The following is a 104,004-nucleotide window of genomic DNA, read 5'->3' as shown; positions in this document are numbered from 1 at the left end:
AGGTGGGATTCCCGAGCGGCCAAAGGGAGCAGACTGTAAATCTGCCGTCACAGACTTCGAAGGTTCGAATCCTTCTCCCACCACCATCTTCTATATCGCACAACATCCCATTAAAATACCTTAGCTTCCTGTTCTGCGGGGAGAGGGATGAGAACCTTCGATCAAGGTTCGGGTCGGGCTTGCGAGACAACGCGCCCTGTAAATTTTTCACTCACATTTTCTGTTCCCCTTCCCTTTCCTGCTTGCGGCGCATCTCCACCTGTTCCGCCATGACTTTTCCGGCAAAAATCGCTACCATCGTCGCCCATCACTTGCTGAACAATGGTCGAACTCATGAAATTTGTTTCATTTAACATCAACGGCTTGCGTGCCCGCCCGCATCAGCTTCAGGCGCTCGTCGAACAGCATCAACCCGATGTTATCGGTCTTCAGGAAACCAAAGTCCATGATGACATGTTCCCGCTGGAAGAGGTGTCAAAGCTCGGCTATCACGTCTTCTATCACGGACAGAAAGGCCACTACGGCGTCGCGTTGCTGACCAAAGCTCAGCCGGTTTCTGTCAGCCGTGGCTTCCCGGGTGACGACGAGGAAGCCCAGCGCCGCCTGATCATCGCTGAACTTCCCAGCCCGGTTGGCGATATCACGGTGATCAATGGCTACTTCCCGCAGGGGGAAAGCCGTGACCACCCCACTAAGTTTCCCGCCAAAGAGAAGTTCTACCGCGATCTGCAGCGTCTGCTGACCGATGATCTGCCTGCGGATAAGCCGGTGCTGATTATGGGCGACATGAATATCAGCAGCACCGACCTGGATATCGGTATCGGTGAGGAGAGCCGTAAGCGCTGGCTGCGCACCGGCAAATGCTCTTTCCTGCCGGAAGAGCGCGAGTGGATGGAACGTCTGCTGGGCTGGGGTCTGGTGGATACCTGGCGTGAGCAGAACCCGGAGGTCGCAGATCGCTTCTCCTGGTTCGACTACCGTTCGAAAGGGTTCGATGACAACCGCGGACTGCGCATCGATCTGCTGCTGGCCAGCAAAAATCTGGCCACGTACTGCGTGGAAAGCGGCATTGACTATGATATCCGGAGCATGGAGAAACCCTCTGACCATGCCCCTGTCTGGTCAACCTTCCGCTTTTAAGTGACCGTCGCGTGGCCGGATGCCACGCGACAGTTATTTCACAATCTTCCAGATCAGGTTGTTAGTACCCAGAGAGTGCTCATCACGTGCGCACTGCAGCAATACCCCCTCCGATTTCACCACTGCGCCTTCCGTGTAGTTGCGATTTTCGAAGATGCAGCAGCGCAGACAGCCCGGCTGACGCCGCTCCGCCTGCGTCCAGGCCTCCGGTGGCATATCCACCACCACATCCGTATTCACACCATTGTTACTCTGCGGCATCGACTGATAACGACCATTGGCCTGCGCTAGCCCGCTCGCGAGCGACAGGGTCACGACCACAAAGAGTGAAAAACGCCTCATTCCGTCTCCTTTACTTTACGCCTGGTTTTGCGCACCGGACGTTTCTGTCCGATGGACGGTAATCCCCGAAATGCATGCGCAGACGGCTGCTGTCGCGCCTGCTGAATCAATCCGGTTAAGGTCTGAACCAGCGGTTGCATAAAATCATCATAGCGGCACGCCTTTTCGCTGATGCGCGTCAGTGTGGATTCCCACTGCGCGGTCATATCGGGGCGAGCAGCCAGATCGGGCAGAGAGTGAATCAGCGCGCGTCCCGCCTCGGTCGAGTGGATGTAGCGCCCCTTTTTCACCAGGAAGCCACGACGAAACAGGAGCTCAATAATCCCGGCGCGTGTCGCTTCCGTTCCTAAACCATCGGTCGCACGCAGGACTTTCTTTAATTCTTTATCCTGAACAAAGCGCGCGATGCCGGTCATGGCAGAAAGAATAGTGGCATCGGTAAACGGCCGCGGCGGCTGGGTCTGCTTTGCCATCACTTCGCCCCGCTCGCAGAGCAGCGCATCTCCTTTCGCCACCACCGGGAGCGGCATACCATCATTCTCCTCATCCCGCTCTTTGTTACCCAGCAGCGCGCGCCAGCCCGCCTCCGCCAGAAAACGCGCTTTCGCCACGAATTTACCGCCTGCAATATCGAGATTGATGACACATTTGCGGAAAACCGCATCCGGGCAGAACTGCATCAGATACTGTCGCGCCACCAGCTCATAGATATGCTGTTCGTTTTCAGTAAGTTTTATCGCCCCGGAGCGGGCAGTCGGGATAATGGCGTGATGCGCATCGACTTTTTTATCATCCCAGCAGCGATTCCGGCGATCGGCATCGAAATCGGCCGGCGGCGTCAGAGTGGACTGGTGCGACTGGATGGCCTTTAACACCGCATGACGACCGGCAAAATGTTCTTCTGGCAGATAGCGGCTGTCCGAACGCGGATAGGTAATCAGTTTGTGGGTTTCATACAGGCGCTGACAGGTATCCAGCACCGTCTGCGCGCTCAGTCCGTAACGCTTTGCCGCCTCAATCTGCAGGCTGGACAGGGAGAATGGCAGTGGCGCCACCTCGTTTTCCCGCTTATCGCTGTAAGCGGAGACGATTGCAGGCTGGCCGGTGATGCGCGCCACCACATGATCGGCCAGCGCACGTTTCAGCAGCCGCCCCTCTTCATCCTGCCAGGGTTCACAGGCTTCGCTGGGGATCCAGCTGGCGACAAAGCGGGCGCCCTCCGGCGTCACGATATGTGCTTTGACTTCGAAATACTCTTTTGGCACGAAGTTCTCGATCTCTTCATCGCGCCGCACGACCAGCCCCAGCACGGGCGTCTGAACCCGGCCCACTGACAGTACGCCATCGTAGCCCGCATTGCGGCCCAGCAGCGTCCAGGCGCGGGTCATATTGATGCCATAAAGCCAGTCTGCACGCGCACGCGCCAGTGCAGAGACACAGAGTGGAATGAACTCGCGGTTTTCACGCAGCCGGTTAACGGCCCGGTCTACCGCCTGCGGGTTGAGATCGTTAATCAGACAGCGCTGCACTTTGCTGCGCTTGTCAGCCGGCAGATTCAGGTAGTCGAGCACCTCATCCACCAGCAGCTGCCCTTCGCGATCCGGGTCGCCGGCATGCACCACTTCACTCGCCTGCGCCAGCAATCCTTCCACCACTTTCAGCTGTTTTGCCACCGAGGGACGCGGCTGCAACCGCCATTTTTCCGGGATGATTGGCAGATCGGCCAGCGACCAGCGGGCATAGCGACTGTCATAACTGTCAGGTTGCGCCTGCTCCAGAAGGTGCCCCACACACCAGGTGACAATCTGATCGTTACCGCAGGCAATAAAGCCCTCACCGCGTCGGTGCGGTTTCGGCAGCACATCTGCGATAGCACGCCCAAGGCTCGGTTTTTCCGCAATAAACAAACGCATTGAATCAGGTAATCCTTAACATCAGGGGGGAACGCGGTGATAACCGGTTGTCCGCTGTCGGTTGAACGCCTGGCGTTATGTTAGCCTGGCTGAGACGCGGGTGTCAGCATGGCGCACGGCATTAGCGACCGTTCGCACAGGAACCGTGCAAACGGCAGGGACAGTAGTCGCCCTGCCGCAAGCTGGCAGGTCAGAAGTAACGCACGAACGGCGCAGTATCCGGCGGCAGGACCGTGGTGCTTGATTTCAGTTGCGGCGTGCCGAGATAGAGGAAGCCGACAATGGCGTCCTGTTCACGACAGCCGAATCCCTGACGTACGCGCTCATCGTCAGTCCAGATACCACTGCGCCAGATGCCGTTAAAGCCCTGGGCCACGGCGGCCATCTGCATAGCCATGACGGCGCAGCTGGCGGAAGCAATCTGTTCCCAGCGGGGCACTTTGTGGTGCGCTTCGCAATGGGCCACAACCGTGATGATCATCGGCGCGCGAAACGGCGACTGGCTCGCCTTGTTAATCCCCTTCTCATCCAGCTGCTGATCCCTTGCGGCCTGCTCCAGCAGCTGGCTCATCCGGTCGCGCCCGTCACCCTCGACAATAATAAAGCGCCAGGGCTGCAGCGTACCGTGGTCCGGAGCGCGCATGCCCGCCCGCAGAATATTTTCCAGTGCGTCGCCGGCCGGGGCCGGTTCCGTCAGGCGTGAAGCCGAACGTCGGTTGACCAGTAACTCCAGTGCGTCCATGTTTCTCTCCCGATCTCTGTAATGTTGCCATTATCCTGGCACAGGCAGATTTTTTGTAACAGTACGCAGTGATTTCCTGCTGACTTTTAACACGCTGCTCTTTAGGATGAGCTCGTCGGGGAAGTCCGGGCCGCGCGGCGGCCACTTCCTGCTACATATTTATGGAGAGTCGGATGCGCACATTGTGGCGAATAATTGCAGGTCTGTTCCGCTGGAGCTGGCGGGTACTGAATTTTATCAGGGAATTTATTCTGAATATTTTCCTGATTTTTTTGATTGTGATAGGTGTCGGAATCTGGCTTCAGGTCAGCGGCTCCGGCGGCAGTTCAGCGCCGATTCAGCAGGGCGCGCTGAAGGTCGATCTCAGCGGTGTGCTGGTCGATAAACCCTCGGTCAGCAACCGCCTGAGTAAAATCGGTCGTCAACTGCTGGGCGCCAGCAGTGACCGCCTGCAGGAAAATTCGCTGTTTGATGTGGTTGACGCGATCCGTCAGGCTAAAGATGACAGCAATATCAAAGGCATCGTCCTCGACCTGCGTGAGTTTGCTGGTGGCGATCAGCCTTCACTGCAATATGTCGGTAAGGCGCTGCGTGAATTCCGCGACAGCGGCAAGCCAATTTATGCCCTGGGCGACAGCTACAGCCAGGCACAATACTATCTGGCCAGCTACGCCAACCGCATCTATCTGTCGCCGCAGGGCACGGTCGATCTGCACGGTTTCGCCACCAACGGCCTCTACTATAAAACGCTGCTGGAGAAGCTGAAAGTTACCTCGCACGTCTTCCGCGTCGGCACCTATAAGTCAGCGGTTGAGCCGTTCCTGCGTGACGATATGTCCCCGGCTGCACGGGATGCTGACAGCCGCTGGATCGGTCAGCTCTGGCAGAACTACCTGAATACCGTCGCGGCTAACCGTCAGATTACGCCGGAACAGCTCTTCCCGGGCGCGGCGGCAATCATTGCCGGACTGAACGCGGTCAGGGGTGATACGGCGCAGTATGCGCTGGATAACAAGCTGGTCGATGTGCTGGGATCGCGTGCGACGGCCGATCAGGCGCTGATCAAGACCTTTGGTCTGGATAAGCAGAGCAACGACTATCGCAGCGTCAGCATCTATGACTATCCGGTGAAACAGGCTACCACGCAGCAGGATGGCAATATCGCGGTGATCATGGCCAGCGGTGCCATCATGGATGGCGAAGAGACGCCGGGCAACGTCGGTGGCGACACCACGGCGGCGCAGATCCGTGATGCGCGACTCGATCCGAAGATCAAAGCGATCATCCTGCGGGTCAACAGCCCGGGTGGCAGCGTGAGCGCGTCGGAAGCCATTCGTGAAGAGCTGGCGGCGGCGCAGGCAGCAGGCAAGCCTATCGTGGTATCAATGGGCGGAATGGCGGCCTCCGGCGGCTACTGGATCTCAACGCCTGCCAGCTATATCGTGGCAAACCCCAGCACGCTGACCGGATCGATTGGTATTTTTGGCGTCATCAATACGCTGGAGAACAGTCTGGACAGCATTGGTGTTCACACCGATGGCGTGGCAACCTCGCCGCTGGCGGATGTCTCCACGACCAAAGCACTGCCGCCGGAAGTCCAGCAGCTGATGCAGCTGACCATTGAAAATGGCTATCGCAACTTTGTCGGCCTGGTGGCGAAATCGCGGCACAAAACGCCTGAGCAGATTGATGCAATTGCCCAGGGCCATGTCTGGACCGGCAGCGATGCAAAAGCCAATGGCCTTGTCGATGCGCTGGGTGACTTCGATGATGCCGTGAAGAAAGCAGGCGAGCTGGCGAAGGTCAACAAGCCACAGCTGAGCTGGTATCAGGATGATCCGGGCTTCCTGGATATGATGCTGGGTCAGATGAGTGCCTCTGTCCAGGCCATTCTGCCTGATACGCTGAAAGCCTGGCTGCCTGCACCGATGCTGGATGTGATGAGCGCAATGAAAGCGCAACCGGCGCTTTCTGACCGTCTGAACGATCCACAGAATCGTTACGCTTTCTGCCTGAACTGCGGCGAAGTGCGATAAACCTCGCAGCCCGGCCGCTGGTCGGGCTGCTTTTCCCCGTTATTCCCCTTATACTGCGCCTTTTATGGCGAGTCTGAGTTCTCTAATGCAAAAGAAAAACATCTACGTAGCCTACACGGGCGGAACCATCGGTATGCAGCGTTCGGCGCAGGGCTATATTCCGGTTTCCGGACACCTGCAGGAGCAGCTGGCAAACATGCCAGAGTTCCATCGCCCTGAGATGCCTGATTTCACCATTCATGAATATCAGCCGCTGATCGACTCCTCCGACATGACGCCACAGGACTGGCAGTCTATCGCCGAAGATATCCGGCAGAATTACGATCGCTATGATGGTTTTGTGATTCTGCACGGCACTGACACCATGGCGTTTACCGCCTCGGCGCTCTCCTTCATGCTGGAGAATCTGGCCAAGCCTGTGATCGTGACCGGCTCACAGATCCCCCTGGCGGAGCTGCGCTCGGATGGTCAGCAGAATCTGCTGAACGCTCTCTATGTTGCTGCTAATTATCCGATCTGCGAAGTATCGCTGTTCTTTAATAACACGCTCTATCGCGGTAACCGTACCACTAAGGCGCATGCCGACGGCTTCAACGCTTTCGCCTCGCCTAACCTCTCCGCATTGCTGGAAGCGGGCATTCATATTCGCCGTCTCAATACACCGCCCGCCCCTGCCCACCAGGGGGAACTGCAGGTTCATACTATTACGCCACAACCCATCGGCGTGGTCACAATCTATCCGGGGATCTCCGCAGACGTCGTGCGTAACTTCCTGCGTCAGCCGGTCAAGGCGCTGATTCTGCGCTCTTATGGCGTAGGCAATGCGCCCCAGAACAAAGAGTTTCTGGCGGAACTTCAGCAGGCCAGTGAGCGTGGCATCGTGGTGGTAAACCTGACCCAGTGTATTTCTGGCAAAGTGAACATGGGCGGTTATGCCACTGGCAATGCGCTGGAACATGCGGGGGTCATCAGCGGATTTGATCTGACGGTAGAAGCCGCGCTGACCAAGCTACACTACTTACTGAGTCAGGATCTCTCTCCCGACCAGATTCGCGCGAAGATGCAGCAAAATCTGCGCGGCGAACTGACTCAAGATTGAAATGGAGCAACATCTCATGAAGCGGGCTCTTATCATTATTGATATCCAGAACGATTTCTGCCCGGGCGGCCCGATGGCTGTTCACGAGGGCGATCACACCGTTGAGGTGGCTAATCGTTATGCGCGGTTGTTTCATGAACGGGGTGAGTGCGTTGTGGCCCTGCAGGACTGGCACCCGGCAGATCACGGCAGCTTCGCCTCCGTTTCCGGCGAGCCGGTCTATACACTCGGCGAGTTAAACGGTCTGGCTCAGATCTGGTGGCCCGACCATGGCGTTCAGGGGTCGGCTGGCGCAGACTTCCATCCGGGCCTGGATCGCTCGCTGTTTGATGCAACCTTCCATAAAGGTCAGGATCAGGATGTCGACAGCTACAGCGCCTTTTTTGACAATGGCCACCGCCGCAAAACCGAACTGGACAGCTGGCTGCGCGAACGCGGCATTACCCATCTGGTGATGCTGGGCCTGGCGACCGATTACTGTGTAAAATATAGCGTGCTGGATGCGCTGGAACTGGGATATCACGTCGAGGTGGTCAAAGAGGGCTGCCGGGGGGTTAACCTGAATCCTGAAGACAGCGAGATTGCTTTTGCACAGATGACCGCGCAGGGCGCAATTCTGATCTGATAACGACAAAAAAGCTGGCGGGTAGCCAGCTTTTTTGCCATCAGTGCAGATGGATCCGGGTCACGTCGGAATCAATACCGAACTCTTCCTTCAGCTCTTTTTTCGACTTCGTAACCATCTCGCCGCCTTTGGCAATGGTCATGTGCTGTGGCGTATCATTGTGTCTGGCCTGCCACATCATCACCAGTTGCAGGCAGTTGTCACGCTGCTCCTGCGTCAGCGCCACGCCATCCGGCCACTTGCCAGTCTCAACTGCCGTGGCCAGCCGCTGGTAGACTTCCGGCGTCATCGACGCAAGCATCGCTTCGAGTTGTTTCTTCATCGTCTTACCCTTTAGTCTGTACGCCCTGCTCATCGGTAAAATTCAGCGAGGCAGAGTTGACACAGTAACGTTCACCGGTCGGCTGCGGACCATCCGGGAAAACATGGCCCAGATGCGCATCACAACTGCCGCAGCGGATTTCAACGCGCTGCATGCCGTGGGAATTATCGTCGATATAGCGAATCGCATCGTCACTGACTGGCTCATAAAAACTCGGCCAGCCACAGCCCGAATCATATTTGGTTTCAGAGAGAAACAGAGGCGCCTCGCAGATCAGGCAGTGATAGATCCCTTCCTGCTTGTTGTGCAGCAGTGCGCCGCTGTAAGGCGGTTCCGTTCCGCGTTGCTGAGTCACGTAACGCTGCATTTCGGTCAGCTGCGCAATTTTTGCTTCGGGTGCGGTGTCTTTAGCCATTTTAAGATTCCGGGAAGTGCCATTCTGAAAAATTCGACTACTATTCTAACAAATGATCAACATAACCCGGGTCTTTTTTTGTGCTCACCCTTTCCCTCCGTCGTCCGCTGAGCGGATTTGTGACTTCGATCACCTTTTACCCGGAACATCCCTATATAGTCGGCGATTGGTTCGACAAAGCGCGATATCATTGGCGGCGCGCAAGCGGTTGCGCGTTGAATAATTCCTCTCAGGCGAATTGATTTGTCGCAACAATTGACACGATTCCGCTTGACGCCTGGTAAGGTTTTTGTAATTTTACAGGCAACCTTTTATTCACTAACAAATAGCTGGTGGAATATATGACTATCAAAGTAGGTATCAACGGTTTTGGCCGTATCGGTCGCATCGTTTTCCGTGCTGCTCAGAAACGTTCTGACATCGAAATCGTTGCTATCAACGACCTGCTGGACGCGGATTACATGGCGTACATGCTGAAGTATGACTCTACTCACGGTCGTTTCGACGGCACCGTAGAAGTTCAGGATGGCGCACTGGTTGTGAACGGTAAAAAAATCCGTGTTACTGCTGAGAGAGATCCAGCCAACCTGAAGTGGGATGAAGTGGGCGTTGATGTTGTTGCTGAAGCAACCGGTATCTTCCTGACCGACGAAACTGCGCGTAAACACATCACTGCAGGGGCTAAGAAAGTCGTTCTGACCGGCCCATCTAAAGATGACACGCCAATGTTTGTTCGTGGTGCAAACTTCGACAAATACGAAGGCCAGGACATCGTTTCTAACGCATCCTGCACCACCAACTGCCTGGCGCCACTGGCAAAAGTTATCAACGACAAATTCGGCATCGTTGAAGGTCTGATGACCACTGTTCACGCGACGACTGCGACCCAGAAAACCGTTGACGGCCCGTCTCATAAAGACTGGCGCGGCGGCCGCGGCGCATCGCAGAACATCATCCCTTCATCAACCGGCGCAGCGAAAGCCGTTGGTAAAGTTCTGCCAGAGCTGAACGGCAAACTGACCGGTATGGCATTCCGCGTACCAACCCCTAACGTTTCCGTTGTTGACCTGACCGTGCGTCTGGAAAAAGCGGCCTCTTACAAAGAAATTTGTGCGGCAATTAAAGCGGCTGCAGAAGGCGAGATGAAAGACGTGCTGGGCTATGTTGAAGATGACGTGGTATCTACCGACTTCAACGGCGAAGTACTGACCTCAGTATTCGATGCTAAAGCGGGTATCGCACTGAACGACAACTTTGTGAAACTGGTTTCCTGGTACGACAACGAAACTGGCTACTCAAACAAAGTTCTCGACCTGATTGCACTGGTTTCTGCTAAATAAGGCAGCCAGTCATCATTGAGAATAAGGGCGACTTCGGTCGCCCTTTTTTTGATCCGAACAGGAAGGAATCGAACATGCAAGACAAACTGTTTTCTCTGCCGGTGGTCACGCAGATCTCCCCTTACCTTTCACAGCGTCAGGCTGGCGACCTGCCGACGATTGTGGTGAGCCATCCTAAGGTCCGTGCAGCCATCACGTTGCAGGGGGCGCATCTCATCGCCTGGCAGCCCAGCGGTGAAAAACCTGTGCTCTGGCTGAGTGATAAGAGCCTGTTCGCGCCCGGAAAGGCGATTCGCGGCGGCGTTCCAATCTGCTGGCCCTGGTTTGGCCCGGCGGGTGAACCGGCACACGGATTTGCCCGTACCCAGCCGTGGAAACTGACCGCTCACGATGAGAACGAAGAAGGCGTGATGCTGACGCTGGTGCTGGAGAGCAACCCCCAGACGCTGAAGCTCTGGCCGCACGAGTTTACCCTGATTGCCCGCTTCCGCCTGGGTCAGCACTGCGAAATCGAACTGGAAGCCTACGGTGACTTTGAGGCGACAGCGGCGCTGCACAGCTATTTTACCGTCAGCGATATTCAGGGGGTTGAAGTCTCTGGTCTGGGCAACAGTTTCATCGATAAGGTTAACAATGGGCAGACAGGCAGCAGCGACGGCAAACAGCGTTATCCGGGAAGAATAGACCGCATCTTTACCGATCCGCAGGATTGCGCCGTTATCAATGATACGTCAGGCCAGCGACAGATTGAGGTTTACCACCATTATCACAGTGACGTTGTCACCTGGAATCCTGGGGTAGAACTCTCCTGCAGCATGGCGGATATGGCAAACGAAGGGTATAAAACCATGGTTTGTGTTGAAACCGCGCGTATCAGCAAACCCTTACGCAGCGCAGGTGAAAAGCCGGCACGGCTGGCTACTACCTTCCGCCTCAGGAAGAAAGCCGCAGCCAGTGACATCGCGGACAGCTAAACAATATCCAGCGGCACCCTGTGCTGAGGCGCTGGCCACGCGCGATCGATGCACGACAGTTCTTCATCGGTCAGAAATACCTCCAGCGCCGCCGCATTTTCCTGAACGTGAGCGACTGAGCTGGCTTTGGGAATGGCGATTACCCCCTGCTGACGAACGACCCAGGCCAGCAGGAGTTGCGGCACGCTGATGCGCTTTTGCTGTGCAATCTGCGTCAGGAGCGGGTCGGTAAACAGCGATTCACGTAACCGGCCTGCCTGGGCCAGCGGGCAATAGGCCATAACCGGTATCCCGCGCTGCTGACAGGCAGGCAGCAGCTCAGACTCAATACCGCGTGACCCGAGATGATAAAGCACCTGATTGGTCGCACAGTGATTTCCGCCAGGTTCATCCCACAGTTCCGCCAGATCGTCAGTGTCGAAGTTAGAGACGCCCCAGTGCCGGATTTTGCCCTGCTGCTGCAGGCGCTCCATGGCGCGCAGGGTCTCCTCCAGCGGAATATTGCCACGCCAGTGCAGCAGATAGAGGTCGAGGTAATCCGTCTGCAGGCGGCGCAGGCTGCGCTCACAGGCGTCAACGGCATCCACTTCACCCGCGTTCCACGGATAGACCTTAGAGACCAGCAGCGCCTGTTCACGACGTCCGTGCAGCGCCTCGCCGACCACCTCTTCGGCTCCGCCCTCCGCATACATTTCAGCGGTATCAATAAGCCGCAGTCCGCACTCCAGGCCAGCCTGCAGCGCCGCAATTTCAGTGGGCCGCTGCGAGGCGATTTCGCCCATATACCAGGTGCCCTGCCCGATGACCGGCAGCGTGTCGAATCCGGCAAAATTTATCGTGTTGCGCATTTCTGCTCTCCCGCCCCATAACGAGGCGCCATAAAAGAACAGAGGGCCATAAAAGCCCTCTTGTGGTGCGTTATCAGAAGCTGTAGCTCACGCCCGTCCAGAGAGTCGTTTGTCCGCTCTTCTCAATCATCGGACTGTCTTTGATTTCGCTGTCGAAGCGGGTATAGCGGCCGGTGACCCCGATGTTCCACTGTGTGGCAATCTGATAGCTGGCGGTCAGCTCAACATAAGGCGACCAGCTGTCATCCGGGTTATAGCGGCTGATACCGGTGCGGGCGCTTTCGTGTCCTGATACGCCATAGTAATAGCGGTTCTGATTGGCGCTGTTCCACATCGCACCGATACCTGGCGTCAGGCTGAAGTCACCCATCTGGAAACGATAGAGGTAAGTCAGATCCCAGATCATGCCGTTGCTGTTGTTCAGGACATCACCCAGCAGTGCGGTGCGGACGATTCCCCAGTCAGCGGTGTGACGATAGGTCAGGCCACCCATCAGCGTCATGCGGCGCTTATCCAGCCCTTTCATGTCGCCCAGATCGTTATCACTGGGTTTATATTCCTGAGGCGAACCCAGAAGCGTCAGCGACAGCTGGTCCTGGGGATCTTTCCAGAGGTAATAACCGCCCTGCAGGCTGCGAAACCAGAAGTTTTCGCCCTCATAGTTGATTACCGGAACCGGCAGATAACGGTCCTGACCACCACGGTAAGGCGACTCAGCGTAGATGACCGATGCGCCTACGGAAAGCGGAGCGGCATTGGCCTGCGGCAACAGTAAATAAGCGGGCAGAAGGGCAACAAGCGTCTTAAATTTGAATTGGTTCACAATTTATTCATTCCATAAATATAACAATCAAACAGGAAGTCTAACGGTTTTTTACGGCTGGATTAACTTATATCGAAATCCTTTAAGCCGTTCATCAAGTAAAGTGGCATTAATGGTTAAAAACACGTTAAGTTAATGCATCAGCAATATGAACTCATCTCACAACAAACTAAATTAGTTCTGAACACTCACCTTTTTACCCCAACCCATGGAGGAAATTTCCTAGAAGCCATCTACAGTTAGAAGTAACAGCAGAGATTTTGACCGAGCAGAGTAACCACAAAAGTTGTGTATACCGATAAAAAAGATCAGGTTGGCATAAGGGTTGCTGTACTCAACAAAGAATATCTTCCGGGAGCTGCTTTAAGTCTCTAATTACGCTCCTTACCTGTGCTAAAAACGAAAGGACGGGCATCGCTATGAATATATTCGATCACTATCGTCAGCGTTATGAAGCGGCCAAGGACGAAGAGTTCACACTGCAGGAATTTCTTGCCATCTGTAAGCAGGATCGCAGTGCATACGCCAACGCAGCAGAACGACTGTTAATGGCTATCGGAGAGCCGGTTATGGTCGACACTGCGCAGGAGCCACGCCTTTCCAGAATATTCTCCAACCGTGTGATGGGACGCTATCCGGCGTTCGAAGAATTTTACGGCATGGAGGAGGCCATCGAACAGATTGTCTCCTACCTCAAACATGCCGCCCAGGGACTGGAAGAGAAGAAACAGATTCTTTATCTGCTCGGCCCGGTGGGTGGCGGTAAATCCTCGCTGGCGGAACGGCTGAAGTCACTGATGCAGCGGGTGCCAATCTATGTGCTGAGCGCCGACGGCGAGCGCAGCCCGGTAAATGACCATCCACTCTGTTTGTTCAACCCTCAGGAAGATGCGCATATTCTTGAAAAAGAGTATGGCGTACCGCGTCGTTACCTGGGCACCATCATGTCGCCGTGGGCGGCCAAGCGCCTGCACGATTTTGGTGGCGACATTTCACGCTTCAAAGTCGTGAAGGTCTGGCCGTCGATTCTGGAGCAGCTGGCAATAGCCAAAACTGAACCGGGCGATGAGAACAACCAGGATATTTCTGCGCTGGTCGGTAAAGTGGACATACGTAAACTGGAAAACCACGCCCAGAACGACCCTGACGCCTACGGTTACTCCGGCGCGCTCTGCCGCGCGAACCAGGGCATCATGGAATTTGTCGAGATGTTTAAAGCCCCGATCAAGGTGCTTCACCCGTTACTGACGGCGACCCAGGAGGGGAACTACAACGGGACAGAGGGGATCTCCGCGCTGCCTTTCAACGGCATTATTCTGGCGCACTCCAACGAATCAGAGTGGGTCACGTTCCGCAACAACAAAAATAATGAGGCATTCCTTGACCGCGTCTATATCGTCAAGGTGCCTTACTGCCTGCGGGTTTCTGAAGAGATCAAAATTTACGACAAGCTGCTTGCCCACAGTGAGCTGGCGACCTCGCCCTGCGCGCCCGGCACGCTGGAAACGCTGGCACGTTTCTCCATCCTCTCCCGTCTGAAAGATCCGGAAAACTCCAGCATTTACTCCAAGATGCGGGTCTATGACGGCGAAAGCCTGAAAGACACGGATCCGAAAGCGAAGTCCTGGCAGGAGTACCATGATTACGCCGGTGTGGATGAGGGAATGAACGGACTTTCCACGCGTTTCGCCTTTAAGATCCTGTCACGCGTGTTTAACTTCGACCACGCCGAGGTGGCGGCTAACCCGGTGCACCTGTTCTACGTGCTGGAACAACAGATCGAGCGCGAGCAGTTCCCGCAGGAGCAGGCAGAGAAATACCTTGAGCACCTCAAAGGCTACCTGATTCCGAAATATGCTGAGTTTATCGGCAAAGAGATTCAGACCGCCTATCTGGAATCTTACTCTGAATATGGTCAGAACATTTTTGACCGTTACGTGACCTACGCCGACTTCTGGATTCAGGATCAGGAATACCGCGATCCCGATACCGGCCAGCTGTTCGACCGTGAATCACTCAACGCCGAGCTGGAGAAAATCGAGAAACCTGCCGGCATCAGCAATCCGAAAGATTTCCGTAACGAGATCGTCAACTTTGTGCTGCGCGCCCGGGCACACAATAACGGTCGCAATCCAAACTGGACCAGTTACGAAAAACTGCGCACCGTAATTGAGAAGAAAATGTTCTCTAATACGGAAGAGTTGCTGCCGGTTATCTCGTTTAACACCAAGACCTCGACGGATGAGCAGAAAAAACATGATGATTTTGTCGATCGCATGATGGAAAAAGGCTATACCCGCAAGCAGGTTCGCCTGCTCTGTGAATGGTATCTGCGTGTGCGTAAATCGTCCTGATCAGAGTCTGTAAGCTTGCCGGTAAGTGATACCGGTGTGAAAGGTCGGGTTCGCCCGGCCTGCTTACAATGTAGTTTGGGGGAACACCATGGCCTATTTCATCGATCGCCGGCTGAACGGCAAAAACAAGAGCGCGGTTAACCGCCAGCGCTTCTTGCGCCGTTACAAGTCACAAATCAAGCAGTCGATCTCCGAGGCCATTAATAAACGCTCGGTGACCGACGTAAGCAGCGGTGAATCTGTCTCGATTCCAATTGACGACATTAATGAGCCGATTTTTCATCAGGGGCGCGGCGGCAATCGCCATCGGGTCCATCCGGGCAATGATCACTTCGTTCAGAATGACCGTATCGAACGTCCACAGGGAGGCGGCGGGGGCGGCGGCAGTGGTCAGGGCAACGCCAGTCAGGATGGCGAAGGCCAGGATGAGTTTGTCTTTCAGATTTCCAAAGATGAGTATCTGGACCTGCTGTTCGAAGATCTGGCGCTGCCTAACCTGCGCAGGAACCAGCATCGTCAGATGAATGAGTACAAAACTCATCGCGCCGGTTTTACCTCTAACGGTGTGCCAGCCAACATCAGCGTCGTGCGTTCGCTGCAGAACTCACTGGCGCGACGCACGGCAATGACAGCGGGTAAACGCCGGATGCTGCACGAGCTGGAAGAGACCCTGCTGGAGGTGGAGAACAGCGAACCGGCTCAGTTGCTGGAAGAGGAACGACTGCGCAAGGAGATTGCTGAGCTACGGGCGCGCATTGAACGGGTGCCCTTTATTGACACTTTTGACCTGCGCTACAAAAATTTTGAGAAACGTCCTGAGCCCTCCAGTCAGGCTGTCATGTTCTGTCTGATGGACGTCTCCGGCTCTATGGATCAGGCCACCAAGGATATGGCGAAACGCTTTTATATCCTGCTCTACCTGTTCCTGAGCCGCACTTATAAAAATGTGGATGTGGTCTATATTCGCCATCACACTCAGGCGAAAGAGGTGGATGAACAGGAGTTCTTCTATTCGCAGGAGACTGGCGGCACCATCGTCTCCAGTGCGTTAAAGCTGATGGATGAAGTGGTCAAAGAGCGTTATGACCCGGCGCAGTGGAACATTTATGCCGCTCAGGCCTCGGATGGCGATAACTGGGCCGACGACTCCCCTCTCTGTCATGAAATCCTGGCAAAGCAGATTCTGCCGGTGGTGCGTTACTACAGTTATATTGAGATCACACGCCGGGCGCATCAGACGCTATGGCGTGAGTACGAACATCTGCAGGCGATGTTTGATAACTTTGCTATTGAACATATTCGTGAGCCGGAGGACATCTATCCGGTATTTCGATCGCTGTTTCATAAGCAGGCAACGGAGGCCTGATGCAACAGGCGGGGTAAAATTTCTGACTGGGCACATGGCATGGTCGCCCTGCGCAAGACGTCCATCATGGCAGCGCAGCGCAGGTTATCTGGCGTCCGTACTGCCTGGCAGCAGTTCGGCCGTCCAGCACTTTTAAGCACGCTATACGCAGAGCCGGTTAATCACCGGCTTTTTTTATCCCCTGAATAACCTGTTAAAACAGTCTATTTTCCCCCGCTTGCCTGCCAACCCCCTCATTCTTCACATTAATCTGATACCTCTGCGGGTTAAACAATTCGTATAATAGCCATTTTCACAATGACAACTCTTTGATAAAACATTATCTTTCAGAGATAGCATGGATATTTGTCAGCAGTCGCGCTGTCGCGCTGCCATATCTCAGGAGACCGGGTTTGAACCACACTATCGTCTACAGTCTGTTTATCATCGGTTCCGTGCTGGTAGCATCGAGTATTTTGCTGAGCTCTTTCTCATCCAGGCTGGGCATCCCGATTCTGGTGATCTTCCTCGCCCTGGGCATGCTTACTGGGGTGGATGGCATCGGCGGTATCGCCTTCGATAACTATCCAGCGGCCTATCTGATCTCGAACCTGGCACTGGCCATCATCCTGCTGGATGGCGGGATGCGCACCAAGGCCACTTCTTTTAAGGTGGCGCTGGGCCCTGCGCTCTCGCTGGCAACTGTTGGCGTGATGATTACCGCCGGTCTGACTGGTGTAGTGGCTGCATGGCTCTTCAACCTCGACATGATGCAGGGCTTTCTGATTGGCGCGATTATCGGATCTACAGACGCCGCGGCCGTCTTTTCACTGCTGGGTGATAAAGGGCTGAACGAGCGTGTCAGCTCCACCCTGGAGATCGAGTCGGGCAGCAATGATCCGATGGCGGTCTTTCTGACCATCACCCTGATAGAGATGATTGAACAGGGCCGCAGCGGCCTCGACTGGATGTTCCTGGTCCATCTGGTGCAACAGTTCGGTCTGGGTATCGTGCTGGGTCTGGGCGGCGGCTGGGCACTGCAGCAGCTGATTAACCGCATCAGCCTGGCCGGAGGTCTCTATCCGCTGCTGGCGCTGAGCGGCGGCATCCTGGTGTTTGCTTTAACGACGGTACTTGAGGGCAGCGGCATCCTCGCCGTCTACCTGTGCGGATTTTTGCTGGGCAACAGTCCGATTCGCAACCGTCACGGCATCCTGCAGACCTTTGACGGAATGGCGTGGCTCAGTCAGATCGGCATGTTCATCGTGCTGGGGCTGCTGGTGACGCCGTCCGACCTCTGGCATATCGCCCTGCCCGCGATGATCCTGTCGCTCTGGCTGATTCTGGTGGCGCGTCCGCTGTCGGTCTTTATCGGCCTGCTGCCGTTCCGCAGCTTCACCACCCGCGAACGGTTCTTTATCAGCTGGGTCGGCTTGCGCGGTGCGGTGCCGATCATCCTGGCGGTCTTCCCGATGATGGCCGGGCTGGAGAATGCCTCGCTCTATTTTAATATCGCCTTCTTCGTGGTGCTGGTCTCCCTGATGCTGCAGGGCACTTCGCTGGGCTTTGCCGCCAGAAAAGCGAAGGTGGTGGTGCCGCCGACCGCCTCGCCTATCAGCCGTATCGGCCTGGATATCCATCCGGAGAATCCGTGGGAGCAGTTTGTCTATCAGCTCAGCGCAGACAAGTGGTGTGTGGGCGCGGCCCTGCGCGACCTGCAGATGCCGCGTGAAACCCGCATCGCCGCCCTGTTCCGTGACAATGTGCTGATGCACCCCAATGGCGGCACACGGCTCAGGGAGAACGACGTGATCTGTGTCATCGGCCGTGAGCGCGACCTGCCTGCGCTGGGCAAGATGTTTAGTCAGACGCCGCCGGTTTCACTCGACCAGCGTTTCTTCGGGGACTTTATTCTGGATGCGGAGGCACGTCTGCGTGACGTTGCGCAGATTTATGGCCTGGAACTGGATGAGAGCACTAACGATCAGCAGTCGCTGGGGCAGCTGGTGCTGGCAATGCTGGGTGGCTCGCCGGTTGTCGGCGACCAGGTGGAATGGAATCAGCTGACCTGGACCGTGGCGGAGAAAGAGGATAACCGTATAGTTAAGATCGGTGTCCGTCCGGCGGAAGAGAAGGAATAATCCTAAACATTCAGCCACGTTATTTTCTGTTGATACGCTAAGCTTAATGCTCTGTGTCAGTAAAAACGGGAGAAATGAATGGGACACGTCGTTAAAATTGGTCGCTATGAGATTGTTGATGCCGATCTTGACGGTGAGAACACCGACACCGTCAGTATCCCCTGTCATACCAATCCCGGCTTAATTACCCAACTCGACGGCTGGGATCGCGATACCAGCGTACCCGCCTGGATTGACGGGGAACCTGTGGATCTGCAAATCGGTCATTATGATAAACAGCAGGACCGCTGGATTTTAAAAAAACCTGCCTGAGCTTTTTCATTACCGCCAGCCTGAAAGGCCTGGCGGTAATTCCTAAAAAGTGTCTTAAACAGTTTAGTTATAACTAAGCACTCTCTTATTTTATCTAAAAAAAACAATATATTAGTCATTTAAAACTTTAATCACTTTTACCGTTTTCAGATTTTTTCCGTATTAACTCTGTCAAATATCTCCTGCATACTCATTCTCATTGCTGCAACATTCCGTGAGTACTATCACGTTTTAATCGTTATCTTTATGCAGCTGTATTGGCTTGACTGACTGCACCAGACTGAAAATGAATTTTTAAATTTTCAGCAGCCCACTCCTGAGCGCGTACCTGATTTTAATCAGGCTATCTTTTACTTAAGAAAGAGAGCAGGTTTTATGGCAAGTACATTGATAATGAATAGCCCGAGCCGCTCATGGAGCGGCACGCGCAAAAATATCATCGTGAAATTCGCCCTGAGTTTTTCCGATTTGATTGCACTCAATCTGGCTTTATTTTTATCTGCCGCCACGATTCAGGGTATCTGGGGCGAGCTGGATACTTTTATCCCCCCCCATCAGATTGAATATCGCTTTATCGCGCAGTTTATTATGTCGGTGCTCTGTACCGGCTGGTTCTGGGTTCGTCTGCGCCATTATACCTATCGGAAACCTTTCTGGTTTGAGCTGAAAGAGATCGTTAAAACCTTATTCGTTTTTTCATTGCTCGACCTCGCGCTGATCGCCTTCTCGAAGTGGGATTTCTCGCGCATGGTGTGGGTCTTCAGCTGGACTTACGCCCTGCTGCTGCTGCCGCTGATGCGGGCGATGGTCAAACGTGCCATCAACAAGGCAGGCCAGTGGCAGAAAGAAACCATCATCATCGGTTCAGGCCGCAATGCGACTGAAGCCTACGCGGCACTGCAGAGTGAAGAGATTCTGGGCTATAACGTGCAGGCGTTTATCTCGGTGGATGATGTGTCGACTGAACAGAGCGTCAACGGCGTGCCGGTGATCACCTGGAAAGATATCAACTGGCAGACCATCGACCGTGACAACGTACAGTTTATCGTTGCCATGGAGTATGAGCAGCAGCCAATGCGCGACCGCTGGCTGAAATTCCTGTCGAAGATGAACTGCCGGTCGGTTTCTGTAATCCCGACGCTGCGCGGCGTGCCGCTTTACGGCACTGACATGTCATTCATTTTCAGCCATGAAGTGATGATCCTGCGCGTCAGCAATAATCTGGCAAAACACTCTTCCCGCTTCATGAAGCGCGCCTTTGATATCGTGGTGGCATCGGTGCTGCTGCTGTTCCTGGGCCCTGTCTTCGCCCTGCTCTGCTTTATGGTGAAGCGGGATGGCGGCAATGCGATTTATGGTCACGAGCGGGTCGGTCAGAACGGCAAAAAGTTTAAGTGCCTGAAGTTCCGCTCGATGGTGACCAACTCTAAAGAGGTGCTGGAGAAGTTACTGGCGACCAGCGAAGAGGCGCGGCGAGAGTGGGACAAAGACTTCAAACTGAAGAACGATCCGCGTATTACCGCTATCGGTGGATTCCTGCGCAAAACCAGCCTCGATGAGTTACCGCAGCTGTGGAACGTGATTCGCGGTGAGATGAGCCTGGTCGGCCCGCGTCCGGTAATTGAAGCCGAACTGGAGCGCTATGCCGGTGATGTCGACTACTACCTGATGGCCAAACCGGGCATGACCGGACTCTGGCAGGTCAGCGGACGAAACGACATCGATTACGATACCCGCGTCTATTTTGACTCCTGGTATGTGAAAAACTGGGCGCTCTGGACCGACATCGCCATTCTTTTCAAAACCGCCGGTGTGGTGCTGCGCCGCGACGGTGCTTATTAAGTCTGTTCCTGCGATGTCTGTTCCGGCAGGCATCGCACTTTCCGCCCCCCTTTCCTCTATCTTTTTTGCCGCTGAATCATTACCCTTTGCGATCGTTTTTTAACGGAACGTTTACCCTCTGGTTGTTATGCAAAAATTTACTCTGCTGTTATTAAGCCTGGTGCTGCTGGCACCTTTAGGCATCGATCTCTATTTGCCCACGCTGCCGCAAATCGCGGTCGGGCTGAATACGCCGGTTTCGCTGGTTCAGACCACGATTCCCCTGTTCCTGTTGGTGATGGGCCTGGGACAACTGGTGACAGGTCCTCTGGTAGACAACTACGGCCGCAAGCCAATCGCACTGCTGGGCCTGGCGCTCTATATCACTGGCAGTGTCATCGCGGCAACCGCCACCTCCTTTCCACTGTTTGTTATTGCGCGTCTGGTACAGGGTTGCGGTGTCTGCTGCAGCGCGGTCGTCGCTTTCAGCGGTGTGCGGGACCGGCTCAGCGGTGATGATGCCGCCCGCGCCTATGGCTTCCTCAATGGCGCGCTGAACATTGTTCCGGCTCTGGCACCGCTGCTGGGCGGGCTGCTGGCCAGCGCCTTCGACTGGCGCGCGCCTTTCTGGTTCCTCTGTGGCTACGGCGTGCTGATTACACTGCTGGTGCTGATCTGGCTGCCTGAAACCCGCCCGGCGGACACCCTGCGCGTCAAAGGCCTGCCGGTTAAGCAGTATGCTGCGATCCTGCGCCAGCCCCGCTTTCTGGCATTCGCGTTTGCTAATGCCGGGGCGCTGGGTATGGTGCTGACCTATGTGTCGCTGGCTCCCCAGGTGCTGATGAGCGAGGGCGGCCTGACCCCAATCCAGTTCTCTTTTGCTTTTGGCGCGAACGGTTTCTGGATCATGTTTGTCAGCATGTTTGTCAATAAAGCGATTCGTAAAGCGGGTCGCCCTTTCTGTCTGGCGATGGGCTTCCTGACCATGCTGACGGGCGCGCTGCTGCTGGTTGCCGGTATGCAGATCTTCCCGGCAGCAATGCAGACGCATTGGGCGCTCTATATGTTTCCGGTTGCGGTCGCGGTGGCCGGTCTGGCCTTTACCGTTGGCCCCGCCACCAGCTATGCGCTGGAGCCGTATCAGCAACAGGCGGGGGTCGCGTCGGCTCTGCAGGGCTTTATTCAGATGGCGGGCGGTGCGGCAGGCAGCCTGATTATCGTGGCACTGCCGGTCGCGGAAAAGCTCTCACTGAGCCTGATGATGCTGGTGGGTGCAGCGCTGGCGTTTATTGCCTGGCGCTGCAGCAGAAAGATGCGTGGCACGCTGACCGCGCTTAAATGATCGTTACCGGAACGCGGGGGGCGAGCGCACACATCAGCTCGTACCCTACCGTTCCGGCCGCTTTAGCGACCTGATCTATCTTAACCTGCTCGCCCCACAGCTCGACAGCTGAACCGATGCCTGCCTGAGGACAGGGAGTCAAATCCACCGTAATCATATCCATGGAAACCGCGCCCACCACCTGGGTCATCACGCCATCGACGCAGACGGGGGTGCCGGTCGGCGCATGACGCGGATAGCCATCGGCATAGCCACAGGCGACGACGCCAATACGCTGGGCGCTGCTGGCCCGGTAGCGGTAGCCATAACCCACGCCATCGCCCGCCTGAAGCTGTTGCACCGCGATAATTTCGCTGCTCAGCGTCATCACCGGCTGCAGGCCGCTGCCCGCGATATCCTGCCAGTCGCCGCTGGGCGAGGCCCCATAGAGGATGATGCCGGGGCGAACCCAGTCAAAATGCGCTTCCGGGTGCCACAGGGTGCAGGCGGAGTTAGAGAGAGAACGTGGGCCGTTCAGCCCCTCCGCCGCCTGTTTGATGCGCTGCAGCGGCTCAATCAGTCCCTCAGGATTTTCCGCATCGGCAAAGTGCGCCATCAGCGTCATCTCACCTGTGTTATTCAGCGCACGCAGCTTCTGCCAGGCGCCGTTGACCTGCTCCGGGCGGAAGCCCAGCCGGTTCATGCCGCTATTGACCTTGAGGTAGATATCCACTGGCGCAGAGAGCCGGGCCGCGGCCAGCGCCTTGATCTGCCAGTTGCTGTGAACGCTGGTCGTCAGACGGTAGCGGTCGATCAGCTGCAGATCGTCCGGATGAAAAAAGCCCTCCAGCAGCAGAATCGGTTTTTTCCAGCCCTGCTCACGCAGCTGAATCGCCTCTTCCATATTGAGCAGCGCAAAGCCGTCAGTGGCAGACAACGCTTCGCGCACGCGATCTATGCCGTGGCCGTAGGCATTCGCTTTGACCACTGACCAGACGCGTGATGCGGGGGCCGCCTGGCGCACAATCGTCAGGTTATGACGAAGCGCCTGCTGATGAATGGTCGCGACAATCGGACGTGACATCTTCCTCTCCCTGAATACTTAACGAGTGGCGTTAGCGTTACGCAGCGGGGATGACGTCGCCGCGAAACCGGGTAAGTAGCGGAACACCGCCAGGTCATCGGCGGCAATAGCGGGTTTCTTGCCGGAGAGAAGATCGGCCAGCAGCTGACCCGATCCGCACGCCATCGTCCAGCCCAGCGTACCGTGACCGGTATTCAGGTAAAGGTTGGAAATGGGCGTGGCACCTACGATTGGCGTTCCGTCCGGCGTCATCGGGCGCAGGCCGGTCCAGAAACTCGCCTGTGCGACATGACCGCCTTCAGGATAGAGATCACTGACGACCATCTCCAGCGTTTCCCGCCGCGCTTCGGTGAGTCTGGTGTTAAAACCAACAATTTCCGCCATTCCCCCGACGCGGATGCGATCGTCAAACCGGGTTACCGCGACTTTGTAAGTTTCATCCAGGATAGTTGATACCGGTGCTGCGTCCGGGTTTTTAATCGGAATGGTCAGCGAGTAACCTTTTAACGGATAGACCGGAATGTCGATGACATTCCGCAGCAGCGCGGTCGAGTAGGAACCAAACGCCACCACATAGCTGTCCGCTTTGACGATCTCGTCACCACACTTCACACCATAGATGCGGTTGCCGTCGCGCAGCAGGTGATCAACGGTCGTGTTGTAGCGGAAGACGACGCCCGCCTCTTCGGCCATTTTCGCCAGCCGCTGTGTAAAGAGCTGGCAGTCGCCGGTTTCATCATTGGGCAGGCGCAAACCGCCAGTGAGCTTATGCGAGGTCGCCGCCAGCGCCGGTTCAACGCGTGACAGTTCGTGCGCTTCTAACAGCTCATAAGGTACGCCCGCATCGCGCAGCACGGCAATATCTTTGCTGGCACTGTCGAACTGCTGCTGGGTGCGGAAGAGTTGCAGCGTTCCGCCCTGACGGCCCTCATAAGCGATACCGGTTTCACTGCGTAACGCTTTCAGGCAGTCACGGCTGTATTCGGCGATCCGCACCATCCGGCTTTTATTCTGCTGATAATGGTTAATGTCGCAGTTGCGCAACATGCGCCACATCCACTCCAGCTGAAAACTGCTGCCATCCAGCCGGATAGCCAGCGGCGCATGACGCTGAAACATCCACTTCACCGCTTTCAGTGGCACGCCGGGTGCCGCCCAGGGGGCAGCGTAGCCGGGTGAGATCTGACCCGCATTGCCCGCACTGGTCTCCATCGCCGCCGCAGGCTGACGATCGATGACGGTGACCTGATGTCCGGCCTGGGCCAGATACCAGGCGCTGGCCACACCGACTACCCCACTTCCAAGAATTACAACGTGCATAGCACCCGACCTCTAAAAGCATAATTCACTGTTCAACTGATGATAACCAGCGTATTAACACAGCGGGTACCACCCCGGAATTTCGCCATCTATTTCACATCTTTTTTACTTTTCAGGTAACTAAAATCTTGCTGCAGGCTCAATTTCAGCAATTTATGCGTATTAATCCCCGAATGCAGAAATAAATGACAGCAAAGTCAGTGAAAACCGCCTGTTTCAGGAGAATCCTTCAACCCCATACATTCCGCTTATAAACAGGATAAATAACCAGTAAAGTTGTTATTAGCCAGATTGAAATCTGTTAAATATCCCAATGCTTCTATCTGAATGATTTTGTGCCAAAGATTTCATTTGAGTTCGCATTTCGGATAGGCGACAGTGGGCTATCATTGTTGTGTTCGCCTAGTTTTTTTGGGTTCCCTTTTTCAGGACGAAGCCTTAAATAACCAGAACGGGTTGTCTCTCGGGTCAGCCGGTTTGCCAACAAGAGGTGCGCTATGACGACAATCTTTGACGAAGCCATCAGAAACAGCAAACGACTCAATGACGGACCAGACTGGACATTTGAACTGCTTGATGTCTACTTAGCTGAAATCGACCGGGTTGCAAAACTCTACCGGCTGGATACCTACCCGCACCAGATCGAAGTCATTACCTCTGAACAGATGATGGACGCTTATTCCAGCGTAGGCATGCCTATCAACTATTCTCACTGGTCGTTCGGTAAAAAGTTTATCGAAACCGAACAGCGCTACAAGCATGGGCAGCAGGGCCTGGCTTATGAAATCGTTATCAACTCCAATCCCTGCATCGCCTATCTGATGGAAGAGAACACCATGACCATGCAGGCGCTGGTGATGGCGCATGCCTGCTACGGTCATAACTCGTTCTTCAAAAATAACTACCTGTTTCGCAGCTGGACCGACGCCGGATCGATCGTCGACTATCTGCTGTTTGCGAAAAATTACATCAGCGACTGCGAAGAACGTTACGGTGTCGAAGAGGTTGAACGCCTGCTCGACTCCTGCCATGCCTTAATGAATTATGGCGTTGATCGCTACAAACGCCCGCAGAAAATCTCCCTGCAGGAGGAGAAGGCGCGACAGAAGAGCCGTGAAGAGTATCTGCAGAGTCAGGTGAATACGCTCTGGCGCACACTGCCCCGCCGCGAGAAAGAGGCGGTGCCCTTTGAAGCGGCCCGCTACCCCTCTGAGCCGCAGGAAAACCTGCTCTACTTTATGGAGAAGAACGCCCCGCTGCTGGAGCCGTGGCAGCGCGAGATCCTGCGCATCGTGCGCAAGGTGAGCCAGTATTTCTATCCACAGAAACAGACACAGGTGATGAATGAGGGCTGGGCAACGTTCTGGCACTACACCATCCTCAATCATCTCTACGATGAGGGTAAAGTGTCTGAACGCTTTATGATGGAGTTCCTGCACAGCCACACCAACGTCGTCTATCAGCCGCCCTACAACAGTCAGTGGTATAACGGCATTAACCCCTATGCATTAGGTTTTGCCATGATGCAGGACATCAAGCGAATCTGTCAGTCACCGACGGAAGAGGATCGCTACTGGTTCCCGGATATCGCCGGATCCGACTGGCTGGATACGCTGCATTTTGCGATGCGCGAGTTTAAGGATGAGAGCTTTATCAGTCAGTTCCTGTCGCCTAAGGTGATGCGTGACTTCCGTCTGTTTACCGTGCTGGACGATGACCGCAACAACTATCTCGAAATCGCCGCTATCCACGATGAGGCGGGTTACCGGGCGATTCGTCAGCAGCTCTCCGCCCAGTACAATCTGAGTAATCTGGAACCCAATATTCAGGTTTATAACGTCGATCTGCGTGGCGATCGTTCACTGACGCTGCGCTATGTGCCGCAGGGCCGCACGCCGCTGGATAAAAGCCGGCGCGAAGTGCTGAAGCATGTCCACCGTCTGTGGGGATTTGATGTGATACTGGAACAGCAGAATGAGGATGGCAGCGTCGAACTGCTGGATCGCAATCCACCCCGCGGTGTGGCACTCTGAGGAGATAAAAAACCGGACCCAGGGTCCGGTTTTTTTTAACGTTTGTTGCCGAGGTCGTCGGGCAGGTTCTTTTGCATGCTGTGCCAGATTTCACCGCTGCGGCGGCCATAGTTACGCACCACCTCAACAACCTCGTCCTGCCCTGGCGAGGTATCGCAGAGCGCCAGCAGTTTCAGATAAAAATCGCGTGCCACCTGACGCGCTTCGGGATTAGAGAAGTAGTGACGTCCCACGCGCGTATACAGACCTTTCAGTCCATTGAGGATCAGCCCATAAATTGGGTTGCCTGATGCAAAGGCCAGACCCCGGAAGACCCGATAGTCGAGTTCGGTATAGGCCTCCGCCTGATCGGCGACCGCACTGACGGTTTCCAGTACCTCCCGCGCTTTATCCGGATGATGGCGCAGGGCACGGCTGATAAAAATGGAGGAAATGTTACTGCGCACTGACAGCAGGTTGTCAATCAGCACCGGCACGCTGTCGTGGTCGAGACGAGCCAGCGTTTCCAGAATATTCAGCCCGGACGTTTCCCAGAAATCGTTCACCCGCGTCGGCTTTCCGTGCTGGATCGTGAGCCAGCCATCACGGGCCAGACGCTGCAGTACTTCACGCAGTGTGGTACGCGTCACACCAATCAATTCAGAAAGCTCACGCTCAGCAGGAAGGATCGACCCGGGCGGAAAGCGACTGTTCCAGATGCTTTCAATAATATACTCTTCAGCAAATCCCGCTGGACTCTGAGCCTTTATAACCATAGCAATGTGTTCTCGTTGCTTTTCTCATCATGATGGGTACTCATCATACCAGACGCCCTATAGCGGATATAGACTGCATCACCATTAAAACCGGGCGCGGGCGCATATTTCAGACAGGCTGATAGCCTGGCGCTGAATGGCAGACGGGCGATTTTCTGCCAGCCATTTTGCGGTGGCAGAAACTGATGGGGCTGGCTTTATCTCTTCCGGCGCCGGGTCCGGATAGAAGCCGGGCGAATGTCGGTCACAGGTGTTCCCGCAGATGCCCGCCTTCCGGTAGCAGCACGCGCCTGACGCCGCCAGCCGGTCCCCGTCGCTGCCGTTCCGGCTTATCTCCTGTTAACCTGCGCTGGATCAGCATCCGGTTATGTTTACACATGATTTTTCCCTGGCCGTAGCTGGTTTGCCTGCACTTTTGGTTTACACTGCGTGGCATTCACGTTTACAGGGAATGCACTATGTTGAGATATCTGAATCGCTGTTCACGCGGTCGCGGCGCCTGGTTATTACTGGCCCTGACTGCGCTGGCGCTGGAGTTGGCGGCGCTCTTTTTTCAGCACGTTATGGGACTGAAACCCTGCGTGATGTGCATTTATGAACGCAATGCGCTATTCGGCGTACTGGGCGCGGGGCTGGTTGGGGCAATCGCGCCGAAATCGCCGTTACGTCTGGGTGCGCTGGCTCTCTGGATTTACAGTGCCTGGGAAGGTCTGCGTCTTGCTTATGAACACACCATGATTCAGCTGCACCCCAATCCCTTCACCACCTGCGATTTCGCGGCTCGCTTCCCCGACTTCCTGCCGCTCGACAAGTGGCTGCCGTCACTCTTTCTGGCCAGCGGTGACTGCGCAGAACGCAGCTGGACGTTTCTGACGCTGAGTATGCCGCAGTGGATGATTGTGGTTTTTGCCGGTTATCTTCTGGTCGCGGCGCTGGTGCTGATTGCTCAGCCTTTCAAAGCGAAACAACGCGATCTCTTTGGTCGCTGACATAAAAAAGGCTGCCAGCGGCAGCCTTTTTTTGCGGCATTCAGCCGTTGCGGTCCGGCCGGTCAATAATATGATCCTCCCAGTCCCGCACTTCACTCTCCCGCACCGCAATGTAACGCACCGAAATGCGCTGGGCGTGCATGGCGCTTTTCGAACCCGCACGTAGCGGATGCCAGGCCGGTAGCGGTTTGCCCTCACCCAGCAACCGGTATGCGCAGGTGCGCGGCAGCCAGTCAAAGGTGGTCAGATTTTCGCGGGTGAGCTTGATGCAATCCTCTTCTAACTCAAAGCGGCGCTCATAGTTGCGGCACTGGCAGCTCTTAATGTTGAGCTGATTACAGGCGACATTGGTGAAATAGATCTCATCCGTGTCGGCGTCCTGTAGCTTGTTCAGGCAACACTGACCGCAACCATCACACAAGGATTCCCACTCCTCATCGCTCATTTGGGCCAGGCGTTTATGTTGCCAGAAAGGGGTGTCAGTCATGATGCGTGTCCGGGTTGTGCCTGAAACGCACCTTATAAAGCCTCTGCCGCGGTGATGCAAGTTTTTAGAGCACGCGCGTGCTGATGCCGTGGCCTGCCACTGAAACCTCCAGCTGATCGCCTGCGTGCATCGGGCCTACGCCTTCCGGCGTGCCGGTAAGGATTACGTCGCCTGCACGCAGCGTAAAGTAGTGACTCATGTGGGCAATCAGCGGCAGGATTTTATGAATCATATCTGCGGTATTACCCTGCTGACGGACGTCGCCATTGACCAGCAACTTAAGCTCACTATTCTGCGGGTCGCCACTGAACTCGGCGGCCGGAATAAAACCGGAGATCGGACAGGCGTTATCGAAGCCTTTTGATTTCTCCCACGGCTGGCCCGCTTTTTTCAGGCCGGCCTGCAGATCCCGAAGCGTCAGATCCAGCGCCACGCCATAACCCGCAATGGCCTTCGCCACATGCGCCTCACTGGCCTGTTTCAGGGTTGCACCGATCAGCACCGCCAGCTCAATTTCATGGTGAACCTCGCCGAAGCCGTCAGGAATTGAGAGCGGCTGGCGCAGATCGCACAGTGCGGTTTCCGGCTTAATGAAGATAACCGGTTCAGTCGGCGTTGCACTGCCCATCTCTTTAATGTGTTTTGCATAATTACTGCCAACGCAAACCACTTTGCTGACCGGAAAATCGATTAAAGCGCCTTGCCAGTTCCGATGCTGATACATGCTCATCCCCTGTTCAGGTTAGGTGTGATGCCAGCGTTGCTGGCGGCTTGATGTTTGCTTATGGACTGATCGTCATGCCAGTCTCATGGCGTGATAATAAGATCCTTTTACCTATCCGGGGGGTGGAATTTGTCAAAAAGCGTAAACAGCGATGCCCGGACGCTGAAGTTATGAGCAAATCGGGGAGAAAATTCAGGCAGGAAATTTAAGAAGAGCAGAAAAATGATAAGCTGCGCCATCTATTTTGCGCAGCATTAAAGCCATATTATCCTGGCAGCATCGCGCTGGCAGGATTTATATTTACAGAAGAATCTGAGTTAAACTTTTTTATCCGCCTGTAAATGAATTTTTAGCAGACTTTCAATCGGTGGAGGAAGCTGTAAATAATAGCCCTGCTCGCTTAACCCCTGCTTAACTTTATTGATATCGGCATTAGCCAGCCTCTCGCGGCCCTCCAGCTTCAGCACCATCGCAAGCTGTGGCTTGCCAAAACCTTTCAGCAACGCTTCCGGAACGCGCGAGAAATCGTCCTTTTTTTCAACATAGAGATAAGTCTGGTCACGTAACGGGCTTCTGTAGATCACACAAAACATATTTTTTACTCGAATTAACCGGCGTTGAGGCTTGTCTGAATATAGCTGTAACTATACCATGCTTGCAGAACTTCGAATATTCACCGTGAGCGCTTAAACGATGATTTTATCATCGCCCGGCTGACGGTAGTGAAAACAGGACTGAGTCGGGACTGATGTCGCAAACGCCAATCGAATTTAAAGGTAGCAGTTTCACCCTGTCTGTTGTCCATTTGCATCACCATGACCCTGTGGTGATTCGCAAGGCACTTCAGGACAAGATTGACCAGGCGCCAGATTTCCTGAAAAACGCGCCAGTGGTGCTTAACGTTGCCACACTGAGTGCAGATGTTAACTGGAAGCAGCTACAGCAGGCGATTCTCGCCACCGGTTTACGCATTGTTGGCGTAAGCGGCTGCAAAGATGAAGCCCTGAAGCGCGTTATCGTTCGGGCCGGCCTGCCGGTGCTGGCAGAAGGCAAAGAAGCCCGGCCGCGCAGCGAAGCGCCCGCGCCCGTTCCCGAACCTCAGCCTGTGGCGGCCGAAGCGGTGGCCGCCAAGACCCGCATCGTGAATACGCCGGTGCGCTCAGGCCAGCAGATTTATGCGCGTGACGCCGACCTGATTGTCACCAGCAGCGTCAGCGCCGGGGCTGAACTGGTCGCCGACGGCAACATTCATATTTATGGCATGATGCGCGGTCGTGCGCTGGCAGGTGCCAGCGGTGATCGCAACTGCCAGATTTTCTGTACCCATCTGGCTGCCGAACTGGTCTCGATTGCCGGGGAGTACTGGATCATGGATCAGATCCCGCAAGAATTTTTTGGTAAAGCTGCGCGCCTGTGCCTGCAGGATGGCGCGCTGACTATCCAGACACTCAATTAGGCCCCTTTTCTTTTGTTAAGGAAATCAACATTTATGGCACGCATTATTGTAGTTACATCCGGTAAAGGGGGCGTTGGTAAGACCACGTCAAGCGCGGCCATCGCCACCGGTTTAGCGCAGAAAGGCAAAAAGACAGTTGTGATCGATTTTGATATCGGTCTGCGTAATCTGGATTTGATCATGGGCTGTGAGCGCCGTGTGGTCTACGATTTCGTTAACGTCATCCAGGGCGATGCCACGCTGAATCAGGCACTGATTCGCGACAAACGTACCGAGCAGCTCTATATCCTGCCTGCGTCACAGACCCGCGATAAAGATGCGCTGACCCGTGAAGGTGTTGAAAAAGTCCTGAACGACTTAGCTGAGATGGAGTTCGATTTCATCGTCTGTGACTCGCCAGCGGGTATCGAAACCGGTGCCCTGATGGCACTTTACTTTGCCGATGAAGCCATCATTACCACCAACCCGGAAGTCTCCTCTGTCCGCGACTCCGACCGCATTCTCGGCATCATCTCGTCCAAATCCCGTCGCGCTGAAAACAGTCTGGAGCCGGTTAAGGAGCATCTGCTGCTGACCCGCTACAATCCTGGCCGCGTGAGCCGTGGCGATATGCTGAGTATGGAAGATGTGCTGGAGATCCTGCGCATTCCTCTGGTCGGCGTGATCCCTGAAGATCAGTCCGTTTTACGCGCCTCTAACCAGGGCGAGCCGGTGATTCTTGACGGCGAGTCTGACGCTGGCAAAGCCTATGCCGATACCGTTGAACGGTTGCTCGGTGAAGTACGCCCCTTCCGCTTTATTGAAGAAGAGAAGAAGGGTTTCCTGAAACGCCTGTTCGGGGGATAAACCATGGCATTACTTGATTTCTTTTTATCCCGGAAGAAGAACACTGCCAACATAGCCAAGGAAAGGCTGCAGATTATCGTGGCAGAACGGAGAAGGGGCGACAGTGAGCCCCACTATCTTCCGCAACTTAAGCGTGACATTCTGGAAGTGATTTGCAGATATGTGAAGATCGACCCGGAAATGGTGACGGTGCAGCTGGATCAGAAAGGGGATGATATCTCTATTCTGGAGCTTAACGTCACCCTGCCGGAGACGGATGACGTGACGAAATGACGCTGACCGTTTCCTGAATTTCCCCTGCGCTCTGGCAGGGGAAATTTCATCAGTCAACAGTCCGCCAGAATGGCATCAATACCTGGTTTCAACAGTTCGCCCCGCCATCCGGTGAGTAATTCCGGCTGACGTCCCTGTGGCTTCAGGCCCCAGTGCTGGCTGAGCACCTGATTGATTTGTCGACGTGACGCCAGCAATTCCTGACTGAACCCACTCTGCTCACTCACCTGCTGCACCAGCGCTTTCATCGCCTTAAATACCTGCTTATAGTGCGGATGTTCAATCAGATTGCCCAGCGGAGCGGGTAAGTCTCCCTCGTCCAGCGACGCAGCTTCGGCGACCAGCGCCACCAGCGTTTTACCGTGGAAACGGATCTCGTGACCCGACAGCCCCAGATGATCCAGCTCTCCCAGTGAACCAGGCATAAAACGGGCGACTTTCCACAGATGCTCTTCGCGCACCACAAAGTTCACGGCCATATCCTTTTCACGCGCCAGTTTCAGACGCCAGGCTGCCAGCCGCTGTAACGCCGCCAGCTGGCGGGGACGCAACTGCCAGGCATTGGTGATGTCCCGCCAGGCCTCATCCGGTGCCAGCGTATCGAGACGGCGCTGACAGAGATTTTCGCACTCGCTGAGCGCCGCCGCCATATTGCCGGACGCCTCGGTATTGGCCATCAGCTGACGGGCAATCGGCAGCAGATAGTGAACATCCGCTGCGGCATAAGCGCACTGGCGCTCGGTCAGCGGGCGGGCCAGCCAGTCTGTACGGGACTCGCTTTTATCGAGTTCAACCTGGGTGAAGTGCGCCACCATGGCGGCAAAGCCCCATGAGAGCGGCTGGCCTGAGAAGGCCGCCAGAATCTGCGTGTCGATCATCGGCGTTGGCAGGACGCCAAAGCGGTGCAAAAAGACCTCCAGATCTTCCCCGCCGGCATGCAGAAACTTAGTAACGCGGGTATCTGTCAGTAATTCGATGAACGGCGACCAGTCGCGGATATTCAGCGGATCGATCAGCACCAGTTGCTGATCGTCAAACAGCTGGATCAGGCCGAGCTGAGGATAGTACGTACGGGTGCGGACAAATTCGGTATCCAGTGCCACTGCCGCGTGCTGGCGCGCTTTCTGACACACGTCTGCCAGCTGATCATCCTGGTCGATAAGGGAATAGTTCACGTCTTAATTTCACCGCAGCCTGCAACGCGCGGCGCTCCTTGTTAAACACAATAAAAACGCCGGACACGCCGGCGTTCAACCTCAAATCAGTTCCGCTTCAGCTGCCGGGCTTTGCCTCGTCGCGCAGCTCGCGTCGTAATATCTTGCCAACATTGGTTTTAGGCAACTCATCCCGAAACTCGATGATTTTCGGCACCTTGTAGCCGGTCAGCTGACGGCGACAGTGGTCGAGCACCTCCTCTTTCGTCAGCGAGGCCTCTTTTTTGACGATGCAGACTTTCACCGCTTCACCCGAAAGATCGCTGGGCACGCCAATCGCTGCTGCTTCACGCACTTTTGGGTGCTGCATCAGCACATCTTCGATTTCATTCGGGTAGACATTAAAGCCTGACACCAGAATCATATCTTTTTTGCGGTCCACGATGCGAATAAAGCCCTGCTCATCAACGGTAACAATATCACCGCTGTGGAGCCAGCCATTTTTCAGCACCTCCGCCGTGGCTTCCGGATGCTGCCAGTAGCCCAGCATCACCTGTGGACCGCGAATGCAGAGTTCTCCCGGTTCACCCGGTGGCACTTCATTACCGGCATCATCCAGAATCAGAACATCGGTAGAGGGAACCGGCAGACCAATACTGCCGGTGTGGCAGCTGATGTCATAAGGATTCACCGACACCAGCGGCGAACACTCGGTCAGGCCATAGCCCTCCAGCAGGTAGTGGCCGGTCAGTTTTTCCCAGCGTTCAGCCACCACTTTCTGTACCGCCATTCCACCGCCCGCGGAGAGGCGCAGCGTCGAGAAATCGAGCTTGTTAAACTGCTCATCGTTGAGGAGCGCGTTAAACAGCGTGTTCACGCCGGTAATGGCGGTAAAGGGTACTTTACCCAACTCTTTCACAAAACCGGGAATATCGCGCGGATTGGTAATCAACAGGTTCTGCCCACCCAGTTCAAGGAACAGCAGACCATTCACGGTCAGGGCGAAGATGTGATAAAGCGGCAACGCGGTGACCACAAACTCTTTACCATCGCGCAGCATTTTGCCATAGGTCGCCCGGGTCTGCTCAATGTTCGCCTGCATGTTGCGGTGGGTCAGCATCGCCCCTTTCGCAACGCCGGTGGTGCCGCCGGTATACTGCAGGAAAGCGAGATCGTCATTGGACACTGTCGGACGCTGATAAGGCAGCGAGCCCCCCTCCTCCAGCACCTGGCGAAAGGAGATAGCGCCCGGCAGGTGATATTTGGGTACCAGCTTCTTCACATATTTGACGACAAAATTGACCAGCGTGGCTTTGACGGGTGCCAGCTGATCACCCATCCGGGTCAGAATGACATGGCGAACCGGCGTTTCAGCCACCACTTTTTCCAGCGTGTGGGCAAAATTGGAGACGATAACGATGGCGCTGGCGCCGCTATCATTGAGCTGATGCTTCAGCTCGCGCGGTGTATAGAGTGGATTCACATTGACGACAACCATCCCCGCACGCAGCACACCAAACAGGGCCACCGGATACTGGAGCAGGTTCGGCATCATCAGCGCCACCCTGTCACCGGCTTTCAGGCCCAGCTGATGCTGGAGATAGGCGGCAAACGCGCGGCTCTTCTCCTCCAGCTGCCGAAAGGTCATCTTCTGACCCATGTTCAGAAAAGCGGGTTGATCGGCGTAGCGTTTTACGGCCTGCTCAAACAGATCCACCAGAGAAGTATAACGATCTGCACTTATTTCGGCAGGCACATCTGCCGGGTAGCGTTTCAGCCAAACCTTATTCAAGGATCCACCCCGATAATTATGTTGTATTTCCATCGCTGCCTCAGCCAATCCGGTTTATTAACAATATTTTAACTGATTGTACCAGTTTGCCTGTTTCGGCATGTTGAGGTTGCGAAGTCCATCACTAAATTTCGTGCTGATAAAACAGACAAATAAAAAGCCCGGCAGCGAGCACCGCGACCGGGCTGAACAGACTCGATTTCACACTTATTCGGTCAGAATGGTCTGCACCTCTGTCGGACCCGTGTTGATCATGCCCCAGTAGGGATTAGGCCCCCAGTAACCCCCATGATGGCGAGTCGGCCCATACCAGATCCAGGGATCCACAGGCTGAGGCGGCGCCATCACCTGCTGCGTCAGCCGCCAGCGCTGGTAGCCGCGCACGTCGATGACCACGAATTTGTAATCCGCCTCTCCGATCTTGCCCTGCTCGGTCCCCTTCAGCGTGCCCAGCACCGTGACATACTGATTCCGGACATCCACCGGATCAACAAAACCGTGAATGTCGGCATAAATACGACCCACCGATGCCGCACCCAGGCGCGGTCTTGCGCTGTCGTCCAGCGGCTGAGCTGCGATCTCCAGCCGTGTTTTACCATTCAGATTGGTGACATTAACGACCTTGCCGCCAAAGCGCGACTCCTGACCGACAAACAGCGCCGGATCGCTCATCACCCGCAACAGATCCTGCTGCGGCTGCGGCGAACTGCCCTGCAGCGTGTCAGGGATAGAGACACAACCGGTTAACGCCAGCACACAGGTCAGCAGCAGACCTGAAAGCCCTTTACCACAGATTGACGACATAGAGATTCTCCCATCAGGTAAAGATTAGACTGGACGCATAACAATAAGTTGCGTCTCTGCTACCGGCCAGGTAACTTTTTCCAGGCGACCTCATTACGCAGGTAGGTGGGCTCTGCCGTTTCAGGCAGGCATGTCTTACCACGGGCCAGCGCCTGGGCTGCCAGCGGCAGCATATCCTCTGCGGCAGGCAGGGTCACATCGCTGGCGTGGAGCGTCAGAGAGTGGCCCTGCTGGAGCGCCGGATAAGCCTGCCAGCCGGTGCCTGCGGTCATCCATTCGCCGGACAGCGCCTGCATACGGGCCAGCGCCGCGTCGGGCGAAAGCACGCTTTCTGTGGACTCACCCTGCCAGACGCCCTGCTCATCGCGCTGATATTCGGCCCAGTAGACTTCACCCATACGCGCATCAATTGCGGTTAACACCCGTGTGGCACCGTGCAGACGCCATGCGCCTTCCGCCAATGTCGCCAGAGTCGATACCGCGATCATCGGCAGAGCGGCACCCAGGGCCAGCCCCTGCGCAATACCAATGCCAATGCGCACGCCGGTAAAACTGCCGGGACCCCGGCCAAACGCCAGCGCGTCGAGATCGGTCAGTTCCAGCCGCTGCGCCAGCAGCAGCTCCTCGACCAGCGGCAGAATGCGCTGGGTATGATCGCGCGGGGCGATCTCAAATCGGGCATCCATCTGTTGCTGATTCAGCAAAGCGGCTGAACAGGCTTCTGTTGCCGTATCCAGCGCTAGAATTCGGGCTGACATGACTACCTCAGAAGAAAGAAAAACGGCGCGCATCTTAGCACAGAATTACGCATCTGGTTCGGGTTGCTGGCGGATAAAGGCGATGGCGCGGGCGATGTCCCGGGTACGCGGCGTGGGCGGCAGGCTGTTAAGAAACAGTGCGCCATAGGGACGCGACACCAGCCGCTGATCGCAGATAACCAGCACACCGCGATCGTTCGTATCACGAATCAGGCGGCCGACGCCCTGCTTCAGCGTGATCACCGCATCCGGCAACTGTACGTCAGCAAAAGGGTCACCGCCGCGGATACGGCAGTCCTCCATCCTGGCTTTTAACAGCGGATCTTCGGGAGAGGTGAATGGAAGCTTGTCGATAATCACCAGCGACAGCGCATCGCCACGCACATCCACCCCTTCCCAGAAACTGCTGGTCGCGACCAGCAGGGCATTGCCTTTCTCAATAAATTGTTTCAGTAACTGGCCTTTACTGGTTTCACCCTGCACCAGCACCGGCAGCGTCATTGAGGCACGAAATTCTGCCGCCAGTTCCCGCATCATCAGGTGCGAGGTGCAGAGAAAGAAACAGCGGCCTTTGTTGGCATCAATCAGCGGCTTCATCATCGCGGCCAGCTGACGTGCGCCACCCGGCCGGTTGGGTTCCGGCAGATTGCGAGGTACGCAGAGCAGCGCCTGTTTCGCAAAATCGAATGGACTGTTAAGGATCAGGCTCTTCGCCGCATTCACCCCCAGCCGTTCGGCGAAGTGGGCCATATTCTCGTCGACCGCCAGCGTCGCGGAGGTAAAAATCCACGCGGCTTTGCGGTTGTCCATCACTTCACGGAAGCGTTCCGCCACCGAGAGCGGCGTCAGCGCAAGAATAAAGTGACGCGAGGTGCATTCATACCAGTAGCTGTAGCCCGGCTCGTTAACTGCCCGCAGCCGTTTCAGCCGGCCACGGTAGAGCGCGGCCCGCTCAAAGGCGGCATCCAGCAGGGCTGAACGGCCCAGAGAGAGTTTGATGACGTCGTAGCAGAGCTCAAGCGCGTCATCCAGCAGCGTAAACATGCGCAGAATCGCGTTATCGCTCAGCAGTTCGCGCAGGTTGCCACGAAAGCCGGGATCGCCTAATGTCAGCCGGAAATCCTGTGCACACTGCGCCAGACGGTCAGCCGATTTCTGCAGCTGCTGGGCATCGCGCACCTCAGTCCGGTAGGCGGTGATAATGTCTTTCGCCAGATCGAGTAACTGGCGGCTGGAGAGTTGCTGACCAAAATACTGGCTGGCGATATCGGGCAGCTGATGGGCTTCATCGAAGATCATCACATCCGCTTCAGGGATCAGTTCACCAAAGCCCCCCTCTTTCACCACCAAGTCGGCAAGGAACAGATGGTGGTTCACCACGACGACATCAGCGTCCATCGCACGCTTTCGCGCTTTAACCACAAAGCACTCTTTATATCGCGGACAATCGGTGCCGAGGCAGTTGTCATTTGTGCTGGTGACCAGCGGCCAGACCGGGCTGTCTTCAGTCACACCGGCGCAGCTGCTGATGTCGCCATCTTCGGTCTGAGATGACCAGCTTCGCAGCGTCACCATGTCGGTCAGCGCCTGAACCGTAAGATCACCGCCCGCCATCGACTGCTGTTCCATGCGTTCCAGGCAGAGATAGTTAGATCGCCCTTTCAGCAGAGCAGTTTTGCCTTTGAACTTCAGTGCGCGGGTCATGGTGGGCAGATCGCGGCCATAAAGCTGATCCTGCAGCGCTTTAGAACCGGTGGAGACAATCACTTTTTTTCCGGCCCGTAATGCGGGTGCCAGATAGGCATAGGTTTTTCCGGTGCCGGTCCCGGCTTCAACCACCAGTTCACCCTGCTGTTTTACGGCGTCCGACACCGCCTGCGCCATTTGACGTTGTGCTTCTCGCGGCCTGAAACCTGCGATCGCCTGCGCCAGTGCGCCATCCACTGCAAAATCGTCTGCCACATACCCTCACTAAGAACGGCAAAAACACTGTAATTATGTCAGTATTGGAATGACAAAGCAAAATGGATAATTTTCAATGGGTTAAATGACATCAGCTTTTACAGCTGCATCGTCAGTAGTCTGCATTCAGGGTTGTTATAAACGGAAGGCGGCCAGTGACCGCCTTGTGAGAAGTGTAGGTTGTGCCGTCAGACCAGACAGCGTGGTCACAGAATACGAAGAAGCAGCACTCGTCTGCTATTCGACAATCAACCGACCGTTAAGCGGCTGTAAAGGACGATTATTGCTCGTTTTCAATGCCTTTTTAAAAGCATCGAGCTGCGACTGAGAGAGCGTAACGGGCTGTTTCATCACCAGCCAGCGAACACCTTCGCTGCAGGGGGGCGTTGTCAGTGAACCGCTGAAACGATAATAGTGCAGGTCTTGCGGAAAAAGTGCGCGTAAATCGACCTGACGATGAATAGTAATCTGCTGATTTTCTTTTTTCGGCATCGCATTAATCAGAGGAACCAGCGCCAGATTTTCTTTACCGACCTCAAACATCACTGCCACGACTGCCAGCTCACCATCCTCTTTGCTGTGAACAAAATGGGCCTCCAGAGGAAAAGTCTGTCCGTTGATCTGATTTTCGGCGGGGGCATGAAAGTGATACTGCCTCAGCGTGAACTTTTCCTTATCCAGGATAAAATCATCGTCTTCGTCGACGGTTACCTGAATGGTATGGCCATTGTTAATGACTTTCTCAGCCGACGTATGGTAGGTCAAATCCAGCGTCTGCAGATGTCCATCGACAGGATCTTTTATATTAATGGGTGACTGCGACTTTCCTTCATGGCAAAGATGGAAATCACGAGACAGTTCGCTCCAGTGCTCAGGTCCTGCTTTGCCTTCATAACTCCAGTGTTGTTCCGCTGCATTGGCCAGGCTGGCAGACGCAAGCGCAATAAACAAACTGACTATTTTTGCTTTTCTCATTTTATCCCTGATTAATCCGCTGAATTTCATCATGGATAATATTCGGTGAGCATTTACTTCAGCAAGATAACAAAAGGCGATTGGATATCACTTCAGCCAAATAACTATTTCATTATAGTTATTGATGTTAATTAAATTAACATACCCAATAGATTATTAAAATTGACGTAACTATTCAGAACGCGCTCACTGTGTACCAGACGCTACAAAGCGTGTTATGTCTGAAATAAGAACCGCAAAACAGCAGAGAACCGTTTTGCGGTATGCGAGTCATACAGAATGCTTAAACCGATTGGAAACCTCTCTCAGGTTAGTCAGACGTCTTCTTCTGACGGATCGATTTCTTCATCCTCTTCCTCATCTTCCGGATAGATTTCAGCATCATCTGGCATGGGTTCATCGTAATCAGGACGTTCAGACATAATTACCTCCGGTGTTAAAATAGCATTTTTGCTATTTGAGTTAAGTGTAGCTGAGTTCAGCACACTTCAGCTCTCAGCGAGGTAAAGAAAAGATAAGTCACTGATAAACTGCAAGCTATAAATCCGGTAATGTTTGTTGCCTGACGTCTGCCCCTGCGCTTATCGCGCAGGGACATCAGACTAAGCAGTTGCATCTGTTACTCATCACTGAAAATGCAGCAAAAAGCATGCAGTGCGTTCACCCAGGTTGGAATGAATCATAAGCCTGGCCTTTCCGGACCTAACATGCGAGAAAAAAGCCGCAGGCAGATGCCTGTAGCTTCAGAATTTAAACAAACTATTAATCCGCACCCGATACATATTGTTGTTGAGAGAACGGTTCTTTATTATGAATAAACAGAGAAAAGAAAGCCCGGCGCGAAAGAGAACATATTACTGTTATTCCAGTGATTATTTATGCCTTAGATCTTTCAGGGATATCAGCACTGAAATTTTATCTTTCTGACAGCTGGAAGTTAACAGATTCAACCTGCTTTTATGATCTGATAAATGAGCCCAAGTGCCGTTGGCTGCTTTCATAGTTAATTAAAAACCAGGAGGGTATTTAATGTTAAAATCAGGATGCTGCACGCTGATGCTTCTCACCCTGAGCGGGTGTTCTCTGAATGCAGAGCCCCCCGCAGAGTCAGCCACACCGCACAACCAGGCACTCTTACCTCCCGTTACGACGGAAATTAACCCGGCTCAGCGTCGGGCGATTATGTCAGGTGAACGGCCTGACTGGTCTGACAGTGATCCCCTCTCGGGTTTCAGGCATTCACCCTATAAAAAATAAACCCGGACTTCACGCTGTCATCGTGCTTAACGCCAGCCATGTAGTGAAGCCTGTCACTATGACAGCGCGTTGAGTCGCCTGCATCAGGCCCGGATATAGAGCGCGCCCGCCAGCATGAAGATAAACAGGACAACAAAGGTGATTACGCCTTGTCTGCGGCCTTTCGACAGACCGACAAAGGCTGAAACCACAACAAACAGGAGCGTCAGTGCGCCTGCCATAACCCAAAACAGATACTGCGTGTTCGCCATGTCCTCATCCTCTTTCTGTGGCGCTATCTTTCGTTTGATTTATAACATTTTTCAGCCTGTCCCGCCTGCAATTCTCCCTGTGCTGTCGCCGGCCAGCACCCAGCACAGGTTTCACCCCGTTTCCGCACTGCTCATCCGGTCCGGTGACGATGTGATGAAGGTATCAAATAAGGCGCATCACAGGCTGGAAACAACTCCGCGAATTATACTGATGAAATCAGCACAATACCGGCATAAAACCTCCGGGGGCTGACGCGCTACGACGTGCTTAATATTGTCATTCAGACAGTATCAGGCACCAGGCTTTAACCTGACTGCCTGCTCCGGGCGGAGGAATGCTATGACCTTTTTTCGCATCAGCTTTCTGGCTGGCGTGCTGCTGCTCTGCGGCTGCCAGGCACTCACCCCTGACCAGGCACGTCAGCAGCCACCTTTATTTCAGGGGCAGAGCACCCGAACGGTTCCGCAGCTCAGCGATTGTATCTATCGCGGCTGGTCGACAACGACAGTCATTGCCCGTGATAACACCACTCACACCCAGCCCAGAGGCAGTGACATCAGTGTTTACACCTGGGAAGATTCGATCTTTGCGGATATCGCCTCTTACCGGAAAGGGTCAGAGGTGAAATATTTCACTACCTTCCGGATGGCGCCTGAGGTGATGGCGGACAGACAGGCGATTGTTCAGCGCTGCCTGTAGGGCGTAAAGGATGACAGCGGTGTCAGGAGTGTGCCAGGCTAATGCGCAAATAACCAGGGAGAAACCGATGAGCATTACCCGCATTGATCCGGAACACCGCATGTCCGAAGCTGTCATTCATAATGACACGATCTATTACACCAGCGTGCCAGAAAACCTGGACGCCGATGCCGAAGCGCAGACCGCGAATGCGCTGGCAGTCATTGATGCGATGCTGACCCGGCTGGGCAGCGACAAAAGCAAAATCCTCGATGCGACGCTGTTTCTGGTCGATAAAGCCGATTTTCCTGCGATGAACCGCGCATGGGACGCCTGGGTTTCTCCGGGTCAGGCACCCGTGCGCTGCACGGTTCAGGCCGGGCTGTTAAATCCGAAATATAAAATCGAAATCAAGATTATCGCCGCCCGCTAACCTTGCCGGGCGTTATTCCTCTTCGTTCTCGTCATCTTCGTCGTCGAATAGCGCCCGAATCTGTTCACCCGTATGACTCTCGCGAATTTCCTGCGCCACCTGGGCGATCGCCTGCCCGCTCGTCAGTCCGCCTGCCATTAATTCCTGAATGCGTTCGACGGCCTGCTGTTGCTGCTCATGAGAGAGCGCCGGTAATCCTGTGATCATGTTCGACTCCTGCGTTGGGGCTGACAGTATCCCACGAGGAACAAACAGGTGCCAGTCAGGAAAAAATATGTCAGTCTGACCGCCTCTTAGCCTGCTGATTTCTCTGCACGATGATTGTTGAAACTCTGACGCTTAACTACACCCCGGATGCGCTGACGCAGCGTTTCGCACCCCTTTCCCATCTGCCATGGGCAATGCTGCTCTCCTCTGCACAGGCCAGCCACAGCGATAACCGCTTTGATATTCTGACCGCCGACCCGCGTGCGACGCTGGTCACCCGGGGCGCGACCACGACCGTCAGTGACCAGAACGGCAGCCGGGAATCCACTGCCGATCCGCTGCTGCTGGTTCAGCAGCAGTGTGATGCGCTGGGCGGGACGCCAGAGCCCAGCGAAGCCCTGCCCTTTCAGGGCGGGGCGCTGGGCCTGTTTGGTTATGATCTTGGCCGCCGGTTTGAACTCCTGCCACAGCATGCCGTTGCCGATCTGACGACCCCGGACATGGCAGTGGGAATCTATGACTGGGCACTCATCGCCGATCATCATCAGCAGACACTGACGCTGGTGGCAACGGAGAACGTGGCGGCACGTGCCGCCTGGCTGGCAGCCTGGCCTGCGCGTGAGGCCGCCCCCTTTTCACTGACCAGTCGCTGGCGTTCGAACCTGAGTTATGCCGACTACACCGTCCGCTTTGACAGAGTGCAGGCCTACATTCAGGCGGGCGACTGTTATCAGGTCAACCTGGCCCAGCGCTTTCAGGCAGGTTATCAGGGTGATGAGTGGGAGGCGTTCGTCCGGCTGAATGCGGCCAACCGCGCGCCGTTCAGCGCGTTTCTGCGTCTGCCTGGCAGTGCCATTCTCAGCCTGTCGCCCGAGCGTTTTTTGTCGCTGAACCAGAAACAGATTGAAACCCGGCCAATAAAAGGCACCCGGCCACGCTGCAGCGATCCTGTTGCCGATGCGCAACAGGCTGAGGCGCTGCGCAATGCGGAGAAAGATCGGGCCGAAAATCTGATGATTGTTGATTTGCTGCGCAACGATATCGGCCGCGTCGCCGTGCCCGGCTCGGTCGCCGTGCCGGAACTGTTTGTGGTTGAGCCCTTCCCTGCGGTTCATCACCTGGTCAGCACGGTGCGGGCGCAGTTGCCTGACAGCCTAAAGGCCACCGAGCTGCTGCGCGCCTGTTTCCCGGGCGGCTCAATAACCGGCGCCCCCAAAATCCGGGCGATGGAGATTATTGATGAACTGGAACCCCAGCGTCGCAATGCCTGGTGTGGCAGCATCGGCTATCTCAGTCTCTGTGGACGGATGGATACCAGCATCACCATCCGCACGCTAATCGCCGAGGGCCAGCAGATTTACTGTGCCGCCGGTGGCGGCCTGGTCGCCGACAGCGATCCAGCGGCGGAATATCAGGAAACGCTTGATAAAGTCAGCCGGATTTTACCGGCACTGGAACAGATCGGAGGCGCCATTGGCCCTGACGCTTGATACCTTTCGCAGCCGTTTTCTGTTGCAGCAGCCTGGCGGCAGCAGTCAGCACCTCTCCGGTCGCCATGCTGCGGTGCTGGTGCCGGTGGTGGCGAGGCCTGAGCCCGGCCTGCTGCTGACACAACGATCGCGCGCGCTCCGCAAACACGCCGGGCAGGTTGCCTTTCCCGGCGGAATGCAGGATGCAACCGACGCCTCGCTGATTGCCACGGCACTGCGCGAAGCGCAGGAGGAGATCGGACTGGATCCGCAGCAGGTCGACGTGTTAGGTCTGCTGCCTGCCGTGACCAGCAGCACGGGTTTTCAGGTGACGCCGGTGCTGGGGATCATTCCGTCCGGTTTGCGGTTAACGCTCAATCCGGATGAAGTCAGCAGCGCCTTTGAAATGCCGCTGGCCGAGGCCCTGCAGCTCAGCCGCTACAGCGTGCTGGAAATCAGCCGGGCGGGCGTGCGTCATCCGGTCTGGCTGTCACGCTATCAGGATTACCTGGTCTGGGGCATGACCGCGGGAATTATTCGTTCACTGAGTGCTCAGATTGCTTTCTGACGTCCTCCCGGGCTTTATCGCCCTGGCACACCAGCAACCTGTCGGGGTGCGCTATAATTTTTTCTACTGGTTTTAATAAGTTTATTTCATGCGAAAAGCTGCTCTTTTCCGGTGCATGACCATTACTATTAGCGCCATAAACTGCCCCGGCAGACTGATAATAATTGTGAGGAGTGTCACCTGTGATTAGTGTTTTCGACATGTTCAAAGTGGGCATCGGCCCCTCGAGTTCGCATACTGTCGGCCCGATGAAGGCGGGCAAACAGTTTGTGGACTTGCTGAGCGAACAGGGAAAGCTGCAGGGGGTGACCCGGATCGCCGTGGATGTGTATGGATCGCTCTCCCTGACCGGAAAAGGCCACCACACTGACATCGCCATTATTATGGGTCTGGCGGGTGAATCACCGGATACCGTGGACATTGATGCCATCCCCGCCTTTATTAAAGATGTCGAACAGCGTGAGCGACTGCTGCTGGCAAAAGGCGAGCATGAGGTAGACTTCCCGCGCGAAGGCGGCATGGTGTTTCGCAGTGAGAATCTCTCCTTGCATGAAAATGGTCTGCGCCTGCTCGCGTTTGCGGGTGACCTGCTGATCCTGTCAAAAACCTACTACTCTGTGGGTGGCGGTTTCATTGTCGACGAAGAGCATTTCGGCCAGTCGGCTCTGGATGAAGTCTCTGTGCCCTGGCCTTTCCACTCCGCCAAAGATCTGCTGGCTCACTGCCGCGAAACCGGCCTGTCACTCTCGGGTCTGGTTATGAAAAACGAACTGGCGCTGCACAGCCGTGAAGAGATCCAGACCTATTTCGCCACCATCTGGCAGACGATGCAGGCCTGTATCGATCGCGGTCTGAATACCGAAGGCGTGCTGCCCGGCCCATTGCGGGTTCCACGCCGTGCCGCCTCCCTGCGTCGTCTGCTCACCTCCTCCACCAAACATTCCAGCGATCCGATGATCGTCATTGACTGGATCAATATGTTTGCACTGGCCGTCAATGAAGAGAACGCCGCGGGTGGACGCGTGGTCACCGCACCGACTAACGGTGCCTGCGGTATCGTGCCTGCGGTGCTGGCCTACTACGATCACTTTATCGAGCCGGTCACGCCCGATATTTTCCTGCGCTATTTTCTCGCCTCCGGCGCGATTGGTGTGCTCTACAAGATGAACGCCTCCATCTCAGGTGCCGAAGTGGGTTGCCAGGGTGAAGTCGGTGTCGCCTGCTCGATGGCGGCAGCCGGTCTGGCTGAGTTGCTGGGCGCCAGTCCGGAGCAGGTCTGCGTTGCCGCTGAGATCGGCATGGAGCATAACCTTGGACTCACCTGCGATCCGGTTGCAGGACAGGTGCAGGTGCCCTGCATCGAGCGCAACGCGATTGCCTCAGTGAAAGCGATTAACGCCGCGAGAATGGCGCTACGCCGCACCAGCGAACCCCGCGTGTCGCTGGATAAGGTTATCGAAACCATGTATGAAACCGGCAAGGATATGAATGCCAAATACCGTGAAACCTCACGTGGCGGCCTGGCGATTAAGGTTCAGTGCGATTAATACGCCCTTCTGACTGTTTACATAACGTGCAAACGTAATAAAATCCGTATCCTGCGCTATCTCAGCGCAGGATTACAGGGTAAAGTATTTTCCGCACAGCCGTCCGGCTTGCCCTGTTTTCCAGACCCGCTTTTCTGCATTACGGCCTCAGCTCTGGCCTGTTCGTGCCGATACTCATCCCGTTGTATTGCTTATTTCTGGCTTTAGGGAAGGTGGAAACTGATGTTTATGGCCCAGCAATATGTTGGACAGTTCAGACGCAAGCGTTTGCTCATCGCGCTGTTGATCGCCACTCTGGTGCTGATTCTGACGCTGGCTTTCCGCTATTTTGAAGAAAAGTCGCGTATTGAGCAGCAGGCGATGGATTTTGCCGACAAAGCCATAATGCGGTTCGACCGGATGTTCTCCCCGCTGGAGGTGTCAGCAAGTAACATGCTGGGTCTGGTCGGCGTGCCTTGCCAGGATGCCCGCTTTCCACTTATTGAGAAAATTGCCTCTCTTCAGACGGTCAGGGCGATCCTGCTGGTCGATAACGATACGCTCTACTGCTCCAGTATTTATGGCCCGCGCGCCATTCCCTTCAGTGAAACGTATCCCGACCTGGCCTTTAACAACCAGCGTATGGGGCTCTCTACAGATCGCTATCTGCTGAAAGGGTCGCCGGTGCTGCTGCTCTGGACGCCCAGAAACCTGGATAACCGCTCCGGCATTCTGCAGGTTATTAATATCGAAATGATGAGTAATTACCTGCTTGAGCCGGAGCTGCCCTGGGTGGAGCGCGCCGTCTTCAACGTCAATGGCCAAAGCCTGGAGTATGGCAATCCGCTGATTGAGGCCACGGTACCGGCAGATGACGAGGTAAGCTACGAGCAGAACTCACTGCGCTATCCCTTTAGCCTGACGCTCTATGGTCCTTCGCCGACCCGGCTGGCGCTGGCCACGCTGCCTTCGCAGTTGCCGCTGGCGCTAATGCTGAGCCTGCTGATTGGCTACATCGTCTGGCTGGCCACCGCGAACCGCATGAGCCTGAGCTGGCAGATCAGTTATGGCATCACGGCGCGTGAATTTATGGTGTACTGCCAGCCGCTGATCAACAGCAAAAGCGGCGAGTGCGATGGCATTGAGTTGCTGTTACGCTGGCACAACGCCCGTCAGGGCTGGATTGCTCCCGATGTCTTTATTCCGCTGGCCGAGCGGCAGAATCTGATTAAACCGCTGACACGCTTTGTGCTGAACGAGGTGGTCAGCGCATTACCGCAGTTGCCTGAGGATCCTGACTTTCATATTGCCATTAACGTGGCCGCCAGCCATTTCCGCGATCGTGCCATCCTTGAAGATCTGCAGAATCTCTGGTGGCCCGCTATGCCCGTGCCGAAACTGATGGTGGAACTGACTGAGCGGGATGCACTGCCGGTCGTCGATCAGTCGGTGATTACGCAGCTGCATGATATCGGCGTGCGGCTGGCCATTGATGACTTCGGCACCGGCCACAGTTCACTCTCCTATCTGAAAGATCTGCACCCCGATGTGCTGAAGATCGACAAAATTTTTACGGCGGCTGTCGGCACAGACGCCATTAACGCTACGGTAACGGATATGGTGATCTCCCTGGCCCAGCGCCTGAACATCAGCCTGGTGGCCGAGGGGGTGGAAACGGCCGAGCAGGCAGCCTACCTGCGTGAGCGTGGCGTGGACCATCTGCAGGGCTACTACTATGCCCGTCCGATGCCGCTGGAGGACTTCCCGGCCTGGCTGGCTGCCCGGCAGGCAGACATCCGTCCCTGAGCCTGCGCCTGCTGTGGCACAGGCAAAAAACAGCCGCGGCGGTCAGGCAGCGGCTGTCAGAGGTCGGCACGGCAGATTAAGCCTGCCGCAGACAATTACGCCTCATCATCCTCATCGTGCGGCTTATCTTTGGTGACACGCACCAGATCAATACGGTAGTCAGTCGCCTCAATAATCTGGAAGTGCAGTGGCGTGATATCAATGACATCGCCCGGCAATGGCAATTGCCCTTTCTGAGCAATCAGCAGGCCCGCCAGTGACGCATGATCTTCTGCCGGATCGACCAGCTCATGGAAGTCGAGCAGCTGCTGCAGTGAGTGCAGATCCGTGCCCCCTTTGACCAGCCAGCCGTCACCATCGGCAATGATATCGGGCGTTTCATCCTCATCCGGGAATTCACCCGCGATGGCTTCCAGAACATCCAGCGGAGTGATCAGCCCCTGCACCACGCCAAACTCGTTGGTCACGATGACAAAACTGCCCCGGGCGCGACGCAGCACACCAAGCAGGTTGATCGGGTCCAGCGTTTCCGGCACAACAATGGTCGGCGTGCTGGCCGCGAAGGTCGCCACATCCATGCCGTGATCCAGCGCCACCAGCAGCTCTTTGGCACGTACCACGCCGACAATCTCATCCAGTTCACCCCGGCAGACCGGGAACAGGCTGTGTGGCGTATCGAGCAGCTGCATCCGAATCTCATCGATGGGACGATTCGCATCAACCCAGGAGATTTCGCCGCGCGGCGTCATGATGCTGCGAATAGAGCGCGACGCCAGCGTCAGTACGCCATTAATCATATAGCGCTCTTCATCTTTGAACGCCTCCTGCGGCATCGCTTCGGCCAGCGCCACCTCTTCACCGGAACCGCTGTTACTGCTGCTGGCGGTCTGTGCGCGGTTGCGTCCCCCCATCAGACGAAGAATCGCTTCGGCGGTGCGCTCACGCATCGGGCGGTTCGACTGATGACGGATAAAGTTACGCCGGGCAATCTGGTTAAACAGCTCAATCAGGATCGAGAAGCCAATGGCCGCATAGAGGTAGCCTTTTGGAATGTGGAAACCAAAGCCTTCTGCCACCAGCGACAGACCAATCATCAGCAGGAAGCTCAGGCAGAGCACCACCACGGTCGGGTGCGCGTTAACAAAGTTGGTTAACGGCTTCGACGCCAGCAGCATCACACCCATCGCAATCACCACAGCGGTCATCATCACCGGCAGATGGTTCACCATCCCGACAGCGGTGATCACAGCATCCAGTGAGAAGACGGCATCCAGTACCACGATCTGCGTTACCACGGCCCAGAAACTGGCGTAACCGCGATTGCCGGAACCTTCGAGCTGGCGATTCTCCAGCCGCTCATGCAGTTCCATCGTCGCCTTAAACAGCAGGAACAGTCCCCCAGCCAGCAGGATCAGATCGCGGCCCGCGAAGCTGAAGCCGCCTACGCTGAACAGCGGTGTTGTCAGCGTCACCATCCAGGAGATCAGCGACAGCAGCCCCAGACGCATCACCAGCGCCAGCGACAGACCAATCAGGCGCGCTTTATCGCGCTGCTTTGGCGGCAGCTTATCGGCCAGGATGGCGATAAAGACCAGGTTGTCGATGCCGAGAACAATTTCCAGCACCACCAGCGTCAGTAAACCCGCCCAGATTGAGGGGTCGAATAAAAATTCCATTATTTATGACTCCGGATCAGGGAACCAGACGAGCCGAAGCCTGTCAGCGCAGCAAAGCGTGACATCCGGTCAGTCAGGTAAACGTGGAAAACGCCGTCAGGCGAGAGGTGACGCGCCAGCAGGCGCAGAGAACAGATTAAGCGACGTCGGTGACGATCCATAAAGGTGGGCTGAAGCCCGATACTCCTGAGTAATAAACAGAAGGTTAATGTATCAGTTCGCAAAACGGCGTCAAAAAATTTTCTCATTTTTACAATCTGCAGCAGAGATGAGCAGAAGCATAAACAGACGCGTGGAGTCCGGAAGCGGATAAATAACAGACAGACGTCACATCATTTATTTTTTCGCTCACTAAAATAAATCCCGACTTCATGATTATTCCCAACGTAATCCCCTTTTCCGACGCCGTACCTGAACGTCAGGAGATCCGGTTAAACCGATAAGCAGTACAAAACTCAAAACCGTTCATCCCCTCAGATGAGCAACGCTAGCAAACGGAGGTAGCAGGTGACCATTGCAATTGTAATTGGTACACACGGCTGGGCCGCGGAACAACTGCTGAAAACAGCAGAAATGCTGTTGGGCGAGCAGGAGAATGTCGGCTGGATAGATTTTGTGCCCGGTGAAAATGCAGACACGCTGATTGAAAAATATGAGGCAAAGCTGGCGGAACTGGATACCGGCCAGGGGGTGCTGTTTCTGGTCGATACCTGGGGCGGCAGTCCGTTTAACGCGGCCAGCCGGATCGTGGTCGACCGGCCACAGTATGAGGTCGTCGCCGGTGTCAATATTCCGATGCTGGTCGAAACGCTGATGGCGCGTGACGATAATCCTGCGTTTGAGGCGCTGGTAGCGGTGGCGGTCGAGACCGGTCGCGAGGGGGTGAAAGCCCTGAAAGCCACTGAAACCGCTCCCGCCAGTGTTAAACCGGCCATGTCTGCGCCGCCAGTGAAGCCGATGGCGCCGGGCGATCACATGAAAATTGGTCTGGCGCGCATTGACGATCGTCTGATCCATGGACAGGTAGCGACGCGCTGGACCAAAGAGACCAACGTTCAGCGCATTATCGTGGTCAGCGATGAGGTGGCTAACGATCACGTTCGTAAAACCCTGCTTACCCAGGTCGCTCCGCCGGGCGTGACGGCGCATGTGGTGGATGTCGATAAGATGGTGCGGGTGTGGAATAACCCGAAGTATGGCCAGGATCGCGTCATGCTGCTGTTTACCAATCCGACCGATGTTGTGCGGGTGGTGGAACAGGGCGTTGAGATTACCTCCGTTAATATCGGCGGGATGGCATTCCGGCAGGGAAAGACGCAGGTCAACAATGCGGTTTCGGTCGATGAGAAAGATATTGCCGCCTTCCGCAAACTTAATGAACGCCATATTGAGCTGGAAGTCCGCAAAGTCTCCAGCGACCAGAAACTGAAAATGATGGATTTAATTGCAAAAGTGAATGCGTGACAGATGCCCATCTGCGTCTGCGTTTCCGGGCGCATTACCGTTATCCTGCTGAGGACACGAAGTATGATGGAAATAACCTCGCTACAGATTATTTTAATATTTATTGTTGCCTGTATTGCCGGGATGGGTTCGATTCTGGATGAGTTCCAGTTTCACCGCCCACTGGTCGCGTGCACCCTGATCGGTATCGTGCTGGGAGATATGAAAACCGGCATTATTATCGGCGGCACGCTGGAGATGATTGCGCTGGGCTGGATGAATATCGGCGCTGCGGTGGCACCCGATGCCGCCCTTGCTTCAATTATTTCGACCATTCTGGTTATTGCGGGCGGTCAGAGCGTCGGCGCCGGTATCGCGCTGGCGATCCCACTGGCCGCCGCCGGACAGGTGCTGACGATTATCGTGCGGACGCTGACCGTTGCCTTCCAGCACGCAGCAGACAAAGCCGCCGAAAAGGGCAATCTTACAGCCATCTCCTGGATCCATGTCTCCGCCCTGCTGTTGCAGGCAATGCGTATCGCCATCCCGGCGCTCATCGTGGCCATTTCCGTCGGCACCAGCGCGGTGCACGCCCTGCTCAGTTCGATACCGGAAGTGGTGACGAACGGGCTGAATATCGCGGGTGGCATGATTGTGGTGGTCGGTTACGCGATGGTCATCAACATGATGCGCGCGGGCTACCTGATGCCCTTCTTCTACCTGGGCTTTGTGACGGCGGCCTTCACCAGCTTCAACCTGGTGGCGCTGGGCGTGATTGGCGTGGTTATGGCGGTGCTCTATATCCAGCTCAGCCCGAAATATAACCGTGCGGCAGGTGCGCCTGCCGCTGCCGCGACCACAAACGATCTCGATAACGAACTCGATTAAGGAACAGGTGAGTATATGGTCGATATAAACAGGGTCGAAAAGAAACTGACTGCCGGCGATGTCCGCGCCGTCTTTCTGCGCTCCAACCTGTTCCAGGGCTCATGGAACTTTGAACGTATGCAGGCGCTGGGTTTCTGCTTCTCGATGGTGCCGGTGATCCGCCGTCTCTATCCGGAGAATGATGAGGCGCGTAAACAGGCGATTAAGCGGCATCTGGAGTTCTTTAACACTCACCCCTATGTGGCCGCGCCGGTGCTGGGCGTCACCATGGCGATGGAGGAGCAGCGCGCCAACGGCGCAGCCATTGACGATGGCGCAATTAACGGGCTGAAGGTCGGGCTGATGGGGCCGCTGGCCGGGGTGGGCGATCCCATTTTCTGGGGCACGGTGCGTCCGGTCTTCGCCGCACTGGGTGCCGGTATTGCCATGAGCGGCAGCCTGCTGGGCCCGCTGCTGTTCTTTGTGCTGTTCAATCTGGCGCGCCTGCTGACCCGTTACTATGGCGTGGCCTATGGCTATCGCAAAGGGATCAATATCGTCAGCGACATGGGTGGCGGTTTTCTGCAGAAACTGACGGAAGGCGCCTCGATTCTGGGATTGTTTGTGATGGGGGCGCTGGTCAATAAGTGGACGCACGTTAACATCCCACTGGTGGTGTCACGCATCACAGATTCGACTGGTAAAACCACCGTTACCACGGTGCAGTCCATTCTCGATCAGTTGATGCCGGGCATCGTACCGCTGCTGCTCACCTTTGGCTGTATGTGGCTGTTACGCCGTAAGGTGAATGCGCTGTGGATTATCGTTGGCTTCTTTGCCATCGGTATCTTTGGTTACTGGATCGGCCTGCTCGGTCTGTAATCGCACACTGCCGGGCACCCCGACGCCCGGCTCAAACAGGATGAGCCGGGCCATTCCCGGCTGATCTCACCCTGTCTGAGGCCGCTGACATGTCGTTAACCGATGCGCTGATCGCGCTCTGTATCATCGCCCTGCTGCTGTTCGCGATTTATCATGAGGCGATTCTGCCCCGTCGTCACGGCCCGACCCGGTTGCGGGTGACGCTGCGGCGACAGCATAAAACAGACAGCCTGATTTTTATCGGGTTACTGCTGATGCTGCTCTGGAACAACCTCAGCCATCAGGGGCCGCCGCTTACGACCACCCTGCTGATGGTGCTGAGCTTTCTGGCGTTCTGGCTTTTCTGGCTGCGCAAGCCCACGCTACTGATGAAGAACGCGGGACTCTTTTACGCGGGTGTCTGGATCGATTACCGGCGGATTCAGGGCATGAATCTTTCTGAGGATGGCATTCTGGTGGTGCAGCTGGAGCAACGCCGGCTGCTGATTGCCGTGCAGCAACTCGACGATCTGGAGCGCATCTATCATACGCTGGTGGAGGCGCGTTAGTCGCGCTGCCAGAGTGTCAGGCTGAAGTCCGCGTCGCAACAGAACTGCTCACTCTGTTGCAGAGTCTGCCAGACTGCCTCCCGTGCACGCCAGGCGAAGGGTGTCATCTGCAGCAGCGTTGTCGCAGCCGCACCAGTCAGCGCCATCGGATAGCGCAGCGCATGCTGTACCCGCTGATGAAAGCCGGGATAAGATTTCTGCTCCGGAACATGCAGCTGCACGTCGCGATAGATCAGTGCTTTGAACTGCTGCAGATGGTGCGGGCCGGGTGTCACGGTCAGCACCAGGCCTCCGGGCTTCAGCACGCGCGCCAGCTCGGCTTCATTGCAGGGCGCATAAATCCGCACTATCGCATCCAGCGAGCCATCGGCAAAGGGTAAGCGCTGGCTGGAGGCGACGCAGAAACGCACCGCCGGATAGCGCTTTGCTGCCAGCCGGATCGCTGTTCTGGCGACATCAAGCCCATAGATCTCTGCCGCTTCACCAGCAGCTTTGGCCAGTGCGGCAGTGTAATAACCCTCACCGCAGCCGATGTCCAGAATGCGGCATCCAGGCTGCTCCAGTATGGACGCAAGCAGTGTGACGACCTGATCCCGCAGCGGCTGGTAATAGCCTGCCTCAAGAAATTCCCGTCTCGCCTGCATCATCTCTGCACTGTCACCCGGTTCCCGAGAGCGTTTATGCTGAACGGGCAGCAGATTGACATACCCCTCCTTCGCCTGGTCGAATTGATGACGATTTTCGCAGCACCAGCTGCGTTCATTCAGGGTGAGAGGGGCGTGACAAAGAGGACAAATCAGGGACATAAAGTGCTCCGGCATCAGATAACGCGGCGCAGTGTAACCTTATCGTTTACGCATCGGAAGCATAAAGAAAGCCCCGGCTATGCAGCCAGGGCTTTGCAATTCCAGATCAGGGTGCAATGCACCGGGCTGGCATCGAATCAGATAGCAGTGACGTTAACAGCTGCCGGGCCTTTCTGGCCATCCTGAATCTCAAACTCAACGCTCTGGCCTTCAGCCAGGGTTTTGAAACCATTGCCCTGGATTGCAGAGAAGTGTACGAACACATCTTTGCTGCCGTCAGCCGGGGTGATGAAGCCAAAACCTTTAGACTCGTTGAACCACTTAACCTGACCTTTAATCTTTGCCATTTTGCAAATTCCTTTAGATGTTTATTAAGCCCGGGGGCTGTCTTACAGAAAAACCAGAGACATTACTGCATGAGGCACTAATTAAGGTTCGGCAAGGAAGCGGTATTCAACGTCAACGTCTTTACTCGTACTTCTTTACTGAAGATGCCATGCATAAACAGAACTGTACCTCGTTTAACCCACGAATTGTTATCACATATCCCCAAAATAATGGCAAGCCATTTTTAATGCCTCAGCGAGGCTGCGCACACAATTGACAGAAGAGTGACATTGCCTGTTCATGATGCTGGACAAAACGCGACATGAATAACGCCTTACCCGGCCAGTCCCGCTTTTTCGCACGCAACGTCCAGCGCTAACCTGATGGATACCATAAGAAATTAATATTGCATAAATATGGCAGGAGCGGAATGAATAAGCGAAGCGGTATCATTTTGCGTTATGTAAAATCAGTTACCAATCCTGTACAGCGTCTTTTATTTCGTACAGATAACACTTTTTTGCACCAAAAACAGGAGCCATACATAAGCGCTGCTCCAAATAAAAGCAACAACAACCATTTTACTTATTAAAAATTTATCTTTTGCTTTGAAAAATTGATGCCGGATAAAAAATCGCTGGGTTTTATTTATCCGGCAGGCTTTAGGATAATTCTCAGGCAGGGTTATTCAGACTGCGGCTTTCCCCTATTCGCCATGGCGCAAAGTTATCGTTGCGCTCATTTGCCCGGCATAGTGCCTGTGCCAGTTCCTGCGGCGGTGCATCCAGCGACTCATCGGCCAGTTCGAAAACGCCCCAGTGGATGGGCAGCGTCAATGGCCTGCCAGCCCTCTGCCACAGCGCTACCGCCTGATCCGGGTCCATGTGCTGGCCGGCCATAAACCAGCGCGGGGCGTAGGCGCCAATCGGCAGCGCCGCCAGTGTGAACGGGCCCAGCCGTGAAGGAATTTCAGCGAGGCTGTCGCTATAGCCGCTGTCGCCGGAGAACCAGAAACGGCAGGTGGCTGAGCAGACAACCCAGCCGCACCAGAGTGAGCGGTTGCGGTCGCGGGGCGTCCGCATACTCCAGTGACGCGCCGGGACGGCATCGAAACCGATATCGCCGAGCGTAATCGTCTGCCACCAGTCAAGCTGATGCACCTGTCTGACGCCGCGTGCCCTGCACCACCCCGCCAGCCCCAGCGGCACAATAAAGGTCGCCTGCGGAAAATGGCGAACAATCGCCTTCACCGTAGGCCGGTCGAGGTGGTCATAGTGATTATGCGAAATCAGCACCACATCAAGCTGTGGCAGATCGCCGATGCTAAGCGGCGCGGGTGTTTTCCGCTGTGGGCCGGCAAACGGCAGCGGTGAGGCGCGGGAGGAGAGAGCCGGATCGATAAGAATATAGCGCTGGTTCAGGCGCAGCAGTACGGCTGCATGACCAAGCCACCAGATACGATCGTCGCTGCCGCTGAAATCGGCAGGCTGCCACCACGCTTCCACAAAAGCCGCGTAGCCCTGGCGGGGTGACAATGGCAATCCCCCGGCTTTGCGCTCCCGCCGCCAGCGCCTGAGATCGCCTGGCTGTCGCAGATCCGGCTCAGGATTTGAAAAGCCCTGAGGTGTATGGTGCACTTTGCTGCTGTCGTACCACGGATTTTTCCAGGCCATCCCGCCTCTCTGCTGTGATTAACGTTCCGGGATTAACCGGATAAAATCTCGCTTATCCTGTTCATCATCGGTTTTTTTCATCCCGGCACCGGGCTGCATCTCGATCAGCCGACGCAGCAGCTGATTCTGTTTCTTCTGCTCTTCGAGCAGCGACTCCAGCAACCGGATCTGTTCACCGGCACGCACGCTGGCCCGGTTCACAAAAAACCAGGCGATAAACGCCACAATCACCATAATGACCAGCAGGCCATAACTGACCAGCGATCCCGAATTTGCGGCTAACTCATTCATAACTGCCTCATAAAACTAAGTGGAAATGCCAGAACGTTACAGCGCTCTATTCTACCTGTCGCCACTGCAAAAGATAATGGGGGCGAACAGCAATGCAGAATTTGCCGTTTCAGTTATCTCTGATCGATTCCGTCAGAAAAGCCGGGCATGCTGATATCATTACATACGGCAGCACCATGTGAGGCGCTGAGCTATTTTTCTCAAGGAGACTTCATGAAACTGTTTGTTCGCGCAATTGGCCTGCTGGCGGTTATCTGGCTGGCGATGCTGTTTACCGGCTACGGGGTGCTGACCGGCAGTACGAAGAATGCGGCTGGCCTCGGCCTGCAGTGCAGTTATCTGACTGCACGTGGCGTGATCAGCGCGCAGTATCTGCATACTGACAGTGGCGTGGTAGGCGTTACGGATTGTCCGCTGCTGAAGAAAAGCGGAGAAGTGATCGACAATTAATCATGAGCGGGCCGGATGGCCCGCTTTTGCTCAGAACGGATAGTCGTGGTAACCCATCTCAGCGGAGAGTGTGCGCGCCGCCCGATGCAGCATAGTGACATAATCCTGGCGGGCATCCTCTGAAAACCGGATGGTGGGGAAAGAGATACTGAGCCCGGCAATCACCACGCCAAAGCGGTCGAACACTGGAACGGCGAGGCAACGTAACCCCTCTTCCTGCTCTTCATTGTCTTCGCCATATCCCTGCGCTCTGACCTGATCCAGCACAGCGATCAACGCCTCTGCACTTACCAGCGTATTGGCGGTGCTGCGCCTGAACTCTACCTCCCGCAGGATCTCATCCACCTCGCTGCGATCGCGCCAGGCGAGCAGCACCTTACCGATGGCGGTCGTGTGCAGCGGATTACGGCGGCCAATACGCGAATACATGCGCAGATTGTAGAGCGAGTCAATTTTGTGGATATAGACAATGCTGTCTTCTTCCAGTGCCCCCAGATGAATAGTCTCCCGGGTCAGGCGCGACAGCTCCCGCATCTGCACATCGGCACTGCGGATTAAATCGACGTTCTGCAGCGCTTTCGCACCCAGTTCAAACAGCTTCAGCGTCAGCGAATACTTTTCACTCTCGCCTTCCTGCGTCACGTAACCCAGTGACTTCATGGTCTGCAGAAAACGATAGACGGTGCTTTTCGACATCATCACACGCTGCGCGAGATCGGTGATACCGTGATCGCGCTCTTCACCCAGCGCCTGCAGAATGCCAAACACTTTGAGAACGGAAGAGACTGAATCGGGCTGTTTATCATTGTCAGCGGAGGACATCGTGCACCTTGTTGAGCTGTTTCAAAAAAAATGGAACGGACGCTCAGTATAGAGTGAGCTGCCCTGATGCAGCAATGCTTTAGCCTTTACGTCATATTTTAAGACAGTTTTTATTCAGCGGGCCGCTGCATTTCCCTGCTAACTTCATTAGCATGATGATATTCACCCTCTTTAGTAATTAACTTATGACCCTCTCTCCCCCGCAGGATGGATTACCCACCGCACAGCGCTACCGGGCAATCCTTACCATCGCCCTCGGCCTGACGATGGCGGTGCTGGATGGTGCCATTGCCAACGTTGCGCTGCCGACGATTTCGCGTGAACTGAATGCCAGCCCGGCACAGTCAATCTGGATTGTGAATGCCTATCAGATTGCGATTATCGTCTCACTGCTGTCGCTCTCGTTTCTCGGCGACATGCTCGGTTATCGTCGTGTCTATCAGGCAGGTCTGGCGCTGTTTATTGCCACCTCGCTGTTCTGCGCCTTTTCAACCTCACTGACCATGCTGACCTCTGCCCGGGTGCTTCAGGGGCTGGGCGGCGCGGCGCTGATGAGTGTGAATACCGCACTGATACGCATTATTTATCCCCAGCGCTATCTGGGGCGCGGTATGGCGATCAACTCACTGGTGGTGGCGGTGTCCACGGCGGCTGGCCCGACCGTGGCGGCGGCCATCCTGTCAGTGGCAAGCTGGAAATGGCTGTTTCTGATCAACGTGCCGCTGGGCGCCGTGGCGCTCTGGCTGGCGCTGCGCACCCTGCCGGATAACCCGCAGAAGGCGACGACACAGAAGTTCGACGTGCCCAGCGCCATTCTGAACGCGCTGTTCTTCGGACTGATCATCTCTGCCCTGAGCGGTTTTGCCCAGGGTCAGAGTCACCTGCTGGTGCTGGGGGAAGTGCTGGCGCTGCTGATTATCGGCTGGTTCTTTATCCGGCGTCAGCTCAACATGGCGGTGCCGCTGCTGCCGGTGGATCTGCTGCGCATTCCGATTTTCAGCCTGTCGATGGGCACCTCAGTCTGCTCCTTCTGCGCACAGATGCTGGCAATGGTTTCCCTGCCCTTCTTCCTGCAGAACGTGCTGCAGCGCAGTGAGGTGGCGACGGGATTGCTGCTGACGCCCTGGCCACTGGCGACGATGGTGTTTGCGCCGATTGCGGGTCGGCTGATTGAACGCTTCCACGCCGGCCTGCTGGGCGGTATCGGCCTGGCCATGTTCGCCCTTGGGCTGTTCCTGCTTGCCTGGCTGCCCAGTGCACCAGCCGATGGCGATATTATCTGGCGCATGATGCTGTGCGGCGCCGGGTTCGGTCTGTTTCAGTCGCCCAACAATCATACGATTGTGACGTCAGCGCCCCGTCATCGCAGCGGCGGCGCCAGCGGTATGCTGGGCACTGCACGTCTGCTGGGGCAGAGTATGGGCGCGGCGCTGGTTGCGCTGATGTTTAATCTGTTCGATGAGCGGGGTACGCATGCGTCACTGCTGCTGGCGGGCACTTTCGCCGCCGTCGCGGCACTGGTAAGCGTGTCGCGCATGACGCAAAGCCGCGCCTGACGGCGGCCAGATAAAAAGGCGACCCGGAGGTCGCCTTTTCTATGCTGCTTAGTGCTATTTCAGATACTGACCACTGCGCAAGGCTTCAATACGCTTGTCCAGCGGCGGGTGCGACATGAAGAGTTCGCTGAAGGATTTACCCTTGCCGTTAATACAGAACGCCATCATGCTGCTGGGTTCCTGCGGCTCGTAGCTGGTTTTCAGACGCTGCAACGCGGCAATCATTTTCTCACGTCCTACCAGCTTCGCTGAACCGGCATCGGCGTGAAACTCACGATGACGGGAGAACCACATGGTGATGATGCTGGCGAGAATACCAAACACCAGTTCCAGTACCATTGAAACCGCAAAGTAGACCAGCGGGTTACCGTTGCTGCTCTCCTCATCGTCACGGTTGCCGGACATAAAGCCCGCCGCGATCTGCGCCAGAATACGTGACACGAAAATTACGAAGGTGTTCACCACACCCTGAATCAGCGTCATGGTGATCATGTCGCCATTCGCGATGTGCGACACTTCATGCGCCAGCACCGCTTCCGCTTCGTCGCGGCTCATGTTCTGCAGCAAACCGGTCGAGACGGCGACCAGCGAGGCGTTGCGCCGTGCGCCCGTGGCAAAGGCGTTGATATCAGGAGCGTGATAGATCGCCACCTGCGGCATCGCAATGCCGGCCTGCTGAGCCTGACGGCCAATGGTTTCCATCAGCCAGCGCTCGGTTTCATTGCGTGGCTGTTCAATCACTTCACCGCCAACCGACCGCAGCGCCATCCACTTCGACATCAGCAGTGAAACAAACGCACCGCCAAAGCCAAACAGACCTGCCATAATCATCAGACCCTGAACACTGCTTGACTGGATCCCTGTCAGGCTGAGAATCAGCCCGAATACCAACATCACAGCCAGGTTGGTCATCAGGAAAAGAGCAATACGCATCATTTTGGTTAATCTTCCTCAGTTGTTCACGCGCCTATACGCGGATCCCTATCCTATGGGCATTGGGCGGGTTTTCAAGCAACCTTAACGTTTAAGTGCCTAAAAAGACATAACTTTACATTCTGACACGTCTGAAGCCGGGCCTGCTATTCGGGTGGCTTTCATCGCGCAGATTCCGGATAAGCGGAAACTTTTTCGACGGCAAAAAAAAGCACCGCTAAGCGGTGCTTTTCCGGACAACAGCGGGTTATTTTGCCGCCGGTGCCTCTGGCTGAGATTTCTCCAGCTGCGCAAGATCGTTAGCAATCTTTACCGTCTCATCGAGGTAAGGATCGGGCTCTTTATAATCTTTCGGCAGTTCGTCCAGGTTTTTCAGCGGTTTTTTGCCTTCGGCCTGATAGCGTGCGTTAATGCGTTCCAGACGTGACGCATCATCTTCGCGATTCTCTTTCTCGCGCTGCGCCAGATTCAGCGACACGATGTTACGTTTATCCTTCATGGCATTGAAACGCGCAATGTCCTTCATGATGTACTGGAACTCGCGATCCTGAGCAATACGCTCAGCATGCTGCTTCGTCAGCTGCGCAACCAGCGGTTTAACATCACCTGTTTTAACATAGTTTGCGGCCTTGATGCTGTCCCACGGCAGGGCGTTATCCTCGAATTTCTCACCGGTTTCAGCCGCTTCCACACCGGTTGGCATCAGCAGATCGGGCGTGACGCCTTTACGCTGGGTACTGCCGCCGTTGATGCGATAGAACTTCTGAATGGTGTAGGAAACGGAGCCTAACGCAGGCCATTCCGGACGCAGCATCTGGTCGTAGATGCGATTCAGCGAGCGATACTGCTGAACGGTGCCTTTACCGAAGGTCGGTTCGCCGACAATCAACGCCCGCCCGTAATCCTGCATCGCGGCAGCGAAGATCTCAGAGGCTGAGGCGCTGAAGCGATCGACCAGCACCACCAGCGGACCTTTGTAGTACACCACGCCGTCGTTGTCGCTGTCTTCACGCACACGACCATTGTTGTCGCGAACCTGCACCACCGGACCACTCGGAATAAACAGGCCGGAAAGTGACACGGCTTCGGTCAGTGCGCCACCGCCGTTGGTGCGCAGATCGATTACCACGCTGTCAACGTTCTGCTTCTGCAGTTTCTGCAGCTGCACTTTTACGTCATCGGTCAGGCCGACATAGAAGCCCGGGATATCAAGCACGCCGACTTTCTGTTTGCCGACGTTTTTAACGCTCATTTTCACCGCGCGATCTTCCAGACGGATTTTCTCGCGCGTCAGCGTCACGGTACGGGTTTTAGTGCCCTTCCCGGCTGGCAGGATTTCGAGGCGGACTTTACTGCCTTTTGGTCCTTTGATTTTGGCGACAACATCATCCAGACGCCAGCCGATCACATCTTCCATCGGCTTGCCAGGCTGGCCCACACCCACGATGCGATCGCCCACCGTGATCGCTTTGCTTTTTGCAGCCGGGCCGCCTGCAACCATTGAGTTGATGACGGTATAGTCATCATCCATCTGCAGCACGGCACCAATCCCCTCCAGAGAGAGGCTCATTTCGGTGTTGAACTGCTCAGTGTTACGCGGCGACAGATAACTGGTGTGCGGATCGATTTCGCGGGCAAAGGCGTTCATCACCAGCTGGAAAACGTCTTCGCCGTTGCTCTGAGCCAGACGACGGATGGCGAAGTTGTAACGCTTGGTCAGAACGTCGCGGATCTCCTTATCGTCTTTGCCTGCCAGCTTCAGACTCAGCTGGTCATATTTGACCTTGGCATCCCAGAGCGCGTTAAGTTCCGCTTCATCTTTCGGCCAGGGGGCTTTTGCGCGATCAATGTCGATAGTGTCATTGCCGCTGAAATTCATCGGGCGAGCCAGCACCGTCAGCGCATACTGATAGCGCTCGAAACGGCGTTTCTGCGCCAGATTGTAGAGATCGTAGAAGAGGTCCAGCTTGCCACTGCGCAGCTCATCGCCAACTGTCCCTTTCTTATTGGCAAACTGAGCCACGTCCGACGCCAGCAACACGTTATGGTTGTAGTCGAGCATGTTCAGATAGCGGTCGAAAATCTTCGCTGAGAAGTTCTGATCCAGGTCGAACTGGCGATAATGGGAACGGGTAAAGCGCGAGGTTACGCGCTCACTGACCGTCGGGTCCTGCGGATCTTCGTGAAGCTGGGGGATCTGATCGGCGCGCGTAATGTTCTCCGCGCCGAAGGTGGGGCCTGCTAACAGCAGGCCCGCAATAAGTCCAACTCTTAAAAGGGTGTTCATGCCGGGGTTAGCCTCCGTTTCAGAACTGCAAGTGTTCTGCGCGCACAATCATTGCCATGCCGGAAGCGAGCTGGACCCGAACGCCGTCTTTTGATACTTCGAGAACGGTAGCGTCCATCGCACTTTTGCCTGCTTTAACTTTAATACTCTGGCCGGGTTGCAAAGTTGAGGTATCAGTGATGGGCTGCGCTTCTGGCTCCGGACGTGGAGCGGGCTTGCGATGCTGCGAGGCGGTCGCACGCGGTGCCGGGTTCTGAGGACGCGGTTTACGCGGTGCATCGCCTTCTGCAGGCTTACGTGCAGCCGGTTTACGTGCGCGACGCGGTGCTGCGTTCTCTTCACTTTCACCCGCTTCGCGACGTGCGGCGCGCTGCTGGTCACGCTGCGCCTGAACACGCGCTTTGGCTTCTTCCAGCTGCTTGCGAGCATGCTCAACGTGCTGTTCGTCCAGCACACCACAGGCGTTGCCGTCGAGATCGACACGAATCGCACCGGCTTTGATGCCGTACAGATAACGCCAGCTTGACGTATAGAGACGCAGCGCAGAACGCAGCTGCGTTTTGCTCAGGCCCATTTCGCCCTGAACACGCTCAACCAGATCCTGAAAGATACCGATTTTGAGCGGACGCGCTTCACCTTCAGCGCTAAAGCAGTGCGGAAAGCGCTCCGCCAGAAACGTAATAACTTCTTTACTGCTATTCAACTTAGGTTGATTTTCCATGAAATTTCCTGATTACAACGGGTTTGCCGACCAGCGCAGGCATGAACAGGCGACATTATAATGACAACATCGCTAAATGCCATGTGATCCAGTCGATTAGCTGCGTGTCAGCTGCAGATATTTTTCTAAGTCGCTGTTCGCAAGCACTTCACAAAGCCCATCGGTCAGTGTGACCAGGCCCGATTCGTCGTCGCTGTCAAAGCGATTGAACACGACGCTGTCAATGTCCAGCACGCCAACCACAGTGCCATTCACTTTCAGAGGAATCACAATCTCAGCATTGCTGGCAGCGTCACAGGCGATGTGGCCTGGGAAAGCATGCACATCATCCACGCGTTGCACTCTTTCTTCTGCCAGCGCCGTGCCACATACACCTTTACCGACCGGAATGCGCACGCAGGCGATTTTGCCCTGGAACGGGCCCAGCACCAGCGTATCGGCTTCTGTCAGCAGATAGAAACCGGCCCAGTTTACCCCTTCGAGACGTTCGTACAGCAGCGCGCTGAAGTTACCCATTGCGGCGAGGAACGCCGTTTCTCCCGCCAGCAAGGCGCGCATATCGCGATTCAAATCGGCGTAAAAGGCAGTTTTGTTCATTATTCAACCGTTACCAATGACATCTGAACGGAGTAATTAAACCCGTTCGTTAAAAATAAGTTTTAAATATCCAGAGCCACAAGGTGAATCATCGCGTTAGTTGCTATAACCTTAGCATTCTGTGGATCGAAGCGTGATGCCCGAGACAGGCACACAGACAATGTCCTGATGACCAACTATAGTGACTTCTGAAGAGCGAAGACTGCCTCACCCTATGAAAATTCACGCTATCAGCCAGACATTGCCTCACGCACGTTATCAGCGTTGTCCGCAATGCGATACCCTTTTTTCCTTGCCGGATGTGAAATCGCATCAGTCGGCCTATTGCCCGCGCTGCAATGCCGAAATTCTCAGCGGTCGTGACTGGTCTGTGACACGTCTGATGGCTATGGCTGCCACCATGATCGTGTTAATGCCCTTTGCATTCACTCTGCCGCTGGTCGATATCCGCCTGCTTGGTATGCGCATCAATGCCAGCGTGCTGGAGGGCGTCATCCAGATGACCCAGCAGGGCGATGTTCTGACTGCCTCTATGGTGGCGTTCTGCACCATCGGCGCGCCCGTCACGCTGGTCGCTGGGCTCTGTTATCTCGGCATCGGGCGGCGTCTGGGCATGAACCTGCGCCCCGTACTGCTGATGCTTGAGAAGCTTAAAGAGTGGGTCATGCTCGATATCTATCTGATCGGTATCGCCGTAGCGTCGATTAAAGTCCAGGACTATGCTTCGCTGGAGATTGGCTACGGGCTGGCAGCTTACATTGCCCTGACGGTGCTCAGCGTGCTGACGCTGATTCATCTGAATATGGAGCAGTTGTGGGAACATTTTTACCCGCAGCGGCCGGGTAATATGGCCCGCGACGCGATGCAGGTCTGTCTTAACTGCCATAACACCGGCCTGCCCGACGCGCGCGGCCGCTGCCCGCGTTGCCATACCCCGCTCGACTTCCGGCGTCGTCACAGCCTGCAAAAATCCTGGGCCGCACTGATAGCGTCGATTGTGCTGCTGATCCCTGCCAATCTGATGCCCATCTCGGTGGTTTACGTCAATGGGTCGCGCCGCGAGGATACGATTTTCTCCGGCATTGTGTCGCTAGGAGAAGGTAATGTGCCGGTGGCAGCGATTGTCTTTGTCGCCAGTATTCTGGTGCCTTTTACCAAGGTGCTGGTGATGCTGACGCTGCTGCTCAGTATTCACTTTCGCTGTGAACAGGGGCTCAGAACCCGCATCCGGTTACTGCGGTTCGTCAACTGGGTTGGCCGCTGGTCAATGCTCGATCTGTTTGTCATTTCGTTAACCATGTCGCTGGTCAACCGTGACCAGCTACTGGCTTTTACCATGGGACCGGCGGCGCTCTATTTTGGCGCGGCCGTCATCCTGACCATTATGTCTGTTGAGTGGCTGGACAGCCGCCTGCTCTGGGATGCACATGCAACAGGAAACGCCGACTACACCGACTAACGCCACGCTGCGCAATAAGCGTAAAATTTCGCCCTTCTGGCTACTGCCCATTATTGCGATGCTCATCGCCGGCTGGCTGCTCTGGACCAATTATCAGGAGCGCGGGACAACTATTACCATTAATTTCCAGACGGCGGATGGTATTGTGCCGGGCCGCACCCCGATTCGTTATCAGGGCGTGGAAGTGGGCACCGTGCAGGGCATTAATCTTAGTGACGATTATCGCAGCATTCAGATTAAAGCGAGCATCAAGAGCGATATGCGCGATGCGCTGCGCGAAGACACGCAGTTCTGGCTGGTGACGCCTAAGGCCTCCCTGGCGGGGGTATCGGGGCTGGATGCACTGGTGGGCGGTAACTATATCGGGATGATGCCAGGTAAAGGCAAACCGCGCGAAGCCTTTACCGCGCTGGATACGCAGCCGAAATACCGGGTCAATACCGGCGAACTGCTGGTCCACCTGCATGCACCCGATCTGGGATCGCTTAACACCGGATCGCTGGTCTACTACCGTAAAATTCCGGTGGGTCGGGTCTATGACTACAACATCAACGGCAAGAGTGACGGGGTGACAATCGATGTGCTGATTGACCGCCGTTTTGTCAATCTGGTGAAGACCAGCAGTCGCTTCTGGAACGTGTCGGGCGTCAATGCTGACGTCAGCCTGAGCGGCGCGAAGGTTCAGCTGGAGAGCCTGGCGGCGCTGGTCAATGGCGCGATTGCCTTTGACTCGCCTGAAGGGGCGCAGGCAGCGAAGGCGGAGCAGCACTACCGGCTCTATCCCGATCTCGCGCACAGCCAGCGCGGTGTCCTGATTAGTCTGGATCTGCCTGACGGTAAAAACCTGAAAGCGGGCAGTACACCACTGATCTATCAGGGGCTTGAGGTCGGCACGCTGACGAAACTCAACCTTCAGGATGGCGGTAAAGTCACTGGCGAGCTGACCATCGATCCTTCCGTGGTCGGTCTGATGCGCAGCGGCACACGGATTGAGATGCACAGCCCGAAGATCAGCCTGACCGATACCAGCCTCAGTGCACTACTGACCGGCAATACGCTGGAGCTGGTGCCAGGGGAAGGCGAACCGCAGCAGCACTTTACCGTGCTGGCGTCGAATGAAACCCTGCTGCAGAAGCCCAACGTCCTGACGGTCAGGCTCAGCGCACCGGAAAGCTATGGCATTGACCAGGGCCAGCCGCTGATGCTGCACGGGATGCAGATTGGCCAGGTGATGTCGCGTTCGCTGGATGAAAATGGTGTCAATTTCGTGGTGGCGGTCAACCCGGAGAATCGCAACCTGGTGCATGGCGACAGCAAATTTATCGTCAACAGCCGCCTTGATGTGAAGTTTGGTCTGGATGGGATGCAGGTCCTGGGTGCCAGCGCCCGTGAGTGGGTGGATGGCGGGATCCGGCTGGAGCCAGGTAAAAAAGGCGAACCCAGACGTACCTATCCGCTGTTTGCCGACGCCGAAAAGGCGGATGAAGGCATCATCGGTGATAGCCCGTCTACCACGCTGATGCTGACGGCGAACAGTCTTCCTGACGTACAGGCAGGTTCAGTGGTGCTTTACCGCAAATACCAGGTTGGCGAGATTGTGAAGGTGACACCGCGTGCTGACGCCTTTGATATCGCAGTGCATATCAAGCCGGAGTATCGCAAGCTGCTGACCAGCGAAAGCGTCTTCTGGGCCGAGGGCGGCGCGCGCGTCAGCCTGAACGGCAGCGGCCTGACCGTGCAGGCCTCTCCGCTGAACAGGGCGCTGAAAGGCGCGATCAGCTTTGACAACATGAGTGGTGCGCAATCTGCCAAAGGGGCCAGACGCGTGCTATACGCTTCCGAAACAGCGGCCCGGGCGGTGGGCAGTCAGATTACGCTGCACACCTACGATGCCAGCAAGCTTTCAGCCGGGATGCCCATTCGTTATCTGGGAATTAACGTCGGCCAGGTCGAGTCTCTGTCGTTAAGCAAAGATAACAATCAGGTGGTGGCAAAAGCGGTGCTTTACCCTGAGTATGTTAACGATTTTGCCCGTATGGGCAGCCGTTTCTCGGTCGTCTCTCCGGAGATCTCCGCGGCAGGCGTCAACCATCTGGAAACGCTGCTGCAGCCTTATGTTAACGTCGATCCGGGTAAAGGCAGCGCCGCGCGGTCGTTTGAATTGCAGGAGAGCACCATCACCGATTCACGCTATCTGAACGGCCTGAATATTTATGTCGATGCTACGGAGGCAGGCTCCCTGTCGCTGGGCACGCCGGTGCTGTTCCGGGGTGTGGAAGTGGGTACCGTGACCGGCACGTCGCTCGGGAATATGGCGGATCGGGTGCAGATTGCCCTGCGCATCAGTAAGAAGTATCAGCATCTGGTGCGGAACAATTCGGTGTTCTGGCTGGCCTCCGGCTATAACCTCGACTTTGGTCTGGTGGGCGGCGTGGTAAAAACCGGGACTTTCCAGCAGTTTATTCGTGGAGGCATTCAGTTTGCGACGCCGCCTACGGTACCGCTGGCACCGCAGGCGACCCCGGACAAGCACTTCCTCCTGCAGGATGAAGCACCGAAAGAGTGGCGCAACTGGGGAACGGCAATTCCCTCGCCGCGCTAAGTCAGGTCATGCCGGAAACCGGTCAGACGGCGCAGAAAATGAAGCAAGATGGGGATACGCCCGGCGCAAAGCACAACCAGCGCCGGGGAAGTATCTGAACCACGCAATGCGCTGCCCCGGTGATGTCGCACCTTATGAACGAGGTGCTTTATTGCCTGCCCGGAGTCTGTCAGGGAGAGCAATGTTTATGTTCCGGCAGTGGGCGTGCCTGCTCACCAGCCCGGTACATAGCACTCCGCTTATTTCCCCTCAAACGGGCAGCCTGGCTGCCCGTTTGCGCTCTGCGTGATACACTGCCGCCTTTGCCTTAACTGGAATGTGCCCGTGTCAGATGCTTCTCTGCTTTTTCCCGCCGATTTTCTCTCGTTAATGCGTCAGAGCCTGCCCGATGAGGCGAGCTTCGACCAGTTTATTGCCATCAGCCAGCAACCGCTGCGCCGCAGCCTGCGCGTCAACACCCTGAAGATCAGCGTACCTGATTTCCTGACGCTGACCGCTGACTATGACTGGCAGCTGACGCCGGTGCCGTGGTGCGAAGAGGGATTCTGGATCAGCCGGGAAGATGAAAGCCTGCCGCTGGGCAGCGTGGCTGAGCACCTGAGCGGCCTGTTCTATATTCAGGAAGCCAGCTCAATGCTGCCGGTGACCGCGCTGTTTGACGCGCAGCCGGACGTCAGCGCCGTAATGGATATGGCCGCCGCACCCGGCTCAAAAACCACCCAGATCGCTGCAAGAATGGATAATCAGGGGGTGATCCTGGCGAATGAATTCTCCGCCAGCCGGGTAAAAGTCCTGCACGCCAATATCAGCCGCTGCGGCGTCAGCAACAGCGCACTGACTCACTTTGATGCACGGGTTTTTGGCCCGGCGCTGCCGGAACAGTTTGATGCCATTCTGCTGGATGCGCCCTGCTCAGGTGAAGGGGTGATCCGCAAAGATGCCGACGCACTGAAAAACTGGACGCTGGCCAGTACGGAGGCGATCGCCGCGACGCAGCGCGATCTGCTCGACAGTGCGTTTCATGCCCTTAAACCCGGTGGCACGCTCGTCTATTCGACCTGTACCCTGAATCAGATTGAGAATCAGCAGGTGATCGCCTGGCTGTTACAGCGCTATCCGGGCGCAGTTGAGATCCTGCCCCTCGATAAGCTGTTTGATGGCGCGGACCAGGCCGCGACGCCAGAGGGCTATCTGCATGTCTTCCCGCAGATTTTTGACAGCGAAGGCTTCTTTGTCGCCCGGCTGCGTAAGACTGAGTCGGTCGCACCGCTGCCTGCTCCGGGCTATAAAGTCGGCAAACTGCCCTTTTCTCATCTCAGCCGCAAACAGGAAAGTGAAGTTATCGCCGCTGCCGCCGCGGTCTCACTGCAATGGGATGCGTCGCTGATGCTGTGGCAGCGCGACAAAGAGATCTGGCTGTTCCCGCACGCGGTGACGCCGATGCTGGGTAAAGTGCGCTTTTCGCGCATCGGGCTGAAGCTGGCGGAAACCTTTGCAAAAGGTTATCGCTGGCAGCATGAGGCGGTGGTCGCACTGGCGCAACCAGAGGCAGCCCAGCGTTTTGAACTCACGGCGGCAGAAGCGGAAGAGTGGTATCGCGGCCGGGATATTTACCCGGACACAGCGCCTGCCAGCAATGAGATGATAGTCACCTATCAGCAGCAGCCGCTGGGGTTGGCAAAGAAAGTGGGCAACCGCATTAAGAACAGCTATCCCCGGGAACTGGTGCGCGACGGACGCCTGTTTCGTTAACCGCAGAACAGGAACAGCCTGCCGCTCAGCACCTGTCGGCAGGCGTTATTCTGATTGCGGTGCTGGCTAAAGCGCGGGTGCTGCGCGTGCCGGTTAGTCCATTGCTTCCAGGGTCGCACAGCGCACCTGGAAAAAGTGACACTGTCACGCAAGCACTCGCTTTTGTTCCTGCCGTCAAACACACCGTGCTGGCGTTTGCTCCTGCACCCGTCAGCTCAGACCGACGAATCAGGACGTCCCGACACCCCTATTGCCGTGCCTGGGCCGGAAATTTTGCCAGCTTATCGGCCGGGCGCACGGGACGACGCACCAGTTCGCCACCACAGTTGGGGCAACGGTGCGCGAGTTCATCAGCACAACTCGCGCAGAAGGTGCATTCAAACGAGCAGATATGGGCCGCCAGCGAAGACGGCGGCAGATCGCTGTCGCAGCGTTCACAGTTAGGACGAAGTTCCAGCATACTCTCTCCTGAAAATGTTTTATCCGCCTCACGATGGCTGATGCGGAAGATCAGATATCGCGTATAGCGCCCTATAGCCTGCGGCGGTCGTCCGCCGTCCAGCGTGCGTCAGATCAGGGCGAGCGACGTTGCTTCTCCTCATCATCGTCCGCAGAGCGATCCTTTTTATCAATAACCTTATCAGCCATCAGATCATTATCAGCCAGGTCATCATCAATAAAGCCACTATCGTCTGATTCATCGTCCACCAACGCATCATCCGCACTATTTTCCCCGCTCTCCGCTTCTGGTTCCTGGCCCCCCATCGACGCCTGGATCACCTCCTCTTCCAGCGTCGGGATCAGGGCTGCACCCAGCGGTGAGGTCGCCAGACTGTCGGGCATCACCACATGGGGCAACGGCACTTCTGTCGTAGGCAGCGGACGCGGCGCACGGGTGTAACTCAGCCCGCCAATCACCAGCGCGCAGATCGCAAAAAAGAGATAGAGCATATTGCTGCCCAGCGGCTGCATCAGCGCGCCAACCAGCAGTGGTCCGATACTGGCCCCGATGCCAAATGCCATCAGCAGACAGGCGGTTAAGGATACGCGGCGCTCTGCAGCAACCTGATCGTTGGCCAGCGCCACCTGCAGCGGATAAAGCGCAAACTGCATCATGCTGGCGACAAAAGCGATGCCGATCATCCAGTGGAAGGTCAGATGCGGCAGCACCACCAGCGGCAGGCAGGACACCGCAAACAGCACCGCGATCAGAAAGAGCAGCCGCTGACGGTCAAACCGATCAGAAAGCCAGCTCAGCGGAAACTGTGAAACCAGACCGGCAAAAATGGTCAGGCTCATAAAATAACCGGTCTGGCTGGTGGTAAAGCCTTTGCTGCTGGCGTAGACCGGCGCCAGGCCGTAGAAGGCACCGATCGCCATGCCGGTGACCAGTGTGGTGCTGAGCAGTCGGGGAATGGTCCGCAGAAAATAGCCCAGCTCCATCGGCGCAGGCGTCATCGGCCTGACGTGCGTGCGGGTCGTCAGCGCAATGGGGACCAGACACAGTGCGAAGCAGAGCGCGACAATCAGCAGCGTGCTGACGTCGAAACCGGTCTGCAGGCTGAGCACCACCTGGCCGCCACTCAGTCCGAGGTAAGTGGCGACCATGTATAAGCCAAAAATCATGCCGCGCTGGGAGGATTCCGCCTGGTCGTTGAGCCAGCTCTCCAGCACCATATACTGGCACATCATGCAGAGGCCGATGATCAGGCGCAGAAACACCCACAGCAGCACCACGTTCGTCAGCCCGTGACCGATAACCGAGGCTGTGATAATCCCGGCGCAGGCGACATAGGCACGGATATGGCCCACGCGGGCGATCAGGTTATGCCCTACCTTGCCGCCAATCACCAGCCCGATATAGTTCGCCGCAATAATGGCACCAATCATCGCGCCATTGACCTGCTCACTGGCCAGCCGCAGTGACACATAGGTGGTCAGCAGACCGGAGCCGAGCAGCATCAGCAGCGTGGTGGTATAGAGCGGCAGAAACGTACTGAATATTTTTCCCATGGGACTCCCTGTCTGCAACGTCTGGCCTCAAATCAGTCACGCCTGACTATAGCTGATTCCGGCTGCGACCGACGCCTGGCGCGGCCAAAAAAAACCCGCCAGCGGTAAGCTGACGGGCCCGGAGTCAGACACTCGGGAAACTGATGTTGCTCCCCGGCGCTTCACGGTTGAGATGGATGAAGTTCAGGTGTCGTTCGTACTGATCGAGAATATCGATGATCACCTGCTCTTTGCTGTAATCCATCAGGTCGTTACCCTGACTGCCTTCCAGCAGGAAGGTTTCCAGTCGGTAGTAGGTCGACTTGCCGCTGCGGGCGCGATAGGTAAAGCCCGGAATGGAGTACTGCTGTGGCCAGACCTGATAGATAAAGTCCTGCTCCTCGCCCAGATGGACGCGCAGATCCAGATAACCGATCGGGTTAGCCTCATCCGGCGCAACACGCTCCAGCGATACCCGACCATCACGCAACTCCAGCTCTTTCGCCACCTCCTGCATCGCAGGGAAAATGGTTTTCTCCATCATCTGCTGGGTATAGCGTGAGCCAGGGTAGTTCATCAGGCGCGACAGACGTTTCTTCCAGGTCAGACGGTCGGTGGCATGTGCCAGATAAGGCGCGGTGTCACGCGTAGCACTGGCCCGGCGATGATCTTCAATCTTCAGCGATTTAAACAGCCCCGCCATCACGAAGAAGATCACAAAACTGAACGGCAGCCCCATGATAACCGTGGTGTTCTGCAGCGCCGTGATACCGTTGGCCATCAGCATGCTCAGCGTCAGCACGCCGATTGCTACCGACCAGAAGATGCGCAGCCAGTTAGGCGCATCGCTGTTAATATCTTTAAGCCGCGAGGTAAAGTTACCCAGCACCAGCGAGCCGGAATCTGCCGAGGTGACATAGAAAAGCATCCCGGTAATGGTGGCAATTGAGGCGCTGAGTTTAAACGCCGGATACTGCGCCAGCAGGCTGTAAAAGCCGCGTTCGGCATGCGCCATCACTTCCTGCGCAAAGCCCGCGTTACCGTGAATGATCTGGTAGAGCGCCGCGTTACCAAACACCGACAGCCACAGCAGCGTAAAGGTGAACGGAATGATCAGCGTGCCCAGCACAAACTCGCGGATGGTACGTCCACGGGAGATGCGCGCCAGGAACAGGCCGACAAACGGCGACCAGGCCACCCACCAGGCCCAGAAGAAGAGCGTCCAGCTGTTCATCCACTGCGTGGGCCGGTCAAAGGCAAAGGTGTTCAGCGTCATGCCCATGAAGCGATTAATGTAATCACCGACGTTCAGCACCAGCGCATTCAGCAGGAACTCGGTGTTGCCGAAGAACAGGACGAACAGAATCAGGCCCAGCGCCATGATGACGTTAAGCTCGGAGAGGAAGCGGATCCCCTTATCCACACCCGACGTCACCGAGATGGTGGCAATAACAACGGAAAGCACGATCAGCGCCGTCTGCGCTGTCAGGCCCTCCGGCACATCGAACAGTACTTTCAGCCCGTAGTTGAGCTGCACCACCCCAATGCCCAGAGTCGTGGCAATACCGAAGATGGTACCGATGACCGCCGCGATATCCACCGTATGGCCAATCGGGCCGTAGATGCGTTTACCGAAGATGGGATAGAGCGCGGAACGGATAGTCAGCGGCAGATTATAGCGGTAGCTGAAGTAGCCCAGCGCGATGCCCATCAGGGCGTACATTGACCAGCCGGTCAGACCGTAGTGGAACAGCGTCCAGACCATCGACTGGCGGGCGGCCTCCAGGGTCTGCCCTGCGCCCTGCGGCGGCTGCATATATTGCGTCACCGGTTCGGCGACAGAGAAGAACATCAGGTCGATACCGATTCCCGCGGCAAACAGCATCGCTGACCAGCTGAGTACGCTGAATTCAGGTTTAGAGTGTTCTGGTCCGAGTTTGATAGAGCCAAAACGTGAGCACGCCATATAAAGCACAAAAACAATATAGAGCGTGGCAGCCAGCATGTAATACCAGCCGAAGGTGGCGGAAACCCAGTTGACCGCCTTAAGGATCCAGCTCGCGGCCACCTCACTGTAGAGAATCGTCATGATTGAAAACGTCAGAATCAATCCGGCAGAGGTATAAAATACAACGGGATTGAGTCTGTCTTTTTCACCGGCAGGTGGATTATTCATCGATTACCTCTGGTTAATGTCCTGAAAATACGCAATGAGTACATCGTGCCGCCCCCGATTGACGGGCTGTGCGACTTTATTTTTGTCTCTTCCCTCCTGTTAATGCATGCAGCAAACAAGCCTATTTTAGCACTCAATGCCGCTTCGCTTACGCTACATTTAAAGAACAACATCCTAACAACATTTCTTTTTATATTGAACGTGCAATCAAAAAAAGTTTTAATAGGGAATCGATTTGAGGGTGGAGCGGGAGCTATGCCAAAGGTAGGGATGCAGCCGATTCGACGTCGGCAGCTGATAGATGCGACGCTGAGCACGATTAATGACGTCGGGATTAATGATGCCACGATTGCCCAGATCGCCCGTCGGGCGGGGGTCTCAACCGGCATCATCAGTCACTATTTCAGGGACAAGAACGGCTTGCTGGAAGCTACAATGCGTGATGTCACGCGTCAGCTGCGGTTAGCGGTGTTATCGCGGTTAAAACCCCTGTCCGGTGCCTCAGCAGAACAGCGGCTGTGTGCCATCGTTGATGGGAACTTTGATGAAACTCAGGTTCACACCGCCGTAATGAAAGCCTGGCTCGACTTCTGGTCAAGCAGCATGCATCAGCCACAGCTTAATCGCCTTGAGCAGGTCAGCAGCCGGCGGCTCTACTCTACGCTGGTGGCCGAGTTCCGGCGTGAACTGCCGCTGGAAACGGCACGCCTTGCCGCACATGGCCTGGCCGCCCTGATCGATGGTCTGTGGCTGCGCGCCGCGCTGAGTGGTAAGCCCTTCAGCCCGGTTATCGCCCGTACACTGACCACCCAGTTCATCCGTCAGCAACTGGCTGGCGAGCACGAATAACGGAAGGAGAAAACATGTCCCGATTTACCGAGCAGAAACTCTACATCGATGGCGCTTATGTTGCCGCTGCGTCTGGCGAAACGTTCCAGACGATTAACCCGGTCAACGGCGACGTACTGGCAGAGGTTCATGCCGCCGGCCAGGAAGATGTCGATCGCGCCGTTGCTGCCGCCCGAAAAGGCCAGAAAGTCTGGGCCGCGATGACCGCCATGGAGCGTTCGCGCATCCTGCGTCGCGCCGTGGACATTCTGCGTGAGCGTAACGACGAGCTGGCCGAGCTGGAGATGCTCGACACCGGTAAGCCCTTCAGCGAAACCGCCAGCGTGGATATCGTGACCGGCGCAGACGTGCTGGAGTATTACGCGGGTCTGGTTCCGGCGCTGGAAGGTCAGCAGATCCCCCTGCGTGACACCTCTTTTGTTTATACCCGTCGCGAACCGCTGGGCGTGGTCGCCGGGATTGGCGCCTGGAACTACCCGATTCAGATCGCCCTGTGGAAATCTGCGCCTGCGCTGGCAGCCGGTAACGCAATGATCTTCAAACCCAGCGAAGTCACACCGCTCTCCGCCCTGAAGCTGGCGGAAATCTACACCGAAGCGGGCGTGCCGGATGGCGTATTCAACGTTCTGCCAGGCATCGGTTCGGTCACGGGCCAGTTACTGACAGAACATCCTGGCATCGACAAAGTGTCATTCACCGGCGGCGTTGTCAGCGGCAAAAAAGTCATGGCCAATGCGGCGGGCTCCACGCTGAAAGAGGTGACGATGGAGCTGGGCGGCAAATCACCGCTGATTATTTTTGATGATGCCGACCTCGATCTGGCTGCCGACATCGCCATGATGGCGAATTTCTACAGCTCCGGTCAGGTCTGCACCAACGGCACCCGTGTCTTTATTCCGGCAAAACTGCAGGCCGCTTTTGAGGCGAAGATCAGCGAACGTGTGGCCCGCATTCAGGCTGGCGATCTGCGCGATCCGGCGACCAACTTCGGCCCGCTGGTCAGCTTCAGCCATCGTGACAACGTGATGCGCTATATCGAATCTGGCATCGCCGAAGGTGCGCGCGTGCTGTGCGGCGGCAAACGTCTGACCGGTGGCGATTTCGACCAGGGGGCATGGGTGGCGCCGACCGTCTTCACCGACTGCCGCGATGAGATGAAGATTGTTCGTGAAGAGATCTTCGGACCGGTGATGTCGATTCTGCGCTACGAAAGCGAAGAGGAAGTGATCCGCCGTGCCAACGACACCGAATTTGGTCTCGCTGCAGGGCTGGTGACCCAGGATCTCAACCGTGCGCACCGCGTCATTCATCAGATTGAAGCGGGTATCTGCTGGATCAATACCTGGGGTGAATCCGCCGCAGAGATGCCGGTGGGTGGCTATAAGCACTCCGGCATTGGCCGCGAGAATGGCCTGATGACGTTGCAGAGCTACACCCAGGTCAAGTCAGTTCAGGTTGAGCTGACCCGTTTTCAGTCAGTCTTTTAATCCCTTAACCTGAGGAACGACGAATGGAATATGATTACATCATTATCGGAGCCGGATCCGCAGGAAATGTGCTGGCGACCCGCCTGACCGAAGAGAGCAACGTGAGTGTCCTGTTGCTGGAAGCGGGCGGCCCGGATTACCGTTTTGATTTTCGCACCCAGATGCCTGCGGCCCTGGCCTACCCGCTTCAGGGAAAACGCTATAACTGGGCCTATGAAACCGAACCAGAGCCGTACATGAATAACCGCCGCATGGAGTGTGGTCGCGGTAAAGGCTTGGGCGGTTCATCGCTGATTAACGGCATGTGTTACATCCGTGGTAACGCAATGGATCTCGATGGCTGGGCCGAGGCGCCCGGTCTGGAGCACTGGAGCTATCTGGACTGCCTGCCCTACTACCGTAAAGCGGAAACCCGTGATATTGGCCCGAACGATTTCCACGGCGGCGACGGCCCGGTGTGCGTGGCGACGCCCAAAGCGGGTAACAACGTCCTGTTTGAAGCGATGATCGAAGCGGGCGTGCAGGCGGGCTATCCGCGCACGGACGACCTTAACGGCTATCAGCAGGAAGGCTTCGGTCCGATGGACCGCACCGTAACCCCGAACGGTCGTCGCTCCAGCACCGCGCGTGGTTATCTGGATATGGCCAAAGGCCGGGCCAATCTGAAGATCGTGACCCACGCTACTACCGATCGCATTGTCTTTGACGGCAAACGTGCGGTCGGCGTCGAGTATCTGCAGGGTGACAGCAACACCCTCAACAAAGTGACCGCGCGCCGTGAAGTGCTGCTGTGCGCCGGAGCAATCGCTTCACCGCAGATCCTGCAACGCTCCGGCGTGGGTTCGCCGGAACTGCTGAAGCAGTTTGATATCCCGCTGGTGCATGATCTGCCAGGTGTGGGTGAGAACCTGCAGGACCATCTGGAGATGTATCTGCAGTACGAGTGTAAAGAGCCGGTTTCCCTCTACCCTGCGCTGAAGTGGTGGAATCAGCCGAAAATCGGCGCAGAGTGGATGTTTAACGGCACCGGCGTGGGTGCCAGCAACCAGTTTGAAGCGGGCGGGTTTATCCGCAGTCGGGAAGAGTTCAGCTGGCCGAACATTCAGTATCACTTCCTGCCGGTAGCGATTAACTACAACGGCTCTAACGCCGTTGATGCGCACGGTTTCCAGTGTCACGTTGGTTCAATGCGCTCGCCAAGCCGCGGCCACGTGCGCCTGAAGTCACGCGATCCGCGCCGTCATCCGGCGATTCTGTTCAACTACATGTCACATGAGCAGGACTGGCATGAGTTCCGTGATGCCATTCGTATCACCCGCGAGATTATTAATCAGCCGGCGCTGGATAAATATCGTGGCCGGGAAATCAGCCCGGGACTGGATTGCCAGACCGATGAACAGCTGGACGAGTTCGTGCGTAATCATGGTGAAACCGCTTATCACCCGTGTGGCACCTGTAAGATGGGAAACGACCCGATGGCCGTTGTCGATGGCGAAGGCCGTGTGCATGGCCTGCAGGGCTTACGCGTGGTGGATGCGTCAATTATGCCGCTCATCATCACCGGCAACCTTAACGCCACCACCATCATGATCGGCGAGAAGATTGCTGATATGATTCGCGGACGTGAGCCACTGCCGCGCAGTACGGCGTCCTATCATGTCGCGGGTGACGCACCGGTCCGCACCGCGCCACAGCGCACCGGTTAAAAAGTTACAGCGTCACTTAATGAATGCCGGGCACGCTACTGCCCGGCATTTTTTTGCCCCTTCACACTGCCCGCCATCAGTATCCTCTCCCTCGTTCCTTCATAATCTGTCTAACGGCTGGGATAAAAGTCTGAGGCGTCACTGTGACTTATGAAAGCCGGCGGACTGATGCCCGTGACTGGCGGCAATGTCTTGCTCAAGACTGGCCCCATTCATTAGCGGAGATAAAGCATACAGCACGCTGATTTCATCCCTGCGGCCTGGCTGGCGCTGGCGATCGGGCTGGAGTCAGCCGCGAACCTGTTCCTTAAATATTCTGATGGTTTCAACAAACCGCTTTATGGCCTGCTGTTGCTTTGCTAAGTCCAGCTGACATTCAGTGCGCTCGCTCAGGTAGTAAAAGGAAGCGATCTGTCAATCGCCTGCACCACCGGGGGCGCTTTCGGAATTATCGCTACGTCTTAATCAGCGTGGCTATTTTTTAATCCGCACCTGAGCCCAAAAGCGTGGCCGTGTCTGGCCCTGCTACTGGCCGTAATCCTCCTGCGGAAGCGGGTCTGACTGGGTTTGAGACATTTATTCTGCTTCAGGTTAGGCCCTGCATATCCTTATCTTTCTGTGCTTTTAACGTGCCACTTTGATTGATTTTGCCTTCAAACCGTGGTCGGAATTCTCTCACTTTTGTAAAGGGCCGTTTACATAACTTTTGCCTTAGGGCTTAGTGAGCGCCAGAAACGGACTGATACGAGGAAGAATTTATGTCTGCCACACGCGGCTGGTCTACCGAGCTGGAGGGATTACGCGGCCTTGCCTCTCTCTGGGTGCTGGTTGGTCACATCAGCTTACTGACCCACTGCCATATCACGCTTATTTCATCGCCTGGCATCGGCGTCGATCTGTTTATTCTGCTGTCAGGTTATCTGATGGCAAAAAACTACGTTGAGCGACAGCATAAAGAGCCGTGGCAGCGTGCAGAGACGATCAAAACGTTCTGGATACGCCGCTTCTTCCGCATTGCCCCGCTTTACTATCTGCTGTTAATCATCGCCCTGATTTATGGCCCGTGGTTCGGTGAAATGCGCGACACCATTGCCCATTTTTATTCCGGCACCGCGACAGAGTCCTCGCGTTACAGCGATCAGTCGCTGACGAATATCCTCACCCATTTCAGTTTTCTGTTCGGCCTGCTGCCGGAATATGGCTTTAATACCGTGCTGCCTGACTGGAGTATCGGGCTGGAGATGCAGTTCTATCTGCTGTTCCCGTTTATCATGCTGGTTACGCTACGCCTGGGTTATGCCGCCTCGCTGATCGGCATCATGGCGCTCTGCTGCGCCGGACGCTATCTGCTCGCGGATTATTATGAGGCGTTCGAGATGCCCTCCATGATCCTGCTAAAACTGCACATGTTCCTGGCCGGGATGCTGCTGGCGGAAGCCGTGCGCCGTAAATCGCTGCTCTACGTCACTTTTGCCCTGCTCGGTCCGGTCGCCAGCGTGGCAATGGGCATGGGCGTGATCAAATTGCAGGTGATCATGGAAGCGTTGATGATCGTGGGTATGGCAGCGATCCTGTGGCAATACCCTCAGGACAGCCTGATGGCGACACTTATCACCCTGCCGCGTAAGCTGCTCAACAACCGTCTCAGCACCTGGCTGGGTGACGTGTCGTTCTCGGTCTATCTGCTGCACCTGCTGATTGTCATCCCGATGATTGCGCAGCTGCTCAATTACACAGACATTGAAATGAAGAGCGATATGACGCGCTTCCTGATCGTCTGCGTTTCCACTATTCCGCTGACCTATCTGCTGGCTTCTCTGCTCTATCAATATGTTGAGAAGCCGGGCATCCGGATGGGTAAGCGCGTGCTAAAGCCGAAACTGACTGAGCAGACACAGTGAGATGAAGCCGGCACGCTTTAACGAAGCCCCCAGCGGGGCTTTTTTATGGTCAGGGTTCATCAGCGCGTCTGAAAGGAAGCCAGCATCCCTGCTGCGGTGAACTACACTTTCCCGGTTAGCAATCTGACCCAGAGGAGAGAACATGAGCATTCAGCATCTGCTGTTGTCGAGTGACGGTGGCGCGGTGATCGTTGACGCAGAACAACTTGAAAGTGAGCTGGTAATTCCGCCCCACCTGCAGACGCTGGGTGGCGGGGAGGCCGACAGCAAGACCGGCCATCGGGTGGCGGTCACAAAGCACTACTGTAAAGGACGATACTATGCTGTTGCCCTCGATCGCCATGCGGCCAGCAATGAAATAGATGATGTGATCGATCTGCTGCATCCTGCCCCGCTGGATTAGCCTTTGTCAGACAGACGTTATGCCGTTTCTGCTGCCAGCCAGCGGAAAACCGGAATGCGGCCTCACCTTTAAGCAGAGGATAGAGAGTATGGAAAAGAAGAAGTGGTTTGTTTCTTACGTGATTAAGCCCGAGGGCGAAAACCATGTCACGACGCACGCCTTTATCGAGGGCGACAATGTAGAAGAGGCGCTGGAAGCCTTTATGTTTGAAACTAAAAAAAGCCTGTCGCTGGATACTGAAGAGCTGACGCTGCTTTCGGTCAGTCTGGTGTAAAGACTTTCAACCTCGCGATGGCGGGGTTTTTACTTTTTGGCGGCAGAAAAGAAAAGAGTAGAGGGCTGGCTGTGCATACATTGCCCCGGCTTATCGCTGAAGCGGATAACCATTTCCGGGTTCAGATTCCGCACGCTCTGCTGTTCTGCTGTTCTGCTGTTCTGCTGTTCTGCTGTTCTGCTGTTCTGCTGTAAAAGCCTCGCCTGTAATGGGCAAAAACGGTCATTATATTTATGGTTTATTGATTTCCCTGGTGCTGCATTCAGTTATTTAGTGGGATAAGGCCAGGCGTGATCCAGACCGGTTGAAGACATCAGACCGATCATTGCCAGATACGCCAGAATCAGGACAAACAGCACAATAGCTGCGATTTCAATGGTTTTAAAGAAATGATGTTTTGCCATAAATAACCCTCTTCAATGTATGTGTAATCAGACTCCTCCTTAAATTAGAATGTTACCGGTAAAGTGCAAGTCTAAATCACATCGTGAAACATAAAGCAGGGCTTATTAATATTCAGGTCAAAAGAGGTGACCCGTGTCAGGAACAGGCGTGCCGGATAATCAGGCATAAAAATGCCCGCAGCAGGCGGGCTTTTTACAACAGGGTTTACTCTGCGGGCTGAGCGCTAAAATCGATCACCATCCTGCCGCGGATTTTCCCCTGGATCATCTCATCGAAGATGGTATTGATCTCACCAATCTTCCTTTTTGTTACTTTCGGCACCACCTTACCTTCTGCGGCAAACTGGAATGCTTCCGCCAGATCGTTACGCGTACCAACCAGCGATCCCACCACCTGAATCCCGTCGAGGACCAGACGCGGGATATTCAGGCTCATCGCTTCGGGTGGCAGCCCGACGGCGACGACCCGTCCGCCCGCTCTGACGGCATCCACCGCCGAATTGAAAGCCGCTTTAGCCACGGCCGTGACCACTGCCGCATGCGCCCCACCCGTTTTCTCCTGAATAAAGCGCGCCGCATCTTCGCTGGCCGAGTTAACAACCAGGTCGGCCCCCATCTCTTTCGCCAGTGCCAGCTGCCCGTCACTGACGTCAATGGCAATGACCTTCGCGTTGAAAACGTTTTTTGCATACTGCAGTGCGAGGTTTCCCAGCCCGCCCAGGCCATAAATGGCCAACCACTGACCTGGTTTTATCTCAGAAACCTTCACCGCCTTATAGGTGGTGACCCCGGCACAGGTCACGCTGCTGGCAGCATAGGGATCGAGACCTTCAGGCACTTTGACCGAGTAGTCGGCCACGACGATGCACTCTTCTGCCATACCGCCATCCACCGTGTAACCGGCATTGATGACATCCCGGCAGAGCGTTTCATTACCGGAGTTGCAATATTCGCAGTGTCCACATCCTTTGAAGAACCAGGCGACGCTGGCCCGATCGCCCGGTTTCAGGGAGGTCACATCGGGTGCGACCTCTTCGACGATACCGATCCCTTCATGGCCCAGGGTCACGCCAGTTTTGTCACCGAAATCACCGTTCTTCACATGTAAATCGGTATGGCATACGCCGCAGCATTCCATCCTGAGCCGGGCCTCACCCGTTTTGAGAGGACGCAGCGTCTTCTCAACTACCTCAACCTGATGTTCACTATTAGCAATTGCCGCTTTCATAAACGTTCCTCCATTTGATTGAACACTAAGAATAAGCCAGACGGAGGTGATGGCAAGATGACAAAGAGGCGCTGGAGTCGGGGCTGGCGACGTTGATTTTACTTTTGCGAGCAGAATTGGATTTTTACCTCATGCTGCGATTGTTCACCCTATCCCGTGTCACTGAAACTCCATCAGATTCTGCACGCTGAAGACCCACTCAGATGCGCCGGTAAGCTCAGCTATTCTCCCTTAGAGACTGGAGAGCCTGATGCAGCACTGCGACTGTAGTTGCGGAGTAAAAATGACTTATAAGCGAAGTGCTGCAATATTTATTAACGAGTTAGGGAGTTGCATAAATCAGCATCTTTTCCAGACTTAAAAGGTCAACCCTTGTCGAGGAAAAGACTATGTCAGAAGCGTTAAAAAAATGTATAGAGGCTTGCTATTTGTGCGCTGCAGCCTGTGACAACTGTGCGGCTTCATGCCTTGAAGAGGACGACCTGGATATGATGCGGGATTGTATCCGCACAGACATTCAGTGTGCCAGTCTCTGCCGATTAGCGGCGCAGTTTATGACGTTAAAAAGCGCGCACGCGAAAAAAGTCTGCATGCTATGTGCTGAATTATGCCAGGAATGCGGGGATGTATGCGCCCGGCATAAACATGATCATTGCCAGCAATGTGCTAAAGCCTGCCATCATTGCGCAGAGCAGTGCCGCAATATGGCTGCCTGATATCGAATTAAATAGCCCGCTCCGGCGGGCTGTGATGATTGTTAAAGGGTAAAGAGCATTATTGTTTATCGCCAGAAGCAGGTTTGAGTGATGCTGAACAAAAATGGAAGGCTTAAAACACCTCATTTAACGGCAGCTCAGCTATAAATTACCGATAAATGGCGTCAGTCCTTCGGGAGGCGCCAGACGTTGAATAGCCGAAAAAGTGTTATCGGGCACAGTTTATTCGATGGACGCTGAATCAACGATTGTCGTCTATGTCTCCGTATTATCGAAACCAGTAGCGGTATACCTCTCCTGAAGCACGGATATGATGTTTTTCATTAACAGGATATTTTGCAAGAGCGCATGAGGTGATCGGAATTAAACCTGACACTAAACTTTCGACATTTTATAAAATCAGAAGCCTTGCCAGCCGGTTACAGGAGGCAGGGAATAGATAATATTTTTAGTAAAAACGGCCCGTTAAACCTTTTAGTGTCTAAAGAGCATCCCGATTCACGCGGTGAGAAATATGTAATGGAATAAGTGGAACAGGGTGAGTCCGGGAAGGTTATTGTTACAGGCAAAATTCTATATAAATCATAAAACCAAAAAAAGACCGAATACGATTCCTATATTCGGTCCAGGGAAATGGCTCTCAGGGAGCCGTGCGCTAAAAGTTGGCATTTATGAAGGCGGTGACGCCTTGCCATTTAAGGTTAGATCAGCGCGGGGGAAATGCCAGTAAGCGGAGGGCCAGAGGCCATAAACCGGACCAGTTTGTGATCGCAACGGCAAAAAAAGTCAGGTGCAGCTGGCTGCCGCACCCGATAGATCTATTTACCGCACAATGCCTGGGTGCGCTCGATGATCGGCTGCAGGCTCATCATCTGGCCCGGGTGCGCTTTATCTTCGCTCTGAATCACGCTGATTGGCTGCGCTTTCACCTGTTTATTCTTAAACAGCTGGTCTGCGATATCGTTTAACGGATATTGCATCAGGGTGCTCGGGTTGATGGCAAACAGCGCCCCATCTTTCTCGCAGGTCAGCATCACCTCTTCACGATTGAAGGGCCACTTATCCTTGCCAATCTCAAAGCGGCTGACGGTAATGATTTGTGCCGCCAGCGCCTGGCCGCAGAGGGATAACAACAGGATGGCGGGGACCACTTTCTTCAGCAACATAACTACCCTTTTCTCTCTTAACGATTTCAGGCTGGCGACAGCGTGGCAAAGACGCTGACCAGCCCAACCACTCCGCACGCCAGCAGCAGTTCAAGCTGCGTCATGCGAATAAATTTCTGCTGCGTGCCGCTGCCCGCCAGGCGAAAGCGCGGAACCAGCCAATAGCGGTTAAACAGCGCCACGCCGATCATCAGGGCAACCAGCAGCACTTTGCACAGCAGCAACTCAATATAGCGCGAATCCTGCCAGGCCAGCGGCCAGCCCGCGATCATCAGGCTGTTAATGACCCCGCTCAGCAGCGTCAGTGCGACCGCCAGGTGCCCGTAGCGTGAAAACCGCATCATGGTGCGAATAGCATCAGTGCGGCGATCGATCTGGCGTGCTTCGCGCATCAGCAGCAACAGGGGCAGTAATCCCCCCGCCCAGAACGCTGACGCAATCAGATGCAGCGCATGGTTGCACTGCTGCAGTACACCGGGCCAGCCATCACGCATCGCAGCATGCCCAATCAGCGCCATTGCGACCAGCTGGAGCACGCCCGCCAGCAAGAGCAGTTGAGAGCGAACGCTGCCGGTCACGAACAGCGCGCCAGCGGCCAGCAGGCTGAACAGAATTTCACCCTGCCAGACCGTACCAAAGTGGGTGCTCAGTACCGCCAGCCAGATATCGGCGTCAGTCAGATGCGAGCTGTCGCCGCTCATCAGCACAGTCTGACAGGCCAGCATCGCCAGCGCAGTGAGCAGCGCCAGCCAGGTACTCCCCTTCATCAGCGGAAAGAGGCGCTGCGCCAGTTGCGGGCGATAACGCCGGGGCGCCAGCAGCGCGCTGTAGCAGGCACTGCCCGTCATCAGCATCACGGCGGCAAAGTGCAACGCCCGCAACACTATCCAGAGGGTGGTCACCCGCGTTACTTCACGCTGAAACGATAGTGTCCTGACGTTTTGTGTCCATCGACCGACAGGACATGCCAGTTAACCTGATAGTCACCCGCTTTCAGCGGCTGCGGCAGGCCAACAATCAGCTGCTTTTTATGGTCAGCGGCCACGCGGGCTTTGGCAGTAGCAACGGGCTTCTGATGGCTGTCCAGCAGCGTCACGCCGCTGAAGGCCGCCTCAATATCCTCGCTGAAATTCAGCGTCAGCGCATCGGGGGAGGATGTCACCTGTGCATTATCAGCAGGCACTGAAGCGTGAAGATGTGCGTGCGCGGCGGCCAGTGAGCTGAATGCCATCGTGCCGGCGGCCATCAGCGCAATAACCACACGAGAACTCTGTTTTTTCTGCATAAGATCATCCTTTTAACCGCCGCCAGGGCGGCAAACGAGGCAAAAGGATACGCTGCTGTATTTGCACTGTCGAGGCCAGCAATGCGATCCTTTATCCTTGATTCAGACCGGCGAAAACATTACTTTTGCCCGCTATCCTCAGGAGAATATTATGAGCCATAACCTTGCCCGACTGACCCAGGAAGAGAAAGACAAGATCAATGTCGACCTGGCGGCTGCGGGCGTGGCGTTTAAAGAGCGCTACAACATGCCGGTGGTTGCCGAAATGGTCGTGCAGGAACAGCCCGAAGCACTGCGTGACTGGTTCCGTCAGCGTCTGATGCACTACCGCCAGGCGTCACTCAGCCTGTCGCGCCTGCCTTATGAACCGAAGATGAAATCATGATGTTCCGCGTTATCGATACTGAAACCTGCGGTCTGCAGGGCGGCGTGGTCGAAGTCGCCTCCGTGGATGTGGTGCACGGGCAGATAGTTAATCCTATGAGCGATCTTATCCTGCCTGACCGCCCCATCAGCCGTCAGGCGATGGCAGTCCATCGCATCACCGAAGCGATGGTGGCGGGTAAACCGACCATCGAAGAGGCGATCCCGCGCTATTACGGTAGTGCGTTTTATGTGGCGCATAATGCCAGCTTTGACCGCCGGATGCTGCCGGAAATGTTCGGTGAATGGATCTGTACAATGCAGCTGGCGCGTCAGCTCTGGCCGGGCATTAAGTATGGCAACCAGGCGCTTCGCCATTCACTGAAGCTGGATGTGACGCCGCCTGCCGATCTGCACGCCCACCGCGCGCTTTATGACTGCTATGTCACGGCCGCGCTGCTCATCCGCATCATGGAAACCTCGGGCTGGAGCGCGTCCGAAATGATCGTCCGTTCACAGCCGGCAGCCCAGCGCGACGACATCCTGCCGTTCGGCAAGTATCGCGGCCAGACCATTGCGGTGATTGCCCGTAAGGATCCGGGCTACCTGAAGTGGGTACTGGATAATGTCAGCGATTTGCGCCCGCCATTGCGACAGGCGCTGCGAAAATACCTGAGCGAGCCTCAGTAATCCTGGGCTGGCGGCAACGAGCCCTGCGCCAGCCCCAGCAGGAAGGTATATTCCATCGCAATTCCCTCGTAGGCTTTGTAGCGTCCCGACTTACCGCCATGTCCGGCATCCATATCCGTGCAGAGCAGCAGCAGGTTGTTGTCGGTTTTCAGCGACCTCAGCTTCGCCACCCATTTAGCTGGCTCCCAGTACTGTACCTGCGAATCGTGCAGTCCGGTGGTGACCAGCAGGTGAGGATAGGCTTTTGCCTCCACATTGTCATAAGGGCTGTACTGACGGATGTAGCGGTAGTACGCCGGATCGTTGGGGTTGCCCCACTCGTCATATTCGCCGGTCGTCAGCGGGATCGACTCATCCAGCATTGTTGTCACCACATCCACAAACGGCACCTGCGCCACGACACCATGAAACAGCTGCGGGGCAAGGTTAATTACCGCGCCCATTAACAGGCCCCCCGCGCTGCCGCCCATCGCATAGAGCCGTTCCGGGTGGCCGAAGCCACGCGCCACCAGCGCCTTTGTCACCTCAGTAAAATCGGTGAAGCTGTTCATTTTATTCAGCAGGCGGCCACCGTCATACCACTGCTGTCCCAGCTCACCACCGCCACGCACCTGAATCAGCGCATAGACAAAACCGCGATCCAGCAGGCTCAGGCGGCTGACGCTGAAATCGGCGTCCATGCTGCTGCCGTAAGCGCCGTAGCCATAGACCAGCATCGGGTTCTGACCCGGCTGATAATGTTTACGATGATAGACCAGCGACACCGGAACTTCGGTGCCGTCGCTGACTTTGATCCAGTGATGCTCGCTTCTGTAATCGTCTGCGTTAAAGCCCTTCACCGCACTCTGTTTCAGGATACGTCGTTCGCCGGTGTCCATATCCAGCTCAAACAGCGTGGTCGGCGTCGTCATGGATGAATAGCCATAACGCAGTTTGCTGGTGCGCGGTGAGGGGTTATAGGCCAGCCAGGTGACGTAGGTCGGATCGTCAAAGGCAATGCCGCTGGTTTCGCCAGTCGCCCAGTTGATCTGCCGCAGGCTGGTTAAGCCGCGCTGACGCTCCTCGACCACCAGCCAGTCGCGGAACAGCTGAAAATCTTCCATCACCACCGATTCCCGTGGCGGGATCAGCGTCTCCCAGCGCGACTCATCCAGATAACGGCTGCGATAGAGGCCGAAGTTTTTGCCTTCCCGGTTAGAGCGAATATAAAACTGATGATCATAATGGTCGATGCTGTATTCATGGTCGCGGCGGCGCGGCAGAAAGACATGCGGCTGCGCGTCGGGAAAATTCGCGTCGATCAGCTGAATTTCGCTGGTATTGGTACTGTAGAGCGCGATCATGATGAACTGCTTGGAAGTGCTCTTGTGCACGCTGAGATGGTAGGTGTCATCCTGCTCTTCATACACCAGCTGATCATCTGACTGCGGCGTGCCCAGTTCATGGCGCCAGACCTGATAAGAGAGCAGTGTCTGCGGATGCTTACGCACATAGTAAAGGGTGCGCGAGTCGTTGCCCCAGGCGAAGCTGGATGAAGCGTTGCTCAGCACTTCAGGATACCAGCTGCCGCTCTCAAGATTGCGGAAGCGGATGCCATACTGGCGTCGCGACAGGAAGTCTTCCGCCAGCGCCATCAACCGGTTGTCCGGGCTGATATGCAGCGCGCCCATGGTGTAAAACTCGCTATGCGAGGCGCGCTGGTTGGCGTCCAGCAGCAGAGTCCACTCCCCGGACTCATCACTCGCGGCAGGCTGGCGATAATAGGCCGGGTATTCATTCCCGCTCTGATAACGGCTCTGATAGCGGTAGCCATTCTTTACATAGGGCACCGAGTGATCTTCAGGCGGCAGCCGATCAATGATCTCTTTTAACACCCGCTCCTGCAGCGGCTGCTGCGATGCCATAATCTTTTTGCCGTAGTTATTCTCGGCGCGCAGATAATCAAGGACTTCGCTGTTTTCACGTTTGTCATCGCGCAGCCAGTAATAGTTGTCAACGCGCGTCTCGCCATGCAGCGTCATCTCATGAGGAATTTTTTTTGCGACGGGGGCTTTCATCCATCATTCTCCGTGAACGTCATGATCTTTAAGCGTAACACTTCAACAGCCGGAAGCCAGAGATGGGTTCAAAGGGTTCCGCTGACGGGGGGCAACCTGCCCTGCCAGCGGTGTGTCACGGGGATTAACCGGCGGGAAGCCGGGCTTTTTCTTCGTTGAGATCCTGCTGAATGCCGTCGCGGACATCCTGCGGGATTTTTAGCGCGTCGCCCAGCGCAGAGAGGTAGCTGCGCTCCATAAAGTGATCGATGTCGATAGCCGCGCAACTCAGGAAGTAGAGTTCCAGCGCCTCCTCCTCGTTTCTGACATCGGCGGCGAGCCACTGTGGATCAAGCGGGCGGTTCATCGCCTTCTGGATCAGCTGCTCCGCATCCTGACCGTAGCCGGACTGATGAATATTCTGTTCAATAGCAGCACGCTCCTGATCGTCGATGTGCCCGTCACTTTTGGCGGCAAAGACCAGCGCCGTCACCAGGCGTTCAGCGCGCTTGTCTACCGGCGTCTGCGTCACACCAAAGTCAGGCTCATTCTGGTGCGCTTCGCTGACCCGCTGTTTATATTTGCTCCACAGCACCGCGCCCGCCGCCGCACCGCCGCCGACGATCAGCGCTTTGCCGCCATACTTCGTCAGCAGCTTGCGCGACGATTTACTGGCGATCAGCATTCCGGCCAGACCGCCCAGTGCACCAGGCGCGAGCATATCGCTTAAGCTGCCTCCTGCTTTACCCTCACCCCCCTTCTTCGCCAGCACGGACTGAATCTGTTGCAACCAGTTAGTCATCATTCACTCCTTTTACCGTATCAGCCTGCTATCCTGGCGAAACGGATGTCAGGAAACGTCAGAGCGGGAAAAGTAAGGCAAACGGCCGCGTAACCGAGAGGAAAGATGAGAACGCAAACGTTTTCGTTTATACTGCGGCCGAATTCTGACTGCTTAGGTGAATGTATGACAACTCTCGGAACCGCGCTGCGCCCGGCAGCGACGCGCGTGATGTTATTGGGTTCAGGTGAACTGGGAAAAGAGGTGGCGCTGGAGTGTCAGCGTCTGGGTGTGGAGGTGATCGCGGTGGATCGTTATGCCGATGCGCCAGCGATGCACGTCGCACATCGCAGCCATGTGATTAACATGCTGGATGGTGCAGCCCTGGCCGCACTGATCGCAGAAGAGCAGCCTGACTTTGTCGTTCCGGAAATCGAGGCGATCGCCACTGATATGCTGGTGGAGCTTGAGCAGCAGGGTCAGCGTGTCGTGCCGACTGCCCGCGCCGCCCGGCTGACTATGAATCGCGAAGGCATTCGTCGTCTGGCCGCCGAAGAGTTATCCCTGCCGACCTCCCGCTACCGCTTTGCCGACAGCAAGGCAAGCTTTGATGAGGCCGCCGCAGAGATTGGCTTCCCCTGCATCGTGAAGCCGGTCATGAGTTCATCCGGTAAAGGCCAGAGCTTTATCCGCGATGCCAGCCAGCTTGATCAGGCCTGGGACTATGCGCAACAGGGTGGCCGCGCCGGTGCCGGCCGCGTCATCGTGGAAGGCGTGGTGAATTTTGATTTCGAGATCACCCTGCTGACTATCAGCGCCGTTGATGGCATCCATTTCTGTGCGCCGATTGGTCATCGCCAGGAGGATGGGGACTATCGCGAATCGTGGCAGCCGCAGCAGATGAGCGATGTGGCGCTGCAGCGGGCGCAGGATGTGGCCGCACAGGTCGTGAAGGCGCTCGGCGGCTATGGTCTGTTTGGCGTTGAGCTGTTTGTCTGCGGGGATGAGGTGGTCTTCAGCGAAGTCTCGCCGCGCCCTCACGACACCGGGATGGTCACGCTGATTTCGCAGGATCTGTCGGAGTTTGCGCTGCACGTGCGGGCCTTTCTCGGCCTGCCGATTGGCGGGATCCGCCAGTATGGTCCCTCCGCTTCCGCCGTGATCCTGCCGCAGCTGACCAGCCAGAATGTGCAGTTTGTGAATGTCGAAGCGGCGCTGGGTGCGGGTCTGCAACTGCGCCTGTTCGGCAAGCCGGAGATCAGCGGGCAGCGGCGTCTGGGCGTCGCGCTGGCCAGCGGTGACAGCACCACTCAGGCGATTGCACGTGCGGTTGCCAGCGCCAATGCCGTCATCGTTCAGGGATAATACGCAGGCGGTGAGCAGACGCTCACCGCAATGACTTACTTCGCGCCCTCTACCGCTTCACGGGCCAGGCGGGTAATACGATCCCAGTCGCCCGCTTCCAGCGCGTCGTTGGGCACCAGCCAGGAACCGCCGATGCAGAGTACGCTCTTCAGCGCCAGATAGTCGCGGTAGTTGGCGGGAGAGATGCCGCCGGTCGGGCAGAAACGCACCTGCGGGAAGGGTCCGCCAATCGCCTGCAGCGCCTTTACCCCGCCATTGGCCTCCGCCGGGAAAAATTTAAACTCGCGCAAACCGTAGTCCATACCGGTCATTAACTCCGAAACGGTGCTGATGCCCGGGATCAACGGAACAGGTCCTTCGACGGCCGCTTTCAGCAGGGATTCCGTTACGCCAGGGCTGATGACAAACTGCGCGCCAGCCTCGGTGACTTCCTGCAGCTGTTGCGGATTAATCACCGTACCCGCGCCGACAATCGCCTCAGGCACCTCTCTGATCATCGCGCGCAGGGCCTCCATCGCGACAGGCGTGCGCAGCGTCACTTCCAGCACTTTCACGCCACCTGCCACCAGCGCCTTCGCCATCGGCACAGCATGCTCCAGTTTATTGACAACGATGACCGGCACGACGGGTCCGGTAGTCAGAATCTGTTCAGCACTTATTTTCCAGTTTTTCATCAATTCCCCTTGTCGGATAACACCGGGATTGCGGCCCGATCATGGAGCATCCGCTCCTGCCCTGTGAATTTCGTCACTACCATACATGATTCGCTTCCTGAGCGTCTATCACTCCGCTACCATTTTGAAACGGCAGTTCATTTTCCTTTGTCTCAGGCGGGCAGGCACAGGCCAAAAAAAAGCCCGCATTGCGGGCTTTCTCGTAACATCCGTTATTCAAACTCGTTCCACGAACGACCATCGCGGGTGATCATCGCGACCGAGGCCACCGGGCCCCAGGTACCGGCCTGATAGGGCTTGGACGAGTCGCCATCGGCGGCCCAGGCGTTGATGATGGAATCCACATAGGTCCATGCAGCTTCAACCTCATCACGGCGGACGAACAGCGCCTGAATGCCACGCATGCTCTCCAGCAGCAGACGCTCGTAGGCATCGGCTAGGTGCGACTGGTTAAAGGTTTCGGAGTAGCTCAGGTCCAGCTTGGTCGTCTGCAGCTTATGTTTGTGATCCAGACCCGGCACTTTATTCAGGATTTCGATGTCGACCCCTTCATCCGGCTGCAGACGAATTGTCAGCTTGTTCTGCGGCAGCTCGGAGTAAGAATCTTTAAACAGGTTCATCTCCGGGTTTTTGAAATAGACCACGACTTCAGAACATTTCGTCGGCAGACGCTTACCGGTGCGCAGGTAGAACGGGACACCCGCCCAGCGCCAGTTGTCGATATCCACCCGGATAGCGACAAAGGTTTCTGTTGAGCTGGACTTGTTGGCCCCCTCTTCTTCCAGATAGCCCGGAACCTTTTTACCCTGTACGAAGCCTGCGGTGTATTGACCCCGGACGGTTTTTTCGCGCACGTTGGTCTGGTCGATGCGGCGCAGTGAGCGCAGGACTTTGACTTTCTCATCGCGGATGCTGTCGGCGCTGAGATCGGATGGCGGCGACATGGCGATCATGGTCAGGATCTGCAGCAGGTGGTTCTGGATCATGTCACGCATCTGGCCCGCTTTATCGAAGTAACCCCAGCGGCCTTCGATTCCCACCTCTTCGGCTACGGTGATCTGCACGTGGTCGATGGTGCGGTTATCCCAGTTGTTAACAAAGATTGAGTTGGCAAAACGCAGCGCCAGCAGGTTCAGCACGGTCTCTTTGCCGAGATAGTGGTCGATACGGAACACCTGGCTCTCGTCAAAATATTCGCCAACGCTGTCGTTGATCTCCTGCGACGTTTCCAGAGAGGTGCCCAGCGGCTTTTCCATCACCACGCGCGCCGGTTTCGCGTTCAGCTTCGCGGTGCCCAGCCCCTGACAGATCGCGCCAAAGGTGCTTGGTGGCATCGCAAAATAGTTAATGGTGGTGCGGTTCTTCTGGTCCAGCATTTTACCCAGTTTCGGGAAGTGCGTGGTGTCGTTGACATCGAGGTTACAGAAGTCGAGACGATTGCTGAGTTTGTCCCACAGCGCTTCGTCAATCTTCTCCTTCATGAAGGTTTCCAGTGCTTCGCGTACCACTTTGGTGTATTCCGCTTTATCCCACTCAGCACGGCCCACCCCAATGATGCGGGTTTCAGCGTGGATCTGACCCGCTTTCTCTAACTGATACAGTGAAGGCAACAGTTTACGGCGTGCAAGATCGCCTTTGGCACCGAAAATCACCAGATCGCATGCCTGGGCTGTTTGTGTTACCGCCATTTTCCTCTCCTCATTGCAGGATAGTCCGGTGGAGATGCATCCTCAGCCACCGGGTCCAGGTTATTATTTTCCTGAGCACACTCTACTTTTTTCCCTGCGCCAGGTAAACCGACTCGCCAGGTCAACCGCATTAACTCTGAACCGGATAAGCCAGGTGCGTGTGATGACCCGTGCGGATGGCGATTTTTTTTCTGTTTCTGCGGGTGTCAGGCGTGCCAGCATGAAACAAAGTATCGCAAATCAGGAGGCTGCCGGCTTGTCCGCCGTTGCGCTTGCCAGGTGCTGATGCAGCAGCGGTTCCGTTCATCCTTACCGGCAACAGGGATAACCGAAGAGAAACATTCCCGGGCGTCGCTTTTCTGCCGTCAGGGGGGAGCTGGCGTTGCCTCTGATGAGAGGCAGAAGCAAGGGTCGATGACGATAACCATGCAGAGAACGACGGCCACAACGGCTTTGCCCCCCCTCACCGGTCTGCAATCTGGTCAGGGTCAGCTGAACAGCTCGCGCTGCTGCAGGCCAGGAGATGCGCCTTCTTCAGCCCGGTAACCCCCGGCTTAGCCGTGCACAACGCCTTTGGCACGCTGTGTTTAATCTGCCGGTCATCAGGCGGGACGATATTGTGATCCAGCGCATGAGTTGGGTAAATAGTCGAGCCGGTGACGTTTTTGTTTTCATTTCACATTCTGGGCGCACAAAAAATATGGTAGAACTGGCTCGCCTGGCCCGTGTAAACGGTTCCACCCGGGTTGCCGTCATTTTTCCTGATTCACTCCTGGCTCATGAAGCTGTCGCTTTAGTGCCTGATGTACCGGGTGATACTGATGTCTGTCTGCCGGGGTATTGCGCCTGGCGTAGTTAACCATGATCGATGTGCTGGCGACGGGTTCTCCTGGAACGGGCGCCCCTTCAGGAAAAACCTGCAATGCGTGAAAATGATGTTTAAAGCGTCGCATTATGAAAAATTCACACCGCGGGAAGAGGATAATCAGCAAAAAAATTAACATCACATTTACAATGTGAGTCGTATCACAACTCATCGATCATATAGAATAGATAACCCTGTTGTGTCCTCCCACCGGGGCACGCTTAAATGTTTACGGAGTCCTCGATGTCAAGACGTCTCAGAAGAACCAAAATCGTTACAACCCTCGGCCCGGCTACCGATCGTGATAATAACCTCGAAAAAATCATCGCCGCCGGTGCCAACGTTGTACGACTCAACTTCTCTCACGGCACGCCAGAAGATCATCAGTTACGTGCCGATAAAGTGCGCGAGATCGCCGCAAAACTGGGGCGCCACGTCGCCATCCTCGGCGACCTGCAGGGCCCAAAAATCCGCGTGTCGACCTTCAAGGAAGGTAAAGTTTTCCTGAATATCGGCGACCGTTTCCTGCTGGATGCCAGCCTGGGTAAAGGCGAAGGCGACAAAGAGCGCGTTGGTATCGACTATAAAGGGCTGCCGGAAGATGTCGTGCCTGGCGATATCCTGCTGCTGGATGATGGCCGCGTACAGCTGAAAGTGCTGGAAGTTCAGCAGATGAAAGTGTTCACGGAAGTGACCGTAGGTGGCCCGCTGTCAAATAACAAAGGCATTAACAAACTGGGCGGTGGCCTGTCTGCAGAAGCACTGACTGAAAAAGATAAGGCAGACATCATCACCGCGGCGAAGATTCAGGTCGACTATCTGGCTGTCTCCTTCCCACGCTGTGGCGAAGATATGAACCTGGCGCGTCGTCTGGCGCGCGAAGCGGGTTGTGACGCGAAGCTGGTCGCAAAAGTGGAACGTGCTGAAGCGGTCGCCACTCAGGAAGCCATGGATGACATCATTCTGGCGTCAGATGTCGTGATGGTGGCGCGTGGTGACCTGGGTGTTGAGATTGGCGATCCGGAACTGGTCGGCATTCAGAAAGCGTTGATCCGCCGTGCCCGCCAGCTTAACCGTACCATTATTACCGCGACGCAGATGATGGAGTCGATGATTACCAATCCGATGCCAACCCGAGCCGAAGTCATGGACGTGGCGAACGCCGTACTGGATGGCACGGATGCGGTCATGCTTTCCGCTGAAACGGCGGCAGGTCAGTATCCGGCTGAAACCGTCTCGGCGATGGCCAAGGTCTGTCTGGGCGCGGAGAAAATCCCCAGCGTCAACGTCTCCAAGCACCGTCTGGATGTGCAGTTCGACAACATCGAAGAAGCCATCGCGATGTCCTCGATGTACGCCGCGAACCATCTGCAGGGCGTGACGGCGATTATCACCATGACCGAGTCAGGTCGTACGCCGCTGATGACCTCACGTATCACGTCGGGCCTGCCGATTTTCGCCATGTCACGCCATGAACGCACGCTGAACCTTACTGCGCTTTACCGGGGTGTGACACCGGTCTTCTTCGACAGCAACAACGACGGCGTCGCGGCGGCACACGATGCCGTTAACCTGCTGCGTGACAAAGGCTTTCTGGTCTCCGGTGATCTGGTCATCGTGACCCAGGGCGATGTCATGGGGGCAACCGGCACCACCAACACTTCCCGTGTACTGCGCGTGGATTAATTGCGCCCGCATTAACATTGTCGGTGTAGAATCAACAACGCGACTGCCTGGCAGTCGCGTTTTCTTTTCTGACAAGGAGGCCAGATGGCCCGTTTTCACCCCATCAGCCAGCTTACCGGCCGAATTTTACTCTTTCCTCTGGCGTTAGTGCTGTTCGAATTTGCCACCTATATTGCGCATGACATGATCCAGCCAGGCATGCTGATCGTTACCCGCGAATTCGCTGTCGGCCCGGAATGGGTCTCTACCTCACTGACCGCTTATCTGATTGGCGGCGTAGTGCTGCAATGGCTGCTCGGCCCGCTCTCTGATAAATATGGCCGCCGCCCGGTGATGCTCACCGGTATTCTCTTCTTTGCCGTCGCCTGCATTCTGACCCACTGGGTCAGCTCAATTGAAGAGTTTGTCAGCCTGCGCTTTATTCAGGGTATCAGCCTCTGCTTTATCGGCGCGGTCGGCTACGCAGCGATTCAGGAGGCATTCGATGAAGCACTGGCGGTGCGTATGATGGCGCTGATGGCTAACGTGGCGCTGCTGGCCCCGCTGGCTGGCCCGCTGGCCGGTGCCGCCTGGCTCACCCTCGGCAGCTGGCGTAGCATGTTCTGGCTGTTTGCCGCCTGCAGCGTGGTCGCGTTTGTGGTGCTGTGGCGCGTAATGCCGGAAACCGCAGGCGACCGCAGTCACTCAATCGCCCTGCCCAGTCTGGCGCGCAACTATGGCCGGCTGATGAAAGACCGGCTGGTGATGTCAGGCTCCTTTGCCATCGGGCTGGTGTTTATTCCGATTCTGACCTGGGTGGCGCTCTCTCCGGTCATCCTGATGCATGATGAGGGACTGTCCCGCATGCAGTATGCCCTGCTGCAGCTGCCGGTGTTTATGGCGATGATTGCGGGCAACCTGACGCTGAGTAAGCTGGCTGGCCGAGTGCCGATTGAGCGGCCGGTGATTTTCGCCGCCTGGCCGATTCTGATCGGCCTGAGCCTGGCGCTGGTGGCGAGCCTGCTGAACAGCCACGCCTGGCTGCTGGTGACGGCCGGGCTGAGCCTCTACGCCTTTGGCGCGGGCATGGTCAACGCCGGACTTTATCGCCTGACGCTCTATGCGAGCCAGGAAGGTAAAGGCAGCGTGGCGGCAATGCTGGGGATGATCAGTATTATGACCCTGGCGGCAGGGATTGAGCTGGCAAAGAGTGGTTACTTCAGCGGCGGCATGTTGTGGTTCAGCCTGATCAACTTTACCAGTGGCGTGCTCTGGTTCGGGCTGGTGACGCTATTTATGCGTGAGCGTCAACGTCGCAGCACGCTGAAGGCGTTGTAAAACAGCTCGCAGGATGCATTCAGGCCTGTGGCAACGCATCACAGGCCTGACACTCTGACACGTGACGCTTGCCGCCCCGGTTTTCTCTGCCTGACGTTTATGACGCCTGGCATGGGTTGCAAGACAATAAAAAAGGCCGCTTGCGCGGCCTTTCTGCTATTTGCGTGGATAGAGCTCTTTACGCGAATAGGGTTCGATATCGCCCTCTTTACGGGTTTTGAGCAGCTTCAGTATCCAGGTGTATTGTTCCGGGTGCGGACGGACCAGTACCTCCACTTCCTCATTCATCCGTCGAGCCAGCTGGCGATCGTCGGCGTCCAGCAGATCGTCCATTGGCGGACGGACATAGATCTCAAGTTTATGTGTTTCGCTGTTATAGACCGGAAATAGGGGTATCACGCGGGCGCGGCACACCTTCATCAGCCGCCCTACCGCAGGCAGGGTCGCTTTATAGGTTGCGAAGAAATCAACAAACTCGCTGTGCTCAGCGCCGTGATCCTGGTCAGGCAGATAGTAGCCCCAGTAGCCCTGTCGTACCGAACTGATAAAGGGTTTAATGCCGTCATTCCGGGCATGCATCCGTCCACCGTAACGACGGCGGGCGGTGTTCCAGGCATAGTCCAGCAGCGGGTCACTCTGATTGTGGAACATTGCCGCCATCTTCTGGCCTTCAGACGCCAGCAGCATGGCAGGAATATCCACCGCCCAGCCGTGTGGCACCAGAAAAATGACATTTTGCTGCTCAGCCTTCATCTGATCGATGATTTCACGGCCATGCCACTCAACCCGCTCACGAATGCGCGCCGGGTCACGCAGCACCAGCTCGGTCATCATGGTCATCGCCTGCGGCGCGGTCGCAAACATCTCATCGACCACCGTGGCGCGCTGCGCCTCGCTGAGTTCCGGCAGGCAGTAGTAGAGGTTAATCAGCGCACGACGACGTGCCCCTTTTGCCAGCTTGCCGGCAAAGCGGCCTAAACGGCCCAGTAGCGGATCGCGCACTTTCGGCGGCAGATACGCCAGCCCGGCCAGCGCGCCAATTGCCAGCCAGCTGCCCCAGTATTGTGGTTTTAAAAAAGAACGTTCAAAAACGGGAATAAATTCAATGTTATTTTTTTTACGGGTTTCCATGCACTCGCCTCAAGCAATGACCGGCTAATGATAGTGACCACCTGAAAATTTGCAATCGTCCTGCGCCAGATAGCAAAAACCGACGGAAAAACCGTCGGTTTTTGCATGGGCTGACGAATACGCTTACTTCAGGCCAAGCTGAGGCAGCCAGGTCTTCACCTGCGCCAGATAATCGCTGCGCGCTTTGCCGGTCAGACCTTCCATACGCGGAAGTTTGGCTGTTAACGGATTCACCGCCTGATTATTGATCCAGATTTCAAAATGCAGGTGCGGCCCGGTAGAACGTCCGGTATTGCCTGACAGACCGATTCGGTCGCCACGCTTCACCTTCTGGCCTGGCTTCACCAGCACTTTCTTCATGTGCATGTAGCGTGTCATATACTGACGGCCATGACGAATCGCGACGTAGTTACCCGCGGCGCCGCCATTTTTCGCCACAACGATCTCGCCATCGCCCACGGCCAGTACCGGCGTGCCAATAGGCAGGGCAAAGTCGACACCTTTATGTGGCGCAATACGACCAGTGACCGGATTGAGACGACGCGGATTAAAGTTCGACGACACCCGATACTGCTTCACCGTCGGGAAACGCATAAAGCCGCGCGCCAGACCGGAACCGCTGCGATCGTAGAACTTGCCATCTTCAGCCCGAAAAGCGTAGTAGTCTTTGCCACCGCTGCGCAGGCGGACACCCAGCAACTGGCTCTGCGCACTCTTGCCATCCAGCATTTCACGTGACATCAGTACGCTGAACTGGTCGCCCGCACGCAGCTTGCGGAAATCCATCTGCCACTGCAGCGCCTTGATGACGCTACTGGTTTCGGCTCCGGTCAAGCCGGCACGCTGAGCGCTGGCCGCGAAACTGCCGCGCACCTCGCCCTGCATTACGCTGTTGCGCCATTCGCCCTTCTGCATCTCCGCATGCATTGCAAAGCCGCCTTTCGGGGTGCGCTCATAAATGCGGGTTTCGCGGCGGGAGATCTCCCAGCTCAGGGTTTTCAGGCTGCCATTATCATCCAGCGTCCAGCTCAGTTGCTGCCCCACCTGCAGATTACGCAGATCGCGATCGCTCATTACCAGCGCATTGATGTCGCCAATGTCGATGCCATACTGATTCAGGGCACTGCTGAGCGTATCACCCGAGGAGACGGTATAGTCGTGGACGCCTGCGGTCTCCGGCACGTCGGTGTCGACATCATCTGCAGGCAACTCTTCGTCCGGTTCCGGTGTGCTTTGATCAATCGGCTCACTGGCTTCCGGCAGCAGCGTTCGGAGTTCGTTTTTATCCAGGTCGATGGTTTTGACAATCGGTGTCACATCATCAGTGGGATGGTAAACATAAGGCCGCCAGACAGCGACGGCCAGAGTAACAACGGTTAATGAACCCAGCATAACGCGGTGGGGGCGCGGCAAATTGTTAAATGCGAGGGCGACAGAGCGGGCTATCTGCTGCACTTTTACCTATTCCTCATGCTCCATTCAGGCAGCTCTCATACTGGCTCGACAGGTGTGAGAGGAATTTCACATAGCTGTCTTTGGCTAAGCTGATATCTGTGCCCAGCGGGTCGAGCGTGCCTTTGCGCACCTGCGTTCCGCGGGCTACAGCATCGATGACTGCTGGCCTGAATTGTGGCTCAGCAAAGACGCAGACCGCCTTTTGCTCAACCAACTGTGTTCGTATCTGGTGTAAACGCTGAGCGCCCGGTTGAATTTCAGGATTCACGGTAAAGTGCCCGGTGGGCGAAAGACCGTAGTGTTTTTCAAAGTACGTGTAAGCGTCGTGAAAAACGAAATATCCTTTATTTTTAACCGGAGCAAGTTGTGCGCTGACGCGTTTGTCCGTGTCCGCCAACGCTACCTCAAACTGCTGGAGGTTGGCGTCAAGTTTGGCTTTGTCTTGCGGCATAAGTTCCAATAATTTTCCATGGATTGCAACCGCGGTCTTGCGCGCAATCTCTGGCGACAACCACAGGTGCATATTAAACTCGCCATGATGATGATGGTGAGCTTCGGCTTCATGATCTTCAGATTTTTCCGCTGTGTGCTCATCTTCATCTTCACCACCGCTAATCAATAGTGGTTTTACGCCGTCGATATTGGCCATGGCGAGATTTTTTTGCGCCGGAAGTTCAGCCACAGATTTGGCCATAAACGCTTCCATTTCAGGCCCGACCCAGACGACTAAGTCTGCGTTTTTTAAGCGTTTTGCATCAGAGGGACGCAGGGAGTAGTCATGCTCAGACGCCCCGTCCGGCAGCAGGACTTCAACCGGGGTTACCCCGTCCGCAATGGCGGAGGCGATAAAGCCGACCGGTTTGATTGATGCTACTACAGCGGACTGTGCCGGAAGGCTTAACAGTGCGGTAACGGATAAAGCGGATAAGGCGAAAATTGCGCCCTTTTTATTATGTAACATATTGCGTCATTCCATCGTGACCATGAAGTGTAATGTGATATTATAACATTCGAAATTCTGTGCAACCTGTAAATACTATGACCTCACTTGTCACACTCGAAAATGTTTCGATAAAATTTAACCAGCGTAATGTGTTATCCGGCGTCAGCCTGGCCTTGCAGCCTGGTCGTATTCTTACCCTGCTGGGTCCCAATGGTGCCGGAAAATCCACGCTGGTCCGCGTTGTGCTGGGCCTGCTTACCCCGGGCAGCGGTGTGGTTCAGCGCCTCCCCGGCCTGCGCGTCGGTTATGTTCCTCAGAAACTGCACATTGATCCGACCCTGCCGGTGACGGTTGAACGTTTCATGCGTCTGACGCGGGGCAGCAAAAATGCGGACATCCTGCCCGCCCTGAAGCGGGTACAGGCCGGCCATCTGCTCCACTCACCGCTGCAGAAACTATCAGGTGGTGAAACCCAGCGTGTACTGCTGGCACGCGCATTACTGAATCAGCCCCAGCTGCTGGTACTGGATGAGCCGACGCAGGGCGTGGATGTGAACGGTCAGGTTGCGCTCTACGACCTGATCAATCAGCTGCGCGTTGAGCTGAACTGTGGCGTCCTGATGGTTTCTCACGATCTGCATCTGGTGATGGCGAAAACCGACGAGGTTCTGTGCCTGAACCATCACATCTGCTGTTCCGGCACGCCAGAAGCGGTTTCCCAGCATCCGGAATTCATCGCCATGTTCGGCCCGCGAGGCGCGCAGGAGCTGGCGATCTATCGGCACCACCATAATCACCGTCACGATCTTCAGGGACGTATCGTTTTACGCAAAGGACAGGGTTCATCATGATTGAGTTGTTATTACCGGGCTGGATGGGCGGCGTGATGCTGGCGCTGGCGGCCGGTCCGCTGGGTTCATTTGTGGTCTGGCGCAAGATGTCCTACTTTGGCGATACGCTGGCGCACGCCTCGCTGCTTGGGGTGGCGTTTGGCCTGCTGCTGAACGTAAATCCTTACTACGCGGTGATTCTGGTGACCGTCTGCCTGGCACTGGGGCTGGTCTGGCTGGAACGTCGTCCGCATCTGGCTATCGATACCCTGCTGGGGATCATGGCACACAGCGCCTTGTCGCTGGGTCTGGTTGTGGTCAGCCTGATGAAGAATGTCCGCGTGGATCTGATGGCGTATCTGTTTGGCGATCTGCTGGCGATAACGCCCGACGATCTCTGGATGATGGGCGGCGGCGTGATTGTGGTGCTGCTGGTTATGGCGTGGCAGTGGCGTTCCCTGTTGTCGATGACCATCAGTCCGGAACTGGCGCAGGTTGATGGCGTGAACATTCAGCGTACACGTCTGATCCTGATGCTGGTCACGGCGCTGACCATCGGCGTAGCGATGAAGTTTGTCGGCGCACTGATTATCACCTCACTGCTGATTATCCCGGCCGCAACCGCGCGCCGTTTCGTGCGTTCACCGGAAGGGATGGCGACCACCGCCGTGATCATCGGCGTGATTGCCGTCACCGGCGGGCTGACCTTCTCCGCCTTTTACGACACCCCTGCCGGCCCTTCCGTGGTGCTCTGCGCCGCCATCCTGTTCATCATCAGCATGGTGCGCAAACCGGCCATGTAACTACGCTTCGCGCGTAATGCCGAAGTGACGGTAAGCATGCTGCGTGGCCAGACGGCCACGCGGCGTGCGCTGAATGAATCCCTGCTGAATCAGGAAAGGTTCAATCACATCTTCGATGGTTTCGCGCTCTTCACCAATCGCCGCCGCGAGGTTGTCCAGCCCGACCGGCCCGCCCATAAACTTGTCGATGATCGCCAGCAGCAGCTTACGGTCCATGTAATCGAACCCTTCACTGTCCACGTTGAGCATATCCAGCGCGCTGCAGGAGACCTCCCCGCTGAGATCGCCGTTGGCCCGCACCTCGGCAAAGTCACGCACCCGGCGCAGCAGGCGGTTAGCGATACGCGGTGTACCGCGCGCACGGCGGGCGATTTCCAGCGCCCCGTCGTCACTCAGCGCCAGGCCGAGACAGGCGGCGCTACGCCCGACGATGTGCTGCAGATCCTTCACCTGATAAAACTCCAGCCGCTGGACGATGCCAAAACGGTCGCGCAGCGGCGACGTCAGCGAGCCTGCGCGGGTCGTGGCGCCAATCAGGGTAAACGGCGGCAGATCGAGCTTAATCGAGCGCGCGGCAGGCCCTTCACCAATCATGATGTCCAGCTGATAATCTTCCATCGCCGGATAGAGCACCTCTTCGACCACCGGTGAGAGGCGGTGAATTTCATCGATAAACAGCACGTCATGCGGTTCGAGGTTGGTCAGCATGGCGGCCAGATCGCCGGCCTTCTCCAGTACCGGGCCCGAGGTGGTGCGCAGATTCACGCCCATCTCGTTGGCCACGATGTTCGCCAGCGTGGTTTTTCCCAACCCTGGCGGCCCAAAGATCAGCAGATGATCGAGTGCATCGCCACGCAGCTGTGCCGCCTTGATGAAAATCTCCATCTGCTCGCGCACCTGCGGCTGACCGACATATTCGTTCAGCAGTTTCGGGCGTATTGCGCGGTCGATTAACTCTTCTTCGTTAACGCTGGCAGCAGAGACCAGACGGTCGGCTTCAATCATGACTTACCTCAAATGGCGGCGCGAAGTGCTTCACGGATCAGCGTTTCGCAATCCGCATCCGGTCGGCCGACTTTACTGATCATACGGCTCGCTTCCTGCGGTTTATAACCCAGGGATACCAGCGCTGCAACCGCTTCGGATTCGGCATCGTTCGTTTCCGGCTCCGGACCCGGCGTGGTGAGAGTAAAGGCGGAGTCGCCGCCAAACAGGTCGCCGTGCATCCCTTTGAAGCGGTCCTTCATCTCTACCACCAGGCGCTCGGCAGTCTTTTTACCGACGCCTGGCAGTTTCACCAGTGAGGCGATCTCCTCTTTCTCCACCGCCGTGACAAACTGCTGCGCCGACATACCGGAGAGGATAGCCAGCGCCAGCTTCGGCCCGACGCCATTAACTTTGATTAATTCACGAAACAGCGCGCGCTCCTGCTTGCTGTTGAAACCAAACAGCAGCTGAGCATCTTCACGCACCACGAAGTGGGTGAAGATCACCGCTTCCTGCTGAAGTTCAGGCAGCTCATAAAAACAGGTCATGGGCATGTGAATTTCATAGCCTACGCCGTGTGCCTCAAGCAGCACCAGTGGCGGCTGCTTTTCCAGAATATTGCCCCGTAAACGACCTATCACCTGAATGCTTCCTTAACTGACGAATGTGGCGGATTTTATAACATAAAAAAGGCTGGATGAATATCCAGCCTGAGAGTCTGCTCCACGCGCGTGTCGCTAACCCGAACGTAATCGTCCACGCGTCAGCACCAGCTTGCTGTCGCTCATCCGCGCCGCATTCTGCGCGACGTGGCAGTGCGTGATGGCAATCGCCAGCGCATCGGCCGCATCCGCCTGCGGATTGGCAGGCAGCTTGAGCAGGGTGCGCACCATGTGCTGCACCTGGCTTTTTTCGGCACTGCCGATGCCGACCACGGTCTGTTTAACCTGACGGGCGGCATACTCAAACACCGGCAGATCGTGATTCACCGCGGCCACAATAGCGGCCCCGCGCGCCTGGCCCAGCTTCAGCGCCGAGTCGGCATTCTTCGCCATAAACACCTGTTCAATGGCGAAGAAATCGGGCGAAAACTGCGTGATAATTTCGCAAACGCCCGCGTAGATCAGCTTCAGTCTGGCGGGCAACTCGGCGGTATTAGTGCGGATACAGCCGCTGCCCAGATAGGTGAGCTGGCGGCCGGTCTGACGGATAACGCCATAACCGGTGATGCGTGAGCCGGGATCGATACCCAGGATAATCGACATTACGCCTCTCCGGTTAACGTGATGACAGCAGACGCCATTACAGCGTTTCCGCCACCTCGTCTGAGATTTCACCGTTGTGGTAAACCTCCTGCACATCGTCGCAATCTTCCAGCATGTCGATCAGACGCAGCAGTTTTGGCGCTGTCTCGGCATCCATTTCCGCTTTGGTGGTCGGGATCATCGACACTTCGGCGGTATCGGCTTTCAGGCCTGCGGCTTCCAGCGCATCACGCACCGCGCCCATCTCTTCCCAGGCGGTGAAAACATCAATTGCGCCGTCATCATAGCTGACAACATCTTCGGCACCCGCTTCCAGCGCCGCTTC

At 55.9% G+C, this 104,004-nt stretch carries 96 protein-coding genes and 1 tRNA gene (1 of these 97 cut by a window edge); 47 read left to right on the top strand and 50 right to left on the bottom strand.

Annotated features, from left to right (window positions below):
• Position 1 precedes the first annotated feature (1 nt).
• Both RT657_RS16355 and xthA read left to right on the top strand, forming a co-directional pair.
• A tRNA-Tyr gene (locus RT657_RS16355) sits at positions 2-86 on the top strand.
• 247 nt (positions 87-333) lie between these two features.
• Complete coding sequence (gene xthA / locus RT657_RS16350; RefSeq protein ID WP_313655710.1) at positions 334-1,140, top strand: exodeoxyribonuclease III; 807 nt, start codon at positions 334-336, stop codon at positions 1,138-1,140.
• Between the two features lie 33 nt (positions 1,141-1,173).
• On the opposite strand, the gene RT657_RS16345 is transcribed toward xthA, so the two are convergent.
• The 3 genes from RT657_RS16345 to RT657_RS16335 form a co-directional block, all read right to left on the bottom strand.
• Positions 1,174-1,482: a YnjH family protein gene (locus RT657_RS16345; protein ID WP_313655709.1), complete on the bottom strand. Its 309-nt coding sequence runs from the start codon at positions 1,480-1,482 to the stop codon at positions 1,174-1,176.
• Positions 1,479-3,395: a DNA topoisomerase III gene (locus RT657_RS16340; protein ID WP_313655708.1), complete on the bottom strand. Its 1,917-nt coding sequence runs from the start codon at positions 3,393-3,395 to the stop codon at positions 1,479-1,481. The genes RT657_RS16345 and RT657_RS16340 overlap by 4 nt, the downstream gene beginning before the upstream one ends.
• A gap of 190 nt (positions 3,396-3,585) precedes the next feature.
• A complete protein-coding gene (locus tag RT657_RS16335) occupies positions 3,586-4,137 on the bottom strand; it encodes an NAD(P)H nitroreductase (RefSeq protein WP_313655707.1) in 552 nt (183 codons plus the stop codon).
• Between the two features lie 173 nt (positions 4,138-4,310).
• On the opposite strand from RT657_RS16335, the gene sppA reads away from it, so the two are divergent.
• The 3 genes from sppA to pncA all read left to right on the top strand — a co-directional run bounded on the left by sppA (position 4,311) and on the right by pncA (position 7,897).
• Entirely contained in the window at positions 4,311-6,173 is a 1,863-nt protein-coding gene (gene sppA / locus RT657_RS16330) for a signal peptide peptidase SppA (protein WP_313655705.1), read from the top strand.
• 85 nt (positions 6,174-6,258) lie between these two features.
• A complete protein-coding gene (gene ansA, locus RT657_RS16325; RefSeq protein WP_313655703.1) occupies positions 6,259-7,272 on the top strand; it encodes an asparaginase in 1,014 nt (337 codons plus the stop codon).
• 16 nt (positions 7,273-7,288) lie between these two features.
• Positions 7,289-7,897, top strand: a complete 609-nt coding sequence (pncA, locus tag RT657_RS16320) for a bifunctional nicotinamidase/pyrazinamidase (RefSeq protein WP_313655702.1) — start codon at positions 7,289-7,291, stop codon at positions 7,895-7,897.
• A 40-nt stretch (positions 7,898-7,937) separates the two neighbouring features.
• Here the strand turns inward: pncA and RT657_RS16315 are convergent, their stop codons facing one another.
• Entirely contained in the window at positions 7,938-8,219 is a 282-nt protein-coding gene (locus RT657_RS16315; protein WP_313655701.1) for a DUF1315 family protein, read from the bottom strand.
• A 4-nt stretch (positions 8,220-8,223) separates the two neighbouring features.
• The gene (msrB, locus tag RT657_RS16310) at positions 8,224-8,634 is read right to left on the bottom strand and encodes a peptide-methionine (R)-S-oxide reductase MsrB (protein ID WP_313655700.1); all 411 of its coding nucleotides are present in this window, start codon (positions 8,632-8,634) and stop codon (positions 8,224-8,226) included.
• A gap of 341 nt (positions 8,635-8,975) precedes the next feature.
• Here msrB and gapA point away from each other — a divergent pair, with 341 nt between their 5' ends.
• Both gapA and RT657_RS16300 read left to right on the top strand, forming a co-directional pair.
• Entirely contained in the window at positions 8,976-9,974 is a 999-nt protein-coding gene (gene gapA, locus RT657_RS16305) for a glyceraldehyde-3-phosphate dehydrogenase (protein WP_313655699.1), read from the top strand.
• A 74-nt stretch (positions 9,975-10,048) separates the two neighbouring features.
• Positions 10,049-10,948: a D-hexose-6-phosphate mutarotase gene (locus RT657_RS16300; protein WP_313655697.1), complete on the top strand. Its 900-nt coding sequence runs from the start codon at positions 10,049-10,051 to the stop codon at positions 10,946-10,948.
• Here RT657_RS16300 and RT657_RS16295 read toward each other — a convergent pair.
• Together RT657_RS16295 and RT657_RS16290 are read right to left on the bottom strand one after the other, a co-directional pair.
• The gene (locus RT657_RS16295) at positions 10,945-11,796 is read right to left on the bottom strand and encodes an aldo/keto reductase (protein WP_313655696.1); all 852 of its coding nucleotides are present in this window, start codon (positions 11,794-11,796) and stop codon (positions 10,945-10,947) included. The two genes, RT657_RS16300 and RT657_RS16295, sit on opposite strands and share 4 nt — an antisense overlap.
• A 73-nt stretch (positions 11,797-11,869) precedes the next feature.
• Positions 11,870-12,619, bottom strand: a complete 750-nt coding sequence (locus RT657_RS16290) for a MipA/OmpV family protein (protein WP_313655695.1) — start codon at positions 12,617-12,619, stop codon at positions 11,870-11,872.
• Positions 12,620-13,038: 419 nt separating this feature from the next.
• Between RT657_RS16290 and yeaG the strand changes: the two genes are divergently transcribed.
• From yeaG to RT657_RS16260, 6 genes are all read left to right on the top strand, one after another.
• Positions 13,039-14,973, top strand: a complete 1,935-nt coding sequence (gene yeaG, locus RT657_RS16285; RefSeq protein ID WP_111141829.1) for a protein kinase YeaG — start codon at positions 13,039-13,041, stop codon at positions 14,971-14,973.
• An 88-nt stretch (positions 14,974-15,061) separates the two neighbouring features.
• Positions 15,062-16,339 (top strand): YeaH/YhbH family protein, encoded by a 1,278-nt coding sequence (locus RT657_RS16280; RefSeq protein WP_313655694.1) that lies wholly within the window; start codon positions 15,062-15,064, stop codon positions 16,337-16,339.
• A gap of 392 nt (positions 16,340-16,731) precedes the next feature.
• Positions 16,732-18,459 carry a potassium/proton antiporter gene (locus tag RT657_RS16275; RefSeq protein WP_313655692.1) on the top strand — a complete coding sequence of 576 codons (1,728 nt, stop codon included), beginning with the start codon at positions 16,732-16,734 and terminating at the stop codon, positions 18,457-18,459.
• Between the two features lie 78 nt (positions 18,460-18,537).
• Positions 18,538-18,771: a DUF1480 family protein gene (locus RT657_RS16270; RefSeq protein WP_111141824.1), complete on the top strand. Its 234-nt coding sequence runs from the start codon at positions 18,538-18,540 to the stop codon at positions 18,769-18,771.
• A 375-nt stretch (positions 18,772-19,146) separates the two neighbouring features.
• Positions 19,147-20,613, top strand: coding sequence for an undecaprenyl-phosphate galactose phosphotransferase WbaP (wbaP, locus tag RT657_RS16265; protein ID WP_313655691.1), 1,467 nt, complete (start codon positions 19,147-19,149; stop codon positions 20,611-20,613).
• A gap of 127 nt (positions 20,614-20,740) precedes the next feature.
• Entirely contained in the window at positions 20,741-21,934 is a 1,194-nt protein-coding gene (locus RT657_RS16260) for a multidrug effflux MFS transporter (RefSeq protein ID WP_313655690.1), read from the top strand.
• Here RT657_RS16260 and dadX read toward each other — a convergent pair.
• On the bottom strand, positions 21,927-22,997 hold the full coding sequence (gene dadX, locus RT657_RS16255) for a catabolic alanine racemase DadX (RefSeq protein WP_313655688.1): 1,071 nt from the start codon (positions 22,995-22,997) through the stop codon (positions 21,927-21,929). The genes RT657_RS16260 and dadX overlap by 8 nt on opposite strands.
• An 18-nt stretch (positions 22,998-23,015) precedes the next feature.
• Positions 23,016-24,317: a D-amino acid dehydrogenase gene (locus RT657_RS16250; protein WP_313655686.1), complete on the bottom strand. Its 1,302-nt coding sequence runs from the start codon at positions 24,315-24,317 to the stop codon at positions 23,016-23,018.
• A gap of 497 nt (positions 24,318-24,814) precedes the next feature.
• Here RT657_RS16250 and RT657_RS16245 point away from each other — a divergent pair, with 497 nt between their 5' ends.
• Positions 24,815-26,350, top strand: coding sequence for a SpoVR family protein (locus RT657_RS16245; protein ID WP_313655684.1), 1,536 nt, complete (start codon positions 24,815-24,817; stop codon positions 26,348-26,350).
• Between the two features lie 35 nt (positions 26,351-26,385).
• On the opposite strand, the gene fadR is transcribed toward RT657_RS16245, so the two are convergent.
• Complete coding sequence (gene fadR, locus RT657_RS16240; protein WP_313655683.1) at positions 26,386-27,105, bottom strand: fatty acid metabolism transcriptional regulator FadR; 720 nt, start codon at positions 27,103-27,105, stop codon at positions 26,386-26,388.
• Between the two features lie 458 nt (positions 27,106-27,563).
• On the opposite strand from fadR, the gene dsbB reads away from it, so the two are divergent.
• Positions 27,564-28,094, top strand: a complete 531-nt coding sequence (dsbB, locus tag RT657_RS16235) for a disulfide bond formation protein DsbB (protein WP_313655682.1) — start codon at positions 27,564-27,566, stop codon at positions 28,092-28,094.
• Between the two features lie 40 nt (positions 28,095-28,134).
• On the opposite strand, the gene RT657_RS16230 is transcribed toward dsbB, so the two are convergent.
• The 3 genes from RT657_RS16230 to RT657_RS16220 form a co-directional block, all read right to left on the bottom strand.
• Positions 28,135-28,581, bottom strand: coding sequence for a YcgN family cysteine cluster protein (locus RT657_RS16230; protein ID WP_111138883.1), 447 nt, complete (start codon positions 28,579-28,581; stop codon positions 28,135-28,137).
• Between the two features lie 64 nt (positions 28,582-28,645).
• Entirely contained in the window at positions 28,646-29,305 is a 660-nt protein-coding gene (locus tag RT657_RS16225; RefSeq protein ID WP_313655681.1) for a fumarylacetoacetate hydrolase family protein, read from the bottom strand.
• A gap of 317 nt (positions 29,306-29,622) precedes the next feature.
• Positions 29,623-29,898: a YcgL domain-containing protein gene (locus RT657_RS16220; RefSeq protein ID WP_313655680.1), complete on the bottom strand. Its 276-nt coding sequence runs from the start codon at positions 29,896-29,898 to the stop codon at positions 29,623-29,625.
• Positions 29,899-30,053: 155 nt separating this feature from the next.
• On the opposite strand from RT657_RS16220, the gene minC reads away from it, so the two are divergent.
• The 3 genes from minC to minE are packed head-to-tail and all read left to right on the top strand — an operon-like array spanning position 30,054 to position 31,880.
• The gene (gene minC, locus RT657_RS16215) at positions 30,054-30,761 is read left to right on the top strand and encodes a septum site-determining protein MinC (protein ID WP_313655678.1); all 708 of its coding nucleotides are present in this window, start codon (positions 30,054-30,056) and stop codon (positions 30,759-30,761) included.
• Between the two features lie 33 nt (positions 30,762-30,794).
• Positions 30,795-31,607 (top strand): septum site-determining protein MinD, encoded by an 813-nt coding sequence (gene minD / locus RT657_RS16210; protein ID WP_313655676.1) that lies wholly within the window; start codon positions 30,795-30,797, stop codon positions 31,605-31,607.
• 3 nt (positions 31,608-31,610) lie between these two features.
• The gene (gene minE, locus RT657_RS16205; RefSeq protein WP_111138877.1) at positions 31,611-31,880 is read left to right on the top strand and encodes a cell division topological specificity factor MinE; all 270 of its coding nucleotides are present in this window, start codon (positions 31,611-31,613) and stop codon (positions 31,878-31,880) included.
• Positions 31,881-31,933: 53 nt separating this feature from the next.
• On the opposite strand, the gene rnd is transcribed toward minE, so the two are convergent.
• The 7 genes from rnd to RT657_RS16170 form a co-directional block, all read right to left on the bottom strand.
• Positions 31,934-33,055 carry a ribonuclease D gene (gene rnd, locus RT657_RS16200; protein WP_313655674.1) on the bottom strand — a complete coding sequence of 374 codons (1,122 nt, stop codon included), beginning with the start codon at positions 33,053-33,055 and terminating at the stop codon, positions 31,934-31,936.
• Positions 33,056-33,152: 97 nt separating this feature from the next.
• Positions 33,153-34,826 carry a long-chain-fatty-acid--CoA ligase FadD gene (gene fadD / locus RT657_RS16195; protein ID WP_313655673.1) on the bottom strand — a complete coding sequence of 558 codons (1,674 nt, stop codon included), beginning with the start codon at positions 34,824-34,826 and terminating at the stop codon, positions 33,153-33,155.
• Between the two features lie 207 nt (positions 34,827-35,033).
• Positions 35,034-35,630: a Slp family lipoprotein gene (locus RT657_RS16190; protein ID WP_313655672.1), complete on the bottom strand. Its 597-nt coding sequence runs from the start codon at positions 35,628-35,630 to the stop codon at positions 35,034-35,036.
• Positions 35,631-35,689: 59 nt separating this feature from the next.
• The gene (gene tsaB / locus RT657_RS16185; protein WP_313655671.1) at positions 35,690-36,388 is read right to left on the bottom strand and encodes a tRNA (adenosine(37)-N6)-threonylcarbamoyltransferase complex dimerization subunit type 1 TsaB; all 699 of its coding nucleotides are present in this window, start codon (positions 36,386-36,388) and stop codon (positions 35,690-35,692) included.
• A gap of 45 nt (positions 36,389-36,433) precedes the next feature.
• Positions 36,434-38,350: an ATP-dependent DNA helicase gene (locus RT657_RS16180; protein WP_313655670.1), complete on the bottom strand. Its 1,917-nt coding sequence runs from the start codon at positions 38,348-38,350 to the stop codon at positions 36,434-36,436.
• A gap of 237 nt (positions 38,351-38,587) precedes the next feature.
• Complete coding sequence (locus RT657_RS16175; protein WP_313655716.1) at positions 38,588-39,325, bottom strand: carbonic anhydrase family protein; 738 nt, start codon at positions 39,323-39,325, stop codon at positions 38,588-38,590.
• 1,340 nt (positions 39,326-40,665) lie between these two features.
• Positions 40,666-40,833, bottom strand: coding sequence for a hypothetical protein (locus tag RT657_RS16170; protein ID WP_313655669.1), 168 nt, complete (start codon positions 40,831-40,833; stop codon positions 40,666-40,668).
• A 340-nt stretch (positions 40,834-41,173) separates the two neighbouring features.
• Here RT657_RS16170 and RT657_RS16165 point away from each other — a divergent pair, with 340 nt between their 5' ends.
• Both RT657_RS16165 and RT657_RS16160 read left to right on the top strand, forming a co-directional pair.
• The gene (locus tag RT657_RS16165; protein ID WP_313655668.1) at positions 41,174-41,533 is read left to right on the top strand and encodes a hypothetical protein; all 360 of its coding nucleotides are present in this window, start codon (positions 41,174-41,176) and stop codon (positions 41,531-41,533) included.
• Between the two features lie 67 nt (positions 41,534-41,600).
• Entirely contained in the window at positions 41,601-41,945 is a 345-nt protein-coding gene (locus tag RT657_RS16160; RefSeq protein WP_313655667.1) for a RidA family protein, read from the top strand.
• 12 nt (positions 41,946-41,957) lie between these two features.
• Here the strand turns inward: RT657_RS16160 and RT657_RS16155 are convergent, their stop codons facing one another.
• Positions 41,958-42,152: a YoaH family protein gene (locus RT657_RS16155; protein WP_111138868.1), complete on the bottom strand. Its 195-nt coding sequence runs from the start codon at positions 42,150-42,152 to the stop codon at positions 41,958-41,960.
• A gap of 110 nt (positions 42,153-42,262) precedes the next feature.
• Here RT657_RS16155 and pabB point away from each other — a divergent pair, with 110 nt between their 5' ends.
• The 4 genes from pabB (at position 42,263) to RT657_RS16135 (ending at position 47,521) form a co-directional block, all read left to right on the top strand.
• A complete protein-coding gene (gene pabB / locus RT657_RS16150) occupies positions 42,263-43,642 on the top strand; it encodes an aminodeoxychorismate synthase component 1 (RefSeq protein ID WP_313655666.1) in 1,380 nt (459 codons plus the stop codon).
• Positions 43,626-44,189, top strand: coding sequence for a CoA pyrophosphatase (locus RT657_RS16145; RefSeq protein ID WP_313655665.1), 564 nt, complete (start codon positions 43,626-43,628; stop codon positions 44,187-44,189). Before pabB ends, RT657_RS16145 begins: the two co-directional genes overlap by 17 nt.
• Before the next feature lie 182 nt (positions 44,190-44,371).
• On the top strand, positions 44,372-45,736 hold the full coding sequence (locus RT657_RS16140; RefSeq protein WP_313655663.1) for an L-serine ammonia-lyase: 1,365 nt from the start codon (positions 44,372-44,374) through the stop codon (positions 45,734-45,736).
• A 222-nt stretch (positions 45,737-45,958) separates the two neighbouring features.
• Positions 45,959-47,521, top strand: a complete 1,563-nt coding sequence (locus RT657_RS16135; protein WP_313655662.1) for an EAL domain-containing protein — start codon at positions 45,959-45,961, stop codon at positions 47,519-47,521.
• 95 nt (positions 47,522-47,616) lie between these two features.
• Here RT657_RS16135 and RT657_RS16130 read toward each other — a convergent pair whose 3' ends face one another.
• Positions 47,617-49,197, bottom strand: a complete 1,581-nt coding sequence (locus tag RT657_RS16130) for a TerC family protein (RefSeq protein WP_313655661.1) — start codon at positions 49,195-49,197, stop codon at positions 47,617-47,619.
• Between the two features lie 507 nt (positions 49,198-49,704).
• On the opposite strand from RT657_RS16130, the gene manX reads away from it, so the two are divergent.
• From manX to RT657_RS16110, 4 genes are all read left to right on the top strand, one after another.
• Positions 49,705-50,661 (top strand): PTS mannose transporter subunit IIAB, encoded by a 957-nt coding sequence (manX, locus tag RT657_RS16125; protein ID WP_313655659.1) that lies wholly within the window; start codon positions 49,705-49,707, stop codon positions 50,659-50,661.
• Between the two features lie 66 nt (positions 50,662-50,727).
• Complete coding sequence (locus tag RT657_RS16120; protein ID WP_313655714.1) at positions 50,728-51,528, top strand: PTS mannose/fructose/sorbose transporter subunit IIC; 801 nt, start codon at positions 50,728-50,730, stop codon at positions 51,526-51,528.
• A 15-nt stretch (positions 51,529-51,543) separates the two neighbouring features.
• Positions 51,544-52,389, top strand: coding sequence for a PTS mannose transporter subunit IID (locus tag RT657_RS16115; protein ID WP_313655658.1), 846 nt, complete (start codon positions 51,544-51,546; stop codon positions 52,387-52,389).
• An 89-nt stretch (positions 52,390-52,478) separates the two neighbouring features.
• On the top strand, positions 52,479-52,937 hold the full coding sequence (locus RT657_RS16110) for a DUF986 family protein (protein ID WP_313655657.1): 459 nt from the start codon (positions 52,479-52,481) through the stop codon (positions 52,935-52,937).
• Here the strand turns inward: RT657_RS16110 and rlmA are convergent.
• From rlmA to RT657_RS16090, 4 genes are all read right to left on the bottom strand, one after another.
• Positions 52,934-53,743, bottom strand: a complete 810-nt coding sequence (gene rlmA, locus RT657_RS16105; RefSeq protein WP_313655656.1) for a 23S rRNA (guanine(745)-N(1))-methyltransferase — start codon at positions 53,741-53,743, stop codon at positions 52,934-52,936. The two genes, RT657_RS16110 and rlmA, sit on opposite strands and share 4 nt — an antisense overlap.
• A gap of 137 nt (positions 53,744-53,880) precedes the next feature.
• Complete coding sequence (cspE, locus tag RT657_RS16100) at positions 53,881-54,090, bottom strand: transcription antiterminator/RNA stability regulator CspE (RefSeq protein WP_003852684.1); 210 nt, start codon at positions 54,088-54,090, stop codon at positions 53,881-53,883.
• Between the two features lie 654 nt (positions 54,091-54,744).
• Complete coding sequence (locus tag RT657_RS16095; RefSeq protein ID WP_313655655.1) at positions 54,745-55,743, bottom strand: MBL fold metallo-hydrolase; 999 nt, start codon at positions 55,741-55,743, stop codon at positions 54,745-54,747.
• A gap of 18 nt (positions 55,744-55,761) precedes the next feature.
• Entirely contained in the window at positions 55,762-56,034 is a 273-nt protein-coding gene (locus RT657_RS16090; RefSeq protein ID WP_313655654.1) for a YebO family protein, read from the bottom strand.
• 213 nt (positions 56,035-56,247) lie between these two features.
• Here RT657_RS16090 and RT657_RS16085 point away from each other — a divergent pair, with 213 nt between their 5' ends.
• Positions 56,248-56,484: a YobH family protein gene (locus tag RT657_RS16085; protein ID WP_313655652.1), complete on the top strand. Its 237-nt coding sequence runs from the start codon at positions 56,248-56,250 to the stop codon at positions 56,482-56,484.
• A gap of 30 nt (positions 56,485-56,514) precedes the next feature.
• On the opposite strand, the gene kdgR is transcribed toward RT657_RS16085, so the two are convergent.
• On the bottom strand, positions 56,515-57,306 hold the full coding sequence (gene kdgR, locus RT657_RS16080) for a DNA-binding transcriptional regulator KdgR (protein WP_313655651.1): 792 nt from the start codon (positions 57,304-57,306) through the stop codon (positions 56,515-56,517).
• A gap of 185 nt (positions 57,307-57,491) precedes the next feature.
• On the opposite strand from kdgR, the gene RT657_RS16075 reads away from it, so the two are divergent.
• The gene (locus tag RT657_RS16075) at positions 57,492-58,862 is read left to right on the top strand and encodes an MFS transporter (protein WP_313655650.1); all 1,371 of its coding nucleotides are present in this window, start codon (positions 57,492-57,494) and stop codon (positions 58,860-58,862) included.
• Positions 58,863-58,916: 54 nt separating this feature from the next.
• On the opposite strand, the gene htpX is transcribed toward RT657_RS16075, so the two are convergent.
• The 4 genes from htpX to RT657_RS16055 all read right to left on the bottom strand — a co-directional run bounded on the left by htpX (position 58,917) and on the right by RT657_RS16055 (position 63,400).
• Positions 58,917-59,798, bottom strand: coding sequence for a protease HtpX (gene htpX, locus RT657_RS16070; protein ID WP_313655649.1), 882 nt, complete (start codon positions 59,796-59,798; stop codon positions 58,917-58,919).
• A 244-nt stretch (positions 59,799-60,042) separates the two neighbouring features.
• The gene (gene prc, locus RT657_RS16065) at positions 60,043-62,082 is read right to left on the bottom strand and encodes a carboxy terminal-processing peptidase (RefSeq protein ID WP_313655648.1); all 2,040 of its coding nucleotides are present in this window, start codon (positions 62,080-62,082) and stop codon (positions 60,043-60,045) included.
• A 19-nt stretch (positions 62,083-62,101) separates the two neighbouring features.
• Entirely contained in the window at positions 62,102-62,803 is a 702-nt protein-coding gene (gene proQ, locus RT657_RS16060) for an RNA chaperone ProQ (protein WP_313655647.1), read from the bottom strand.
• Positions 62,804-62,899: 96 nt separating this feature from the next.
• Complete coding sequence (locus tag RT657_RS16055) at positions 62,900-63,400, bottom strand: GAF domain-containing protein (protein ID WP_313655646.1); 501 nt, start codon at positions 63,398-63,400, stop codon at positions 62,900-62,902.
• A 214-nt stretch (positions 63,401-63,614) separates the two neighbouring features.
• Here RT657_RS16055 and yebS point away from each other — a divergent pair, with 214 nt between their 5' ends.
• The 3 genes from yebS (at position 63,615) to rsmF (ending at position 69,213) form a co-directional block, all read left to right on the top strand.
• Positions 63,615-64,859, top strand: a complete 1,245-nt coding sequence (gene yebS / locus RT657_RS16050; protein WP_313655644.1) for a membrane integrity lipid transport subunit YebS — start codon at positions 63,615-63,617, stop codon at positions 64,857-64,859.
• Positions 64,828-67,461, top strand: a complete 2,634-nt coding sequence (locus RT657_RS16045) for an MlaD family protein (protein ID WP_313655643.1) — start codon at positions 64,828-64,830, stop codon at positions 67,459-67,461. The genes yebS and RT657_RS16045 overlap by 32 nt, the downstream gene beginning before the upstream one ends.
• A gap of 324 nt (positions 67,462-67,785) precedes the next feature.
• Entirely contained in the window at positions 67,786-69,213 is a 1,428-nt protein-coding gene (rsmF, locus tag RT657_RS16040; RefSeq protein ID WP_313655642.1) for a 16S rRNA (cytosine(1407)-C(5))-methyltransferase RsmF, read from the top strand.
• A 247-nt stretch (positions 69,214-69,460) separates the two neighbouring features.
• Here rsmF and RT657_RS16035 read toward each other — a convergent pair whose 3' ends face one another.
• From RT657_RS16035 to RT657_RS16025, 3 genes are all read right to left on the bottom strand, one after another.
• Positions 69,461-69,673, bottom strand: a complete 213-nt coding sequence (locus tag RT657_RS16035; RefSeq protein WP_313655640.1) for a DUF1272 domain-containing protein — start codon at positions 69,671-69,673, stop codon at positions 69,461-69,463.
• Positions 69,674-69,786: 113 nt separating this feature from the next.
• Positions 69,787-71,226, bottom strand: a complete 1,440-nt coding sequence (locus RT657_RS16030) for an MFS transporter (RefSeq protein ID WP_313655638.1) — start codon at positions 71,224-71,226, stop codon at positions 69,787-69,789.
• Between the two features lie 124 nt (positions 71,227-71,350).
• On the bottom strand, positions 71,351-73,381 hold the full coding sequence (locus tag RT657_RS16025) for a choline transporter (protein ID WP_313655636.1): 2,031 nt from the start codon (positions 73,379-73,381) through the stop codon (positions 71,351-71,353).
• Between the two features lie 255 nt (positions 73,382-73,636).
• Here RT657_RS16025 and betI point away from each other — a divergent pair, with 255 nt between their 5' ends.
• The 6 genes from betI to RT657_RS15995 all read left to right on the top strand — a co-directional run bounded on the left by betI (position 73,637) and on the right by RT657_RS15995 (position 80,001).
• Positions 73,637-74,230 carry a transcriptional regulator BetI gene (gene betI / locus RT657_RS16020; protein WP_313655634.1) on the top strand — a complete coding sequence of 198 codons (594 nt, stop codon included), beginning with the start codon at positions 73,637-73,639 and terminating at the stop codon, positions 74,228-74,230.
• A 14-nt stretch (positions 74,231-74,244) separates the two neighbouring features.
• Entirely contained in the window at positions 74,245-75,717 is a 1,473-nt protein-coding gene (gene betB / locus RT657_RS16015; RefSeq protein WP_313655632.1) for a betaine-aldehyde dehydrogenase, read from the top strand.
• 23 nt (positions 75,718-75,740) lie between these two features.
• The gene (betA, locus tag RT657_RS16010; protein WP_313655631.1) at positions 75,741-77,423 is read left to right on the top strand and encodes a choline dehydrogenase; all 1,683 of its coding nucleotides are present in this window, start codon (positions 75,741-75,743) and stop codon (positions 77,421-77,423) included.
• Between the two features lie 758 nt (positions 77,424-78,181).
• Positions 78,182-79,324 (top strand): acyltransferase, encoded by a 1,143-nt coding sequence (locus tag RT657_RS16005; RefSeq protein WP_313655630.1) that lies wholly within the window; start codon positions 78,182-78,184, stop codon positions 79,322-79,324.
• A gap of 142 nt (positions 79,325-79,466) precedes the next feature.
• Entirely contained in the window at positions 79,467-79,727 is a 261-nt protein-coding gene (locus RT657_RS16000) for a hypothetical protein (RefSeq protein ID WP_313655628.1), read from the top strand.
• Positions 79,728-79,815: 88 nt separating this feature from the next.
• A complete protein-coding gene (locus RT657_RS15995; RefSeq protein WP_111138835.1) occupies positions 79,816-80,001 on the top strand; it encodes a hypothetical protein in 186 nt (61 codons plus the stop codon).
• Between the two features lie 266 nt (positions 80,002-80,267).
• Here the strand turns inward: RT657_RS15995 and RT657_RS15990 are convergent, their stop codons facing one another.
• The gene (locus RT657_RS15990; RefSeq protein ID WP_313655626.1) at positions 80,268-80,405 is read right to left on the bottom strand and encodes a hypothetical protein; all 138 of its coding nucleotides are present in this window, start codon (positions 80,403-80,405) and stop codon (positions 80,268-80,270) included.
• Between the two features lie 205 nt (positions 80,406-80,610).
• On the bottom strand, positions 80,611-81,633 hold the full coding sequence (gene adhP / locus RT657_RS15985) for an alcohol dehydrogenase AdhP (protein ID WP_313655625.1): 1,023 nt from the start codon (positions 81,631-81,633) through the stop codon (positions 80,611-80,613).
• Positions 81,634-82,022: 389 nt separating this feature from the next.
• Between adhP and RT657_RS15980 the strand changes: the two genes are divergently transcribed.
• A complete protein-coding gene (locus RT657_RS15980; RefSeq protein WP_313655624.1) occupies positions 82,023-82,349 on the top strand; it encodes a four-helix bundle copper-binding protein in 327 nt (108 codons plus the stop codon).
• Positions 82,350-83,167: 818 nt separating this feature from the next.
• Here RT657_RS15980 and RT657_RS15975 read toward each other — a convergent pair.
• From RT657_RS15975 to copC, 3 genes are read right to left on the bottom strand one after another with little or no spacing between them, the layout of a single operon-like run.
• On the bottom strand, positions 83,168-83,515 hold the full coding sequence (locus tag RT657_RS15975) for a YebY family protein (protein WP_313655623.1): 348 nt from the start codon (positions 83,513-83,515) through the stop codon (positions 83,168-83,170).
• A gap of 26 nt (positions 83,516-83,541) precedes the next feature.
• Entirely contained in the window at positions 83,542-84,417 is an 876-nt protein-coding gene (gene copD, locus RT657_RS15970; protein ID WP_313655621.1) for a copper homeostasis membrane protein CopD, read from the bottom strand.
• Between the two features lie 5 nt (positions 84,418-84,422).
• Positions 84,423-84,800: a copper homeostasis periplasmic binding protein CopC gene (copC, locus tag RT657_RS15965; RefSeq protein WP_313655620.1), complete on the bottom strand. Its 378-nt coding sequence runs from the start codon at positions 84,798-84,800 to the stop codon at positions 84,423-84,425.
• Positions 84,801-84,951: 151 nt separating this feature from the next.
• On the opposite strand from copC, the gene RT657_RS15960 reads away from it, so the two are divergent.
• The gene (locus tag RT657_RS15960; RefSeq protein ID WP_313655619.1) at positions 84,952-85,185 is read left to right on the top strand and encodes a DNA polymerase III subunit theta; all 234 of its coding nucleotides are present in this window, start codon (positions 84,952-84,954) and stop codon (positions 85,183-85,185) included.
• On the top strand, positions 85,182-85,853 hold the full coding sequence (gene exoX, locus RT657_RS15955; RefSeq protein WP_313655618.1) for an exodeoxyribonuclease X: 672 nt from the start codon (positions 85,182-85,184) through the stop codon (positions 85,851-85,853). Before RT657_RS15960 ends, exoX begins: the two co-directional genes overlap by 4 nt.
• Here the strand turns inward: exoX and RT657_RS15950 are convergent.
• Both RT657_RS15950 and RT657_RS15945 read right to left on the bottom strand, forming a co-directional pair.
• On the bottom strand, positions 85,847-87,910 hold the full coding sequence (locus RT657_RS15950) for a prolyl oligopeptidase family serine peptidase (protein WP_313655616.1): 2,064 nt from the start codon (positions 87,908-87,910) through the stop codon (positions 85,847-85,849). The two genes, exoX and RT657_RS15950, sit on opposite strands and share 7 nt — an antisense overlap.
• Positions 87,911-88,034: 124 nt before the next feature.
• Entirely contained in the window at positions 88,035-88,691 is a 657-nt protein-coding gene (locus RT657_RS15945; RefSeq protein WP_313655713.1) for a DUF533 domain-containing protein, read from the bottom strand.
• A 165-nt stretch (positions 88,692-88,856) separates the two neighbouring features.
• Here RT657_RS15945 and purT point away from each other — a divergent pair, with 165 nt between their 5' ends.
• A complete protein-coding gene (purT, locus tag RT657_RS15940) occupies positions 88,857-90,035 on the top strand; it encodes a formate-dependent phosphoribosylglycinamide formyltransferase (RefSeq protein ID WP_313655615.1) in 1,179 nt (392 codons plus the stop codon).
• A 35-nt stretch (positions 90,036-90,070) separates the two neighbouring features.
• Here the strand turns inward: purT and RT657_RS15935 are convergent, their stop codons facing one another.
• Both RT657_RS15935 and zwf read right to left on the bottom strand, forming a co-directional pair.
• Complete coding sequence (locus RT657_RS15935) at positions 90,071-90,709, bottom strand: bifunctional 4-hydroxy-2-oxoglutarate aldolase/2-dehydro-3-deoxy-phosphogluconate aldolase (RefSeq protein WP_313655614.1); 639 nt, start codon at positions 90,707-90,709, stop codon at positions 90,071-90,073.
• 212 nt (positions 90,710-90,921) lie between these two features.
• Complete coding sequence (gene zwf, locus RT657_RS15930) at positions 90,922-92,397, bottom strand: glucose-6-phosphate dehydrogenase (RefSeq protein WP_111139774.1); 1,476 nt, start codon at positions 92,395-92,397, stop codon at positions 90,922-90,924.
• A 1,108-nt stretch (positions 92,398-93,505) separates the two neighbouring features.
• Here zwf and pyk point away from each other — a divergent pair.
• On the top strand, positions 93,506-94,948 hold the full coding sequence (gene pyk, locus RT657_RS15920) for a pyruvate kinase (RefSeq protein ID WP_111139775.1): 1,443 nt from the start codon (positions 93,506-93,508) through the stop codon (positions 94,946-94,948).
• Between the two features lie 84 nt (positions 94,949-95,032).
• The gene (locus RT657_RS15915) at positions 95,033-96,265 is read left to right on the top strand and encodes an MFS transporter (protein ID WP_313655612.1); all 1,233 of its coding nucleotides are present in this window, start codon (positions 95,033-95,035) and stop codon (positions 96,263-96,265) included.
• Between the two features lie 156 nt (positions 96,266-96,421).
• Here the strand turns inward: RT657_RS15915 and lpxM are convergent, their stop codons facing one another.
• The 3 genes from lpxM to znuA all read right to left on the bottom strand — a co-directional run bounded on the left by lpxM (position 96,422) and on the right by znuA (position 99,812).
• Positions 96,422-97,396 carry a lauroyl-Kdo(2)-lipid IV(A) myristoyltransferase gene (lpxM, locus tag RT657_RS15910; protein WP_313655611.1) on the bottom strand — a complete coding sequence of 325 codons (975 nt, stop codon included), beginning with the start codon at positions 97,394-97,396 and terminating at the stop codon, positions 96,422-96,424.
• Between the two features lie 123 nt (positions 97,397-97,519).
• The gene (gene mepM, locus RT657_RS15905; RefSeq protein WP_313655610.1) at positions 97,520-98,851 is read right to left on the bottom strand and encodes a murein DD-endopeptidase MepM; all 1,332 of its coding nucleotides are present in this window, start codon (positions 98,849-98,851) and stop codon (positions 97,520-97,522) included.
• Between the two features lie 13 nt (positions 98,852-98,864).
• Positions 98,865-99,812, bottom strand: a complete 948-nt coding sequence (gene znuA / locus RT657_RS15900) for a zinc ABC transporter substrate-binding protein ZnuA (protein WP_313655609.1) — start codon at positions 99,810-99,812, stop codon at positions 98,865-98,867.
• 77 nt (positions 99,813-99,889) lie between these two features.
• Here znuA and znuC point away from each other — a divergent pair, with 77 nt between their 5' ends.
• Both znuC and znuB read left to right on the top strand, forming a co-directional pair.
• Positions 99,890-100,645 carry a zinc ABC transporter ATP-binding protein ZnuC gene (gene znuC / locus RT657_RS15895; RefSeq protein WP_313655608.1) on the top strand — a complete coding sequence of 252 codons (756 nt, stop codon included), beginning with the start codon at positions 99,890-99,892 and terminating at the stop codon, positions 100,643-100,645.
• The gene (gene znuB, locus RT657_RS15890) at positions 100,642-101,427 is read left to right on the top strand and encodes a zinc ABC transporter permease subunit ZnuB (protein WP_313655607.1); all 786 of its coding nucleotides are present in this window, start codon (positions 100,642-100,644) and stop codon (positions 101,425-101,427) included. Before znuC ends, znuB begins: the two co-directional genes overlap by 4 nt.
• Here znuB and ruvB read toward each other — a convergent pair whose 3' ends face one another.
• From ruvB to RT657_RS15870, 4 genes are all read right to left on the bottom strand, one after another.
• Positions 101,428-102,432 (bottom strand): Holliday junction branch migration DNA helicase RuvB, encoded by a 1,005-nt coding sequence (gene ruvB, locus RT657_RS15885; RefSeq protein ID WP_313655606.1) that lies wholly within the window; start codon positions 102,430-102,432, stop codon positions 101,428-101,430.
• Positions 102,433-102,440: 8 nt separating this feature from the next.
• The gene (gene ruvA / locus RT657_RS15880; protein ID WP_128083859.1) at positions 102,441-103,055 is read right to left on the bottom strand and encodes a Holliday junction branch migration protein RuvA; all 615 of its coding nucleotides are present in this window, start codon (positions 103,053-103,055) and stop codon (positions 102,441-102,443) included.
• Between the two features lie 96 nt (positions 103,056-103,151).
• Positions 103,152-103,679, bottom strand: a complete 528-nt coding sequence (ruvC, locus tag RT657_RS15875; protein WP_111139784.1) for a crossover junction endodeoxyribonuclease RuvC — start codon at positions 103,677-103,679, stop codon at positions 103,152-103,154.
• A 37-nt stretch (positions 103,680-103,716) separates the two neighbouring features.
• Positions 103,717-104,004: the 3' end of a YebC/PmpR family DNA-binding transcriptional regulator gene (locus tag RT657_RS15870; RefSeq protein WP_313655603.1), read on the bottom strand. It continues 456 nt past the right edge of the window; only the last 288 of its 744 coding nucleotides appear in the window; its start codon lies off the right edge, out of view — the gene reads right to left on this strand; its stop codon occupies positions 103,717-103,719.

It is taken from the genome of Pantoea sp., from assembly GCF_032114055.1.
Lineage (GTDB): Bacteria > Pseudomonadota > Gammaproteobacteria > Enterobacterales > Enterobacteriaceae > Pantoea.
This window is presented reverse-complemented; position numbering and strand designations above follow the sequence as displayed.

What these genes read in the sequence shown, in the direction of transcription:
- dadX (WP_313655688.1), bottom strand. Translation starts at nt 22,997, where the DNA reads ATGTCACGTCCGATTGTCGCGACCATTCATCAGCAGGCGCTTCGTCAT.
- ruvC (WP_111139784.1), bottom strand. Translation starts at nt 103,679, where the DNA reads ATGTCGATTATCCTGGGTATCGATCCCGGCTCACGCATCACCGGTTAT.
- RT657_RS16035 (WP_313655640.1), bottom strand. Translation starts at nt 69,673, where the DNA reads ATGCTGGAACTTCGTCCTAACTGTGAACGCTGCGACAGCGATCTGCCG.
- RT657_RS15975 (WP_313655623.1), bottom strand. Translation starts at nt 83,515, where the DNA reads ATGTTGCTGAAGAAAGTGGTCCCCGCCATCCTGTTGTTATCCCTCTGC.
- RT657_RS16225 (WP_313655681.1), bottom strand. Translation starts at nt 29,305, where the DNA reads ATGTATCAGCATCGGAACTGGCAAGGCGCTTTAATCGATTTTCCGGTC.
- RT657_RS16295 (WP_313655696.1), bottom strand. Translation starts at nt 11,796, where the DNA reads ATGCGCAACACGATAAATTTTGCCGGATTCGACACGCTGCCGGTCATC.
- pyk (WP_111139775.1), top strand. Translation starts at nt 93,506, where the DNA reads ATGTCAAGACGTCTCAGAAGAACCAAAATCGTTACAACCCTCGGCCCG.
- RT657_RS16280 (WP_313655694.1), top strand. Translation starts at nt 15,062, where the DNA reads ATGGCCTATTTCATCGATCGCCGGCTGAACGGCAAAAACAAGAGCGCG.
- RT657_RS16190 (WP_313655672.1), bottom strand. Translation starts at nt 35,630, where the DNA reads ATGTCGTCAATCTGTGGTAAAGGGCTTTCAGGTCTGCTGCTGACCTGT.
- adhP (WP_313655625.1), bottom strand. Translation starts at nt 81,633, where the DNA reads ATGAAAGCGGCAATTGCTAATAGTGAACATCAGGTTGAGGTAGTTGAG.
- copC (WP_313655620.1), bottom strand. Translation starts at nt 84,800, where the DNA reads ATGCAGAAAAAACAGAGTTCTCGTGTGGTTATTGCGCTGATGGCCGCC.
- znuA (WP_313655609.1), bottom strand. Translation starts at nt 99,812, where the DNA reads ATGTTACATAATAAAAAGGGCGCAATTTTCGCCTTATCCGCTTTATCC.
- tsaB (WP_313655671.1), bottom strand. Translation starts at nt 36,388, where the DNA reads ATGTCAGCCCGAATTCTAGCGCTGGATACGGCAACAGAAGCCTGTTCA.
- znuC (WP_313655608.1), top strand. Translation starts at nt 99,890, where the DNA reads ATGACCTCACTTGTCACACTCGAAAATGTTTCGATAAAATTTAACCAG.
- kdgR (WP_313655651.1), bottom strand. Translation starts at nt 57,306, where the DNA reads ATGTCCTCCGCTGACAATGATAAACAGCCCGATTCAGTCTCTTCCGTT.
- RT657_RS16335 (WP_313655707.1), bottom strand. Translation starts at nt 4,137, where the DNA reads ATGGACGCACTGGAGTTACTGGTCAACCGACGTTCGGCTTCACGCCTG.
- proQ (WP_313655647.1), bottom strand. Translation starts at nt 62,803, where the DNA reads ATGGAAAATCAACCTAAGTTGAATAGCAGTAAAGAAGTTATTACGTTT.
- msrB (WP_313655700.1), bottom strand. Translation starts at nt 8,634, where the DNA reads ATGGCTAAAGACACCGCACCCGAAGCAAAAATTGCGCAGCTGACCGAA.
- RT657_RS15935 (WP_313655614.1), bottom strand. Translation starts at nt 90,709, where the DNA reads ATGAAAAACTGGAAAATAAGTGCTGAACAGATTCTGACTACCGGACCC.
- RT657_RS16055 (WP_313655646.1), bottom strand. Translation starts at nt 63,400, where the DNA reads ATGAACAAAACTGCCTTTTACGCCGATTTGAATCGCGATATGCGCGCC.
- RT657_RS16090 (WP_313655654.1), bottom strand. Translation starts at nt 56,034, where the DNA reads ATGAATGAGTTAGCCGCAAATTCGGGATCGCTGGTCAGTTATGGCCTG.
- minC (WP_313655678.1), top strand. Translation starts at nt 30,054, where the DNA reads ATGTCGCAAACGCCAATCGAATTTAAAGGTAGCAGTTTCACCCTGTCT.
- ruvB (WP_313655606.1), bottom strand. Translation starts at nt 102,432, where the DNA reads ATGATTGAAGCCGACCGTCTGGTCTCTGCTGCCAGCGTTAACGAAGAA.
- RT657_RS16315 (WP_313655701.1), bottom strand. Translation starts at nt 8,219, where the DNA reads ATGAAGAAACAACTCGAAGCGATGCTTGCGTCGATGACGCCGGAAGTC.
- RT657_RS16075 (WP_313655650.1), top strand. Translation starts at nt 57,492, where the DNA reads ATGACCCTCTCTCCCCCGCAGGATGGATTACCCACCGCACAGCGCTAC.
- RT657_RS16130 (WP_313655661.1), bottom strand. Translation starts at nt 49,197, where the DNA reads ATGGAATTTTTATTCGACCCCTCAATCTGGGCGGGTTTACTGACGCTG.
- ansA (WP_313655703.1), top strand. Translation starts at nt 6,259, where the DNA reads ATGCAAAAGAAAAACATCTACGTAGCCTACACGGGCGGAACCATCGGT.
- RT657_RS16095 (WP_313655655.1), bottom strand. Translation starts at nt 55,743, where the DNA reads ATGGCCTGGAAAAATCCGTGGTACGACAGCAGCAAAGTGCACCATACA.
- RT657_RS16135 (WP_313655662.1), top strand. Translation starts at nt 45,959, where the DNA reads ATGTTTATGGCCCAGCAATATGTTGGACAGTTCAGACGCAAGCGTTTG.
- RT657_RS16005 (WP_313655630.1), top strand. Translation starts at nt 78,182, where the DNA reads ATGTCTGCCACACGCGGCTGGTCTACCGAGCTGGAGGGATTACGCGGC.
- zwf (WP_111139774.1), bottom strand. Translation starts at nt 92,397, where the DNA reads ATGGCGGTAACACAAACAGCCCAGGCATGCGATCTGGTGATTTTCGGT.
- RT657_RS16045 (WP_313655643.1), top strand. Translation starts at nt 64,828, where the DNA reads ATGCAACAGGAAACGCCGACTACACCGACTAACGCCACGCTGCGCAAT.
- RT657_RS16165 (WP_313655668.1), top strand. Translation starts at nt 41,174, where the DNA reads ATGACCTTTTTTCGCATCAGCTTTCTGGCTGGCGTGCTGCTGCTCTGC.
- RT657_RS16025 (WP_313655636.1), bottom strand. Translation starts at nt 73,381, where the DNA reads ATGAATAATCCACCTGCCGGTGAAAAAGACAGACTCAATCCCGTTGTA.
- htpX (WP_313655649.1), bottom strand. Translation starts at nt 59,798, where the DNA reads ATGATGCGTATTGCTCTTTTCCTGATGACCAACCTGGCTGTGATGTTG.
- RT657_RS16270 (WP_111141824.1), top strand. Translation starts at nt 18,538, where the DNA reads ATGGGACACGTCGTTAAAATTGGTCGCTATGAGATTGTTGATGCCGAT.
- RT657_RS16220 (WP_313655680.1), bottom strand. Translation starts at nt 29,898, where the DNA reads ATGTTTTGTGTGATCTACAGAAGCCCGTTACGTGACCAGACTTATCTC.
- fadR (WP_313655683.1), bottom strand. Translation starts at nt 27,105, where the DNA reads ATGGTTATAAAGGCTCAGAGTCCAGCGGGATTTGCTGAAGAGTATATT.
- RT657_RS15915 (WP_313655612.1), top strand. Translation starts at nt 95,033, where the DNA reads ATGGCCCGTTTTCACCCCATCAGCCAGCTTACCGGCCGAATTTTACTC.
- pncA (WP_313655702.1), top strand. Translation starts at nt 7,289, where the DNA reads ATGAAGCGGGCTCTTATCATTATTGATATCCAGAACGATTTCTGCCCG.
- RT657_RS15990 (WP_313655626.1), bottom strand. Translation starts at nt 80,405, where the DNA reads ATGGCAAAACATCATTTCTTTAAAACCATTGAAATCGCAGCTATTGTG.
- RT657_RS16030 (WP_313655638.1), bottom strand. Translation starts at nt 71,226, where the DNA reads ATGGGAAAAATATTCAGTACGTTTCTGCCGCTCTATACCACCACGCTG.
- znuB (WP_313655607.1), top strand. Translation starts at nt 100,642, where the DNA reads ATGATTGAGTTGTTATTACCGGGCTGGATGGGCGGCGTGATGCTGGCG.
- betB (WP_313655632.1), top strand. Translation starts at nt 74,245, where the DNA reads ATGTCCCGATTTACCGAGCAGAAACTCTACATCGATGGCGCTTATGTT.
- prc (WP_313655648.1), bottom strand. Translation starts at nt 62,082, where the DNA reads ATGAACACCCTTTTAAGAGTTGGACTTATTGCGGGCCTGCTGTTAGCA.
- purT (WP_313655615.1), top strand. Translation starts at nt 88,857, where the DNA reads ATGACAACTCTCGGAACCGCGCTGCGCCCGGCAGCGACGCGCGTGATG.
- RT657_RS15960 (WP_313655619.1), top strand. Translation starts at nt 84,952, where the DNA reads ATGAGCCATAACCTTGCCCGACTGACCCAGGAAGAGAAAGACAAGATC.
- RT657_RS16345 (WP_313655709.1), bottom strand. Translation starts at nt 1,482, where the DNA reads ATGAGGCGTTTTTCACTCTTTGTGGTCGTGACCCTGTCGCTCGCGAGC.
- RT657_RS16175 (WP_313655716.1), bottom strand. Translation starts at nt 39,325, where the DNA reads ATGAGAAAAGCAAAAATAGTCAGTTTGTTTATTGCGCTTGCGTCTGCC.
- RT657_RS15945 (WP_313655713.1), bottom strand. Translation starts at nt 88,691, where the DNA reads ATGACTAACTGGTTGCAACAGATTCAGTCCGTGCTGGCGAAGAAGGGG.
- RT657_RS16115 (WP_313655658.1), top strand. Translation starts at nt 51,544, where the DNA reads ATGGTCGATATAAACAGGGTCGAAAAGAAACTGACTGCCGGCGATGTC.
- wbaP (WP_313655691.1), top strand. Translation starts at nt 19,147, where the DNA reads ATGGCAAGTACATTGATAATGAATAGCCCGAGCCGCTCATGGAGCGGC.
- RT657_RS16085 (WP_313655652.1), top strand. Translation starts at nt 56,248, where the DNA reads ATGAAACTGTTTGTTCGCGCAATTGGCCTGCTGGCGGTTATCTGGCTG.
- yeaG (WP_111141829.1), top strand. Translation starts at nt 13,039, where the DNA reads ATGAATATATTCGATCACTATCGTCAGCGTTATGAAGCGGCCAAGGAC.
- RT657_RS16230 (WP_111138883.1), bottom strand. Translation starts at nt 28,581, where the DNA reads ATGACTGACACCCCTTTCTGGCAACATAAACGCCTGGCCCAAATGAGC.
- minE (WP_111138877.1), top strand. Translation starts at nt 31,611, where the DNA reads ATGGCATTACTTGATTTCTTTTTATCCCGGAAGAAGAACACTGCCAAC.
- RT657_RS15980 (WP_313655624.1), top strand. Translation starts at nt 82,023, where the DNA reads ATGTCAGAAGCGTTAAAAAAATGTATAGAGGCTTGCTATTTGTGCGCT.
- gapA (WP_313655699.1), top strand. Translation starts at nt 8,976, where the DNA reads ATGACTATCAAAGTAGGTATCAACGGTTTTGGCCGTATCGGTCGCATC.
- RT657_RS16155 (WP_111138868.1), bottom strand. Translation starts at nt 42,152, where the DNA reads ATGATCACAGGATTACCGGCGCTCTCTCATGAGCAGCAACAGCAGGCC.
- RT657_RS16250 (WP_313655686.1), bottom strand. Translation starts at nt 24,317, where the DNA reads ATGCACGTTGTAATTCTTGGAAGTGGGGTAGTCGGTGTGGCCAGCGCC.
- RT657_RS15950 (WP_313655616.1), bottom strand. Translation starts at nt 87,910, where the DNA reads ATGAAAGCCCCCGTCGCAAAAAAAATTCCTCATGAGATGACGCTGCAT.
- exoX (WP_313655618.1), top strand. Translation starts at nt 85,182, where the DNA reads ATGATGTTCCGCGTTATCGATACTGAAACCTGCGGTCTGCAGGGCGGC.
- minD (WP_313655676.1), top strand. Translation starts at nt 30,795, where the DNA reads ATGGCACGCATTATTGTAGTTACATCCGGTAAAGGGGGCGTTGGTAAG.
- RT657_RS15995 (WP_111138835.1), top strand. Translation starts at nt 79,816, where the DNA reads ATGGAAAAGAAGAAGTGGTTTGTTTCTTACGTGATTAAGCCCGAGGGC.
- RT657_RS16245 (WP_313655684.1), top strand. Translation starts at nt 24,815, where the DNA reads ATGACGACAATCTTTGACGAAGCCATCAGAAACAGCAAACGACTCAAT.
- pabB (WP_313655666.1), top strand. Translation starts at nt 42,263, where the DNA reads ATGATTGTTGAAACTCTGACGCTTAACTACACCCCGGATGCGCTGACG.
- lpxM (WP_313655611.1), bottom strand. Translation starts at nt 97,396, where the DNA reads ATGGAAACCCGTAAAAAAAATAACATTGAATTTATTCCCGTTTTTGAA.
- betI (WP_313655634.1), top strand. Translation starts at nt 73,637, where the DNA reads ATGCCAAAGGTAGGGATGCAGCCGATTCGACGTCGGCAGCTGATAGAT.
- RT657_RS16160 (WP_313655667.1), top strand. Translation starts at nt 41,601, where the DNA reads ATGAGCATTACCCGCATTGATCCGGAACACCGCATGTCCGAAGCTGTC.
- RT657_RS16340 (WP_313655708.1), bottom strand. Translation starts at nt 3,395, where the DNA reads ATGCGTTTGTTTATTGCGGAAAAACCGAGCCTTGGGCGTGCTATCGCA.
- RT657_RS16120 (WP_313655714.1), top strand. Translation starts at nt 50,728, where the DNA reads ATGGAAATAACCTCGCTACAGATTATTTTAATATTTATTGTTGCCTGT.
- cspE (WP_003852684.1), bottom strand. Translation starts at nt 54,090, where the DNA reads ATGGCAAAGATTAAAGGTCAGGTTAAGTGGTTCAACGAGTCTAAAGGT.
- sppA (WP_313655705.1), top strand. Translation starts at nt 4,311, where the DNA reads ATGCGCACATTGTGGCGAATAATTGCAGGTCTGTTCCGCTGGAGCTGG.
- xthA (WP_313655710.1), top strand. Translation starts at nt 334, where the DNA reads ATGAAATTTGTTTCATTTAACATCAACGGCTTGCGTGCCCGCCCGCAT.
- yebS (WP_313655644.1), top strand. Translation starts at nt 63,615, where the DNA reads ATGAAAATTCACGCTATCAGCCAGACATTGCCTCACGCACGTTATCAG.
- betA (WP_313655631.1), top strand. Translation starts at nt 75,741, where the DNA reads ATGGAATATGATTACATCATTATCGGAGCCGGATCCGCAGGAAATGTG.
- RT657_RS16260 (WP_313655690.1), top strand. Translation starts at nt 20,741, where the DNA reads ATGCAAAAATTTACTCTGCTGTTATTAAGCCTGGTGCTGCTGGCACCT.
- rlmA (WP_313655656.1), bottom strand. Translation starts at nt 53,743, where the DNA reads ATGTCCCTGATTTGTCCTCTTTGTCACGCCCCTCTCACCCTGAATGAA.
- RT657_RS16170 (WP_313655669.1), bottom strand. Translation starts at nt 40,833, where the DNA reads ATGGCGAACACGCAGTATCTGTTTTGGGTTATGGCAGGCGCACTGACG.
- dsbB (WP_313655682.1), top strand. Translation starts at nt 27,564, where the DNA reads ATGTTGAGATATCTGAATCGCTGTTCACGCGGTCGCGGCGCCTGGTTA.
- RT657_RS16300 (WP_313655697.1), top strand. Translation starts at nt 10,049, where the DNA reads ATGCAAGACAAACTGTTTTCTCTGCCGGTGGTCACGCAGATCTCCCCT.
- RT657_RS16110 (WP_313655657.1), top strand. Translation starts at nt 52,479, where the DNA reads ATGTCGTTAACCGATGCGCTGATCGCGCTCTGTATCATCGCCCTGCTG.
- RT657_RS16000 (WP_313655628.1), top strand. Translation starts at nt 79,467, where the DNA reads ATGAGCATTCAGCATCTGCTGTTGTCGAGTGACGGTGGCGCGGTGATC.